We start from the raw sequence: 115,343 nt of genomic DNA on the forward strand, positions 1-115,343 counted from the left end.
TCACGGTGATGATCTCGCTGTTTGTTGGCGAGTTTGCCAAAACCGGCTGGCTGGCCTATCCGCCGCTTTCGGACATTGTCTACAGTCCGGGGGTCGGGGTTGATTACTATATCTGGGCCTTGCAGATTGCCGGTGTCGGTACATTGTTGTCGGGCGTGAACCTGATTGTGACCATCGTCAAGATGCGCGCACCGGGCATGTCGATGATGAAAATGCCGGTCTTCACCTGGACCGCGCTTTGCACCAACATCCTGATCGTTGCCGCCTTCCCGGTTCTGACCGCGGTTCTGGTTCTGCTGTCGCTTGACCGTTATGTCGGCACGAATTTCTTCACCAATGATCTTGGCGGCAACGCCATGATGTATGTGAACCTGATCTGGATCTGGGGCCACCCGGAAGTTTACATCCTGATCCTGCCGGCATTTGGCGTATTTTCGGAAGTGGTTTCGACCTTCTGCCGTAAACGCCTGTTCGGTTACAGCTCGATGGTTTACGCAACGATCGTTATTACCATCCTGTCCTATCTGGTCTGGCTGCATCACTTCTTCACCATGGGGTCGGGTGCCAGTGTGAACGCCTTCTTTGGTATCACCACGATGATCATCTCGATCCCGACCGGGGCCAAGATATTCAACTGGCTGTTCACCATGTATAAGGGCCGCATTAGCTTTGACGTCCCGATGCTGTGGACGATGGGCTTTATGCTGACCTTCGTGATTGGTGGCATGACCGGTGTGATGCTCGCGGTTCCGCCGGCGGACTTCGTGCTGCATAACAGCCTCTTCCTGATTGCGCATTTCCACAATGTCATCATCGGTGGCGTGGTGTTCGGGATGTTTGCCGGTATCGTTTACTGGTTCCCGAAGGCGTTCGGTTACAAGCTTGACCCGTTCTGGGGCAAAATGTCCTTCTGGTTCTGGCTGATCGGGTTCTATTTCGCCTTCATGCCGCTTTATGTCCTTGGCCTGATGGGCGTTACCCGCCGCATGAACCATTTCGATGACGGCTCGCTGCAAATCTGGTTCATCATTGCTGCCTTTGGTGCGGTTCTGATTGCCATCGGTATTGCATCGTTCCTGATGTCGCTGGTCGTGTCCTTCATCAAGCGTGAAGAACTGCGTGATGAAACGGGCGATCCGTGGGATGGCCGTACGCTGGAATGGTCGACCTCGTCGCCGCCCCCGGCATACAACTTTGCCTTCACCCCGGTCGTTCACGATCTTGATGCCTGGGCTGATATGAAGAAGCGTGGCTATGTCCGCCCGACTTCCGGGTTCCTCGACATTCACATGCCGAAAAACACCGGTGCCGGTGCGATCCTTGCGGGGATGTCGCTTGTTCTCGGTTTCGCGCTGATCTGGCATATCTGGTGGCTTGTCGCCGTCAGCTTCATCGCCCTGATCGGTACCGCGATTGCGCACACCTTCAACTACAACCGTGATTACCACATCCCGGCCAGCGAAGTTGTTGCAACCGAAGACGAACGTACCGCCCTTTTGGCAAAGCAGCAGGCGTAAGGGAATGACAATGGCGAATACAACTGCCTCTCAGACCGAAGCGCCGGTCTTTTACCTGAAGGAAGAGCATCACCCGCAGAACGGGACGATGCTTGGCTTCTGGCTCTATCTGATGAGCGACTGCCTCATCTTTGCGATCCTGTTTGCAACCCATGGCGTGCTTGGCCGCAATTATGCGGCCGGGCCGGCACCGGTGGATCTGTTTGATCTGGAACTGGTTGCGATCAACACCTCCATGCTGCTGTTTTCCTCGATCACCTATGGCTTTGCCATGCTGGCGATGGAAAAGGGCAGCATCAAGGGAACCCAGATGTGGCTGGCGATTACCGGCCTGTTCGGTGTTGCCTTCGTCGGGTTGGAAATTTACGAGTTCCATCATCTTTGGAGTCTCGGCGCCACCCCGATGCGCAGTGGTTTCCTGTCGTCGTTCTACACGCTGGTTGCGACCCACGGGCTTCATGTGACGTTTGGTATCATCTGGCTTGTCACCCTGATGGTTCAGGTTGCAAAGCGTGGTCTGATCGTCGAAAACAAGCGTCGTTTGATGTGCCTTTCGCTGTTCTGGCACTTCCTTGACGTGATCTGGATCGGCGTATTCTCCGTTGTTTACCTGTTGGGAGTTCTGGGATGAGCACGCATTCTCATGCACATGATGACCATCACGGTCACGATCATGCTGACGGTGCCAGCCACGGCACCTTCAACAGCTATCTGATCGGTTTCATCCTGTCGGTAATCCTGACCGCCATCCCGTTCTGGCTGGTGATGGATGGAGTTCTTGACAGCAAGGTGGCAACCGCGGCCTGGGTCATGGGCCTTGGTGTCGTGCAGATTGTCGTCCATATGGTCTACTTCCTGCACATGAACACCAAGTCCGAAGGCGGCTGGAACATGCTGGCGCTGATCTTTACTCTTGTGATCGTGGCGATTGCCATCGCCGGTTCGCTGTGGGTGATGTATCACCTGAACACCAACATGATGCCGCAGATGGATCATGAAATGATCCGAAGCTTCGGCTAGGTTTTGCTGATGTAATTGGGGCGCGATACTTTCACCGGTATCGCGCCCTTTTTTGTTCCGATGATGTTTTGAAGGTCATGAAGATTATGGCTGATACGGATATGTCTACCGCCAAGGGACCGTCGATCAGGACCCGCATCGTGGTTTGCATTCTGGCCGCGATCCTGTTTTCGGGTTTTGCGGGCCTTGGTGTCTGGCAGGTTGAACGCCGGGCGTGGAAGCTTGATCTGATTGAACGGGTTGATGCCCGCGTTCATGGTGACCCGTTAACCGCACCGGACCGGGCGGATTGGGAAAATGTTACCCGCGAACGTGACGAATACCGCAAGGTTACGTTGCTAGGCCGTTATCGCAACGATCTGGAAAGCCACGTTTATGCTGCCACGGATTATGGTGCGGGATACTGGGTCATGACCCCGTTCGAACGGGTCGATGGCACCATTATCATGATCAATCGCGGCTTTGTCCCAACCGACCGCCGCGAACCTGATAGCCGGACGGATGGCTTGGTTTCAGGCGATACGCGCGTCACCGGTCTTTTGCGGATGGATGAGCCGGGCGGTACCTTTATCCGGGACAACGTGCCTGACGAAGACCGCTGGTATTCGCGCGATGTGCGCGCCATGGCCGCGAAACGCGGCCTTAACCCGGATGATGTCGCACCATATTTCATTGATGCCAATGGAAGTAACAATCCCGGAAAACTGCCGGTGGGCGGGCTGACACGGATCAGTTTCCCCAACAATCATCTGATGTATGCCATAACGTGGTTTGGCATGGCGGCGCTGACGCTGGTGGCGGCATGGATCGTTCTGCGTACAAGGCGTAGCAGAGATGATGACAGTGATCCTGAATAAGTGATCGCTGTCGCTACTGTCTTGCCGTGGATCACATCCGGCTATCAAAATTCCCGCGGTCTTCGGCGATAACCCGAAGAGCTATCGAAACAAAAGGGCCGGTTTCTGCGAAATGAAACCGGCCGTTTCGTTTTTCAAAATGTCGCCGCGCAGTGATCAGATATTTGTATGATCAATGACTTCGCCGCGTGCCGGATAGTTTTTGGCAATGACAAAATCAAGCGCCCCCAGAATCTCGGCAAAGGCCGGGCGGGCGAATGGCATGGTTTGAACGGTGCCAAAATAAAGTGTGCCATCAGGCCGGACAAGGAACAGGCCCGGTTCGGAAAACAGGGCCGGTTCTTCGAACCCGGACGATGTCACGCCGTTGCTTGACGAAATATACAGGCCCCATTCGCGGGCTTTTTCGAGGCTGAGGCCATAACCGAGATCAAGGTTTTCAAGGGCCCATTTTTCTCTGGCCGTTTCGGCGCGGTCCTGTGTATCCGATGACAGGACAATCACATTGACACCTCGTTTGGCGAAGTCGGCCAGCTTGTCATCAAGGTCTTTAAGGTATTTGCCGCAGATCGGACAATGCAGGCCGCGATAGAACACTACCATGGTAAAGCTTTCCGGCGTCTGCTCGGCAAGCGACCATGTGCCGCCACCGACAAGCGGGACGGACAGGGCAGGGACCTTTTGGCGCGGCATCAGGGGCGTAATTGCGGACATTTCGTTCCTCATGAATGTTATCTGACTGAATGACGAATAATGTGGAATGATCATTCCGAAATAACAACAAACAAATGGTTCCATCACCGAACTGTGATGGCGGATGGTCTGGAATCAGAGTTTGCGGGCAACCACGAAACGGGCATGGTCCGAGGCAGGGTAAAGGCCGGTTTCGATGATTTCGAAACCCTCGCTTGTGATCATTGCGTCCAGTTCGCCATAGCGCAGGGAATGGACAAACGGCGCAAAACCAAGCTTGCGCATCACGACAATGACAAGGGCAAGGAACCGACCGGCTTCACCAAGGCAGCCGGTTTTTGAAATGAACAGCCCGCCGGGTTCCAGTCGCCGATGAATTGCACGGATTTCAGCAGGAATATCGCGGACAAGATGCAGGACATTAAACGCCAGAACGGCATCAAATACCTGATCGGCAAGATCGCCATCGGACAGGCGGGCGGTGCGGAAATGGATATTCGGGTGTTTCCCATCGGCAAGCTTATCCTGCGCAATGGCGATCATGGCAGGGGACAGGTCGGTTGCTGTGATCTGTCCGACCGACGGGGCTAGCAGCAAGGCGGTTGAACCGGTGCCGCATCCGATTTCAAGAACAATCTGGTCCAGTCTCAGATAATGACGGGTGCGATCCAGAGTTTCGGCATAAGCCGACTGATTCCTGACCGGTTTTCGGGCATATTTCGTCGCGGCCTTGTCCCAGAATTTTGTATCTTGGTCCATGCCATCCCCCGTATATGGTTGCGTGACCCGCGATGGGTATACACGCAAAACGGGTGAATGTGAATTCACCCATCCGGGGCAGGGCGACATTTTGCCGAGATCGGGGTTCAGTCGAGCGTGGACAGGATGATATCGACGTAATCGTCAAGCGTATCCTTGTCCGCACCACGGCGCGCCATCAGATGCACGCCCTGAATGGAGCCGGCCAGAAAGCGCGAGAAGGAGCGGATATTTTTATCCTTGCTGATGGTGCCCTGTTCAACGCCGCGATGAAGTGCGCGGGCAAACATATCTTCGACCCGGCGGAATGACGCCTGTGCAATTGCTGCGGTTTCGGGATCGTGTGGTGCCAGTTCCATGCCGGAATTGACGATCAGGCAACCCTTGTGGCGGCCTTCGCCGCAGCCCTGTCGTCCGGCATCGCGGAAGGTCGCGACGATGGCCTCGCGACCATCGACGGTTTCGCGCAGTTTGGCAAAGCGAACCGTGCTGACCTTCTGGCTGTAATGGTCTAGAACACGGAGGAACAGGGCCTTTTTATCGCCGAAGCTTGAATACATACTTGCACGGTTAATACCGGTTTCCTCGACCAGGTCCTGCACCGAGGTCGCCTCGAAGCCTTTGCTCCAGAAAATGTTCATGGCGTTATCAAGAACGCTTTCTTCGTCAAATGTGCGGGGGCGGGCCATCGGCAATCCTTCCTTGTTCCAGTAACTGGAATGGATGTTCTGAAACATATTCAAAATAGGCGCGGGAGCGCGCAATATCAACTGACAAAGTCAGAAGCAACCGGTAGTGCGCACATTCCCGATATCTATTGTTCCTTGCGCTTTGCCAGCAGGTCGCGGATTTCGCGCAGAAGGGCGACATCCTCGGGCGTTGCGGGCGGGGGCGTTTCACCGGCTTTTTCGTCTTCTTTTTTCTTGGCCCTGTTGATTGCCTTGACGACAAGGAACAAGACCCAGGCAATGATCGCGAAATTAAGCGCAATGGTAATGAATGCGCCATAGCCGATTACGGCCCCCTGTGCCTTGGCATCGGCGTAATTCGTTGCGGTTACCGCGTCCGACAGGGCAATGAAATAGTTGGAAAAATCGAGCCCGCCAGAAATATAACCGATCACCGGCATGATGACGTCCCCGACAAGAGATGTGACAATCCGCCCGAATGCCGCCCCGATGATCACACCGATTGCCAGATCGACAACATTGCCGCGCAGGGCAAACTTCTTGAATTCTTCAAACATGTTTACCTGTCCTCTTTCATTCTTGGTTTTATCGGGAAGGCGGTTTGATGCCCTACCGATAAAAAACTTTAGAATTGAAATGCGAAAACAGGAATTGTTTTGTTTGGTTGAGGAGGGCTATCCGATCAGCCCGCCACCAAAAGGCGATTTAACGTGACAAAGCTGTAATCCGGTCCATCGGGATTGTTGATGGTGGCACGCGCGGTTTCCTGCCATTTTTCGGCGGGCAGGGGATCAAGAAACGCATCGCCTGCAAAATCGGCATGGACTTCGGTCAGCTCGTATCGCGTGGTGTAGCGCATGGCGAGTTTGTATATCTGCGCGCCACCAGCGATGATGACCTCGTTGACATCGTCCCTGGCCGCGATCTGATCGGCCAGTTTGATCGCACTTTCGATGTCATGGCAGACGCGGACATTTTCATGATCAAATGTCCAGTCGGTATCGCGTGTCACCACGATGGTGGTGCGTTTGGGAAGCGGTTTGCCAATCGCCTCGAACGTCACGCGGCCCATGATCATTGGTTTGCCAAGGGTGAGTGCCTTGAACCGTTTAAGGTCCTCGGGCAGGTGCCAGGGCATCCAGCCATCCTTGCCAATCGCACCGTTTTGGGCGGCGGCAACCACGGCAACCCGTTCGATCCGGTCGTTATTGTTGGCGGGCATCAGACGGCCACCTTGCCCGCGATATGCGGATGCGGGTCATAGCCGGTCAGTTCGAAATCGTCATACTTGAAATCAAAGATCGATTTGACTGCCGGATTGATTTTCATGGTCGGCAACGGGCGCGGTTCACGCGACAGCTGCAATTCGACCTGTTCAAGATGGTTGGTGTAAAGATGGGCATCGCCCAGCGTATGGACGAAATCACCCACGCCAAGATCGCAAACCTGCGCGACCATCATGGTCAGCAGGGCATAGGATGCGATATTGAACGGTACGCCCAGGAAGATATCGGCACTGCGTTGATAAAGCTGGCAGGAAAGTTTGCCATTCGCGACATAGAACTGGAACAGGCAGTGGCAGGGCGGCAGCGCCATGTTGGGCACATCGGCCACATTCCATGCCGAAACGATCAGGCGACGGCTGTCGGGATTGTTTTTGATCTGGTCGATCAACTGGGTGATCTGGTCGATGGTTTCGCCGTTTGCCCCGCGCCATGACCTCCACTGGCCGCCATAAACCGGGCCAAGTTCACCGTTTTCATCGGCCCATTCGTTCCAGATGCGTACTCCATTGTCCTGAAGATATTTGACATTGGTGTCACCGGCCAGGAACCAGAGCAATTCATGGATGATCGATTTCAGATGCAGCTTTTTGGTGGTGACCATCGGAAAGCCCTTTGACAGGTCAAACCGCATCTGGTGACCAAAGACCGATACCGTGCCGGTGCCGGTGCGATCTTCCTTATGTGCGCCAGTATCGCGCACCAGTCGCATCAGATCGAGATATTGCTGCATGCCGCATCCTGTTGTTCGGAATCATGTTTGGGGCAGCATAGTTGGCAATGGATGGGGCGGCAAGTCACCCGGTGACGGTATCAGGGCTTGGGTGCTGTATGGCAGGGCGTCGTTCGTTTGCTTTGTCGGCTTAAAGGTCGATCTGGTGAAAGTTTTTGCCAATTCCCTTGCGAAAGCAGACCCATTTGCCCTATATAGGGGCTGTCGGGGCAACCCGACTATGGCGTTACACGACTTGGCAGAATAGACATTACGGACCCGGGGGCGGTACCCGGCGGCTCCACCAACTTTCATCTATCTGACTTCGTCCGACTCAGGCGAAGATGTTGGGGCCGAAATAGGATCGACGTGTGTAGTAAAAGCCTCTGTTGGCGCTCGGCATGGTACCACCGTTATCGGGCTAATGTTTGTAAACGCAAACGACAACAATGCTCCGGTTGCTGTTGCCGCCTAAGCGGTACTAGCACCAAAGCGAAATTCCGATTGCCGGGAGCGGTAGTCTGGTGGGGGATGGGGCACCTAGCAACAGAACGCCCCGCTCTTGTATTTTTCCCCCTCTCCGTTATGAATAGAAGCAATTCAATTGCGTCATCTGCAAATGACGCGATCAGGTGCCATATATAAATGACGGGCATATCCTGAAATCATCAGGGAACCCGCCAGACACAGGATTATCGATGCAGGAACCGGAAGAATTCCGTTACGACCTTATGGTCGATCAGGCGCTGCGCGGCGTGGTGAAGCAGATCCTTTCGCGCGTGGCCGAAGAAGGCCTTTTCGGCGAGCATCACTATTACATCACGTTCCAGACCAATCATCCCGGCGTTGCTTTGCCTGAAGGACAGCGCAAGGCGCACCCGGATAATATCACCGTTGTATTGCAGCACCGGTTCTGGGACCTGAAAGCGGAAGACGATCATTTTTCGGTCGGCATGAGCTTCGATGGCATGCCAACCACCGTGGTTGTCCCGTTTGATGCCATGCTGGCCTTTGTCGATCCGTCTGCCAATTTCATGCTGACCTTCAGCGTCGAAGAAGAAATGGGCGACGATGATTTCGATTACGACGAAGATGACGATCTTGACGCCGATCTGGTTGATGGCGATGAAGACGCGACCCCGCAGCTGGTGACCGAGCCTTCCAAGCGCGGTAAGAAAAAGCCCGCCGAACAGGGCGAAACCGGCGAAGTCATCGCCCTTGATGCGTTTCGAAAAAAATGAGCTTCAAAGGGGCGGGCATTTGGCTCGCCCTTTTTTCTTTCCCGCATGCCCGGTCCGGTTTCCCGCCGATTGCCGGAAGTCTGTTCATCTAATGTATCGTGGAAATTTGCCGCGTTTGGCGTTATGAACGGCACAAATTAAAACAAACCCACCTTGTTTTTGAGAGAGACGAGAACTTATCCCATGAGTGATTTTGTCTATAAACCCATGTTCGAGCAGGGTAAGGACACGACCCCTTACCGCAAGATCGGTGACGAAGGCGTTTCAACCGTTGAGGTCAATGGCGAGACGTTTTTGAAAGTCGAACCCGAGGCGATTGAGAAACTGACGCTTCAGGCGTTTTTCGATTGTTCGCATTTGCTGCGCCCGGGCCATCTCGAACAGTTGCGCAAAATCCTTGATGACCCGGAAGCAACGCCGAATGACAAGTTCGTTGCGATGGACCTTCTGAAAAACGCCAATATCGCATCGGGCGGCGTTTTGCCGATGTGCCAGGATACCGGTACGGCGATTGTCATGGGCAAGCGCGGTGGCAAGGTCATCACCAATGGTGCCGATGAAGAAGCCCTGTCAAAGGGCATCTGGCGTGCCTATCAGGAACATAACCTGCGTTATTCGCAGGTGTCGCCGGTTAATATGTTCGAAGAAAAGAACACGGGTTCGAACCTTCCAGCCCAGATCGATCTGTATGCGACGCCGGGCAATGAATATAAATTCATGTTCATGGCAAAGGGCGGTGGTTCGGCCAACAAGACCTTCCTGTATCAGCAGACCAAGGCGCTTCTGAACCCGGAAAGCCTGCGGAAGTTTCTGGACGAGAAAATCAGAACGCTGGGTACTTCTGCCTGCCCGCCCTATCACCTTGCCATCGTGATTGGCGGAACATCAGCCGAGGCAGCGCTCAAGACCGTTAAAATGGCATCGGCACGTTATTACGATAACCTGCCGACCGAAGGCGGTGTGCATGGCCAGGCCTATCGTGATCTTGAATGGGAACAGAAGGTTCTTGAGATGACGCGCGAAATGGGCATTGGCGCACAGTTCGGCGGCAAGTATTTCTGCCATGACGTGCGTGTTGTCCGCCTGCCGCGCCACGGGGCAAGCTGCCCGGTGGCGATTGGTGTTTCGTGCTCGGCCGACCGTCAGGTTCTGGGCAAGATCACCAAGGACGGCATTTTCATCGAAGACCTGGAACACAACCCGGCAAAATATCTTCCGGAAGTGTCGGACGAACATCTTGATGACAATGTGGTCAAGGTTGACCTGAACCGTCCGATGGATGAAATCCGTAAACAGCTTTCCGGGTATTCGGTCAAGACGCGTCTGGCGCTGACCGGGACCGTGATCGTGGCGCGTGATATTGCGCACGCCAAGATCAAGGAACGCCTTGATGCTGGCGAAGGCATGCCCGATTACATGAAAAACCACCCGGTTTATTATGCAGGCCCGGCAAAAACACCCGAAGGCATGCCGTCCGGTTCGTTCGGCCCGACCACGGCGGGACGTATGGATGCCTATGTTGAACAGTTCCAGGCCGCAGGCGGATCGTTCGTCATGCTTGCCAAGGGCAACCGTTCGAAACAGGTCAAGGATGCGTGTAAAAACCACGGCGGGTTCTATCTTGGTTCCATCGGTGGTCCGGCCGCGCGCCTTGCGCAGGATTGCATCAAGAAAGTCGAAGTCCTTGAATACCCCGAACTGGGCATGGAAGCCGTCTGGAAGATCGAGGTCGAAGATTTCCCGGCCTTTATCGTGATCGACGACAAGGGCAATGACTTCTTTGCCGAATTTGGCATCTGATTTCGATATTACTGATTTGAAACAGGGCAGTGCGGGCAATCCGTGCTGCCCTGTTTTTGTTTGCGGCCGGTTATGCATAGCTGACCCACGGTCAAAATTCTTGCCTTGATTGGTGCTGCGTGGTCTGATTTTCGCAAAATCAACCCTTTAGCGGGAATGCTGATATGTCTCGAACTTCTGCTGTTGCCATGAACAGTGCAACAGAAAGCCGTCTGGTCGGTGTGACATCGGCCCTGGCGACGGTGGCGATCTGGGCTGCGTGGCTGATTGTCACGCGCTATGCCATGACATCCGATTTTACCGCGGTCGATATCGGGCTTTTGCGCTTTGTCGTGCCGTTTGTGTTGCTGGCCCCGATCTGGCTTAAACGCGGGATCTGGCCCAAGGGGCTTTCGATTGCCAATGGCCTGATCATGCTGGTGGGATCAGGCGCATTTTATACGCTTCTGGTGGCCAGTGCCCTGCAATATGTTCCGGCAAGCCATGTGGGCATTTTACTGCCCGGTGTGATGGCGGTCTGGGCGGTTCTGATTGCGGTTGTGATGTTCGGTGAACGGCCGGGCTGGGTCCGGCTGGCGGGTTATGCCACGGTGATTACCGGTATCGTCCTGTTGGCGGTGCTTAAACCCGGCCATTCGACCGGTGACACGATCCTTTATGGCTATGGTCTTGTGTCGGCCGGGGCATTCATGTGGGCGTGCTATACTCACGCAATGCGTCAAAGCGGCCTTGGTGCGCTGGAAGCGGCGGCATTTGTCGGCTTCTGGTCGTTTGTGATCATGGCGGTGGTAGCCCTGTTTACGGGCACGCACATCCCTGATGCGCCGATGGATGACGTGCTGCTGTTGCTCGTCACACAGGGCCTGCTGGCGGGATGCGTTGCGGTGGTGACCTATGGGCTTGCGGTGCGTCATATCGGGTCAACCGGTGCCTCGGCCTTTGGTGCGATGACCCCGGCATTGACCGCGCTCGGCGGTGTGTTCCTGCTTGGTGAGGAAGGCAATCTTGCGCTGGCGATTGCAGTGGCACTGGTGATTTTCGGTGTGATGGTTGCATCGGGCATTTTCCGCAAGGTTTTGCGTTAGTCCCCTGTTGCCAAAGACATGTTTGAAGGTGCCGGTGGCGGGATAATTCAGCCCGCCGCTGGTGCCTTTTTCTTTGGGATGCGCAGTTCTGCCGATGCGCACAGAAAATTCTTTTCGCAGGTGCAAAATCACGTTAGCATCATATTCGTGATTGCAAAGGCGCAGTTACGAACAATCGGCAGGCAACGAGGCTTGCAAGACAATCGCGCGACCGGACGGCGTTATGCACGGTCGATTTCAGATGTCCCATGCCTCGGAGAAGTTCAATGTTTGCCGGTTTCATGCGTTCCGTTTCCCCCGATGAAGACAGCCGTTCAAAACAGGGCCGCGAGGCCGGGCTTGGCGATATTCTGCGCCTGTTGCGCACGGTTGGGACAATTGCCGATGATGCACGACAAAGTGACGCGGCGATTGCCGGTATCCTTGATGCGGTTTGCGATTATTGCCACTGGCCGGTCGGTCATGCCTACCTGCTTCGCGAAGACAATACGCTGTCTTCGGCCAAAATCTGGTCGATCGGGCGGGGTGTTTTGCCCACAGATCTGACCGATTTTCGGTTGCAGTCAGAGGCCACGGTTTTCACCATCGGGCAGGGCCTGATCGGGTCGGTTGCAAAGACGGGGGAACCTGTCTGCATCGAAAACGTTGTTACTAAGGACGGCTTCCTGCGCGCCAGCGGGGCTGCCCGGAACGGGTTGCAGGGCTGTTTCGCGTTGCCGGTCAAAATGGCCGGTAAAGTGGTGGCCGTCATCGAATTTTTCAGCCGTGATATCGCCCGTCTTGATGATGAGATGCTTGAACTGCTTGGCTTTGTTGGCGGGCAGGTCGCACGCGTGCTCGAACGTGATGCGGCACTGGCCGCGCGCGAAAAACTGGCATCGGATTTTGAAAGCCAGGTGCAGGGTACGGTCGGGATGCTGGGTGCCGCGGTCAGCCAGATGCGCAGTGCGCTTGACGTGCTGGGCGATAGCAACCGGCGGACGGATGCATGCGGCAAGGGCATTGATCAGGCGGCCCATGCCGCCCTCTCCCGGATTGAAAATGTCGCCGGACAGATGGATGCGCTTCAGGCGGCGTTGACCACGATTGGCGATGATGCCGGGGCGAATGTGGAAACCACCCGTGCATTGGGGGCGCAGGCACGTGAGATGCGCGATGAATTTGCCAAATTGCAGGCGCGTGCAGCCGATGCGGGCAAGATGCTGTCGACAATTTCGGCCATCGCCAGCCAGATCAAATTGCTGGGGCTGAATGCCTCGATCGAGGCGGCACGTGTTGGCGAGGCCGGGAAGGGCTTTGCCATCGTTGCCAAGGAAGTCAAGGCGTTGGCGGGGCAATCCGAAGCCGCAACTGCCGAAATCGCCCAATGGATGGATGGTGTCACCGGGGCGATTTCAAAGGCCGGTGGGGATATCGACCGGATTTCCGATGCGATGGGCGACTTGCAGGCGCGTGCCGAAATCACCGCGGATCAAACCGGTGGGCAGGTTGAAATTTGTCGCACCGTTGCAGGGGATGCGCTTGATGCGTTGAAACAGGCGCGGGTGGTGGGTGCCAGTGTTTCCGATATTGCAGAGGCAATTTCCCATAACGGGCAGGTCGCGGGCGAACTTTCCGATGCAGCGCGGAATCTTGAAACACAAGGATCGGACCTTAGCCATCGGGTCGAGGGCTTTGTCGGTCAGATCCTGGCGATGTGAGGGTTAGACTATCCGGTCGGGGAATTTCGATGTGCGTTTTGCCACCATGCGGGCCAATGGCGGACCAAACAGCAGTACCATGAAAAAGCGCGTTGCCTGTAACACCAGGATAAAGGACAAGTCGACATTGGTGCTGGCCGCGATGATGGCGACCGAGTCAAGCCCGCCGGGGCTGGTGGCGAGATAGGCGGTCAGTGGATCAACATCCATGAAAATCACCAGCAATACCGAAATCCCGGCACAAAAACCGATCAGAACGAAAATCGAAATCAGGATTTTCGGCAGGGCGTACGCCGCGTGGCGTAAAACTGCAGGTGTGAATTTCAACCCGATCATCCAGCCGATCACGGCATAGGTCAGGCCAAGAAACCATTCAGGCAGGACGATATCGACCATACCGGTGATGCTTAACACCATGACGACGATCATCGGCACCAGAAGCGGACCCGATGGCAAACGTGACTTTGCCCCGACAATGCACAGGATGACGGCGATTGCCACTGTTATACCGAAATCGCCGATATCAAACGGGCTAAACCATTGATGCGGATGGGCCGCCGCCAATGCCGGATCGACCCAGAAATTGGCAACACTTGATGCCACGGCAACCACAATCACCACCCGGACATATTGCATGAAGGCCACTAGTCTGGCATCGGCGCCAAAGGCCTCGGCCATGATGACCATGGCGGATGCGGCACCCGGTGATGATCCCCAAATGCCTGCCGTTCCCGGCAGGACCTGCTTGATGCACAATATCCAGCCCAAAAAGCTGCTGGCGATCAATGTCAGTGCCGTAACGCCCAGAACCAGCGGCCAGTCATGCATGAAAGATGTGATGATCCCGGCGGTCATTGACCCGCCGACCATGCAGCCAAGCACCGATTGCGCGCCAAGATAGATCGGCTTTGGCATGGCGATGGTGGTGCCATTGGTACCCATGACAATGCCAACAATCATCGGGCCGAGCAAAAGGGCGGCCGGGATATCCGCATCATGCAGGATCACGGACAGCACAAGCGAAACGCCAATCAGCAATCCCCATTGCATAAGATGCGGCATTTTGCCGAGCTTTTCCCGATCAGGGGGCGAGTTGGGTTTGGGGGACTTGGGGGCGTGGGGCGCATGGGGCGAGGTATCTGGCACGGGAAAGCCTTTGTTTGGGGCAGCAGGGTTATGGGGTGGTAAAGGTCAGTTCGGCTGATTGGCGGACACGCGCAATGCGCGGCAGGATTTCGGTGATTGAAAACTGGTGCATTTCGACCGATTTGGTGGCGGTGGTATCCTCGGCAATCACGATGTTATAGCCGTGTTCCCACGCCGACCGGGCGGTGGATTCCACGCCGAAATTGGTGACAACACCGCCAAGGACGATGGTTTCAATCCCGCGACGGCGAAGCTGCAGATCAAGATCGGTGCCGTAAAACGCGCCCCATTGATGTTTGGTAATGACGATATCGCCGGGTTGTATCAAGTCATCCACAAGGGTGCCCCAATCTTCGGGCGGGCATTTCGCCGGGACGGATGGCAGATCAACCATCTGGTGCGGGGCATCGGCCATGTCAGAAGACCAGTAAACGCGGACCAGAACGATGGGGGCTTTGGCCGAACGGAATTTGGCGATCAGATTGCGGGCATTTTCAAGCACCACATCACCGCTTCGCGGATGCAGGGACTGGGCCAGAATGCCGTTTTGCAGGTCGATCATGACAAGGGCGGTACGCGCCGGATCCAGCAGGATTTGGTCTTTGGGCATGGGGCACCTGATTGGGGCAAGGTATCGGATCGGGGCGGATGGCGACGCCGTTTGGGAGTGGCGCACTGCTTTGGGGAAGGATCATGATAAACCGAAACATCCTGATATGGCGAGTTTTTCGGATGAATAGCGGGGAAACAGCGGGCAGGCAGGGGATTGGGACTTGGCCCGATCAATCGCGGTGGCTTATGTTTTTGATCGCCACAGGAACAGGGAAACCCGATTGTCATGACCATCGATTTTATCTTTGACGGGCCTGATGATGCCAAGCAGACCATTTTGCTGGCGCATGGGGCGGGGGCTGCAATGGATAGCCCGTTCATGAATGAAATGGCGGCCGGTCTGGCGGCATGTGGCTATCGCGTGGCGCGGTTTGAATTTCCTTATATGGCGAAACGCCGGGTGGACGGGAAAAAGCGTGGGCCGGATCGGGCCCCGGTTCTGATCGAGACTTATCAGCAGGTTGTGACACAGCTTGACACGCCCGAAAAACTTGTGATTGGTGGCAAATCAATGGGCGGGCGGATCGCCAGTATGGTCGCAGATGACCTTGGCGTGCGTGGTGTCGTCTGCCTTGGTTATCCGTTTCATCCACCGGGGAAGCCTGAAAACCTGCGGACTGCGCATTTACAGACGATGAAAACACCTACCCTGATTTGTCATGGCACGCGCGACCCGTTTGGCAGTCCGGACGAGGTAGCGGGTTATGGACTGGCCGACACGGTATCCCTGCACTGGGTCTCCGACGGTGATCATGATTTCGACGCGCGCAAGAAGTCCGGTCACACACAGGAAGGCAATATTGTCGAAGCGATCAACGCGATTGATGCCTTTGTCAAAAGCACGGGATGACGTGGTTGGTTGCGCCATCCCGCAAAAATCCGGGGTTACTGTGCCAGTAACCCGCCATAGGGATCATCCAAAATGATCCGCCATACATTGCCGTTCGTTCGTTTCAGAACAGAAACCGAAAGGCCGTTATCATTGATTTGCGTTCCGTCCGGTGCCGTTCCCTGCATCGTCCATGGTGCAATGTGAAGGGCTGTATCATCGGTGACGAATACCTTGTGCCCGCCATAATCAAATGCCGGGTTGATGTCAAAGAACTGAATGAACTGTTCACGGATTTCCATGGCACCGCTTGTGGCAGTACCCGGTGTGAAGGCAATAACAGCATCATGGTCATAATGCGCCAGAACGCCTTCGATATCGCGGTTTTCAAATGCCTGTGTCATCGACAGAACGGTATCAAGAACCTGTTTTTCATCGGTGTTCATGGTCTGTCCTGGTTCGGTTGATTGTGCTGGAGTATTTAACCCCGGCAGCAAAAAGAACATCAAGGTTGGCAGGAATACCTTTTTCCTCATGACACCCCCAGCGGGGCAAGGGGAATGACATGGAAGGTGTTGGTTTTTTCAAAATATGACATTGGGGACGAGATGTGGTCAGGGATCATGTGTTTGGTTCCGCAATCAGGTGATGTAGAGCGCGAACATTGGTGACGCGAAGGGATCAGGCCGGTATGCCTTCGACCGGCATCAGGAAATCCTTGGCATATTCATCACTCATTTCGGCGTCCTGACTGGCGATATCGATCCTTATCCCATTGGGGTCAAGCAGGGTGAAATGACGCTGGCCCCATGGTTCGTCGCGCAGTTCGAGCGCAAATTCGAAACCCTTGGCGCGGAGCTCATCGGCGGCAGTTTTGGCGTCCTCGACGCTGATGCCAAAGATGCTGCCGTCGCCCATGGTGCGGCCATGGAATAGCGGCGGCTGTGTCGGATGGTCGGGCTGCATCAGGCCGATTTGGACTTCCATGCATTCTGGCCAGACAAGGTGGATATACCAGTCCCCGGCAAAGACGGCGACAAAGCCGAGTTCTTCGTAAAAAGTCCGGCTTTCTGTCAGTTTTTCGGTGACGATAATCGGAAAGGCGCTGGTGACTTTCATTGGTTTTCTCCTGACGAATGTTGAAACCCTGTTCCCGATAATTGTCATGTTTGCACATGCCTCCTGACAGGAGCCTGTCAGGAGCGTTATGATAATTTCTCGGTCATGCTGAGAAAGGAGCGAACATGAGAAGGGCCGACCGACTTTTCCGTCTTGTGCAGATTTTGCGCCGTCGCAAACTGTGCCGGGCGCGCGAACTTGCCGAGGAACTGGAAGTTTCCGAGCGCACGATTTACCGCGATATTCGCGATCTTGCCGCGTCCGGTGTTCCGGTCGAAGGCGAGGCGGGGGTGGGCTATATCCTGCGCGATGGTTATGATCTGCCGCCATTGATGTTTGATGCCGACGAGATCGAGGCACTGGTGGTTGCCGCACGCATGGTGCAGAGCTGGACCGATCCGCAGATGGCGCGGGCCGCGGGCGATGCCCTGACCAAGATCGAGGCGGTCTTGCCGGAAAAAATGCGGGGTCTTATTGGCGGGGTGCCGATTGCGATTGCCGAAATCGCACAGGCCCCGATTGCGATTTCGATGCCCGATTTGCGGCGTGCCATCCGTGAACGGCATCTGATCAATATCGATTACACCGATGCCAAGGGGGATGACACCAACCGGCGGGTCTGGCCGTTGGGGATGCTGTTTTTTGGCACCATCTGGCTGTTGGCAAGCTGGTGCGAACTTCGCCAGGCCTTCCGCGTTTTCCGTGCAGACCGGATCAAGAACATGCAGATCACCGCAGATCATTTCCGGCCGACACCGGGGCGGACATTGCGTGACTACCTGATTTCCGAAGGCGTCGAGGGGGAAATCCTCAATGGCATCGGTCGATAACGAATTTGTCCAGATGGTAAGCGAATTGTTATCCCCACTGGGAAACATCCGCCCGAACCGGATGTTTGGTGCATTCGGGCTTTATTGCGATGGGGTACTTTTTGCGATCATTGATGAAGATGTGCTGTATCTGAAAGGCGATGAACAAACTGCCGGGGCCTACGATGCGCAAGGTATGGCACCCTTTTGTGTGCCATCAGGTCGCCCGATGACACTGTCTTATTTCGAGGTTCCGGGTGACTGGCTGGACGAGCCAGATCAATTGATGGAATTTGCCCATATGGCACTTGGTGCTGCGCATCGTGCGGCAGCGGAAAAGGTGGCCAAAGCCAAGCGCAAAAAATCGAAAACCGGCAGTAATGGGTAAAAGTTTTCAGGGAGATCTGGGGCAAAACTATCCGATTGTTTGAGGGCGCACTGAAAGGGCTGCATTTGCCGCGGATTTTCGTATAAGATTTTCCTGTAGTAAGAAAACCACGGGGAAAGCGCATCGGTGTGGCGTTAAAGGATTTGTGCCGGAGCATTGTCGGGACGTTCCGCGTTCGGGAAGATCAACCCGAACTGGTTCGCGCGCAGGTCAAGGCCCTTTCCCGTCAAATCCCGTTACTTTACATCCTGCTTTTTGCAAACGCGGTCGCGCTGGCTTTCACGCATTACGGAACCGCACCCGACTGGATGACGGTTTATATTCCAGCGGTTCTGGGGATTGTCTGTCTGATCCGTGGGCTTGCATGGATGCGCTTGCGTGATACGGCAAATGATTTTGCCAGTGCGGTGCTGCATTTGCGCCGTATCCGCATTCTGGCCGCAGTCATCAGCGTCGTCTTCACCGCCTGGGCGATCAAGATGTTTGGTTATGGTGATGCCTATCAACAGGGGCATGTCGCCTATTTCATCTCGATCACCGTGGTTGGGTGCATCTTCTGTCTGTTGCATTTTCCCCCAGCTGCTCTTTTGGTCGTCATCATCGTTCTTGGGTCTTTCATCCTGCATTTCGGGTCTACCGGGAACGAGGTTTACGTCGCGATTGCGGCCAATATGGCGATGGTATCCTTGATGATTGTCCAGATCATCCGAAGCTACTACGCGGCGTTTTCTGGACTGGTGGAATCGCAAATCGATCTGGAAAAGCAGCACACCAAAACCATCGAGCTTTCCAACCAGAACCGTGAACTGGCCTTTCGTGATGCCTTGACCGGTCTTTCCAACCGCCGCGCATTCTTTTCCCATCTTGACGAAGCGGTAGCACGCGCAAAGGACGGCGGGCGTTTTGCGGTTGCGATGATTGATCTGGACGGATTCAAGCCGGTCAATGACGTGCATGGCCATCCGGCTGGCGATGATGTGCTGGTCAAAGCCAGCGCCCGCTTACGCGACATTCTGGGACCGGATGTCTTGTTGGCGCGACTGGGTGGGGATGAATTCGGTGTGATCCTTGACGATATTACGGATGCCGCGGAACTGATCCGTATCGGACGGGAACTTTGCGGAACGCTTAATGATCCGTTCGAGGTTGGCGGGGGAACGGTGCAGCTTTCCGCATCGCTTGGTTTTGCGACCTACCCGGCGGTGGCACGTAAACCCAACGCCCTGTTCGAGCGTGCCGATTTCGCGCTTTACTACGCCAAGAAGAACATGCCGGGCCATCCGGTTTTGTTCGCCGCCCATCACGAAACCCTGATCCGCCATGACAGCCAGATCGAACAGGCCCTGCGCAAGGCTGATCTGGAAAGCGAATTGTCGATCCATTATCAACCGGTTTTTGATTTGCACAGCGGTAAACTGCATTCGATCGAGGTGCTTGCCCGGTGGGATAATGATAAAATGGGGCGGGTTTCACCCGAAATGTTTTTTCCGGTGGCCGAAAAAACCGGGCAGGTCGGAACTCTGTCGACGATCCTGTTCCAGAAGGCGCTGAAATCCATGATCGCCTGGCCACAGGATGTACCGTTGTCGTTTAACCTGTCGGCCCGCGATATAGTTTTGCCCGACATGGCGCACTGGCTGATTGATCAGATCAAATTCTTTGGGATTGATCCGGGACGTCTGACATTTGAAGTGACGGAAACGGCTTTGCTGCGCGATTTTGTGTCGGCCCGTGCCAGCATTCGCTATCTGCGCCGCCACGGGGCAAAGGTTGCGCTGGATGATTTCGGAATCGGGTATTCCAGCCTGCGCTATGTTCATGAACTGGAATTCGACTGTCTGAAGATTGATCGCAGTTTTATCGAACCGATTGTTACCAGCGAACGCAGCCAGCGGATTGTCAAAACCGTGATCGACATGTGCGACAATCTGGGCACCGATTGCGTGATCGAAGGGATCGAGACACCCGAACAGCGCGACCAGGTCCTGCGTCTTGGCGGGCGTCTCGCACAGGGATATTTCTTTGCCCGGCCATCGGCCAGCATTGATTGGGATGCCTTGCCCAATGTGGCAGATCGGGATTGGACAGAAACCCCATCGGATGTCCGACAGGTCGACGCAAAATCATAACGTTTCCATCATGAAGCGGGTGATCGCAAATAGGGCAAAACCGGCTGCATCTTTGCCCTATTGATGTCGGTTTCGCGGTTAATCTTCCCGCAACCCAATCAGGGTATTCTTCTGGTCATCCGGCATGGCAGATAGTGGCATATGCCCGCGTCGCGCGCCGGACTGCACCGGATACCGATTTTGCGGCCGATCTAAGCAATTGAAACGACTCGTTGTTTTTATTGGCTATTGCAAGGATTCAGGCGAGTCGTTACGATTCGCCATCTTAGACGGGAACAGGGCTTCGGACAGATGTCAGGCCAGACGCACATTTCATCCCAGATAGCCGCTGTCAAGATTGATGGCATTGATCTGGCGCCTGAAATTCGCACCCGTCTTCGTCATCTGATTGATACACTGCCTGACCAACCCGCCCGATTACGGGTAATGGGGCATGTTCTGCTGGATATGGGGCTTGGCAGTCTTGCACTTGATGCGTTTGGACGGGCCTTGTTGCTGGATGATCTTGATCCGGCAACGCATCTGGGATTGACCCGGACCTATTTGCAGAACGGATCACGCGACATCGCGCTTGAACATCTGGAAATCGCAATCAGCCTGCGGCCCGATGCCCGCGAGTTGCGCGTGGTGGCCGCCGATCTTGTCTCTTGCTGCGACCGCATGAAGGCATTCGATCAATTGGGTGCGGTCCTGTCGAGAGATCCGGATCACGCGGGCGCACGCAAGGGGCTTGCGGCATTGATACGATCCGTGATCACAAGCCGCATTCAGGAAAGCAGATCTTCTGCGTCAAAGGTTGCGACCGATACCACCCATATCTGGGATTTGCAGGATCATATGCCGGAACGGGAACTCTCACCGCCCCAGCCGTGGTTTTTGAATTAGCTGATTGTGCCTGATGTTATTTTCCTGACCGGGTAAGGGCATTGGGCTGTAATGATACGACGGTGAAGTCGTCATGCAGCTTGACCGGTGCGCGATCCATGAATTGATCGGCAAGGTGGGATGCCAGGTCGGTCATGCCGCCTGTTTCGGAAATTATGTCCTGAACCATTTTCAAAAGCCGTTCACCTTCAAGAAAAGCCCCATCATCAAGCACGGTTTCGATCAACGCATCGCTGTAAAGCAGCAGGAAATTATCGATCCCGAAGGGTATTTCGCGGGTTTCATATCGGGCATCGCGGATAACGCCAAGCGGCACACCTGAGCCATCAAGAAACGTGGTTTCACCGGTTTTGATGTTGCCCAGAACTGGCGAGGTGCAGGCCGCACTGGCGTAGCGGAATGTTTCGGCGGTTCGATTGATAACACCATATAGCATCGTGGCGTATTGGCCGACCGGGAGCAGACCTTTGAGGTGGCGGTTAAGAGATTCCAGATAGACACCCGGATCATCATCATGCTGGTCATCCGACCAGATCAGGGAATGAAGACGGAATGTATTGAGTGCGGCACCAAGTCCGTGACCGGCAAAGTCAACGATGTAAACACCCAGCCGGTCGTCATCAATCGGGGCCAGTCCCCACATGTCACCGCCAAGTTCAGATGACATCTGGAAGCTGGCACTGATGGTCATGCCATATTCAAGGCCGGTCCCCCGATATTGTTCCGCCTTGGGGATCAGCATTTCCTGCATGTCACGCGCCATTTCCAGTTCGGACTGCGTACGTTCCTGATAGGCCTGCAACTGTTTGACCAGTAGACGATTTTCAAGATGGATACGCGTACGCGCGATCATTTCCGCCTTGTTTAGCGGCTTTAAAATAAGGTCGGTCGCTCCGTCCTCGAAAATCCGCGTGCGCCCTTCGTTTTCTTCAAGCGCGGTCTGGGCAATGATCGGGGTTTCGGCAAATAGCGGGTCGGCACGCAGGGCCTTGCATACCTCGTAACCATCCATTTTGGGCATGATGATATCTAGGATGATCAGGTCGGGATTATGCTTTTGCGCCTGTGCCAGTGCATCTTCGCCGTCCTTGGCGAAAACCAGATTGGTAAACCCGTCCGAACGCAAATACGACGCGATGATTTCACGCGATATCATGGTGTCATCGGCAATCAGTATCATCGCATCACGCGGGTTGCGAAGGTCTCCTTCCCCGGCGGCCCGTTCGGCGGCCTCAAGACCCGCGACGAAATTGGTATTAAGCGGCAGGGCTGCCGATGCATCGGGGGCAAAAGTCAGCCGGATTGTCCGCCCGCCACGATCAAAGGTGACATCGTGGCAAAGGCTTCGGATCAATGGCAGGCCACGGCCAAAGGTGGATTCAGCGCCGGGTAATTTGGGAAGCGGTGTCTCATCGGGCGGGACAAAGCCTCTGCCCTGATCATGGATCGAAATTTCGACATTGCCATTGCGCCGTTTTTTCGCCGTCAGCATGATCGCGCGGCCACCATGGATCGGGGATGCCAGGCGGCGCGCCGTTTCCTCGCCCAATTCGTTGAAGCGGTCCATCGACAGATGGCCGGCCGTATTTATTTCCAGATTGCCGTGAAGCATCGAATTTGCAAAGGCTTCCTGAACGGCCATTTCGACCGTCGGCGCGATGGCATCGTGAATGATGCCGCGGTGGCGAAGGGCGGTGACGAATTTTCGTGCCATTGGCAGTTGATAGGCACTTTGCGTCGACATGCAGACCAGAAGGTCCCAATTCGCGCCCCGTTTGGCGGTTCGCAACGGTCCAAGATCACCCAGATCAAGCGCATCATAGCATTCGACAAAATAATTGCAGTTGAGGCGCACCAGCGCGCCAAGCCATTCCCGACCGGTTTCGGACGGTATCAGGCATAATTGATATCGGTTGCGGTGTTCAAAATCTTCGGGGCTTCGGCCAAAGAAAAGTTCCGCATTCGCGCCTGCGCCATCACCGAAAATATGCTGCCCCCCCAGAACCTTTGCCGCGCGGGCTTGGTCAAGCGGTTCGGCAACCGCAACAAGGGGGCGCGGGTTGGCCTCGCCGGTTGTCGGCATGTGTCAGTCTTCCAGCTTGAACAGGGTATCGAAGCGGGCAACTTCGAGCATGCGTTTTACCTGTCCCTGCGCGCCTTTGAGAATGACCGTTGCACGCGACTTCTCACCTTCGTCACGGGCGAGCAGCAGCATGCCGAGCCCGGCTGAGTCGATGAACTCGACCCCGGAAAGGTCAAGGATTTGTGTTTCGGCTTCCTGACTGCGGATTTCTTCGATCAGTTTGCGAAAACTGGAATGGTCCCCAAATGTAAATCGGCCATTCAGTTCGACCTTGATCGTGTCGCCGGATTTTTCGGTGGTGTAATTCAAGCCGTGATACTCCCGGATGCGAGCAATGTTACTGAAACTATGCCTTTTTTAACCAAAAGCTGATTTCTATGAGATAACGAATCAGCTGACTAGAGGTTAGCAGTTGTGCATGTAATGTCACTATCGGTATGGTTCCGGTAGATGAATAGATCGGGACGTGAACGGCAAAATGCCAGAACAGGCACGCATTATCGTTGTCGAAGACACGCTGTCGCTTGCGCGGGTGTATCAGGACTACTTGCGCGCGGATGGCCACAAGGTCGAGCATGTCGTCACTGGTCGTGATGCTATTCAAAGACTGCGAAATGATCCGCCTGACGTTCTGGTTCTTGATCTTATCCTGCCGGACATGGATGGGCGTGATGTTCTGCGCGCCGCCCATCAGGCCGCACCGGAATGCAAGGTGGTTGTGATTACCGCCCACGGTTCGGTCAATGTCGCGGTCGAGGCGATGCGAGACGGGGCGTGGGATTTTCTTCTGAAGCCTTTTACCGCCGACAAGCTTCGGATCACGGTCAGTGATGCCTTGGAAGGCCGGTCTGCGATCAGTCATGCGGTCCAAAAATCTGATGGCGTCGATACCGTCGACGAGATGTATTTTGACATCATCGGCGCGTCGGACACGATGCATGATATCTATCGTATCATTGAAAATGCGGCCCCCAGTCGGGCAACGGTTTTCATTACTGGTGAGTCAGGGACCGGTAAGGAACTTGCGGCAGAAGCCATTCACCGTCGGTCGGAGCGGGTTAACGAGCCGTTTATTCCGCTAAACTGTGGCGCGATCCCCAAAGACCTGATGGAAAGCGAGATTTTCGGTCACGTCAAAGGCGCGTTCACCGGTGCCGTAATCGACCGCGAAGGGGCCGCACATCGGGCCGATGGCGGGACCCTTTTTCTGGATGAAATATGCGAGATGGATCTGGATCTGCAGACCAAGCTTTTGCGGTTCATTCAGACTGGCACATTCCAGAAAGTCGGTGGCAGTTCGATTGAAAGCGTGGATGTAAGGTTTGTTTGTGCAACAAACCGTGATCCGCTTGAAGAAGTGCGTGCCGGGCGTTTCCGAGAAGATCTGTATTACCGTCTTCATGTAATTCCGCTTCACATGCCGCCCTTACGTGATCGCGATGACGATATCCTGCAGATCGCCAATTTCTATCTGCAACGCTTTACCCGAGAAGAAGGGCGCGATTTTCAACGCTTCAGCCCCGATGTTGCCGCCCTGTTTGCGCGCTATGCCTGGCCGGGCAACATTCGTCAGCTTCAGAACATCATCCGCAACATTGTCGTTCTGAATAATGGCACCGAAGTCACCATGTCGATGGTGCCCCGACCGGTTAACAGCGGCACGGACGACGAACGTTTTGGGTCGGAATCCATCGAAGCACCGCCCCCCCATCCGGTCGTCTCAAACGGGTTGGAGGATGCCGGTCGATTTTGGGAAGGGGACCCGGATGCGTTGGCCTTTTTGGCCGGGGCGCGCAACCTGCGCGACGGGGTGGAACCTAAGCATATGGATATGGCCCCTGTCATGATTGGCGCGAATGGCCGGTTTGGCATGGCACCGATGCCAACCGGTTTGCCGATAGACAGCAGCTATGCCGGGATCAAGCCGCTTTGGCTGGTGGAAAAGCAGGCGATTGAAGAAGCAATTGTGCGATGCGGTGGCTCGATCCCACGTGCAGCGGATGCCCTGGGCGTCAGTCCATCGACGATTTATCGCAAGAAACAGGCGTGGGAAGAAAACGGGGCGAAATAGACAAGACAGCTTTTAAAGGCCCGCCAGCGCCTTTTCCAGCCTGATCCAGTCCTTTTCCGTGCCCGGCAGACCAAACCGGACACGGTCAGCATGATCATCAAACAACCGGACCAGAATGCCCTGCGTGCCCAGATGGTGCGCAAGCTTTGCGGCATTCTTGCCGTGATATAGCCGAAACAGTATGGTGCCGCCGATCCGTTCCAGATCGGTCAGGCTGGCAATCAGATTATCAAGGCGGTTTGCATCAATCGACAACTGTTGGCGCATATCGGTTTGCCATACCCGATCTTCAAATGCCGCCCGCGCGATGGTTAGTGCCGGACCCGCGATAGCCCATGGACCGATCCGGTCGGTTAGATCAGCGGCCAGTTCCGGGGGCATGACGGCACATCCAAGACGTAATCCTGCAAGGCCGAAAAACTTGCCAAATGAACGCAGGACAATCATGTGTTCGAATTTATGGCATTGTCTGCAAATGCTGTATTCCGGGCTGCAATCCATAAAGGCCTCGTCAATCAGAAGCCATTTGCCATGTTCTGTTGCCATTTCGGCAAGTTCTGTCAGGGTGGTCTGGTCTATCAGGCCGCCATCGGGATTGTTCGGATTAACCAGAATGACAATGTCATCGCGGCCACCAGGGGATTGCAGGATATCGGCCATGTTCGATACCCGGTTTTCCGGTGTTGTTGTGACGGTTTCCGTTCTGAACCCCGCACGTTTCCAGCCCAGTGCATGTTCGGCATATGTCGGGCCGATAATGTGAACGGTTGCGGTTCTGCCCTGATCGGCAAACCAGAAGGGAATGGTCTGGATCAATGCCTGCGTTCCCGGCGCACAGGCAATCTGGTTGGGATGTGAAATGCCGTAATAGTCCGCTGCGGCCTGTTTCAGGGCGTCCAGTTCACTTGCCAGCGGCAATCGTTGCCAATGGATGGCATCAATCGCTGCGATTGGCCAGGCGGTTGCATTGATCCCCGTCGACAGATCAAGCCAGTCCGGTGCGGCAATGCCGTATTTTTCGGCCGCCGCATCGATAGCGCCACCATGGGATGGGGATTGCAGGATCATGAATGTGCCTTTGGCCCGAAATGGGGATACAGAGCGGTGAAACAGAATGCTATCTGCGTAACGCGTGACAGGATCGGGCGCAAGTCGGACTTGCGCGGCAGCAGGTGACTTCGTATCGTCCGCCAGACCCTGCATTGGATTTTCCGACATGATGACTGTGTTTCAGGCCTGCCAACGTGAAAGTTGGCTTTCGATCAACCCGCAACTGACAATTTCCGCCGCCGGTGCGGGGATCTGTGATGTGCCGTCGGTCGGTTATGACAATGGCAGATTTGACGGTTCTGCGCATTCCGACCGGTTCTGGCAGGATGGATATTTCCTGATTGATGATCTGTTGCCTGTTGAAAGTCTGGCGCAATTGCGCACCGGGATTGAAACATTGGTGGTCAACGGTTTGCCGCCAGCGATGATCTATCTGTATGACGAGGCATGGCAGGTTTTCATGCGACTTCGCCCGTTGCTGACCCATTTTCTGGGGGATCGGGTAAAGCTGCTTCCGCATTTCTGGGCATGGCATGTCGATCCGGGGCAGGGCGGGCGCGGGTGGCCGCCGCATCGCGATTATCAGGGTGAAAGTGTTATTGGCGATGACATGCTGATCAGCCTGTCACTTTGGGTGCCACTGGGCGTTGCAAGCCCCGACAACGGCTGTATGTACGTATTGCCGCGTTCATTTGAAAAGTGTTATCCTTGCCCTGTTGCTAAACCGGAAGATGTTGTTTTGCAAGATGTTCGGGCACTACCCGCGAGACCGGGGACCGTGATGGGCTGGCGGCAGGACTTGTATCATTGGGGTGGGCGCGCCAGTACCTTTGCCACCGAACCAAGGATCAGTCTGTCGCTTGAATTTCAGAATGCAGCATTTGATCCCCTGGCGGATCGTCTGCTTGATCTGGACCAGCCACCGGCGTTTCGTGAACGGCTTGAACTGATCGTGCAGCAATTTGCGAAATACCGGCATATGCAATCGATGGACGACGATATCCTGCGATGGGCAAACAGCATTCACGCCGAACTGTCAGGTTGGGCATGACAAAAGCCCTGCATCGCGTTCCAGATGCCGGAATGGCATACTAACAACGGTCAAAAAGACCAGAACCGGGGTCGATGCCAATATGCCAAAAATGCTGAGCCTTCCCGGTGTCGCATTTCTTGCCTTCTGTGCCATCGCCCCTGTGTTTCTGCTTTTCTCGTCGCTTGATGACGATCTGGTGTCGGGCATTACCGTCTCGGTTCTGGTGGTCGTGGAATTCATCGCGCTGCTGTCAATGTGCATTGGCTGGATCCTGTTCGACATCACCAAGCGCAAGCAGATTTTCTATTTGGCGGCCGCGATGGGGGTGCTGCTGATCAGCGACCTTTTGGGTATTCCCAACCTTCTTGCGGCCCGCAGCGTGTTGGGGCAGGAACAGGCACTTGGTTCCTTTACCGGCCTTCTGGTTCTTGTGTTACGACTGGGCTCTTTCTGGCTGGTTGTCATGAGCTGGCATGTCGCAAACCGTCATGAAAGCCGTCAGGGTACTGATCAGGTGTGGGCAATGGTGCCCGGGCTGATCATTGCCGGTGTCGCGGTTCAGGCATTTCTGGTCTGGTTCATGCCCGGTGTTTCAAGCGATGTCAGCGGGGCATTGCAAAATATCAGCACGCTTATCCTGTTTCCGACAACAATCATGATTTTTGCCGGGGCGGCGGGGTATCTGGTGCGGTGCCATTACCGGTTTTGCCTTTCCGAAAGCCTGATCTGTTTCACGCTGCTGATTGGCTGCTTCAATCATCTGGCATTTTTCGTATTCGGTCCGGAACACGCCGATATTGTCGCGCGCTTCATCATTCCATCGCGCCTGATCAGTTACAGTTTTGCCCTGGCTTTCATGTTGCTGGAATTGCGCAGCCATTATCGACAGTCATTTCAGGCAAGTTCGGCCAAAAGCGAATTTCTGGCGACCATGAGCCACGAAATCAGAACACCGTTAAATGGCATTCTGGGCATGGCGCAATTGTTGCGGCAAAGTCAGCTTGACGATGCGCAAAAGGAACGGGTCAGTGCGATCTTGTCATCCGGGCGGGCGCTGATGGCGCTTTTGAACGATATCCTTGATATGAGCAAGATCGAGGCCGGTCGGGTCGAGTTGGAAAAACGCCCCTTTCACCCATCCGATATTACCTATGATCTGTTTCGTGCCATTGCCGACATGGCACGCGAAAAGAACCTTTCCCTGCATTGTGATGATGCACCGTTGGCAACAAGGGTGTTTACCGGTGATGAAGTCCGGTTTCGCCAGATACTGTGGAACCTGTTGTCAAATGCAGTGAAATTCACCCGGAAGGGATCGGTAAGGTTGGAAGTCACCCGGGAGGAAAATGTACCGGAACGGGTGCGCGACCTGATTGCGGATGAGGAAGTTTACCATTTTGCCGTTATCGATACCGGCATCGGAATTCCGCGGGATCGTCAGGAACAGATATTTTCCCCCTTTAGCCAGGCCGACAATTCCACCATGCGGCAATATGGTGGAACGGGGCTTGGTCTTTCGATTGCACGCAGTCTGACGGAATTGATGGGCGGCTTCATGAAGGTCGATAGTACCGAGGGCAAGGGAACGCGATTTGATGTGTGGCTGCCGTTTGAAGCCCGCCGATCGGAACGGCATGAGCATGGGGGCGGCCAGATTGCCGAGAGCAGAGGCGACAGTGTTCTTTCGGGTAGTCGCATTCTTGTTGCCGAGGATAACGAGATTAATGCCAACGTGATCCGCGGGCTGTTGCTGCGTTATGGATTGGTTGTCGATATCGTCCCCAATGGTCGCCAGGCCGTGCATGCCTTCCAGCAGAATGACTATGATGCGATCCTGATGGATGCCCATATGCCGGTTCTGGATGGTGAGGGGGCGACCCGCCATATCCGTGAACTGGAACGTGTCACCAGAGGTGGACGTGTTCCTATCATTTGTGTAACGGCCGAAGCATTCAGTGATCGCCATCGTGATTTTCTGGCGGCGGGCATGGACGAGGTTATGACTAAGCCTGTCGAAGAACGCAGGCTTTACGGTGTTCTGTTACGCTTCCTGAGAAACCGTGGCGGCGGGTATTCTGTAACATCCGGTTTGCAGGTTAAAGATGCCGATATGGAAGTGAACCTGCCCGACGCCTTGCCCGTAGATAGTCCGACGCGAACGGTTAACAGGGATAACGCAACGGCAGACGCAAAACCCGTACCCGAGCCGGCTAAAGCAAACATATCTGCCAAAGAGACAAAAATGAATCTGATCGACAAAACACGTTTCGAGGAAATGAGTCGTGCCTTGGGTGCCGATCAGATGGCCAGCCTGATTGACCTGCTGCCGGCATCCTATCAGGAAGAACGCGAAAAGATCATCGCAGCAATTGCCGATGGTGACCGCGAAAGCCTTCGCCGTGCGGCACACACGATCAAGGGAATGGCGGCAAACCTTGCGGCAGAAAAGCTGGCGGTCGATGCCCGCCAGTTGGAACTTTATGAAGGCGACTTTGATGGGGCGATCCATGACCGGATTGCCAAACTGGATCGTCTTGCCGAAGACACGGCAGATGCCATGCGCAAGGCATTGCAGGACTGATAGCTGCAATACACGAAAACGCCCGCTTCATATTCGAGCAGGCCTTTTTGTGGAAAACTGCTTTGTATATCAGCGCGTGACCAGGTCGAGTTGATGACGTGATATGGCTTCGTTGCCTGTTTTGGTAACAATCACCGAATGGCCGGGGCACATGGCGATGCCGCTTTCGCTGTCCATCAGGATCATATGCAGGAAGTAAACCATGCCCGGTTCGGCGATCACCGGATTGCCATGATAAAACATCGGCCAGTCCATCCAGTTCGGGGCAAAGGTCGTTCCCATTGAATAACCGCACGCGTTTAGACGGTGGGCTTTCATGCCGCCTGCATCGCAAACCCTGGCATAGGCATCGAATACCTTGCCGATTGGTTCGCCGGGTTTAAGCGCATCGCGGCAGGCGACCATGGCATCCGTTGCGACCTTGTGCATTTCAACGTGGCGCGATGTTGCCTTGCCGATTGGGATGGTGCGCATCATCGCAGCATGATAATGCCGATAGGCTCCCGCCCATTCCAGCGTGATCTGATCCGTGTCAGCCAGATGTTTGCGCCCGGTGAAGTAACGGCAAAGCAGTGCATCGCGTCCGGCACCGATAATGAATTCATTGCCGGGATAATCCCCGCCCCCTTTGAAAATAGCGCCCTGCATGGCGGCCAGTATGTCGCCTTCAAACGCACCTGTATGGACGGTTTCAAGGGCGGCATCCCATGCGTCATCGGCAAGACTGGCGGCGGTGCGGATATAATCGAGTTCCGCCGGGCTTTTGACAACGCGCAGTTCCGATACCAGACGGGATGCGTCGGTAAGCGTGCAGAAACCGTCAAGTGCTGCATCAAGCTTTTTACCATTGGCGGCGGTCAACCCATAGGCATCGTATTCAACGCCAAGTTTTTTGCCGCCACAGCCAAACTCCGCCAGCATGTCGCGCAGTTGCAATGCAGGGTTCACATCCGGGCCATCGACCCAGATACGGATATCTTCGATGTCGGATGTATGTTGTGCCTGACGCAAATCCGGTGCGCGGGTAATAAGGGCAATGCGGCCGTCAGCCCCCAGATACAGGCACTGGAAAAACACATAACCGAACGTGTCATACCCCGTCAGATAGAACATGCTTTCCTGGCGGAACATCAGCAGGCCATCAAGACCGGCGGCTTCAAGACGTGCAACCGTTTTTGTGCGGCGGGCCGACAGTTCGGCGCGTTCAAAATGCAATGCCATGGGGGCTTCCCTGATTGTGATTGTTGATTTGCCAATGACGCTAACAAACTCCGTGAACACGAAATAGTAAAAAATACGATCCAATGATGTTTTGTTGATAAATTGCAATTGTTGGGCGGCGATCTTTCCGGGATTGTCGTTTCAGATCATGATCTTACCGAAAGAAATCAGTAAATTTTGTTCGAAACCGTAGACATTTTTTCATTCCATCCCAAATGAAATGTAATGGCAGTGTCACAAAGGGCATCGAAATTGCCCGATGCCAGTTCCGCTTAAGACCATCCCCCTCAGGAGGCAAAAGTGGCTAGCTATCAGAAATTTTCTGGAAATGCGCCGGCAACGTCATCGCGAGAAAGACAGTTCAAACCGGCCTATGAAAAATGGCGGCGCGACGATCTTTATCACCTTGCCAAGCAGCACGGGATCGAGAACCGCGCGAGTATGTCGACCGACGAACTGGCCCGTGCGTTGCGCGATATTGGTTAGACAGGGCTTCTTTTCGGTGACTTTTGGGTGTCCTGCTGTTTGCGGGACGCCGCATAATTTTTGTGCCTGATATCTTCCGGATGCGGTTTTGGGAGGTAACAGGCAAGGTAACAGTAAGGTTAAATTGACCTGACATGCTTGCTGCTCGCGGGACTGTCGCCCTACCTTCCCTATGGCCAGTCGAGCCATATGGAGGATCCCGTGAAGCCAGTACAACTTGTTTATCACCGTGGCGACAGCCTTAATGCGCCGGAAAATACCTTTGCCAGCGCCGAAAGTGCGATTGTGGCGGGGGCGGACTATATCGAATTCGATGTGTGTCAGTCCGCCGACGAAGTTCTGTATGTCATGCATGACGCAACCGTGGATCGGACAACCGATGGCACCGGTGCCATTGCGGAAATGACCAGCGCGGAAATTGACCGGCTGGATGCCGGGTCTTGGTTCAATCCGGCATTCGCAGGCGAGCCGGTGCCGCGGCTTGAAGACTTTCTGCGCCGTCTAAAGGGGCGGGTGAAAATATATTGCGAGATCAAGCAGGCAGATGCGGGCAGGGTTGTCGAAATGCTTGATGGTTTTGCCTTCGTAAACGATGTTTTTGTCAGTTCTTTTTCTGCCGACATTCGTGACGACCTGCGCCGGATTGCACCGGATATCCGGCGCAATGTGCAGCTTCATATTGCCGGTTCGCTAGAACAGGCGATCCATCATGAACAGGCACATATTTTCGAATTTCTTGAGGGAAATGTGACACGCGACGCAATAAATGAAGCAAAGGCGCGTGGTCTTGAGACGATGATTTTCATTGATACACCCAATGCGGAACTTTTTGCCAAACTTGTCGAATGGCAGATTGACTATGTCAATCTGGATTATGCGGCGCTTTTCCGCGCGGTTCAGCAGGAAGTCATGTTGCGTTTGGATGGTGCCGCCCAGACGATCTGATCCTTCCGTAGGCCAACTTGATTTGACCTTTTGGATATAATTGGTTAATGCGGCGACACTGAAAATAAACAGGCGATCATCGTCCTTTGCACGGTGGGAAAGGCCTGTGACCGGTGTCGAGGGAATAGTCTTTGAAACTTGTAAGCTGGATCGCTGCGCTGTGCGCGATTTTGGGGGGCGCGATGCATGTTGATGCGCGTGACCTGAACAATGTTTCCGAACCGCGCATCGCTTTTATCAATCCGGGTTATGGTGATCGCGGTTTCTGGAAAGACGTGCGCGACACCATGCAGGCCGCAGCCGATCAGTTCGGTTTTGATCTTGTTGTGTTTGACAGCGACCGTGACTGGAAACAGATGGCCGAAAGCGCCAATCGTGTTTTTGCCATGAATCCCCCGCCCGATTACATCATCGCGGTTAATGAACATCAGCAAGGTACCCGGATCGTTCTTGAGGCGCAGGAACGCAACATTCCGGTTCTGATGCTGCTCAATGATCTGACCGATGAACAAAAGCAGCGATTTGGCCGACCGGGCAGGGAACTCGGCTTCTGGATTGCGACGCTGGTTCCTGATAACGAGCGTGCCGGATTTGAAATTGCCCAGTCGTTGGCTATTGCCGCAAAGGACGCACATAATGGCGGTTTGCGCAAAGACCTTTGCCTTTTGTCTTTGGCCGGGGACAGCATGACACCGGCGTCGCTGCAGCGGCTCCGGGGGCTTGATATGGCATTGGAACAGTATCCCTTGCTTCGTGAACAGCGTCGCCTTGTGGTCAATTGGTCATTTGAGGAGGCCTATCGCAGGACTGCGGAATGGCTTGCCACAGGTGGCTGTCTGGATGCGGTGTGGGCTGCCAATGACAGTATCGCCCTTGGTGCAATCAAGGCGATCGAAGAATTCGGAAAAGTTCCCGGGAAGGATGTCTTTGTTGGCGGCTTGAACTGGTCCACCGAAGGATTGGAAAATGTTGCCAGTGGCAAAATGACGATGACGCATGGCGGACATTTTCTGGCGGGTGCGTGGATTATGGTATTGCTAAAAGATTACCTTGAAGGCATTGAAAAAATGACAACAAATCCCGAAGTATCTTTCGGAATGCAGGCAATAACACGGGATAATTTCGAGACCTACAAGCAGGTTCTTGGCGACCGTGACTGGAATAAGATTGATTTTTCACAGTTCAGCCTTGTCAGCAATCCGGAACAAAGGGACTATCGGTTCAGGATCGAGGAACTGAATTCGGCGCAGGAACGTGATTGGCCAATACCGTCGCGCTGATTGGACTGGCTTTAATGGAAAGGGTGCCGTGTGTCTAAGACAGGAAAGGATACCGTTCAGGACCTGTCTGGACTGAAGCTTGGCAGTTCTGTTGCGACAAGGCAGCTTAAATATTCCCTGTTGGCCGCAATGCTACTTGGTTTTGTTATCACGGCTTTTCAGATTTTCACCGACTATCAATGGCTTGAGGGTGTCTATCAGCAGGCCAACGAGCGTGTTGTTGATAGCAGCCTGCCTGTGGCGGCCGAAGCGGTGACAAAAAAGGATGCAGCATTGGCCGAGGTCATGGCGCGCGGCATGATGCTGCAAAGATCCATTTCCAGTGTCAAAATACAGCTTGGCGATGGCTCCGTTCTTTATCAAAGAAAACGTCCGGTAGGGGAAATTCCAACCTCGCGATGGGCGGAAAAGTTGTTTGGCGGTTTGCAGCAGCTTGAAATCCCGCTTCAAAATGAAAACAACCCGTCTGCCGATGCCTTGGGAACACTGGTCGTTGCCCTGAATCCCCAGGTTTATGTAACTGCGTTCATGTCGCGGTCTGCCTGGTCGTTTTTGGCCAACATGGTTTTTGCGGCCACCATGGCGGTGGTATTTGCCGCGCTCAGTTATTTTGTGTTTTCACGCCCCTTGGTGAAGCTGGCGCATTACATCGTCAATTCCGATCCGTCGGATGTTAAACGGTCGCTGGATATGCCGCCAACGTACCGTCATGACGATGAAGTGCAATTGCTGAGTTCGGTTACGGTAGGGCTTTTTGGCATGATACGGGGGCAAATCGGGCAATTGCAGCGCGCGCGTGATGATTTGCAGGACGCAAATGTCAATCTGGAAACGCGGGTTGAAAGTCGGACGCGCGCATTGAATGAAGCCATGGGCAAGCTTGAAGTGCTGGCTTCGACAGATCCGTTGACCGGTCTTGCCAACCGTCGCATTTTTATGATGCGTCTTGAAGAAAACCTTTCGATCTGGAAGCGTCGCGATACGCCGATGAGTATCATTTTGCTCGATATTGATAGGTTCAAGCTTTTGAATGACACCTATGGTCATCAGGCCGGAGATGCGGTTTTGGTATCACTGGCAAAGCTTTTGAAATACAGCCTGCGTGATATCGATTTGCCAGCCCGACTGGGCGGGGAAGAGTTTGCGGTTCTTCTTCCGGGGGAGGGGGCGGAAGGTGCTATGATCCTTGCAGAGCGTCTTCGGAGCGCGTTTGAACAGGATGCTGTTGCCTTCGGCGGCAAGCATTTGAACTACACGTCAAGTTTCGGGGTGATATCCCTGCCTGCACAGGGGACGGCTGGAAAATTGGATGCGCAAGTTGCCAAAAACGTTGCATTGCTGAAATCCCGCGAAAACACAGATGTTGCCGATATTCTTTATTCGCTGGTCGATGCCGCACTTTATCAAGCCAAGGAAACAGGGCGAAATCGTTGTGTGACTGTCGATCTTGCCAATCTGGCTGATCAGATCAGCGCTTGAGTTGGGGGCTATTGACGGCCGTCGTCATTTCCCTGTCTTGAAATCCGTATATCGCGGTGGATTGATACACTCATCAGAAGGCCAAAGCTGACAAGAATTGTCATCATCACCGTGCCGCCATACGAGACCAGCGGCAACGGAACACCGACCACAGGGATAAGTCCCATCACCATGGCGATGTTGATGAAGACATACAGGAAAAAGGTCGAGGTGATCCCGATTGCGACAAGGCGACCGAACTGGTTGCGGCACCGAAGCGCAATCACATAACCATACATGATTACCATGGTATAAAGCAGCAGCAACGCCAATCCGCCAACCAGCCCGAACTCTTCACCCAGCATGGTAAAGATAAAGTCGGTCTGTTTTTCCGGCAGGAAGTTCAGATGGCTTTGCGATCCCAGCATATAACCCTTGCCAAACAGGCCGCCCGACCCAAGGGCAATCTTTGACTGGGTAATGTGATAGCCCGCGCCAAGCGGATCATTTTCAGGGTTCAGGAACGTCAGAACGCGGTTTTTCTGATAATCGCGCAGAAACTGCCAGCCGATGGGAATGATTGCCAGAACCGCGCCAAGTATCAGGGCGAATTTCCACATCCGAACCCCGGCAAGCCAGAAGATGACGCCGCCACCGGCAATCAGCAATAGGGCAGTACCCAGATCAGGCTGGCGCAACACCAGTGCCGCAGGAGCCAGAACCATTAAAAGTGGCGGTATCAAAAGCGGAATGCGCCCCACTTCTTCGACAGTCAGGCCGTGGAAATAACGCGCAAGTGCCAGCACAAGCGAGATTTTCATCAGTTCGGATGGTTGCAACTGGAAGAAACCAAGATTGATCCAGCGTTGCGCCCCCATGCCAATATCCCCCTTGATTTCAACCCCAATCAGAAGGATCAGCGCGACGAAATAGGAAAAATAGGCAAGTTTCAACCAGACACGGACATCGGTAACCGCGATGCCAATCATCACGATGGCACCAACAGCAAAACGCATCATCTGACGTTCTGCCCATGGTTCAACCGAACCGTTGGCCGCCGAATACAGCATGGCAAAACCGATCCCCGCCAGTGTGGAAATCAGCAATACCAACGTCCAGTTAAGCATTAAAAGACGGCGACCGATTGGCACGTAATCCGGATCTTCGCCGATACGATATCTGCGGCTTGCCATCGTTCTAGCTTTCTTCTTCGCGGTCTGTCTGTGACGGGTGCGATAATTGCGCGGTGGATTGAATGTTGGCCGCCGATATGCCCGGGCGTGCAGATTTCAGTTCCTGCGCCTTGATCAGAATGTCACGTGCAATCGGTGCAGCGATGCCCGAACCGGATCCACCGTGATCCACAACAACCGCGCAGGCATAGCGGGGATTGTCGACCGGTGCAAAGGCAACAAACAGCGCATGGTCGCGGTATTTCCACGGCAGATCATTGTTATCAAGAACCCCGGTGGTTTGGCGTTCGCGCATGGTAATGCGGCGGACCTGACTGGTGCCTGTCTTACCGGCCATCTCCATGCCCTTGATATCAATCCGCGACCGATGTGCCGTGCCGCGCAATTCGTTGGTGACACCATTCATGCCGTCGCGAATACGCGCCAGATGGGCACGGTTGACCTGAAGTTCGGGGAATTCCTCATTCGCCCGGCTGGTGATGCCTTCTGCGGTGACATGATCGCGTGTCAGATGCGGCTTAACAGCCTTGCCCGATGCAATGCGTGCAACCATGGTCGCCAGTTGCAACGGCGTTGCCAGGACGTATCCCTGACCGATTGACGAAATCAGGGTTTCACCACCCTGCCAGCGTTTGCCGAGCTGGATTTCCTTCCAGTCCTTGGTCGGGATCAGGCCGGAACGTTCATTGGGAAGGTCGATACCGGTCAATTCGCCAAGGCCCAGTTTATTGGCCATGGCGGCGATACGGTCGATGCCGATCTTTTGCGATATTTCATAGTAATAAACATCGCAGGAATGTTTCATCGAGTCATGCATATCGACCCAGCCATGCCCGCCACGTTTCCAGCAATGGAACCGTGCATTGCCAAGATCAAGATGACCCGGGCAGAAGAAACGCTGATTGGCTGTAACCACACCGGCTTCAAGTCCGGCAAGGGCGACACACATCTTGAATGTCGAACCCGGTGCATAGGTCCCGGTGACGGCCTTGTTAGACAGTGGTGCGTATTCGTTATTGACCAGACTGTTCCATAGCTTGTGCGAAATGCCGTTGGTAAAGGCGTTCGGGTCGTATGTCGGATGCGATGCCATCGCAAGCACTTCGCCGTTATGAATATCAAGCACAACGGCAGATGCGCTTTCCTTGTTTGACAGGCGCTGGTTGGCGTAACGCTGCAATTCAAGATCAAGGGTCATGACAACCGTGTTGCCACTGTCGCCTTCTTCGCGGTCAAGTTCGCGGATGACACGGCCAAGTGCATTGACTTCGACCTGGCTGGTGCCAGCACTGCCGCGAAGTGCCAGATCGTAAACTTTCTCGATCCCGCTTTTGCCAATCCGGAACCCAGGCAGTTCAAGCAATGGATCGCCGGTCAGTTCTTTTTCCGACACGGCCGCCACATAGCCCAAAGTATGCGCCAGATGCGGACCTTCGGGATAATCGCGCGAACGACCGGCATCAATGATCAGACCGGGCAGGTCCGGGGCGTTAACGCCGACGCGTGCAACTTCTTCCCAAGTTAAATTGTCGCGCACCGTAACCGGGACAAAGGACCGTCTGCGCGCGACGTCACGTTCAACCCGTTCGATGGTGTCGGGGCCAAGTTCGATGATCTGACCCAGAATTTCCAGGGTCCTCCGAACATCCTGCGCCTGTTCGCGAACGATCATGATGTGATAGTTCTGCCGGTTTACCGCGACCGGAGCACCAAAACGGTCGGTAATCAGGCCGCGCGGTGGCGGCAAAAGGCGATGGGATATCCGGTTTTCATCGGCAAGGACCCTGTAACGGTCGCTTTCCATTACCTGCAGATAGTACATGCGTGCGGCAAGACCGGTCAGCAATATACCCTGCCCCGCGCCGAGCATCAGGGCGCGGCGGGTAAACATGCGATATCTGTCTGAGTCACGGTGCCACATCGGCGTCGTCAAACCTGCTGGTCGGAGTGCCCCGACGGAATTCCGGAAACTTGCGTGCCCGTTTTATCCTGTGCGGTGCATGTTGAAAACTGTCTTTCAAACATAGCCGGTAGCTATTGCCAAAACATCAATATTGATCCAGCTGGTGCTGTTCTAGATATGGCGCAGAAGCGTATTTTGCGCCCGTGCCAGAACCCATGCAACAAGCGGGAAAAGTGCCGCAGTCAGTACATAGCTAATCAATGTCGACTTGATCGGCAAGAAGGCCCCGATTAATGCCGAACTCAAAAGCCACTGAACCAGCAGTGCCGGGATCGCGACCAACGCAAAACCCCACCACATTACGCTGAACGGCTTGTTATGGAAAAAACGGCCCTGGCTTGCAGATCCGGTCTGCACGAGCAGCAAGACCAGCGAACTGACGCCAAGGGGCAGGCCTGTCAGCAAATCCTGCAACAGTCCAAGAAAGAATGCCGTCAGCGCGGTTAGCAAATCCGGGCGGTTCACCGACCAGTAAAATACAGCCATCAAAGGCAATGCAGGTGATGCGGTGCTGAGCAATGGCACGCTGATCGGCAGCAGATTAAACAGCAACAGAATGAAAACGCTGAATGCCGGAAACAAGCCTCGCGCAATGATATCCAGCCTGTGCCAGACACCGGGCTTCACGGAAGTCGATCCGTTGGCTGTGCGGGGCCAAGCGTTGGCATATTTGCTGCCGCATCGTTCCCGTCATTGGGTACGATGCCAACACCGTTGGGGATAACGCCATCATTCTGCTGATCACGGCGCATGGCCTGATCGCTCAGGATGCCTTGCAGGCCATAATCCGCGATGCGCAGATATTCAAGTTGGTGGCGGCGGAACAGTGGTGCGACACGCACGGCATTTTCCGAAACGGATGAAACGACACCAACCGGAATGCCAGGCGGGAAGGCACCACCATGACCGGATGTCAGAATGCGATCACCCGGCGCAACCGCCGCATCCGCAGTCAGGAAGGTCAAAAGCGGGCGGTCTGTGTTGTCGCCCGACAGAAAAGCACGGTCACGCGAGTTTTCAACAATCACCGGGACGCGTGAATTGATGTCTGTAATCAACAGAACGCGCGAAGCCTGATAGCCTGCTTCGGCAACACGTCCGACAAGCCCTTCGTCGGACATAACTGCCTGTCCTTTGATCACGCCATCGCGCGAACCGGCCGATACCATCAGGCTGTGCGCATAGGCACCGCCCATATCGGCAATCACGCGGGTGGTGACAAGGCGCAATGGCGGCGGGCTTGTATAATCGGCAAGGTCGCGCAGGCGGGCATTTTCATGCGCCAGATTACGGGCAACCTGCTGCCACGCCAGCAATTCGCGGTTTTCGCGACGCAGGCGTTCGTTCTGTTCATAGAGATTGAAGATATTGGTCGCCTGTTCCGTCAGCTCGTTGATGCTGGCGGCGGGACGGGAAACAACATTCATGATCGGGGATACAAGATCGGCCGAAGCGGCTCGTATCCTTTCGATCAGAACGGTATCAGCCTTGCCCAGAAGCATAAGGCCAAACGCCGAAACGATCAGAAGGATGAAGGCGAAGCGGTGAAGCGCCGTACGTAACGGCGAAAAGATACGCTGCTGCGGACCGCCATGCTGAGCCACTATATTCCCCGCATTAGATCAGAAAAGTTGTCCCGAAATCCCCGTGGGATATTCAACCTTAACGAAATCACCGAGTCGCGTCCAGTCCAGTCAGGACATGACCCGGTGAGATGTTTTTTGCCATTTCGCCTTAGTAGGCGGTGTGCAACACGTTGCGAAGCATCTTCTTTTCTTCGAGCGCACGACCCGTACCAAGCGCAACGCAGGACAGGGGATCATCGGCAATCGAAACCGGAAGACCGGTTGCATGGCGCAGGACATAGTCCAGATTGCCAAGCATTGCGCCACCACCGGTCAGAACGATACCCTTGTCGACGATGTCGGCTGCCAGTTCCGGCGGGGTCTGTTCAAGGGCGACTTTCACCGCCTCGATGATTGCCGAAACAGGTTCTGCAAGGCTTTCTGCGATCTGGCGTTCGGAAATGATCAGTTCCTTCGGAACGCCATTCATCAGATCACGGCCACGGATTTCAACCGTTGCACCATCACCATCGTCTGGTGCGCAGGCTGAACCGATTTCTTTCTTGATGCGTTCTGCGGTGCTTTCACCTACCAGCAGGTTATGGGTGCGACGGATATAGGCGATGATCGCCTCGTCCATCTTGTCGCCACCAACACGCACCGAACGGGCATAAACGATACCGCCAAGCGACAGAACCGCGACCTCGGTGGTGCCACCGCCGATGTCGACAACCATGGAGCCGGTCGGCTCGGTGACCGGAAGACCCGCGCCAATGGCGGCTGCCATCGGTTCGTCAATCAGCCAGACCTTGCGGGCGCCGGCACTTTCAGCACTTTCCTGAATGGCGCGGCGTTCAACGGCGGTCGAGCCAGACGGAACGCAAATGATGACTTCCGGGCTTGCGAAGTTGCGACGGCCATGCACTTTACGGATAAAGTGTTTGATCATCTCTTCGGCGATGTGGAATTCTGCAATCACGCCATCGCGCAGCGGGCGAATGGCCTGAATGTAACCGGGCGTACGCCCGAGCATCTGCTTAGCTTCTTCCCCGACGGCAAGTACCTGTTTCTTGCCTTTTTCGTCGGTGATGGCTACCACGGATGGTTCGTTAAGGACGATGCCACGCCCTTTGACGTAAACCAGTGTGTTGGCGGTGCCCAAATCCACCGCCATGTCGGAGGATAAAACCCCAAGAAGCTTGGAAAACATTCCTGCCCTATGCCCCGGTTAATAGTAAAATCTTGAATACGAATGTACCGGCTTTGATAGCGTAACGCGCCAGTCGATGCACGAATAATCTGCTCAGGGAATTGAGGAATAATTAAGACGGGTCACAAGACTTGAAATAAGATGCAAAAAGATGATCCGCCATATGGTGTTGGCGTTTTCATTCAAGGTTTATCTTCCTTGAGAATTATTCCAGTTTTAAGTAGGAAATCCATGATCAGGGCAGTTGTCTCGGGTCCGGTTTCCACTTTCAGAAATTTGCGAGTCGCTTGTTTTTCCGGTGTTTCATTGCTTTGAAGCATCTTAAACATTACCGGTTCGCGATCCGCATGCAGGTCCCGATCCATGCGCCACTGGCACCATGCCGGCGGGTTTAGCCGATCCCCCGTTACCGTCACCAGCAATGCGGGAACGAAATTATCCATTTCCGACATGCATTGGGCACGCAGTCCCACCATCGAGACGAACCGCTGATCAAATCGTTTGGCGTGACCGTGGCGATAGATCGCGAATTGGGCGGCAGCCGCACCGTATCCGTAACCGAAAATCGCAATCCGATCAGGATCGATACCATCCTGTCCTGCCAGATACTCAAGCGCGCTTAGTGCATCAAAGGCCCAATAGGTCACGCCGTGTTTCGGATTATCAAGTGTTCCGGCCGTGCAATAGCTTTGCGAAGGGTGGGCTTTTCCGGGCGATATGCGAAGAACCGCAAGGCCTGCATCATGCAGCGCGGTAATCCAGTCTTCCGGAAAACGGTCGTCACAATCAGGAACAGCAATTACCGCTGCGGTTTTAGCGTTTTCATCCACAGGCGGGTAATAGAGGCCGGGAATATCGAATTGCAGGCTGCTATCGACTTCGGGAATGGCTTTTCCCGCGTCAATCAAACGCTGCCGCAGTCCGCTTATCGGATAAGGTTGAGATGGTATGTCGATTTTCTGCACATCATTAATCGCAGCGGCTTTTGCGTGTGGCGTCATAGCGACAATTACGACTGCACAAAACGCCAATACCGTAATGGCAACAGATCGGTGATGAAACTGAAGAACAGGCTGCATGGTCATGGCTTTGGCCCCTTCGTTCAAGAGGCATAGTGTATCACAGAATGCGCGGGGTCACAGCAATCATACCTGCTAAAAAGCGGGGGTACCTGACGGAAACCGGCCCTGAAACGGAAAAAGGGGCGGCAAATACCACCCCTTTATTCTCAAAATGCAGAATGCCTGATCAGGAAGCCATGGCGTCCGGTGCCGTTTTCTGGCTTTTCTCGATCAGCTTGTTGACCGCGGTGACATAGGCCACGCAGGATGCGACAACGGTGTCGGTATCCGATGCATTGCCAACCACGGTGCGGTCTTCACCATCCAGTTTGACGGTAACCGTACCCTGTGCGTCCGTGCCTTCGGTGACAGCATGAACCTGATAGAGTTTAAGTTTCCAGTCATGGGGATAGATTGCCTTGATGGCGTTGAAGGTTGCATCAATCGGGCCATCGCCGGTGGTTTTGGCAGTGCGGGTTTCCCCATTCACATTCAGTTCCAGTTCGGCGGTCTGCGGACCTTTGGAGCCACAGGTGACAGCCAGCGACACGAACTTGATATGTTCGTTATCACGCATGCCATCATCGACCAGTGCGACGATGTCGTCGTCATAGACTTCTTTCTTCTTGTCGGCCAGTTCCTTGAAGCGGGCGAACGCGTCTTCGATGGCATTGTCGCCCAGTTCGGCAAATCCCAGTTCCTTGAGCTTTTCCTTGAAGGCATGACGGCCGGAATGCTTGCCCATCACCAGACTTGATTTGTTCAGGCCGATGCTTTCCGGTTTCATGATTTCATAGGTTTCAGAATTCTTCAGGAAGCCGTCCTGATGAATGCCGCTTTCATGAGCGAAGGCGTTTGCGCCGACAATCGCCTTGTTCGGTTGTACGACGAAGCCCGACACAGCCGACACCAGACGTGATGCGTTCATGATTTTGGTTGAATCAATCCCGGTTTCATACGGGAAGGCATCGTTGCGCGTTTTCAGCGCCATGACGATTTCTTCCAGTGCCGCGTTGCCTGCGCGTTCGCCCAGACCGTTGATCGTGCATTCGATCTGGCGAGCACCAGCATGGACAGCCGCCAGCGAGTTTGCAACCGCCATGCCCAAATCGTTGTGGCAGTGAACCGACAGGATCGCCTTGTCGATATTTGGCACACGGTTAAACAGCATGGTCATCAGGTCGGCGTACTCGGTAGGGGTGGTGTAGCCAACCGTATCGGGGATGTTGATGGTGGTCGCGCCGGCATCAATCGCGGCTTCAACGCAACGGCACAGGAAGTCATGCTCGGTGCGCGATCCGTCCTCGGCCGACCATTCAACGTCGTCGGTAAATTTGCGTGCCAGTGTAACACTTTCAATCACCTTTTCCAGAACGCGTTCCGGTTCCATCTGCAATTTGAATTTCATATGCAGGGGGCTTGTGGAAATGAAGGTGTGGATGCGTTTGTTTTCTGCCGGTTCCAGTGCTTCGGCGGCCCGTTCGATGTCACCTTTGGCCGCGCGGGCCAGCGAACAGATGGTCGGGCCCTTGATTTGTTTGGCGATTTCATTGACTGACCGGAAGTCGCCATTCGATGCGATGGCAAAGCCTGCCTCAATGATGTCGACTTTCATTTCTGCCAATGCGTGTGCCACACGCAGTTTTTCATCGAGCGTCATTGATGCACCCGGGGACTGTTCGCCGTCACGCAGGGTGGTGTCAAAAATGATGACGCGATTGTCGTTAGCACTAGCCATTACCGTAATTCCTGATCAAGCGGGACTTTGCCCGAAATTTGAAACATCAATTTGGAAAGAGTGCGGGCCTTTTGGCGCGACTTGTTCCCCTGAGCTGCGGTAAATGGATTGACCTATTTGGTAATCCGAACCGTCTTCGTACGCTCAGGGGCGGGTAAGTCGTAGCGACCCGAGCGCTGCGAGACCAAGGAGACCGAGAATTAGGTTTAGAGCAGACAGCACAAAGGCACCCGAAGCATCGGCTTCGGTGCGATCGGCAATTGCAGGAATGTTGCAAATGTCTGCGGTCATCGGTCTTCATCAAATGGTATCGAAGTGCCAGGCTGTGCTGGCGACGCACCCAATTTCATCGGACCGCCGGCCAAGGTCAAGTAATTTTTGTATCTTTGATGCGCTTTTAAGGGTGGAAATTAGCGCGACGGTATTGTCGCGGGCCCATATGGCGGCGTGCAGCATAGGATAGAGCTACATTGATCAAATACGAGAATGGCAAACCACCCAAGCCAAAGATTGCGCTTGAAGTGTTCAAATTCTTGGTTATCTGTTGCAGTATCGATGCGAAATGCCCCAGAAAATTTTCCGATAACGTTTCGTATCAAGTGCCGCCACCAACTTACGGATATACACGATGGTAAGCCTGTCTTTGATCGGGGCCTTTATCCCGACGGCCTTCTTTGTCTCGATCACGCCAGGCATGTGCATGACCCTTGCGCTGACAATGGGAATGACGATCGGCGTGCGCCGTACCGTCTGGATGATGATGGGCGAACTTGTCGGTGTGGGGATTGTCGTGGTGGCCTCGGCCCTTGGTGTTGCAACGGTGATGCTGGAATATCCGGCGGTCTTTGCTGTTTTCAAATATGTGGGTGGCGCCTATCTGGCGTGGCTGGGTATCCAGATGTGGCGTTCGCGCGGACGCATGGCATTTAACGCTGAAATTGATGCCTCCCGCCCCGCGACCCCATTTGCGCTTGCTTCTCAGGGGTTTGTGACTGCGATTGCCAATCCGAAGGGCTGGGCGTTTATGGTGGCTCTATTGCCACCCTTTATCAGTCTGGATCATGCTATCGCGCCGCAGCTTTCCGTGCTGGTGGCAATCATTCTGGTGACAGAACTGATTTGCATGACGCTTTATGCGACCGGCGGCCGGTCGTTGCGACACTTTCTGGAAAAAAGCGGGAATGTCCGTATCCTTAATCGGATCGCCGGGACGCTGATGATCGCGGTCGGGATCTGGCTGGCGTCAAGCTAGGGGCCTATTTGTTTGTAAAACCTCTTTAAATCGGATTATCCTGCCTTATATCGTTGTATAAGTTTATTTGCAGGAAGAGCCATCATGCGCGAATTGCGCTGCATCATTTTCGAGGAAAGCGAGCTGATCAAGGCGCTGGTCGGATATCGCCGCCGCACCGGAAAGCCATTGCCGCCCGGTCAGATCGGGAGGCTCGAAATTGAAAAATCTCCTGAAATTGCGGCACGGCTCAATATCATTGCCGATCATGGTGACCCGATAATTGTCCCGGCGGCAGGTGCAGAACTGGCGGCAGCCCTGATTGCCTATTGCATTGATGTGCGCGTGCCGGTACCGGCATCTTCGAAAAAGTCGATTACCATGATTGATGGGCATGTCGCGCTAAAGATCATGAAGCAATAGGGACGACTTTAACGCCCAAAAGAAAAAGCGCGGCATTGGCTGCGCTTTTGCAATTGAGGGCAGGGCGATCAAGGTCGGATCAGTGTTACCACTGCATCATCTTGCCTTTGAGAGCGCCCATGCGTTCGTCTTCATTCTTGAAGCTTTGGCCTGCGGCAATCCCGTCCTGCACCTTTGTCATCATCAGCCATTCCTTGACCTTCATGAAGCGTGGGGCAAGGAACTGATATGTATCGCGGACCAGACGCACCGCCGGTGCGCCCCGTTCCAGTGCCATCGTATCCCAGCGTTCAAAAAGCGGTTCCCATGCCCGCAGACGGCGATACAGATCATCGCGCTTGTTGCGGATATACTGGCGCTGGGTCGTGAAGTTACGCAGGACTGACATGATTTCGCCGGTATTGGCGTCAATCTCGTCAAAGCTGGTTTCAAACTTTTTCATCGCATCATCAATAAGGCGAATGACCTGTGTGACCGTTTCCAGAACGCCCTTTTCATGTGCATAGATACGGCGCAGTTCCTGCAGCTTTGTGTCGATCTTTTTCACATTGCGGTACTTGTCGCGCAGCGTTTCGACATAAGAAAGTTCCTCTGCGACCTGATGAACCAGATTGACGACTTCCTCGCGGTTTTCGCGGCCGATATTGAGTTTATCGGCGACTTCGTCGAATGCCTGATTGATCTTTTTCTTGGTGCCGGGGTCTTCGGCGATCTGCATCAGCTGTTCGGGATCAGTGATCAGTTCTTCATTCCCGGACATCCAGGTGACAAGCTGCATGGTCAGGCGGTTATAGGCGATTGCACGGTGATCTTCATCGACATCCCACGACGCCTCGCCCGTCAGAACTTCGAGCGGCAAATCATCGCCGGGGCGCAGCACATTGACGAAATCCAGTGACTTGTCGACAAGGCCAATCAGTTCACCATCATTTGAATCCGGGTCGATCCCGAATTCCTTGCAAACCGCCTTAAGGGGCAGGGATACAACCGATCCTTCGGCCATTTTCAGCACAAAAAGAGCCTCGTCCGAAAGGTCAGACTTTTGGAAATGGCATTCCTCGAACGATTTAAAGACCTTGTGTTCAAGATCAAGTTTCCGTTCGCGCGTCGGTTTGTTCATTTATTTGCTCCGCCCGGATTGGTACTGCTGGTCTGATTTATCGTCAGCTCCTGCGATAGGGTTGACAGTCAGTTTATTGCAGCAGCCCCCGGGACTGGTAGTGTCCATATTCTCATACCGATAAGGTTGGGAGAACGTATCGATGTTTCCAGTCTCAACCTGACAGATATGTCACATTATCATAATGCAGGTATTTCTGCCTTCCTGTTTGGCTTGATAAAGGGCGCCGTCAGCACGGTCAACAAACTCCAGTATATTCTCGCCAAGCTTATAAGACGTCAAGCCGATTGAAACGGTTAACTTACCGAAATCCTTGCCTGTTTTCTTGTTGATAATTCTTTGACCTGAAACATTGTCGCGCAATTTGTTGGCAAGCTTCGTGGCGTTTTCCAATGTCGTGTCGGGCAGGATGACGGCAAATTCTTCGCCACCGTAACGCGCAACGGTATCCGCCCCTTTGGTCGAATTGACAAGAACCCGTGCAACAGCCTTCAAAACGCCGTCCCCGGCACGATGGCCGTGATTGTCATTGAAGTTTTTGAAATGATCGATATCGATCATCAAAAGGCTTAACGGGGCGCCGGTTTCCATCGTTGTCGTGACCGCATCACGAAGCGATGCATCAAAATTCTTACGGTTGGCGATCCCGGTCAGGGTATCGGTCAATGCATCACGGCGGACCAGTTCCAGTTCGCTGCGAACCCGGCGAACTTCATTGTGGTACTCGTCAAGGCAACCGTTGAATTCACTATAACGGCCATGCGCATCGCGGGTGGCACTTGAAAGTCCGCGTGTGACATCGCGCGCGATTTCAAGCGTGATATCGTCCGAGCTTAACTGATCAGACGCATTGTCCAGATGCTCGCAGAAGCCTTCGGTTTCACGAAGGACGCTGTGAACAGCTTCTTCGACCCGTTCGACCGCAGCCTGTAATCCTTCGACCCCCATATTCAGTCGCTGTTGCAGGGCATGTGTGCCAAGGAATTTGTGGTAAATCCGGAAAACGGTTTCTTCATCCAGTTCCTGAGTGTTGCGGATCAAGACCTTGATCAGTTGGCTCAGTTCGGGAATCTCATCGGTCAGATAGCTGTAAAATACGTGATAAACCTGCGGCGTGGGCTGCAGATTCAACTCGGAGATCAGCGTCATGACATTGTGCGCAATGTCGCGTGGATTGGCGATCTTTGTCGTGGCAGTCAATTTATGTTTTCCGATCCGGTCTTCGGCTTAACCTTTTTACCAACTGCTTATGTCCCAATCCGTCCGGAATTATCCGGTTTGCTCGTTTTTTTAATATGTTGTGACTGCGTGCTGCTTTTCACACATTTATTTCTATCTTCAACCGAACTGCCTCTGCTTGTCACGAGAAACCGCGTCAACAATTATGACAAAATCGAACATTCGAAATACGAACGGACAGGGACGCCAGAAATCCTAACGGCTACAGGTGGTTGGTTCTTTTGATTGAATATTGATGTTTTATATTCCCGTTTTGTTGTTCGGGGAAAGCATCGTGTATTTGCGGGTGGTATTTCGTGTGGAGCCGGGGCAAGCGCCATGTGATTCGCTTTTGGCCTCTCGTCTGGTTTTGGAAAACTATCGAGGGACTCGGTGCAATAAAGTGATTTCTGATATATGTCGGGGTATTGAAAAACAATCTTTCTATGTTCAATTTTGTGAAAATGTTCACATTTGGCCGTCGCGCCTGATGCGACGGATGGCCCGCTCTGTTGCTTGTTAAATCCGGTATGGACAGATTGATCTGGCCTGCTTTCTTGCGTGTGGGTGTCTGAATGGGAATGGTGACGGATTTGAGGTCGGAAAAATGTGGTTCGAATAATGCCGCTTCCGTCTGAAGCCAAGGGAAATCCAAGCGTTTTGGCCGGGTTCACTGATCTTGATCAGGTTGCCAGGCGGTAGCTTGTCACGACAAGGCAGATCAAAATTGAAATTCGTTCGAAATCAATGTGCCCCCCGGCGCGATCAGGTTGTGCTGAAAGTTGAACGTCGATCAGCAAGCAATATTCGCAAAATACCGGCTAACCATCAGGGTTGAATAAAGAACTTCAAACACGAATTCGTTGCGTGAAGGTCCAAATTCGCGTAAATGTTGAAACGATGCAGTGCATCTTTGGTCTGTGTTGTTGCCTTCTGGTTGAGGTTTCTAACGCTGGTTCAAAAGCGTATTGCAGGGACGTAACTTAAGCATTTTCCGCGCTTGGGAAATGCGATTACCAAAACTAAGGACGACTACGGATATGGCTACCGGAACGGTTAAGTGGTTCAATGCGACCAAGGGTTATGGCTTCATCACCCCGGACGAAGGCGGCAAGGATGCATTCGTGCACATCACCGCTGTTCAGCGCGCTGGTCTGCAGGGACTTGATGAGGGTCAGAAGGTTCAATTCGAGCTGATTGAAGGTCGTAACGGCCGCATGTCGGCAGAAGAACTCTCCATCATGTAATTTGATTTTGGATTGCAGCTTTTGCTGACAACCGTTAACGCGCCGGTCTCCGGCGCGTTATTCGTTTCAGGGCCTTTTTGCGTTAGTTTTGTCTATCACGCCCGTTTCCGACATCGCCATCAGGTTACGCCCCATGACCCGGATCATTTTGCCCAACCCGCCTGAAAAGCCCGACGATATCGCCGTATCCGGGTGGCGAAAGGCGGTGCGCAAGCAACTTTTGGCGTGGCGCAGTCAAATGGACCTGAAGTGTTACGCGCAACGATCAGCTGCTATTTGCGCGAAACTTGCCGATATCCTTTCCGTGCGTCCCAATGCCACAATCGGTTTTTATTGGCCGATCCAGAATGAAATCGATCTGCGTCCGGTGATCTCCGATCATATCGAACATGGTGGAAAGGCCGCCTTGCCAATAGTATCGGGCAAGGATCAGCCAATGGTGTTTCATGACTGGACGCAACAGACCGAAATGGTGCCGGGTTTTGCCCGAATTCCCGAACCGGTCGGGACCAAAGCCGTGCCTATCCATGTCATGATCGCGCCACTGGTCGGATTTGACGGTCGTGGCTATCGGTTGGGATATGGTGGCGGATTTTTTGACCGGACACTTGCCGCGATGGCGGTTCGTCCACTTGTTATCGGTGTCGGCTTTGAAGCCACGCGCATCGCCGATATCTTTCCCCATGAATATGACATTCCGGTCGATATCATCCTGACCGAGGCTGGCATACGCCCGCTAAGCGAAAAGGCAAACGGCGATTTCAGCAGGGCGGAGGGAGCGTCGCCGCCCTGCTTCCTGTCATCCTGAGCGGGTTATTCGGCGGCCTGTATTTTTTGACGGCCGCTACGTACCGGAACAATATCTTTGCGCGTGGCAAGAAAGTTCGGTCTTGGCTTCGTACCGCCAAACGGCGCAACCAGCCTGTTTGACATCGCATTATAAACGAAAAACAGGTTCGACCGCGGGTAGGGGGTAATGTTGTTGCCGGACCCATGCAGTGTATTGCATTCGAAAATCAGAACCGACCCGGCGGGGCCGACAGGTGCGACAATCCCGTTCTCATCGACCATTTCCGAGAGGTTTTTCTGATCAGGAGTGCCGATTTCCTGTATCTTGAGCGAGTTTTTGTAGTTCTGATCGGGAGTTTCTCCGACGCAGGAAATGAACTTTTTATGCGATCCCGGGATCAGCATTAACGGGCCATTATGGGCCGAGTTATCCGTCAAAGTGATCGACATCGAAAGGGCACGCATGCGGGGCATGCCGTCTTCGGTGTGCCAGGTTTCAAAATCCGAATGCCAGAAGAACTCCTTGCCTTTGAAGGCAGGTTTGAAATTGACCCGTGATTGATGAATATAAACATCGTCATCAAGGAAATGTTCGGCAATCGCGACCAGGCGGTCATCTGATATCAGCTTCGAAAACACATCGCTTTTGTCATGAACACGGAAAACGCTACGGACTTCGTCGCTGCCCGGTTCTGAAATGACCTCTTCGTCGGTCGGGTCGGAATTTTCGACCAGCCCTGCCTCGCGGCGGAGCTTGGCGATTTCCCCATCGCTGAAAACATTTTTCAGAAACAGAAATCCGTTCTTTTCATAAAACTTCTCATCCTCGGCCGTGATCATCGGGCAATGGCCATGATCGGACCAGATTACCGGATCAACACGATCGATGATGGTTGGATGGGAAGCGTTTCGGGATCGGTACATATCGGTAAGCATCTCATGCTCCTTTGTTGCCAAATGTGCATTCGTTGCCTGTGATTTGTCACAGATCGTGATAGCCCAACGTGCCGCATAGGCGGCAGGTTCCAAAAAGCGTCGAATATCTTTTCTCTGCGTTCCCGGCTTTCCTGCCTGACAGGAAAAGGACTGTTGCACCACATAAGACAATCACGGCTTTGTGCTGCAAAAAAATCGTAATGGTTCGGGATATGCAGATCAGAAAGATGGCTGGGGAACCTGGACTCGAACCAGGACTAGCGGAGTCAGAGTCCGCGGGTCTACCATTAACCTATTCCCCAGCAGGGGTTTTGGTGCGATTTACTGTTCGGTACATATTTGTACGAGACGAACCTCACCAAAGCTTGCAAAGGCTGGCTGGGGAACCTGGATTCGAACCAGGACTGACGGAGTCAGAGTCCGTAGGTCTACCGTTAACCTATTCCCCAACAGAGCCTTGAACGCCGTGTGGCGTGGGCCGCTATTTATTAAACCGATGGCACTTTGGCAAGACCTTTTTTGCCCGTTACGTCTTTGGGTACGGGGGTGAAGCCTCTGCTCCATGAGTTAAATGCATACGGGATTTGCCTTGTGCAACATTGTCGGTAAACTCATATGTGTGATTCGCAGGAACGTCATATAATTGTCGTGTTGATGCGATCAAAGAATTTGTAACCGACAAGCAAGGCAGATCAGAGCAGGTGAAACAGGTATCTCCCCATAGCGACACGCACAGGGCCATCCGCCCTGAAGGCGGTGCTGCCATGGCCGGAAATGCCGTGATGGATGCGCCGTGCGTTGTGCCATCATCGAGTTTGCCTGCCGACAGCCTTGTTGTGGATCGCCCGCTGCACCCGACGACCAGTCATCCCCCGCTTTATGCCGCGATTGATCTGGGCAGTTCGAATTGCCGTCTGCTGGTCGCGCGCCCTTGCAAAGACGGGTTCAAGGTGATTGATGCCTTTTCGCGTGTTGTGCGTCTTGGGGAAGGTGTGCGTGAAAAAGGTTATCTTTGTCAGGCGGCAATGGATCGTGCGATTGACGCGTTAAAGGTCTGTTCGAAAAAACTGCGCAAGCATCCCGGTGCAAAACTGCATGCGGTGGCGACAGAAGCCTGCCGAACGGCCAAAAATCGCGATGAATTTGTCCGGAAGGTCTTTGACGAAACTGGTATTGAACTTAAAATCATCAATCCGGACGAAGAAAGCCGTTTGGCACTTCAGGCCTGTTCGGCTTTGCTTGATGAACGTCCCTATGCCGTGGTGTTTGATATCGGCGGCGGCAGCACCGAAATTTGCTGGATCAAGGTTGATAACATGGGCCAGACCCAGTGCATTGAAACGCTTTCGATGCCCTGCGGGGTTCTGTGCCTGACCGAACGTTATGCCGGGATCGAACAGCGCCGCGAACGGTTCGAAGCAATGCGTACTGAAATTCGCGACCGCCTGCGCGATTTCGCCAGCCGCAATTGCTGTTCGGACATTCTTGACGATGGCAAGGTGCAGATGGTTGGTACATCTGGCACCGTGACCACATTCTGCGGTATTGCCCTTGGCCTTGAGCGGTACGAGCGCCACAAGGTAGACGGATCGGATTTGCGGTTCGATGATGCGGAACGCGTCACCGAATTGCTGCTGCGCATGGAAGCCGACAAACGCAAAGGCCATCCCTGCATCGGGAATCAGCGGGCCGAGCTGATGGATGCGGGGGCGGCGATCTTTGCCGCGATTCGCGATATCTGGCCCTTGGCGACGCTAAAAGTTGCCGATCGTGGCCTTCGCGAGGGAATATTGGTCGATTTGATGCGCGCAGACGGTCATGCTATTGACCCGTGCGATGCGCGACGTCATACAGTGTCCCATATTTCGGCCAATCCATGATCGGCATCGCGCCATCGGATCGTACTGGCCTTTAACACGTTTCAGTTCAGGTAAAGAACATGACCGACAATAGCAGCGGAAAAGGCGGGACGCGCCGCCGCAAGGGTTCAGCCATTGCGGCGATCGATACCGGCGCACGGCGCGGGCTGCGGACGCGCGTCAAAAGTGCCAAGGGACGCAAGATTTCCTCGACCCGCTGGCTCGACCGGCAACTGAACGATCCCTATGTGCAGGAAGCCAAGCGCCTTGGCTATCGGTCGCGTGCGGCCTTCAAGCTGATTGAAATCAACAATCAGTTCGATCTGCTGCGTCCGGGCATGCGCATTGTCGACCTTGGCGCGGCACCGGGCGGCTGGACGCAGGTTGCGGTTGACATGGTCGGTTCAAAACAGGGACGAGGTCAGGTCGTCGGGCTTGATATTCTGGAATGGGAAGGTCTTTCCGGTGCAACCTGTTTGCAGGCCGACTTCCTTGACCCGGCAGCACCTGACATGATCAAGCAGGCCCTTGATGGGCCGGTTGATGCCGTGATCTCCGATATGTCGCCCGAAACCACCGGCCATCGCCAGACCGACCATATCCGTATTATCGATCTGGTCGAACATGCATTGCTGTTTGCCGAAGAAGTTCTGGCACCGGGCGGTATTTTCATCGCCAAGGTGTTCAAGGGCGGTACGGAAAATGATCTTTTGAATCGGGTCAAAAAGAACTTCCGCGTATCCAAACATGCCAAACCACCGGCATCACGCCCCGAAAGCCCGGAAGCTTATCTGATTGCAACCGGCTTCCGCGGGCAAAACAATGCCGCCGATGACATTGCCAATGCAGAGTTGCGCGAAGACGACGGCTGGTCGCCGGTCGGCTAAGTTCATGAAAAGGTAAAATGCAAAGCGCGCCACAAGATCGGCGCGCTTTTTTATTTGCAAAAATTCGCTTTCATCCCGCTTGGGTTGTGTCGCGGGTGAAATATTCCGCAATCCGATTGCGCTAAGTCAAGAAGTGGCAATCCGGCATCTTCTATACATTGGTCTAGCAAATAGTCTCCGCACCGGATGAACTTGACGCAGAATTGCGCGACCCGGGCGGGGTTTCGCTATGTCAGGATCGGTTGTGGGACCATTGATCCGTGAACGGGGTGCAATTGATGAAACAGGATCAGCTTTTTCTGACCGGTGTTGAACGTCATTTTGGCGATAATGAAATTATCGTCAGCAAGACCGACACCAAGGGACGTATTACTTACGCAAATGATGTCTTTCTGCGGGTCGCAGGATATCGTGAAAAGGATATTCTGGGCCAGCCGCACAGCATTATCCGCCATCCCGACATGCCGCGCTGCGTGTTCGCCTTACTGTGGGACACGATTTCCAAGGGGCGCGAGATTTTCGCCTATGTGATCAATCGCTCGGCGAACGGGGATCATTACTGGGTGCTGGCCAATGTCACGCCGACCTTCGGACCGAATGGCAATATCGTTGGTTATCATTCCAATCGTCGGGTACCCCGCCGCGAAGCGGTTGAACAGGTTATCCCGCTTTATGCCGATCTTCGTGCAGAAGAAGAACGCGAACGTAATCGCAAGGACGGCATGGCGCGCAGTACACAAAAACTTGGCAATCTTCTGGGGCAGGCAGGCATCGACTATGATCAGTTTGTTTTCACTCTCTAATCTGCGACGGATTTTGATTTCTGGCCTGATGCTGGCCTTTGGTCTGATTGGTGCACTTCTGATGGCGCCAACGCATGCACCGTTTGTTTCTTTGATTGCGACGATTGCGCTTCTGGTCATGGCTTTGATTGGTACGGTTGCCCTCACGCGTCACAAGCGGATCATTGATGAACTGCATGATATCGTCCATGACGCTGCCGATGGCAAAATGGGTGTCAGGGTCAATAATCGTCAAACACAGGGTTATCTTGCGCCCCTGCAAAATGCGGTGAACCAGTTACTTGACCTGACCGAGGCGTTCGCCAAGGAAGCCGCAGGTGCCATGGGCCATGCATCGCGGGGATCCTATTATCGCAAAATCCTGCCAAGGGGACTGCGCGGTGATCTGATCGGCTATGCCGGGACGGTCAATGCCGCCCTTGATGCCATGCATGAAAAAACCAGAAACTTCAGCGATAGCGCCGGGCGTATCGGTGATGATATCCAGTCGGTGGTTGGTTCGGTCTCGAACAGTGCAAAACAGCTAAGTGACAGTTCCGATTTTCTGTCCCGGCAGGTCAGTCGCATCGCCGAACAGGCCAACGATATGCGCCTTGCTGCCGATGACAGTACCGAGGCCCTGAACGGCATCGCGGTTGCCACCGAACAATTCAGTGCCTCCATTCGTCAGATCGGCGCGCAGATCAATGGTTCCGCCGAACTGGCCGAAGCCGCGGTTAGCCGGGCCCGTGTTGCCGATAATCACATCACGCGTCTTGATGACATGGCGCTTCGCGTGACCAAGGTGGTCGAACTGATCACCGATGTCGCCGATCAGACCAATCTTCTGGCCCTGAACGCCACCATAGAGGCCGCCCGTGCCGGCGAAGCAGGCAAGGGTTTTGCCGTTGTCGCGACCGAGGTCAAAAACCTGGCGTCCCAGACATCGCGTGCCGCCGAACAGGTGATTGGTGAAATCGGCGAAATGCAGTCAATGACCCGCGAAGCCGTTTCATCGGTGCGCGAGATCAATGAAAAGATCAGCGAAATCGATAGCGGTGCGCGTCTGGTTGCCGAAGCCGCCCGCGAACAGACCGAAGTTGTCGGTGCGATCAGTGACCGGATCGATCAGGCGGTGCGACGCATGCAAACCATTGCGGCCATCCTTGCTGACGTTGCCAGCGGCACGACCGAGTCCGGCTCTGTCGTCCTGCAACTCCATAGCGAGGCGACAAATCTTCTGGGGCAGGCCGATTCACTTGATGGTGATGTACGCCGGTTTATCGACAAGGTGCTCAACGTTCCGGATGCTGCGACCGCGTAAAACAGGGGCGGGCGGCTTTCGCGATTGCGGCAAACGCTTGGTCTGCCTTGCAAAATTCGGGGGTGATCCGGGCATAAAAATGGGGCTGCGCCAGATAGCAGCCCCATCTACCAGTTTCTAACGGAACTGCCCGGATAATGCAGCAATAAAATAACAGGGCTGCTATGGGCGCAGAAAACTTGGCATAAAGGCCATAACGTGTATAAGTTCCGCGCCAACTCAGATTAACGAGGTGGCCCCATATGACCCGCATTGCAGAAGCCCTGACGTTTGATGACGTTTTGATCAAACCCGCCGCCAGCGAAGTGCTGCCGGCACAGGTGCAGACCAACACCCGCGTTACCAAAAATATCGACCTGCGCATTCCGCTTCTGTCGTCCGCAATGGACACAGTGACCGAAAGCCCGATGGCGATTGTTATGGCGCAGCATGGTGGTATGGGGGTCATTCACAAGAACCTCGATATCGCACAGCAGGCCGAACAAGTTCGCCGCGTAAAGAAATTTGAATCCGGTATGGTCGTCAACCCGATCACCATTCACCCGGATCAGACGCTCGCCGATGCGCTGGACCTGATGGACATCAACCACATTTCCGGTATTCCGGTTGTTGAACGCGCCAGCAACAAGCTGGTCGGCATTCTGACCAACCGCGATGTGCGTTTTGCGTCCAACCGTTCGCAACCGGTTTCCGAACTGATGACCCACGAAAATCTGGTTACGGTGACGGAAAATGTCGAAACCGAAGAAGCCAAAAAACTTCTGCACCAGCATCGCATTGAAAAGCTTCTGGTGGTTGACGAAGCCTATCGCTGCACCGGCCTGATTACCGTCAAGGACATCGAAAAAGCCAAATTGCACCCGAATGCGTGCAAGGATGAAAGCGGTCGTCTGCGTGTTGCCGCGGCAACCGGCGTTGGCGAAAGCGGCTTTGAACGTGCGATGGCGCTGGTTGAAGCCGGTGTTGACGTACTGGTCATTGATACCGCACATGGCCATTCCGCCGGTGTGATCAAGGCAGTCGAATATATAAAATCAAAGATCGGCAATACCCAGATCATCGCCGGTAACGTTGCCACCCCCGAAGCCGTCAAGGCACTGGCCGAAGCCGGTGCGGACGCGGTCAAGGTCGGCATCGGTCCGGGGTCGATCTGCACCACCCGCATTGTTGCCGGTGTGGGTGTGCCGCAATTGACGGCCATCCTTGAATGTGCGGAAATCGGTCACAAGCTTGACGTTCCGATCATCGCCGATGGCGGTATCAAGTTTTCGGGCGACATTGCCAAGGCAATGGCCGCCGGTGCCAGCACCTGCATGGTTGGCTCACTTCTGGCCGGTACCGACGAAGCGCCAGGCGAAGTCATCCTGTATCAGGGCCGTTCGTACAAATCCTATCGCGGGATGGGTTCGGTCGGTGCGATGGCACGCGGGTCTGCGGACCGTTACTTCCAGCAGGATGTTCAGGACAACCTGAAACTCGTCCCCGAGGGCATCGAAGGCCGCGTACCGTATAAAGGTCCGGCTGGTCAGATCATCCATCAGATGGTTGGCGGTCTTAAGGCATCGATGGGCTATACCGGTTCGGCTACGCTTGCCGATTTCCGTGAACGGGCCCAGTTCGTTCGCATCACCAATGCGGGCCTGCGCGAAAGCCATGCCCATGACGTGACCATCACCCGCGAGGCCCCGAATTACCGTCCGGGTAACTAATCGGGGCACGCTGATCAATTGGCTGGGCTGCCTTGCGCTTGTCGCTGTTGGCGAATGGCCCAACCCGTGATATCAGCGGGCACAAATTTCAGATGACGGCAGGCAATCCTGCCGTCATCGCCTTTTTTATCGTATGGTGTTTACTTGAATTCCCATATCGGGACAGGAACATCACACTCAGACAGGTTGGACATTCGTTTTGAAACCCGGTGCACGTATCGCGGCTGTCATTGAACTCTATGACGGCTGGACCCAGACCAGAGACGACGCAGACCGCGTCATTTCCGGCTATTTTGGCAATCGCCGTTATATCGGTGGTGGCGATCGTCGCGAGATCAGCGAACGTTTCTATAACTTGATCCGCCATCAGGCGCGTCTGGGCTGGTGGCTGGCCGAATGCGGATATGAGTTTCAGGACGGTCGTGCGCGCATGATCGCCGAACTGGTCTTGCAGGACAAACGCAAGGCCGAAGACATTTCAAGCATGTTCAATGGTGAGGAGTTCTGCCCGAACCCGCTGCATCCGGCAGAAAATCATCTGATCAACAAGCTGACTGGCAAGACGCTTGATCATGACGGCCAGCCAGGTGCGGTCAAAACCGAATTGCCGAAATGGCTTTATGCCGAACTGCTGAAACTCCATCACGAAAACCTTCCGGCTGAAATGGCGGCCTATAATCAGCCCGCCAAACTTGATCTGCGCGTTAACCGCCTTCAGGGCACGGTTGAAGACGCAATCAAATCGCTTGAAGCCGATGGCATCCACAATATCGAAAGAACGCCTTATGCGCCCAACGGCCTGCGTCTGCCGCTTGGTGTGAATATGCTGGTTACGGCGGCCTATAAGGATGGCTTGATCGAAATCCAGGACGAGGCATCGCAGATTTGCGTGCGGCTGGTCGATGCCAAGCCGGGCATGCATATCCTTGATATGTGCGCGGGCGGTGGGGGCAAGACGCTTGGCATGGCGTCCGACATGCGCGGCAAGGGCCGTATCCTTGCCTGCGACACCCATGGCGGTCGTCTGGATAATTCGCGCAAGCGTGCCAAACGTGCCGGTGCCGGTGACTGTATTCAGCAGCGCATCATCGCTGATGAACGCGATAGCTGGCTTCGCAACAAATCCGGTTTCTTTGATCGTGTGTTGCTTGATGTCCCCTGTTCGGGGCTTGGCACCCTGCGCCGTAACCCGGCACTGCGCTGGCGTATCGGGCAGCGTGATATCCGCACCCTGATGGCAAATCAAAGCAAGATATTGAAGGCCGGTGCGGCAAAGGTCACCAAGGGTGGGCGTCTGATTTACGCGACCTGCTCGATCATGCCCGAAGAAAACGAACGCCTGATCGAAACCTTCATGCGTGATCGCAAGGATTTCAGACCGGTTCCGATCAGTGAAATCTGGCCCGACGCACCCAAATCCGTTCCGGTACCCGGTGGCAAGGACAAGCCGTGGCTTCGCCTGTCGCCTAATGTTCACGGTACGGATGGTTTCTTTGTCGCGGTGTTTGAACGCACAGCCAAAGGCAAGGTGAAATAATGACAATGACGGCTATGGTCATCGCAAACAACCCGATGTCCGATGCCGCCCTTGGTCTGCTCGCAAACTGTAAAATTGCGGCAAGAAAAATGGCCCTGTCCCGAATGGGGACAGGGCCAATTCTTTTCACAAGTGCATTTTACCGTGAACGCGATGTGAAGATTGGATCTTCCACAGTTTACCCGGCCGGTTTTTTATTCCGTCTTCGGGGCAGCTTCGCCACCGGTGGTGCCGCCGTCATTCTGCGGCATCAGTTCCAGCGGGCTGCTATCTTCGCCTGCATTGCCATCAAGACCCTTCATGCCCGGAACTTCCTGATTGTCTTCTGGAAGGACGGTGTTCGGCGCTTCGCCGGTTTCGGCCGCCGGGGCATCCGGTGCCGGGGTCATGGTATCGCTTTTTTCAGTACCGGTTTCAGTGCCAAACAGCGACACCGGGTTGTTGGTCTCGGACTGGGTCATTGCAATAGCCGTTGCCGCACCAGCGACCAGAAGAAGGCCAGCGACGGCAAGCGCGATTTTACTGCCTTTGTTCTGTGTCATTTGTCTGTGTCCCTTTGCATGGTCAAACTTGATTTGCTCATGATTTCTAATTCTGTCGGACGCGGTTATCTCCGTGCTCCGTTAGAAACCAAGTTACAGACGCATTGCGCAGGAAAAAGGGACCAATTGTGCTTTTTTCGGGGGCGTTCCGGCAGGAAAAGGCCGCAATTGTCCCCAAATGCCGGAATTCGGCATCAGAATTTCATGAATGCATCCCAAGGTAACCGTTTGCGCCGGGTTGCCGAGACGGATGGTTTGGCGTATGTACGGCGCAACCCCATACTCGACGGAGATACGGCCCGATGACAGATCGCGTGCTGATTATTGATTTTGGATCGCAGGTCACCCAGCTGATTGCACGCCGCGTGCGCGAAAGCGGTGTCTATAGCGAAATCCACCCCTTCAACAATGTCTCGGATGCTTTCCTTGACGAATATGCGCCCAAGGCCGTGATCCTTTCGGGTGGTCCGGCATCGGTCCATTGGGACAAGGCACCCTCTGCCCCGGCAAAGGTGTTTGAGCTTGGCGTGCCGGTGCTTGGTATCTGCTATGGTCAGCAGACCATGGTCAACCAGCTTGGCGGCAAGGTCGCAACGTCCGATCACCGTGAATTCGGTCGTGCCTTTGTCGATGTCATCGAAGACTGCGCGCTGTTCACCGGCATCTGGGCCGAAGGTGCCCGCGAACAGGTCTGGATGAGCCACGGCGACCGTGTCGATGCGCTTCCTGACGGGTTCCGCGTTGTTGGCAAATCCGAAGGCGCACCGTTTGCCGCCATCGCCAATGACAACAAGAAATTCTACGCCGTGCAGTTCCACCCCGAAGTGGTCCACACCCCGCATGGCGCGCAGCTGCTTAAAAACTTCACGCATGGCGTTGCCGGTTGTTCTGGCGACTGGACGATGAACGCCTATAAAGACGATGCAATCGCCAAAATCCGCAAACAGGTCGGCGATGGCAAGGTCATCTGCGGTCTTTCGGGTGGTGTTGACAGCTCTGTCACCGCGGTTCTGATCCACGAAGCGATTGGCGATCAGCTGACCTGCGTGTTTGTCGATCATGGTTTCATGCGCTCGGGCGAGGCTGATCAGGTCGTCACCCTGTTCCGCGACCATTACAATATTCCACTGGTGCATGTTGACGCGTCCGAAACCTTTATCGGCGCGATTGAAGGCGAAATTGATCCGGAAACCAAACGCAAAACCATTGGCCGTCTGTTCATCGAAGTGTTCGAAGAAGAAGCCAAGAAAATCGGTGGTGCTGATTTCCTTGCACAGGGGACCCTTTACCCGGACGTGATCGAAAGTGTGTCTTTCACTGGTGGCCCGTCGGTCACCATCAAGTCACACCACAATGTCGGTGGCCTTCCGGAACGCATGAACATGCAATTGGTCGAGCCACTGCGTGAGCTGTTCAAGGACGAAGTCCGTGACCTTGGCCGTGAACTGGGCCTGCCCGACAGCTTTGTCGGCCGTCACCCGTTCCCCGGACCGGGCCTTGCCATCCGCATCCCCGGCCAGCCGATCACGCGCGAAAAGCTTGATATCCTGCGCAAGGCCGATGCGATCTATCTCGAAGAAATCCGTAATGCCGGTCTCTATGACGCCATCTGGCAGGCCTTCGCGGTGCTGCTCCCGGTCCGTACCGTTGGCGTGATGGGCGATGGTCGTACCTATGACTATGCCTGTGCGCTGCGCGCGGTCACCTCGACCGACGGCATGACCGCCGACTTCTTCGCCTTCCCGCCGGAACTGCTTGGCCGCATCGCCAACCGGATCATCAACGAGGTCAACGGTATCAACCGTGTCACCTATGACTACACCTCGAAACCACCGGGAACGATTGAGTGGGAATAAGCTTTCCGATCATCGGAAATGACAGCGGCGCGTCCATTGGGCGCGCCGTTTTGTTTGGGGCTGTTCTAATAACCCGGCCCGTCCGAGCCGCAATCCCCTGTCGAATTGCATGCATTCGATAAAACCTGCTGAACGCTGCGCTGCCAGTTGAAGGTCAGGCAGGAAGGCAGCGACAGGGTTGCGACTATTGCGGCAATAAGAGCAAGGTGGCGCATGGTGGCCCCCGTTTCTTTTGGGTGGTTTAAGCCGGTATCAGACGACGACATTGTACCAGAACCCGGTCGCAATGTCGTCGACATAGGGCGCAGGGGTGAAGTCCGCAATCAGATCTTTTTGACAAATTCGGATTTAAGCTTCATCGGGCCAAATCCGTCGATCTTGCAATCGATATTGTGGTCGCCTTCGACAAGGCGGATATTCTTGACCTTGGTGCCGACCTTAAGCGGTTGAGACGCACCCTTGACCTTCAGATCCTTGATGATCGAAACCGTATCGCCGTCAACAAGCACATTGCCATTGGCATCCTTGTATTCGGTTTGATCGCCACTTGACGCGGTTTGCAGCGACCATTCATGGGCGCATTCCGGGCAAATCAGCAATTCACCATCTTCGTAGGTATAGGGCGACTGGCATTTGGGGCAGGGGGGTAACGTGCTCACGGCAGATCCTTGGGTAAAAGCGTTAAGTCATGACCCTACCCGTTCCGGTTTGGCCGCCTATCTCGTAACGCCCGAAACCCGGCTTGTCGAGAGTTTGCGCCGACAATTACGACCCGAATAATTGCGAGACAAAGACAAGCATCGCAAACAGGCTGACAAAATAGGCAATGGATCGCACGCCATTGATCCCCGGAATGCGCGTGATCCCGGCAACATAGAACCCGGCATGTGCGATACGGGCGAGGGTAAAGACAACTGCGCAAGCCACAGTGACAGTGTTAGAAATGCCGATTACATGCGCGACCAGAACGATAATCGCAAACGGCACCAGATTTTCCAGATGGTTCTGATGGGCGCGCAGGCCACGGGCAGCCAAGCCCTGCCGTTCGGGCAGATTGTCGCGATTGCCCAAAAGGCGTTTGCCGCCGACCTGCTTGCCATAGGACCAATTGTAAACCCACGGGAAAGCAAGGCAGAAAAGGGCGTTGAAAACGAGAAGGGCAAGTTCGATGGTCACGGAAACACCTTTTGGTGATGGTTTATCCAAGCCATACGCAGGAAAAAAGGGTAGGCGATCAAACTTTTGCGCCGCGAGGCGTTCGTGTTTTATCAAGCTGATCGCCCGAAAGTGCTTATTCTTCTGCGGCCTTGCGAAGGGCCGGGAGCCCGACACCGGCCGTTTCAAACCCGCCATCGGCCGCGATCACCTGACCGGTAACGTAGCTCGCCTTGTCGGAGCATAAAAACGCAATCACCTCGGCGATTTCGCGTTCGTTACCGTATCGGCCAAGCGGCATGGCATCAAGATAGGCCGATATGATTTCCGGCGAATGGACCGCCATGGCAAGCTTGGTTTTGACTGGGCCGGGGCAGACGCAGTTGGACCGCACCCCGAAATCGCCAAGCTCGATCGCCTGCTGTTTTGTCAGGTGAATGACGGCGGCCTTCGATGTGCCATAAGCGACCCGAAGAGTAGAGGCCCGAAGCCCGGAAATAGAGCCGATATTGACAATCGCGCCCTTGGTCTGCTTCAGAGCAGGTATTGCCGCCTGTGAGACAAGAAAAACACCATCAAGGTTGGTTTCCATGATCCGGCGCCACGCGCTGAAGTCAGTTTCACCAATTGGCAGGAAATCGGCAACCCCGGCATTATTGACGACCGCATCAATCTGTCCGAACTCGGTCAGGACCTCGTCGATCATCAGATCGACCTGTTCGGGGATTGATACGTCATATTCAAATGCCTTGGCATTTGCGATATCGCGACATGATTTGCGAAGTTCCGCGCTGTCGCGATCAATCATCGCAACCTGCCACCCCAGTTCAATAAAAAGATGGGTTGTGGCAAGTCCGATGCCGCGTGCGGCACCTGTTACGAGGGCAACCTTGTTTTCCATTCACGTCTTCCCTGATAACAGCCGTTAAACAGGCTGCCTTGTTTCTTATGAAGGACGGCCCCGTTTTAACCGGGCCGTCATGATCACAAGAGCTTACAGGTCGTCGGCAACGAATTCCAGAAGATCACCGGGTTGGCAATCAAGTTCCCGGCAAATCGCGGCAAGTGTTTCAAACCGCACACCGCGCACCTTGCCTGATTTCAGAAGCGACAGGTTCTGTTCGCTCACCCCGATCCGGCAGGCAAGGTCCTTGGACTTCATCTTTCGCAGGGCAAGCATCACGTCAAGCCGGACAATGATCGCCATCAGACGAAGCTCCTGTTCTCGTCCTCGATCCGGGTGGCTTCTCCCAATACCCACGCAATCACCAGAAGCAACCCGCCCAGAAACAGGGTGCTGGCCTCGGCATCGCTGAGCCCGATAGACAGCATCCTTTCGCCTTCGGGACGGGTTATGGTTGCCAGTACGGATGTCAGTGCGCCTGAAAGCGGCTTGATCAGGGTTTGCGCCATAAGGGCCACGGAAAATGCTTTCAGATGGGCAATCGGGGCAGGCTGGAAAATATGGTTTTCGGCAAAGGACAGGAACATCTTGCGCAATCGCCAAAGCCCATAGGCCATAACAAGTGTCGGCAGCATCATCGATGCCATCACGGCATATTTCTGCCATCCGGAAAGGGCGCGCAATTCTTCAAGGCTGATGGTCATCTGGCTGGCGCTGGTATCAATCCAGCCATCGACATGCCATATCAGCGGCACGAGACAGATTTCGAAAACAACGCCGATAAGGCACACCCAGCCAAGAATGCGGCTGACGGTGCGGACATTTTTCAGGGTGTCGGACATGACGGGGCTCCATCCGGAAACAATCGGGGGATATTTTAATGACGAATCAAATTCATTAATTAATGTAAAACATGAATTTTTTATCGAAATGAGTCAATCCGGATTTTTATCCGTAGTCGCGCTTTGATCGTCAGGCGGGCGATGCCCGGCCAAAATTCAGACAAAAAAAATGCAGCCGGGGCGGTTGAAACACCCGGCTGCAGAAGGAATGGCGGGGAGGGGAGGAAAACCCGCCAGGGAAGAGAGGGAGACGAAAAAGTCTGGCTGCTTCCAGCGCGGCGTCGTTAATGCCGTTTGGAAGAGATCATCGCGTCCCACGCACCTTGCAAACGTTGTTTGGCTTCACGAAAACGCTGCAGGGATTCTTGCGGGATATCACCGCTATGATCCTTGATCTCGCTCCAGGCGGCATCCATGTCATCCCACGCCTGAACAACCTCGCTTGGCAATTGTTCAAGCCCGGCTTCGGATTCCTTGCAATGGGCTGTAAGGCCGAATTCCCAATCCTTGAATTCCTGATGGAGCTTGGCGTGCTCCGGAAGGGGACGGGCTGTCATGGGAGCCTCCTTTTGCTTTTCCAGACAATTTCAATCTGGCGCGTAATCATGTCATCGATTTGCAATGAAAAGGCGATTTTGGGGCATTCTCTATAAAGGGCATAAAACCGGCAATTTACCTGCCAATCATATCGTTCCATGCTTTTTCAAGATTTGCGGTCGCCTTGTGGAACTGCTCTGCGGTGGCGTTGCTTGCGGCATCGCCTTCGGCCTTAAGCTTTTCCCACGCCTCATTCATCTCGTTATAGGGGCCGGTTACCTCTTTGGGCAGATTTCCGACCTGCATGTCGTTTTTCGCGCAGTAACCGGCAACATTCCGTTCCCAGCTGTCGTGGGACTGGCGCAGATTAAAAATGTCGAGTGCTGTTTGCTCTTGCATCGGTGTGTCTCCTTGTTCTGGTGGGCACTTTCGATGATGTGTCATACCTGTAACGTTCCCTGCGTGGCGGAGTTCCATGCACGCAAACATCAAGTCCCCTTGCCAAGCGATGCAGGGCGTGGAAAATAGGGGCATGTTACAAAGCAAAGCAAAATCACGTAAAGTCGAAGTCACACCGGCCCGCCCGGTCGTGGTCAGCGCCAATAATGATGGTGACGGTTGTCAGGAATGCGATACCGCCGCACGTCTTGGCCTTTCCACCGAACAGGGGGAAGCCGTAACGCGTGATGCGTCGCGCGCCACCGGTCATAACCTGTCGCTGCCCGATATCGAGGCAGCAGCGAAAATCTTTGCGCTTTTGGGGGATGCCGGGCGGTTGCAGCTTGTTTTGCGCTGCATGGAAAAACCGCAAACCGTTGGCGAACTGGCCGAGGCATCGGGCATGTCGCAGTCGCTTACCAGCCATCATCTGCGTCAGTTGCGCGATCAGCGCATTCTGGCCTCCGAGCGCAACGGGCGTCATATCTTCTATCAGATTGATGACGAACATATTTCCTGTGTTGTTCGAGATGTCTTTGCCCACGTCACACACGACTAAGCCACCCCCGCACTGATCTTTGCGGGCATTCCAGTCGCAGATCGACAATCGGGCGAATATGTTCGGCAAATGATCACCCGGCCTGCGTGGTTTTCACATTGCACTTGCGCAAAATTACCGTCATAAACGAATGGCTTGGTTTTTCCCGCTCTGCTCGGGGTTGGGAAACGAAGAGGGAATTTGGAAAGCCGTCTGTTTGACGGTCAAAGCCAAAGCCGCCCCCGCGACTGTATGCGACGAGTGCCCGCCATCATACCACTTGCGAAAGCAGGGAAGGTCGGCGACGCATGAAGACCCGCAAGCCAGGAGACCTGCCAGGCATGGACCCGAACCGACTGTCGGGTGTGACAGCAAAGGAGATTTCTATGACCACGCAGACCGCGGCATTTGCCGTTTCGAAAAAATCCGTTCTTCTGCCGATCCTTGCCTGTGCCGTTTTCGGCATGGCGATTGTCTTTGTGACCGGCCACGTTCAGGCGGACCTGCTTCATGACGCGGCACACGATGTGCGCCACGCGACCGGCTTTCCCTGCCACTAAGTCATGTTCACACGCATAGTAACCAGCGCGTTGTTCGCTGGTGCTGCAGCGGGGCTTATTGCGGCCCTGCTACAGCTGTATTTTGTGCAGCCCGTTTTGCTGCATGCGGAGCTGTATGAAACCGGTGCCCTTGTGCATTTCGGCGGTGACGCGGTTAGCGCGCATCAGGATGTCGGCGGGATTGATCCGCTGCGTGACGGGCTAAGCATCCTGTTCACCATGCTGGTCTATACCGGCTATGCACTGATCCTGATCGCGGCCATGGCCTTTGCCGAAAATCGTGGTCATGTGGTGACGGCGCGCAATGGCATCATCTGGGGCATTGCAGGGTTTGTCATCGTGCATTTCGCACCGGGCTTCACCTTGGCGCCAGAGGTGCCCGGTGTTGCTGCGGCCGATGTCTATGAACGGCAAATCTGGTGGTTTGCGACGGTGGCAACCGCGGCACTTGCGGTTTGGCTGATCGCCTTTGGCCGGAACTGGCTGGCGTGGGGGGCGGCGGTTATTCTGCTTCTGGCGCCCCATGTTATCGGTGCACCGGAACCCGATCAGTTCAGCGGTCCCGTGCCGACCGAACTCGGGGCGCTGTTTGCTGCGCGTGCCTTTGGCATCGGGGCTGTGGCCTGGGTGTTGACCGGGCTGTTTGCCGGGCATTTCTGGCGGCGTGAAGCCGACCGGGAAGCGTAAAACGCAATCACATTGATCAGGCGCGGTATATTCCGCGCCTGTTTTCTTTCATTGATTTGTCTGGATAAATGAAATGCCACGTTCACTTGCTCTTTTCGGGATCGGGCTTGTTTTTGGCGGCGGGATTGGCTTTCTGGTGGCGGCGGGCAATGGCATCATCCTTGATGGTCATGACCATTCCGATCCGCGCGCGCATGGGGAAAGTGCCCATGGTGATACGCATGACACGATGAATGTCAACGGTGCTCATGCCAGCCATGATGCCGTCATTTCACTGCCCGATGCCGTTGATGCGCCAAGGCTTGATGTTGCCATTGCGCCCGATCCGGTCAGTGGCTGGAACCTGCATCTCTTGGTGCAGAATTTCCGTTTTGCCCCCGAACATGCCAGCAGTCCCCATATCCCGGGCGAGGGGCATGCTCATGTCTATGTTAACGGCACCAAGATCGCCCGCCTGTATGGCCCGTGGCTTCATATCGCAGACCTTCCAGCGGGCGATAATGAGGTTATCGTGACCCTTACGGCCAATGACCATAGCCAGCTTGCCGTTGGCGATAAGCCACTGCGTCAGGTCATGACTGTTTCGGTTGCGCCATAATCACAGGGCCGGGATACGGGCCTTAAGGCAAAATCGAAGACGTCCGCAGCCGCGTGCGTCTTCGATCCATCCATCCGGGGCGTTCAGATATTCCCGGCAGGTGGCAATGATATCGTCAATATCACGATGTGCCGATAATCCGGCAAAAAGATAACTTGCCCGCCCGGTTCCCTGAAGTGCAACCGATGTCGGGTCGCTGCATGATCCCATGCAGTCAACCTGCGTGATTTCAAACGTTTCGGGCAATTCCGCCTGATCAAGTGCCGTGCCTAACTGCCGCACAAAACCATCCGCATCGACAAAATCCATCTTTGGGTCCGGATCAGCATCAGGTGCTGGTTGGCAGGTTTTGCAAATGACAATACGAGGCATGCGGCGGTTGGCCTTGGTTCTTAAATCGGGTGGTCACTATGGTCGCAGTGCCGGCGTAATTCATCAACTTTTTCGGGGCGTCTGGCATTGTGTGTGATAATATTCAAATCATGGTTTGAATGTTCTTGACTCGCTAACATATGAATTGTTATTTGAATATAATGCATGAATATAAATTTGAATGTTGGCGAGGTCCAGAATGTCCGTCATCGTAAAATGGGATCAGTTCCCGGCCATTGGAAATTGTGAAAGCTGCAAGTCATCGCTGATTGCGTCGCTCAACGTTGCTGTGCCCGGGCAAAGCTTTGTTGCCGCCGCCGATGGCTTGCACGCGCAATCCGAACTGAGTGTCGAGGACCAGGGCACTGTTGATGATGTGCTGGCCCGTCATCGTGACGGCATTTCGCATCACCAGTGGGCCGTATCGGGCATGGATTGCGGGTCCTGTGTGGCGAAAATCGAAACCGCGCTTACCAAACGTGATGGCGTGCAATGTGTAGATGTGTCGATGATGCGTGAAACGGTGACGCTGGGCCTTCGCAATGATAGTGCCGAAACGCGTTCCGATATCAGCACCATGCTGACCAAATTGGGTTATCCGGCAAAGGAAAAGGTAATTCCGGGGGCGGGGAAATCATCCGAAGCCGCTTGCTGCGCTGGCGGTTCCTGTGGTTCTGCCAATCCGGCTGCGACGGATAATGCCGCGTCGCAAGATACCGATGCCAATGACAAATCCCTGCTGCGCAAACTGGCCCCCTGGCCGGAAGCCGGGGACGAAATTGCATGGGCAGCGATCTGGCTGGTTCTAGGCGGATTGGTCGGCTGGCTGGTTCCGGCCACCGATGCTTATGCCATGTCCATTGCCTCGATCATCGCGGCATTGCCGGTGATGAGAACAGCGTTCCGTCTGGCGGCAAGCGGCGCATTCTTTTCCATCGAACTATTGATGAGTGTCGCGGTTCTTGGCGCGGTTGCAATCGGCGAAAGTCTTGAAGCCGGTATGGTCGTCCTGCTGTTTGCGATTGGCGAAAGCCTTGAAGGCATTGCCGCGGGGCGGGCGCGCAGCGGGGTTAAATCGCTGATGAAACTGGCCCCGGAGACCGCGCGGCGGGTTTCACCATCTGGTGGCGGCTTTGATACGGTTGCACCCTCGGCGCTTACGCTTGACGACATCGTTGAAGTCCGCCCCGGCGAACGCATCCCGGCGGATGGTATCCTGACTGTCGGCTCGGCTGAAATCGATAACAGCCACCTGACCGGGGAATCCGTTCCGGTTACCTCCGAACCGGGGGGCGAGGTTTTTGCCGGTGCCATTGTTACCGACCGACCGGTGCACCTGCGTGTGGCCCGGGTGGCCGGGCAAACCATGCTGGATCGCGTGATCGAGCTGGTCGAACAAAGCGAAAAGCACAAGGCACCGGTCGAGCGTTTCGTTGCCAAATTCGCTCGTATCTATACGCCAATCATCATGGCGCTTGCGGCCCTTACGGTCGTTGTTCCACCGGTTCTGTTCGGGCAAGGCTGGGAAGAATGGATCTATCGTGGGCTGGCCCTGCTTCTGATCGGCTGCCCCTGTGCCTTGGTGATCTCCACACCGGCGGCGGTGACATCGGCCCTTGCCCGTGCATCTAGGATCGGCCTGCTGGTTAAAGGCGGTGCAGCACTTGAGGCCATCGGGGCCGTACGCACCATGGCGTTTGACAAAACCGGTACACTGACCGAAGGCAAGCCGAAGCTGACGGCAATGATGTCGGTGGATGATATGGACGAGGACCGGCTGCTTGCCATTGCCGCCGCCCTTGAAACCGTGACCTCCCACCCGCTGGCAAAGGCGTTGGTCAATGCGGCGACGGACAAGAAACTTGATCTGCCGGAAATCACCGATGCGCGAACCATCGCCGGTGCCGGGGTCGAAGCCCGGATTGATGGCACGCTTTATCGTGTCGGGGCGGCCAAACGCCTTGATATCAAACCGGCTGCCGAAGTTGCCGACTGGCTCGCCGCACAGGAAGACGCCGGTAGCACGGCCGTTGTCGTCCTGCGTGATGGCGATGTCATTGGCGCGCTTGCGTTGCGCGATATCGCACGCGCCGATGCAAAGGATGCACTTGGCAAACTGAACACTTTGGGTATCAGTCCCGTGATGCTGACCGGCGATGCCGAACGTGTCGCCAAACGTATGGCTGGTGAACTTGGCATTGATTACCGGGCGCAGCTTCTGCCCGAAGACAAGCTGAACGTGCTGGCCGAATTGCGCAATGATCCGGTGCGAAAGGGGCCGATTGCCATGGTGGGCGACGGCATCAATGATGCCCCGGCGCTGAAATCGGCCGATGTTGGCATCGCAATTGGCGGGGGTACGGATATTGCGCTTGAGGCCGCCGATGCGGTGGCGGTCAAGGACCGGCTTTCGGATGTCGTTAATCTGGTGAAACTGTCCCGAACCACACGTCGCGTGATCCGCGAAAACATCGCACTGGCACTGGGGCTCAAGGCCGTCTTTCTGGTCACCAGTATCACCGGTCTGACGGGACTTTGGCTGGCGGTGATGGCCGATACCGGCGCAACCGTTCTGGTGACGCTTAACAGTCTTCGTCTGCTGATCGCGCTGCGCAACCGCTGATCCCTCAGCCGGGCAAGCTACTCCAGAAAATTATCGAAAGTCGGCCGCTATTGCATCTCGTGATAGCGGCCGATTTCTTTTTGCTACCTTCCATGCCGCGACTCCCGATCTGCCCTGTGTGCGTGACCTTCATTTTGCGCAGAAATATGCGGAAAACGGCCTGTTTTTACAGGACGTGCAGGTCATGGCATCCACGAAAATCCGCTGACCGGAGGGTCCGGGCAACAAAATCACTACACTTAGAAAACCAAGGGAAACTGCGGGTTTCGCAAAAGCGAATTGACATGGCTAGATTTTGGTTTCAAGTTAAATCCGTAATAACGATATTAATTCCGGTATAACGGAAAAACCGGGACTCATCAAAAACGGTTGGCTCTTTTCATCAGCGGAGACAAACATGACCTTCTTAAAGACAATCGCAGTCGCGGCTCTTATGACCGCAACTGCCGGATCGGCCATTGCACAGGAAGCCAGCAAGCTCCAGCAGGTCCTTGACCGCGGTTACCTGATTTTGGGGACCGGCTCCACCAACCCGCCATGGCACTTCATTGACTCGGATAACAAGCTCAAGGGCTTTGACGTTGATATGGGTCGCCTTGTCGCCAAGGCCCTGTTTGGCGATCCCGATAAAATCGAATATGTCCAGCAATCCGGCGATGCCCGCATCCCGAACCTTGTGACCGACAAGGTCGATCTGGCCTGCCAGTTCATGACGGTAACCGCTGAACGCGCCCAGCAGATCGAATTCACGATCCCCTATTACCGTGAAGGCGTTGGTCTGTTGCAGATGGAAGGTGGCGACTACGCCGATTACGAGGCGCTCAAAGCTGCCGGATCGGATGTTACCGTTGCCGTTCTTCAGAACGTCTACGCCGAAGAAATGGTTCACGCTGCCCTGCCAGAGGCAGAAGTTGATCAGTATGACAGTGTGGATCTGATGTATCAGGCGCTTAATTCCGGGCGTGCCGATGCCGCCGCAACTGATCAGTCGGCATTGCGCTGGTTCATGGTCAAAAACCCGGGCCGTTACCATGACGCCGGATATGGCTGGAACCCGCAAAGCTATTCCTGTGGCGTGAAGCCGGGCGATCAGCGTTGGCTGAACTTTGTAAACACGGTTCTGCACGAAGGCATGACCGGTGTTGAATTCCCGTTCTACGCCGACAGCTTCAAAACCTGGTTCGGCACGGAACTGTCGGTGCCGCAGATCGGCTTCCCCGTCGAATACAAATAACCCAGCAGCATCCGGGAAGAACCGCTTTGAACTACGATTTCAATTTCAGCGTCATCTGGCGCAATTGGGAACTGCTGGCGCAAGGGCTTGGCCTTGGCTTGTTCCTTGCCCTTGTTTCGATTGCAATCGGTTGCGGGATCGGGCTTCTGGCGGCTTTCGGGATGCTGTCCCGTCATCGGGTTTTACGCTGGATCGCAGTGGCTTATGTCTCTGCGATCCGCAATACCCCGATCCTTGTTCTGATCCTGTTTTGCTATTTCGCATTGCCCCAGCTTGGCATTGCGCTTGATAAAATACCGTCCTTCATTTTCACGCTGTCGATTTATGCCGGTGCCTATCTGGCCGAAGTTTTCCGTTCGGGCCTTGTGGCATTGCCAAAGGGCTTACGCGAAGCCGGGCTTGCCATCGGTTTGACGGAACTGAAAATCAAAATCCACATCATCATTCCGGTGATGTTGCGCAATGTGTTGCCGTCGCTATCGAACAACTTCATTTCGCTGTTCAAGGACACGTCGCTTGCGGCCGCCATCGCGGTTCCCGAACTGACGTTTTATGCGCGCAAGATCAATGTCGAAAGTTTCCGCGTGATTGAAACATGGATGGTTGCGTCACTGATTTACGTGGTGGCCTGCTATGTCATCGCGTGGTTCCTGCGCCAGCTTGAACAACGACTTGCGGTTCCGCGCTGAAAGGCTTTCACATGAATTTTTCTCTTTTTCTGAACGAATTGTGGAACGCCCGGATGAACCTGTTGGCCGGGCTTGGCGATACGGTTCTGATTTCCGTCGCGTCCGTGCTGCTTGGAACGTTCCTTGGCGTTTTCGTCGGTCTGGCGATGACATATGGCAACAAGCCGACCCGGTTCGGGGTGCGCGTCTATATCGACTTCCTGCGCGGAACTCCGGTTTTCGTTCTTATCCTTGCCTGCTTTTATATCCTCTCGGTTGTTGGTTTGGATCTTAGTGCGTTTCAGGCCGGTGTCCTTGCATTGACACTGTTCTGTTCGTCCCATGTCGGGGAAATTGTCCGTGGTGCGTTAAAGGCAATCCCGGCCGGTCAAACCGAAGCCGCCAAATCAATCGGGCTGACTTTCGGGCAGACCTTTGCCTATGTCCTGCTGCCCCAGGCCCTGCGTCAGATATTGCCAACCTGGGTCAATACCGCGACCGAAATCGTCAAGGCATCGACGCTGCTTTCGATCATTGGTGTGGTTGAATTGCTGCTGGCAACCCAGCAGGTCATTTCGCGGACCTATCTCAGCCTCGAATTCTATCTGTTCGTGGGTTTCGTCTATTTCATTCTGAACTTCCTGATCGAACAGGCCGGCCGTGCTGTCGAACGCCGCATCTCGATCCCATAATGAGGCAGCCATGTCCCCCATTCTGACAATTACCGACCTTCACAAAAGCTTTGGCGATCTCGAAGTCCTCAAGGGCATCGATATGACCATGCAAAAGGGTGATGTCGTCTCGCTGATCGGATCATCGGGTTCGGGCAAGACAACCCTGTTGCGCTGCGTGAACCTGCTTGAAGATTTCGAACGCGGTTCCATCGAACTGGACGGCGAAGCCATCGGCTACAGACACGAAGGTGGTGAGCGTCGCCGTCTTTCCGAACGTCATATTGCGCGTCAACGCGCCATGACCGGCATGGCGTTTCAGCAGTTCAACCTGTTCCCGCATATGACCGCCATTCGCAATGTCATGCTGGGTCTGACCAAGACCAAGAAAATGGCAAAGGACGAAGCCTATGCCATTGCCGAAAAATGGCTTGAACGGGTCGGCATGATTGAACGGCGCGATCATTTCCCCGGTCAGTTGTCCGGCGGACAGCAGCAGCGTGTTGCGATTGCGCGCGCGATTGCCATGAACCCGCGCATCATGCTGTTTGACGAAGTGACATCCGCCCTTGATCCGGAACTGGTAAAGGAAGTTCTGGCCGTTGTCCGCGATCTTGCCGATGACGGCATGACCATGCTGCTTGTCACCCACGAAATGCGCTTTGCCCGCGATGTTTCAAGCAAGGTCGTGTTCATGCATCACGGCCGTATCCACGAAGAAGGTCCCCCCGAACAGATTTTCGGCGCGCCGGAAACAGACCGGTTGCGGGGCTTTCTTGCAAATTCTGAAATGTGATTGAAGACTAGGAGATATTGAATGACCATCAAAAGACACGGTGTCGGTGAAGCAAAAGGCAATGGTCAGAAGGCACTGCCTTTTGCAAAGGCTACGGAAGCTGACGGATGGCTTTACGTGTCCGGACAAACGCCGATGCGTGATGGCGAAGTCGTTGGAAACGGGATTGTCGAACAGTCCCGCATTGCTATCGAAAACATGCTGAAAATCGTCGAGGATGCCGGGTATGGCGCAAGCGATATCATGCGCATCGGTGTCTGGCTTGATGATGCGCGCGATTTCTGGAGCTTCAACGGCGTATTCCAGGAATATTTCGGCGATCATCCGCCTGCGCGCGCTTGCGTTCAGTCTTCAATGGTGGTGGATTGCAAGGTCGAGGTCGACTGCATTGCCTTTCGCAAGGCATAAGGACATCTATCCAAAGAACTGATCGCCAGCGAAGAGGGGACTTATGAAGGAAGGGCAAATACGGAAACGGGCGCGCGGCATTGATCGGGCGTTTGATATTCTTGATCATTTGCGCTCTGTCAAAGTCTCGCAACGGCCTGCCGAGATCGCCCAAGCGCTCGGCGCGCCGACCTCTACGATCTATGATCTGATCAGCGTTCTACTGGAACATGGCATGCTCGAGGTCACCGATGCCAACGGATCGGTGTTCCTTGGGCGTCGTGTCTATTTTCTTGGGCTAGCCTATCGCGAATATTTCGATCTGACCCGCGAAGCAGGTGTGGTGCTGGATGAAATCACCGCCACGACCAAGGAAACATCGCAGTTCTGCATGCTGGACGGCAACAAATATACCGTCGCCCTTCAACGCGAAGGCAGCCGTCCGTTCCGCATCAGTGCAAATGTTGGCGAACGCACCCCGATCCCGTGGACGGCATCGGGTCGGCTGTTGCTGGGCCATTTTTCCGATGATGAAATCCGCGATCTGATTCCGGCAAACGATTTTGTTCTGCCCGATGGCAGCCATACCGATTTTGATGCCTATATCGCCGAAATCCGGCAGGCGGCAAAAGACGGATTCTTTTCCTTTGATAGCATCGTTGACACCTTCACCCATTGCTTCGCCGCCCCGATCCGCGATCAGAACGGCGTCTGTGTTGCAACAGTATGTATTGTCGCGCCAAAGGATGATGCCCGCAAAAACTATGCGCAGTATCGCGACGCACTGAAATCCGCTGGCGATAAACTATCTCACAGCGTCTGATTACTTATCCGTCCGCACACAATATCTTTGCGTGGAAGAATGCCGGTTTCTTTGTGCTGAAAAGAGAAAGCGGCGGTTATCGTTTCCCGCATCGATAACCACCGCTGTTCCACCTTGAGAGGCCTGCGGGGAGAGAGACCCGCAGGTGAGAGACAAGCCTTTTGGGGACAAGTGCGAATGGGTTGCATTCGCGGGCTGTGTCGAGACCCGTTATAGGTCAGGAAAAAATACTACGCAAGTGAAAATCGTTCGCATTTGCATAAAATTTTTGGTTGAGAGATTTAGGGTGTTTATATCCCGACTAAAATGGTTGGTTAATGCCGCGGTTTTCTGCGGATTTCAGGCCGAAAATGCCAAAAAGGCCGCACGATCTGTGCGGCCTTTCAGGTCGGGTTAAATGACGATATCTAGATGGAAATACGCCGCAGATGATTGTCCCAATGAAGCGATTTAAGCGAATCGTCGGGTAATTCGACGCGTTTTCGGCGAATCGCATCCATGCGCCATCCGGTACCAAGGCCGCTGGTGCCAACGAACTGACCCGCAACATCTGTCGCGGCAAGCCCGCAGCCATCCGGGGCGGCGATATGGGTCAGGAAGCCCGATGTTTTGGCATCCCAGAATGTGATCAATCCGCCGCGTGGGCAGGAAATGCCAAATACCTGTCCCGATGCGTCAAAGCGCACCGATCCGCAATATTGCCGCATGCGCAGCTGGACATTGTCCGGGGCCTCGATCGGGCGGATTTCGCTACCCGGCTGCCACAACCCGACCAGCGGCACCTGATCGGTCAGTTCCCCCTGATACTGGAAGCCCGCCGCAATTGTCCCATTGGATGCGACATCAAGATGGCGGATGGATAATTGATGCCAGTCGGCTTTGAGGGCCGCCTGATGGATCAGCTTGCCGGTATGCCGATCAATGATCGACAGGTTCGGTTCCATACTGTCGATATTAAGGGCTGTGCGTCCGTCAAAGTCCGGATGGGTGTGCAAGCCACCATTGGCGATCACAAGGCTTTCACCGTCCGGCATCAGGTGCAATTCGTGCGGGCCGGTGCCAAAACTGTCAAATTCGGCAATGCGGCGATACCCGTCTTCGGCATCCCAGACGGAAACAACCCCGCGGGCATGGTTGAAATCATTCTCGGTGATATAAAGGAACCGGCCATCATTGGAATAAACCGCGTGGCCATAAAACCGGCGGTCTTCCGGGCAATGCAGTTTGGCGCGGACCTCGCCGCTATGGCGATCAAGGATCAGGCCATAGAGACCCGGTCGGCGTTCAACTGCGGCCACATCGACATGGTTTGGGCGCAGGCCAAGGTCGTGACCCCGGCCGGGCAGGGCCTGTTCGAACAGGATTTTGCCATTGGCGTTGAACGCGCAGACGTAAAAGTCATCATGATCCCCGGCACTTGCGGAAATATAATGTGCCCGGTCTTCCATCGCGGGGGCGCTCGCCGCACGCCCAATGCCAACCGGCAACAGGGTAAAGGCCCCGCCAACACCCATGAGTTTCAAAAACTCGCGTCGTTGATGTTTCACTTTTTGAACTCCTGTTCGCCTAGTCGCCATCAAGCGCGTTAAAACCGCCGCCCAATTGCGTCGTACCGCCAACGTCGCCCTCAACCAGCGTATTCACGAAACTGACCTGATCTGCGAAATCTGATAGTTTCTGATAGCCATCGGGCTGATCAAGCAGCTCGACAATCGAGGCAGGCAACTGATCAAGTCCGTCTGACATGGTCTGCCAGTTCAGCCGGAAGGATCGATCCAGAAGGCTGCTATCAATCAGGGCCGAAAGGCCTTTGCCTTCTTCGCCGGTATCGCCCCACTTGCCGTCATAAATCGCAAACAGCCCGGTCAGGTTATGGGCAATGTTGCGCAGGGATCGTTCGGAAGTCGGGCTTTCGGCGCGGCTGGCTTTGCCATCCTTCGGTCCGTCGCCAAGCGGTCGGCCAAGTTTCTGACTGACAATGATCAGAAGTCCTTCGTGAAGCGCACGATAAAGGTCGGTCGCGGCAAATTTGGCATCCGGGTAATCCATACTATCAGGGCCGGCTTTGATCATGCCTTGGGCAAATGCCGGCCATTCATCGACCAGTTCACCGGTCATGCGTGCCAGATTGGCGCCGACGGCCCCGCCATACCCACACAGGAATACGCCATCCTCGTCATCACCCAGAAGCTTGGGCGATAGCTTGTCGTCAAAAAGAACCTGTTCAAGTGCCGGGAAACCTTGCAGGGCGGCACTGGTATCAGCGATTTTTTCCCGGTCGGTATAAATCGCTGGCTTGTCAAACATCAGTTTGCGGAACTGCCTTGTCGCCGTACCATGTTTGTCAGGCCAGTATTCGATATGCTGATCACGGCCATTGGCAATCAGCGGTCCCATGCGCCAAGGCTGCACTTCCTGCCAGATATCCATGGCCGCATGGAAATCTTCGCGTACTTCGTCAAGGCCATCCTGATCGGGCTCGGCACAGAAATCATCCATTTCATCGGACAGGTTTGTTGTGGCGTCATGCAGCGCATCAAGCTTGGGCGGCATGACCTCACCCAGAAGATGTTCAAGCACCGGGCGGTAATTTTCATCGGGGATATCGGCGCGCGCGCCGGGCGGTGCCAGCCCCACCGTCAGCAAGGCAGATACACCCAAAAGGGCGGCTTTGCGAGTGCGAAACAGGAAAGGCATGATATCCCCCGAACAGTAAGGCTTATAAAATAACGCTTATAAAGAATTCAAAAACGCGATCAACTTGCTGCGATCCGATGATGGCAAGAATGTGACGGCGTCACGCGCGGGTTTTGCCTCTCCCCCGTGCCACAATATGGCTTCCAGAATGTTGCGCGCCCGCCCGTCATGCAGGTATCCGGCACGTGGATCAATTTCCTTTGCGCGGCCCAATCCCCAAAGGGGCGGGGTGCGCCATTCCGTTCCGCTGGCATCGGCTTCAGGCCGGTTGTCGGCAAGCCCGGCCCCCATATCGTGCAATAACAGGTCGCTATACGGCCAGATCACCTGCCCGGATTGCTCCGCCAGATCAGTCTGTTCGGGCAATTGATAGCTTGGCGTGTGGCAGGCTCCGCAACCGATTGAATTGAAAATCTCACGCCCTGGGATCACCTCCGGATCGGATACGTTTTGTCGCATCGGCGGGGCTATGTTACGGGTGTAATAAAGCACAAGGTCGGTGATCTGCCCGTGCGCTTCCAGATTGTCAAATTCCGGTTCATTACCATCCGGCGCACCACGGCACAGTGTCTGGGCTTCGGTGCAGTCACCGTATCCGTTGGGATATAGTGGGGTTGAAAGGCCGATATCGAACTGGAATGCATTCTGGTTCTGCTGATCAAGGCTTGGCATTCCGGCTTTCCAGCCAAACCGCCCGATGGCAAGCTCATCCTTTGCAATATCCCAAACCCGGTTGACCCGGCCCGATATGCCATCGCCGTCATGATCTTCCGGATCCGCGCTCGCAAGCAGTACTTCATCGGGAATGGCTTCCAGAAGCCCAAGCCCGATCATCGGCGGTGCAATGCGCGGCGATATCATCACATCGTCGTGCAATGGCCCATAAGCCAGATCGCGCATGCCATAGGTCGGATGGCGCAATTCGACTCTGGTGCCATCGGCTAGTTCGACGGTTTGCATGTCATAACTGACGGTGACCTTGCCTTCGGCTTGAACGGTCGGGATCGAAAAATCCTGAAACTGGCCGCCATAAACCGGATCGGGCAGGGTGGATGCATGGCCTGACGCCAGTAATTCCCGATCCGCATCATTTTGCGGCGGGATCGACAGGCGCAACAACATCGACGTCGCCCCGGCAGACGGATCATCTTCATCAACCGGATGGCCGCGGCCATTTCTGATATGGCACCCGTTGCAGGCCCGTGAATTAAACAGCGGCCCCAAACCGTCTGCTGCCTTGGTGCGCGTTGGGGCGGTTACCCAAAGCCTTTGAAAAAGGGCCTCGCCAAGCTTGAAATCAAGCCGCTTTTCAAAGGTCATATTGGCCGAATGATGGGTGAATGCCATTCGTCCGGTTTTCTTTTGCCAGGTGGTCGCCCCGCCCGGCAGGGCATTGGCGGGTATGGTTTCATCGGCAAACGCCGGTGTCATTGCCCCAAAAACAAGGGCGGTCGCGATCATGAAACGGGAAAGGCGCATGGCGGGAAACTGCATGGAATTCTTCTAATCGTAAAAGCGAAACGGCGGGAGAAAAATTCCCCCGCCGTCGGACTCATTTGGGGCATGACCCCGAATGCGGATCGTATCTGATCAATTGATCGAGGACGGATTGTCAAGGCTGTCCGACCCTTCGAACTCGATCCCGTCAACGCCAATCGCGGCAACGATCTGTTCGATCGATTTGGTCTGATCAACAAGCGCATCGACAAAGGTCTGAACAACGGCATTGCCGTCTTCATTGTCCATTGCGATCAGCTGGTCGAAATGCTCGCCTGCCTGTGCGCGGCTGACCATGGCCTTACCGGCCAGAACCGATGCCGCCAGTTTGGCACGCAGTTCGGTATCAAGGCCTTCATCCTTGGCGGCAACCATATCCGAAAGCGATGCGCCTTCGACGACCGAACCGTCAACACGGGTATAACGGCCAAGATAAACGTTCTGGATGCCCAACGCGTCATAGTAGTGCGAGTTGTGGGTGTTGTCCGAGAAGCAGTCATGCTCTTCTTCCGGATCATGCAGCAGCAGGCCAAGCTTGGTGCGCTCGCCTGCCAGTTCACCATAAGAAAGCGAACCCATGCCGGTCACGATTGCGGTCAGGCCCGGAACGCCGTCACCTTCAAGAACGGTCGCACGTGCTTCGCCACCATCCGCCCACTGTGCGGTCATCCATTCAAGGTCCGAAACCATAAGGTCGGTTGCGGCCTGAAGATACGCACCGCGACGGTCGCAATTGCCATTGGTGCAGGCATCGCCCTTGGCATAGTCGGTCCATGCGCGTGCACCTGCACCGGCTTTGGTCCCGTTCAGATCCTGACCCCACAGAAGGAATTCAATGGCGTGGTAGCCGGTTGCAACGTTGCTTTCAACGTCGTCAATCTCATGCAGGCTTTCGATCAGTGCGGCATCGATGGTTGATGCATCGATGGTTTCACCGGAAATGCTCAGGCTCGGATTGGCAACGACATTGGCGGTATAAGCCGGGTTTTCTTCGTTTTCTTCGCCGTAAAGGTCGGTTTCGACATAGTCGATCAGACCTTCGTCAAGCGGCCATGCGTTAACCTTGCCTTCCCAGTCATCAACGATCGCATTGCCGAAACGGTAAACTTCGGTCTGCTGATACGGCACGCGTGAGGCCAGCCATGCGGATTTCGCAGCATCAAAAGTCGCCTGCGACGGATTGGACACCAGCGCATCAACAGCGGTCTGGAGCTGTTTTGCGGTGATGAGCGAATCTTCGTAACCGGCATGTGCAATATCGGCATAGGTGGTCAGGACGTCTTTTGCGTCCGGCGCGGCATAGGCCTGTGCACCAAGGGTGGTTGCCAGTGCAGCCATCCCGAGAATTTTAACGAATTTCATAGGAGTTCCCATCTGTCCCTGAAGGTGAGCCAAGGGCATAGCCCGTGATACTTCGGGGTAATTGTTACTGCTTGTGATAATGATTTGCAAACTCGAAATATCTCAACAAGCAGATTTTCCACATTTTTTGCTGTGATAAACGGAATTTGACCTGCACTTTCGGCCGGATCGGGGCATCATCACAATCTTGCATTATTTGCCCGCGCAAAAAGCAGAAAAGGGGACCTGCGTATGAGCGATCAGATGGAACCGCAAAAAACCGTCCGGCTTTGGGATTTTCCCGTGCGCCTGTTTCACTGGGCGCTGGTGATCGCGATTGTGACATCCTGGTGGTCCAATCAGGAAGTCATGATCGATATCCATGCGATTTCAGGATACAGCGTGCTCGCACTCGTACTTTTTCGCATCATCTGGGGATTTGTCGGCAGTTCGAACGCGCGCTTTACCGGTTTTGTCGCCGGACCGCGCAAGGTGATCGGCTATATGCGCAAACTTCCAAACGGCTCGGCCCGCGACCTGACTTATCCGGGGCATAATCCGGCGGGCGGCTGGATGGTTGTGGTGCTGATCCTGCTCGTGGCGATACAGGCAATAAGCGGCCTTTTCACCAGCGAGGATACCTTCCTGTTCTTTGACGGTCCGCTGGTTGCCTATGTCAGTTCCGATTTTGCCAGCACGATGAATTTCATTCACCACACCAATATCAATCTGATTTACGCAGCGGTAGCATTGCATGTTCTGGCAGCGATTTTCTATCTGATGATCAAACGCGAAAACCTGATCGGTGCAATGATCACCGGCATGCGCAAAGTCCCCGAAAGTGTCGCCACCGGTTTCATGCAAATCCGCTTTGCTTCCCCGGTTCTCGGGATCGCGATTCTCGTGGTTTGTGGTCTGGCGGTGTGGGGAATGGTTATCATTGCCAGAAGCGGGTGAAATATTTTATCATATCATCATACTAAATCGGAAAATGTGTTGCGCTGCGGTAAGTTACTGAGTTGACCGTCAGAATTCCGCGGGCGTTAAGACCAAAAAACATGATATATACCGAAATTTATGTATCAGTAATTTTGATATAAAACAAATTACTTGATATATAAATTTCGTGTTCCTAGGCTGACCTCATCAAAGAACAAAATACAGGTGAGGAAACAGTCATGCGGGCACGCGCAACCATTCACAGGGACTTTACAATCGCGACTGTCGACAAGCGGGTTTACGGCTCGTTTCTCGAACATATGGGCCGTGCGGTTTATACTGGTATTTATGAACCCGGCCACGAAACCGCAGATGAAAACGGATTCCGTCAGGACACGTTGGAACTGGTGCGTGGGCTTGACGTGCCGATTGTTCGCTATCCGGGGGGAAATTTTGTTTCGGCCTATAACTGGGAAGATGGTATCGGTCCGCGCGATCAGCGCCCGACGCGGCTTGATCTGGCGTGGCGGACCCGTGAAACCAACCAGATGGGGGTCAATGAATTCGCCGATTGGGCAAAGCTTGCCAATACAGAAATGATGCTGGCCATGAATCTCGGGTCGCGCGGGTTGGAAGATGCACGCAACTTCCTTGAATATTGCAACCATCCCGGCGGAACTTATTGGTCGGACCTGCGCAAGTCCCATGGCTATGCCGATCCGCATGATGTGCGCATCTGGTGCCTTGGCAATGAAATGGATGGTCCTTGGCAGGTCGGTCACAAGACTGCGCGGGACTATGGACACCTTGCCAACGAGGTTTCCAAGGCCTTCAAATATTTCGATCAGTCACTTGAAACCGTGGTTTGCGGGTCGTCGAATGACAAGATGAAAACCTATCCCGAGTGGGAAGCCACGGTGCTTGAAGAAAGCTATGACAGTGTTGATTACATCTCGCTGCACAAATATTTCGGCAACGAGGAAAAGGACACGCTGAACTATTTCGGCCGTGCCGAAGAACTGGACCGCTATATCGTTACCATCGGCGGCGTGATTGATTACATCAAGGCCAAGAAGCGTTCCAAAAAGGATGTCAAAATCTGTTTTGATGAATGGAATGTCTGGTATCACGACCGCAAAACCGATGATCAGCGGATCAAGGAATGGGACTGGCCGGTCGCACCGGCCTTGCTTGAAGAAGTCTATAATTTCGAAGACGCACTTCTGATTGCCAGCCTGCTGAACGTATTCATCCGCCGTTCTGACCGCGTCAAGATTGCCTGCATGGCGCAACTTGTGAACGTCATTGCCCCGATTCTGACGCGTGAAGGTGGGCAGGCATGGGCGCAGACGATTTATTATCCCCTGCAGTTCGCATCAAAGCACGGGCGGGGCACGGCGCTGAATGTCAGTGTGGATGTCCCGCGCTACGATTGTGATGTATCTCAGGACGTGCCTTATCTCGATGCGTCGGCTGTGCAGGCCGAAGATGGTAAGTCTGTTACGATATTCCTGATCAATCGCCACCTCGACAGCGACCTTGGTCTTGATCTGTCCCTTGAAGGATTTGGCAAAACGAGGGTGATCGAGCATGTCGAGCTGTCCGGTTACAAGCTTGAAGACCGCAATTCGATTGACGTACCGGATACTGTAACTCCGAAAAAGGGCAGCGGTATCGGACTTGAGGACGGCAAACTTGCCGGAACGCTCAAGCCGCTGTCCTATCACATGATCCGAATTTCTCTTGATGCATCGGCCTGATGGTTACGGGCTGGCCGGAAGTGCCTGTCAGCCCGCCATCATGTCGGGTTCAGACTTGGGAGGATTACGGAAATGTCCGGTGTTACGCTGAGCAATATCAAAAAGGCCTTCGGGCCGGTCGAAGTTATCCATGATGTGAATATCTCGATCGAACAGGGCGAGTTCGTCGTCTTTGTCGGTCCGTCGGGCTGTGGGAAATCCACGCTGTTGCGAATGATTGCCGGATTGGAAGAAACGACAGGCGGCGTCATCAATATCGAAGGGCAGGATGTCACCCATCAGGAAGCCGCCAAGCGCGGCGTATCGATGGTATTTCAGTCTTATGCGCTCTATCCGCATCTGACGGTTTACGACAATATGGCCTTCAGCCTGCAAATTGCCCGTCGTCCAAAGGATGAAATCCGGGCCAAGGTCGAAGAAGCAGCACGCATTCTGCAACTTGATCAGCATCTGGACCGCAAACCATCGCAGCTTTCCGGCGGACAGCGCCAGCGCGTTGCCATCGGACGTGCCATTGTGCGTCAGCCAAAGGTCTTTTTGTTCGACGAACCTTTATCCAACCTTGATGCCGAATTGCGCGTTCAGATGCGCATGGAAATCGCCCGTCTACACAATCAGATCGGGGCGACGATGATTTATGTCACCCACGATCAGGTCGAAGCCATGACGCTCGCCGACAAGATCGTGGTGCTGAAATCGGGCGTCGTGCAGCAGATCGGGTCGCCTCTTGATCTTTACGATAATCCCGACAACCAGTTCGTTGCCGGTTTCATTGGTTCGCCGAAAATGAACTTCCTGACCGGCACTGTCGCCAAATCAAAGAGCGGCACATCGGACGCTGTTGATATCCGATTGGATGAAGCCCCAAACAGTATCGTTTCGCTGACCCTTTCCGGACCAGTGCCAAAAGTCGGTACTGCCGTCACGCTGGGCATCCGTCCGGAAAATATCGAAACCGGTAACGTGACAGACGCGGATGGGCGCGCCGCGGAACTAACGCTTAAAACCGAATTTACCGAAGAACTCGGCGGGGTCAGCTACGTCCACAGCCTGACCGAAAGTGGCGTGCGCGTAACAATCGAGCGCCGGTCGGATCGCAATCATATCGCACAGGATCACATATCGGCGCGCTTGCCGACACGTCACCTGTTTCTGTTCGATGCCGATGGTGCGCGCCTGCGATAACGCCGCAGCCCACCGGACTACAGTCGCCCGAAACGGGATGCAATCATAACAAGAAACCTGTCAGGGCATTTCAGGTCGGGTCTCATCACCCGGCGAACGAGGAGGAAACGTCGTGAAACATTTCATCAAGGCCGGTCTTTCGGCCGTTATCCTGATAAGCGGTTCTGCCGTCGCCAACGCCCAGACCCAGATTACCTGGTGGGATTTCCTTGAAGGCGGCGATGGCGTGCGTATGAAGGCACTGATCAAGGAATTCAACGAAACCCATCCGGATATCAATATCAGTTCAACCACACTGGAATGGGGCGTTCCGTTCTATACCAAGGTTCAAACCGCAACCGCGGTGGGTCAGCAACCCGATATCATGACCTATCACCTGTCGCGTTTCCCGCTGGCCGTGCCGCAGGGGCAGTTACGTCCGATCAGTGATGATGAGCTGACCGACGCCGGGCTGTCGCCCGATGATTATTTCCCTTCAAGCTTCAACGCAGCCAAGGTTGGTGATCAGCTTTATGGCCTGCCGTTCGATATCCATTCCATCGTTCTTTATTACAATAAGGACGCTCTTGATAAGGCCGGCCTGCTTGGTGAGGACGGCAAACCAAAAGGGCTGGACGGGCTTGAAAACTTCAACGCGGCCCTTGCCAAACTTGAAGAATCCGGGGTCGAGGTTCCGCTGTCTCTGCATACGGATGAAGGCGGATCAATGTGGCGTGTATTCTATACGCTGCTTGCCCAGCAAGGCGCCCCATTTATCGAAGATGGCGAAATCCTCCCCGGTGATGCGGGGCTAAAGGCGCTGAATGCGATGACCAATTGGGTGGCATCGGGTTATTCGCCAGAGCTGATTTCCTACGAGGCATCCATTGCGCTGTTCACATCGGGTCGTGCCGCCATGCATATCAATGGTGTATGGGAAGTCCCGACAATGAAGGATCTGGCCAAGAACGGCGATCTTGGTTTCGAATGGGGTGCCATTCAGATCCCCGTTCTGATGGATCAAAAAGCGACATGGGCAGATTCTCATGCCTTTGCCATCCCGCACAGCGAAGCCAATCCGATTTCGGCTGAGAAGGTCAAAACGGTTCTGCAGATCATCGCTTGGATGAACGAACACAGCCTTTCATGGGCTGATGCCGGGCATATACCGGCTTTCAAGGCGGTTGCCGAAAGCGACGAGTTCAAGAAAATGGAACCGAATGCGACCTATTCCGCACTTGCTGAAACCGCTGTTTTCGATCCTGAAATCTCGATTGCCGGTGTCGCCGGGCCGATTTACGAAGCCACGCAGAATTTCATTGTTCCTGCACTCAACGGGCAGCTCGACCCCGAAGATGCGCTGGACATGGTGCGTGACGAACTCCAGGGCCTGGAACTTAACTGATCATCGGTGACGGTGGTGGCTGGCATTCCTCCCTTTGCCAGCCATCGCTGCCGGTGATCCCTTGCGTGACTTTCATGGCTATGGGGCGCATCAATGCGATTGAAATCCCGAAACAGAACAGTAACGGCCTTGCTGCTGATTGCGCCATTTGTGATCTGCTATCTCGTGGTCTTTGCCTATCCGGTTTACAAAATGTTCGCGATGAGCTTTACCGACGCGCCCTTGATCGGTGAAGGTGAATGGATCGGGTTCGATAATTATATCCGGATGTTCGAACACAAGCTGTTCTACACCTCGGTTTATAACACGCTTTATTTCGTGTTGCTGACGGTGGTGCCCAATACTCTGATCGGGCTTGGCATTGCGATGATGGTCGTCCGGTTGAAGGGCTGGATACAGGCAGGCATTCTGGTGCTGTTTTTCATGCCCTATATTCTGCCGGTGACGGTCGTGACACAAATCTGGCAGTGGATTCTTGATCAGCAGTTCGGGGTCGTTCAGCCCCTGATCGAAGCCGTCGTCGGCCGCCGTATCAGTGTATTCCGTGATCCGGTATGGGCAATGCCGATGGTTGCACTCGTGACCATATGGTGGACCAACGGGTTCAATGTGTTGCTGTTCATTTCAGCCCTGCGCAATATTCCCGACGATTACTACGAAGCCGCATCGCTTGATGGCGCGAGCCGTTTGCAGCAGTTCCGTCGTATCACGTGGCCTTTGCTATGGCCGGTGACCGCGCTGGTTCTTACCCTGCAACTGATCCTGCAGCTCAAGATTTTCGATCAGATTTACCTGATGACACAAGGCGGGCCGTTCAATTCGACCTATGTGTTGTTGCAACTTGTCTATCGCGAGGCGTTCGGGCGCAATCAGGGCGGTTACGCCTCGGCGGTTGCGGTGGCGTTGTTTGTCATCATCGTGGCGGTGTCGGTTCTGCAATATCAGTTGCTTAAAGCGCGGGGGAAATAATGATGGGACGCATTTCGCCAAGCAACATCCTGCTTCTGGTCTTTACCCTGATCGCAGCCTGTGCATGGGCATTCCCGCTTTACTGGGCGATTGTCACATCGCTGAAGCCGGAACCGGAAGTCGTTGGCAGTCTCTCGTTCTGGCCGCAGACATTCGATATTTCTTCCTATGCCTTTGCGTTATTCGATACAAATCTTGTGCGCTGGTACATCAATTCCATCGGGACATCGGTCCTGATTACAGGCATCGTCATCATGATCAGCATGATGTGTGGTTATGCCCTGTCACAACTGGTCTTTCCTGGTCGTCGCGTGCTTTTTCTGGTGGTGCTGGGAAGTTTTATGGTGCCATCACAGGCACTCGTGGTATCGCAATTCGTGCTGATGCATAAATTCGGCATGGTCAATACGTGGGGCGGGATCATCCTGCCGCAGGTGATCATTCCGGTGGTTGTGATTGTTTATAAACAGTTTTTTGACTCTGTGCCCCGTGAACTGCGCGAGGCTGCCAAACTTGATGGTTGCGGCGAATTCCAGATTCTGTTCAAGCTTTATCTGCCGTTGAATTGGGGGATTACAGCAGCACTTTCGATCATCACCTTTATCATGTCCTGGAACAACTTCCTGTGGCCGTTTCTTGTTACCACCTCCGAAGAAATGATGACGGTTACTGTCGGTATTACGCAGGTCGGTGATTCGTTCGGCGTCCAGTATGCGCGTGATATGGCGGTTGCCGTGATGGCAGCGATGCCAGTGGCTGTTGCATATCTGGTTTTCCAGCGCCGCGTGACGCAGGCGATCATGTTGTCATCGGGGATCAAGGGATAAGTTGGCCGTCGCCATTCCTGGCTATATGTACAGTCCGCATATGCATTGGCCGATGGATCGGAAAAGCTGAAGGGAACAATAAAAAGTCATGCAGACAAAATTACTGACAGTCGATCCGGTGAAAGACGCCGACATTGTTCAGGGGCTGGCATCGAAAACCAGGATTGATATCCTGTATCTTCTGCGCAAACACGGCCCGCAAAATGTCAATGAAATCGCCGACATGATGGGATTGCCGCAATCGACTGTTGCAACCAATATCAAGACGCTTGAAAAGGCCGGATTGGTTGAAACCCAGACCATGAAGGCCAAGAAGGGCAATCAGAAAGTCTGTTCGGCAGCTTACAGTGAAATCTATATCCGCTTTGATGCGGATAAAACCAGCTCGGACGATGATCGGGTTGTCGTGAGTATGCCAATTGGCCTGTTCACCGAATTTGATGTGGGGCCACCTTGTGGGATGTGTTCGATTGAACGGATTATTGGTGTGCTTGATGTGCCCAATGTGTTTCTGGACCCGCAACGGATGCAGGCGGCCCTTCTATGGTTCACGCGCGGACATGTCGAATACAAATTCCCCAACAATGCCAAGGTCACCGGACGGTTGCCAAAGCGGATCGAGATCACTGCCGAGGTTAGTTCGGAAACCCCGGAAACCAACGCCGAATGGCCATCGGATATTTCGATCTGGATCAATGGGGTCAATGTCGGCATATGGACTTCACCCGGCGATTTCGGTGATCGGCGTGGCCTGTATTCCCCCGGTTGGTGGAAGCTGGAAGGATCGCAATATGGTCAGCTCAAGACCTGGGTGATCGATGAAAAGGGTACTTGGATCGACGGGCAGAAGATTTCCGATCAAACGATCCATACGCTGGAAATCATGGATCATCACTCGATCCGGTTCCGGATCGGGGTTGATGACAACGCCAAAAATCCGGGCGGGGTAAATATCTTTGGTCGCGGGTTTGGCGACCATGATCAGGATATTACCATGACCCTTTATTTTTAGGCTCGGCATCGCGGGTTAAAGAAATCCCCGAAAGGCTTTTCCTGTCGTGCTGCCGGGGGAGGGCAGCAGGGGGGGAGACAGGGCCTTTCGGGGATGTCCGAGCTTGCTCGTGCCCGGTATCTTCGATCTGTTACTTCGAACGGTATTCGTCGTGGCAGCCTTTGCAGGATTTGCCAAGTTCGCCAAGGGCGGCACCCATTGCGCCCTTGTCACCGGCTGCTGCCGCAAGGTTCATCGCCGCGGTTTTCATTTCCGGGAAACGGCCCGAAAAATCGTCCCAGTTTGTCCAGACATCCGGTTTGGCGGTTGTTTTTACCGATGCGTCGGCTGTATTGGGTTCGAACGCGGCCGGGGCGGCAGTGGCGGAAAACGCAATGCCATTGGCAAGGTTGCGGATCACACCATCAGGCAGTTCGCACTGACCCTTCATGTAGCAGCCAAGTGTCCCCATCGCTCCACCGATGCCATCCATCAGCATCTGACGGGTTTGAACGGTTTCGTTATCCATCGCCTCGTCGGCCTGTGCAGTACCAAATACCCCCAGACCAAGGGCAAGGGATGCGGTCATCAAACCGGCGGTCACAATATGCTTCATGGCTCTCTCGTTGGTTGTCTCTCTGAAACTCTCTGACGGATCGGGGTATTGCGAGCGACCCCGGTTCTTTTATTTCTTATATTAAGGTCACAAGCATTGTTGCCTATGACTTGTCGGTGCGCTTAGTCTCCCAATTGCGCCCCGAAATTCGGAATCACAACCGCGTGATCACCGAATAAATTATTGTAAATGACGTGCACAAGGAAACGCCCCCAAATGTCCGCTGTGTCCAACGCCGCCCCCGATGCCAGCCAAACCGCCATTTCCAATGGCAGATCGCGCGCCCGCAGGCTGATCTCCGACTGGAACCTTGATAAGGCATTTATCAATGGCGACTGGGCACGTGCTGATTCGCGCGAAGCCATTGATGTGTATGATCCGGCAACCGGCAAGGTGATTGGCGATGTGCCCTTCATGCGCACATCCGAGGCACGGCGCGCGATTGATGCCGCGGATGCGGCGTTTCCGGCATGGTCGCGCATGCTGGCAAAGGATCGGTCCGGCTACCTCAAACGCTGGCGCGATCTTTTGGAACAGCATCAGGATGATCTGGCCGCCCTGATCACGCTTGAACAGGGTAAGCCTTATGATCAGGCATTACGCGAAGTCGTCGGCGCCATTGCCTATGCCGAATGGTATGCCGAGGAAGCCAAGCGCGCCTATGGCCAAACCATGCCCGCGACCCAGCGTGACCGGCGCGTGGTGGTGCAAAAGCATCCCGTGGGTGTGGTGGCGGCGATCACGCCATGGAACTTCCCGCTGACCATGGTCGTGCGCAAATGTGCCCCGGCGCTGGCGGCGGGGTGCACAATTGTTGTCAAACCGGCCGAAGATACCCCGATTTCCGCCCTTGCCGCCGCCAAACTTGCCGAAATGGCCGGTTTCCCGGCGGGGGTGTTTAACGTCGTGACAGGCCAGCCCATGCCGATTGGCGAGGCCCTGACAGGGGATCCGCGTGTGCGGATGCTGTCCTTCACCGGCTCGACCGAGGTCGGCAAACGGCTGATGGTGCAATGTGCGCCGACGGTCAAGAAACTGTCGCTGGAACTGGGCGGCAATGCGCCCTTCATCGTGATGGATGATGCCGATATTGATGCCGCCGTGGCCGGGGCTATGATTTCCAAATTCCGCAACAGCGGCCAGACCTGCGTCTGTGCCAACCGCATTTTCGTGCAGGACGGGGTTTATGAAAGCTTTGTCGAAAAATTCATCGCCGCAAGTCATGCGCAGACCATCGGTAACGGCTTCATTCCCGGTACGGATATTGGCCCGCTGATCAATCGTCAGGCGGTGGCAAAAGTTGAACGATTGATCGATGACGCGAAAAAACGTGGCGCGACCCTGCATTACGGTGCTGACCGCCCCGAAGAAGGCCATTTCATCCGGCCGCTGGTGATAACCGATGTGTCCCTTGATACCGATTGCTTTAACGAGGAACTGTTTGCCCCGGTTGCGCCGATCTATCGTTTCAGAACCGAGGCCGAGGTGATCGAACTTTCCAACCGCGTGCGTGCCGGTCTGTCGTCTTACCTTTTCAGTCGTGATATCGGCCGTATCCAGCGGATCGCCGATGGGCTTGAAACCGGGGTGGTTGGTATCAACGATGGCACCACGTCCCACGAAGGTGCGCCGTTTGGCGGCGTGAAGGAAAGCGGGCAGGGCCGCGAAGGCGGTCATTGGGGGCTGGAAGAATATCTTGAACCCAAATATCTGAATTATGCCCTGGGCTGAACCCGCGAATATTCGCTGACTTTCGTGCAATAATTTGAAGATCGCAGAACGGCAATTATGCGTACAACTATTGCCGTTCTGCGATTTCTTAATCAGCCATGCAAAATTGAACGGCGTGCAGTTCCCGGAATCGAGTCTGCAATTTAAAACCGTTTTGTCGGCAAATTGCCATTTAAGACCCCGTCTGAAGCATCAGAAACGCCCTGTTTGATCTGCCTCAATCCCTTTATACGCAAAGGATAGAGGTCTAATTGATCCGGCCTGTTCGGATTGTGTTTGATCTGTGTAAAACAGTGCCGGGAAAATTTCGTTCAAGTTGAATGGCTTATTTGTCATGAGACAATCATGCGTCTTTCGCATGAAATGATTATGACGGACTTGTGTCTGGATATGCGTCAAATGCATGGGTGAGGTGAAAAAACTCGTCTCGTAGGATCGAATAAACAGGCGTACACCGGCTTCAGAACAAATTAACGCGAAACCGGAGCGCACATAGCTCCGCCTGTTATGGAAAGGATAAAGCCATGCGTCGTTATGGTGATTACGATCTGACCACGCTGCAGCGCGAAGCCGAAAAACTCCGTGCTCAGGCGATCCGCAAAGCCGTTGTTACTTTGGTCCGCAAAATTGCTTCCCTGTTTGGCGGTAACCGCCTTCCGGGTGGCCGTCCGGCTGGTGCCTAAGCTTAACGCTTGGCGATAAATACCGGGTCGAATGACCCAAGAAACACCCCCGCATTCCTCCCATGCGGGGGTGTTTTGATTCCCATTCCCACCACAGGGCTTCACGCCACCGTCCGGTCCCGCTATTAAAGGGAATAACCAGATAACCCGATTGCGGAGCGTGCCTGATGAAACTTGCCCATTATGCCTTTGGCGAAGAAAACCGTGACAATGGCACGCTTGTGATCCTGCACGGGCTGTTCGGGCAGGCGCGTAACTGGACCGCCATCGCGCGGCGTCTGGCGGAAAAGTATCATGTAGTCACCGCAGATCTTCGCAATCATGGCCGGTCCGACTGGGACATGAACATGACCTATCCGGCGATGGCATCGGACATCGCCGAGCTGATCCGGGATGTTGCCAATAGTCCGGTACACCTGATCGGACATTCGATGGGGGGCAAGGCATCAATGGTGCTGACCCTGTCACAGGATGCGGATCTGGTTGCCGATCTGGTTGTGGTTGATATTGCGCCTGTGACCTATGACCATGACTATACCGACTATATCAGTGCCATGAAGTCGGTGGATTTCGATGCAGTATCGCGGCGCGCCGAAGTCGAAGATGCACTTGTCCGTGGCGTTTCGGAAAAGGGCGTGCGTCAGTTCCTGGCGCAGAATGTCGCGACCGACAAGGAAACCGGCAAAATGTCATGGCAGGTCAATATCGATGCCATGGCAAACCACCTCTCCGACATCACCGGCTGGCCCGAAACGGCCAATGGCAGTTTTGATCGCGATGTGCTGTTCATATCCGGGGCCAATTCGCATTATGTCGATCCCAAGGACCGCGATCACATCAAGTCGCTATTTCCCAAGGCGGCCTTTACCAGCATCAAGGGCGCAGGCCATTGGGTTCATGCCGAAAAACCCGATGCGGTATTGCTGACCCTGTCGGCATTTCTGAACCGCTAACGGATATTTTGACATGACCGAGCTTCCCAAAGGTTGGAACTTGCCGGAAAACGACGATATCCGCGTTCAGGACATCGAATGCCTGTCGGACAACTGGTATCATCTGTACCGTGTCAGTTTTGATCTGCGCCGCAGCAACGGCGAATGGCAGCATCAGCAACGCGAAGCCTATGACCGGGGCAACGGGGCGGGCATCCTGCTTTATAATCGCGGGGCTGGCACCGTGATCCTGACACGGCAATTTCGTCTGCCATCTTTTGTGAATGGCCATGAAAGCGGCATGCTGATCGAAGTTCCGGCTGGCTTGCTTGACGACCGTGATCCGGCATCCGCCGTGATTGCAGAGGTCCAAGAAGAAACCGGTTACAAGATCGGCAAACCGCAAAAGGTATTTGATCTGTTCATGAGCCCCGGTTCGGTCACCGAACGTCTGCACCTGTTCGTGGCCGAAGTCACAAGCAACCACCGTGCGGGCGATGGCGGCGGCTTGCATGAAGAGGGCGAGGATATCCACGTTCTTGAAGTGCCCTTCAAGGACGCACTGGCCATGATCGCGGATGGTTGCATCAGGGATGCCAAAACCGTCATTCTGTTACAGCACGCCTTGTTGAAGGGGCTGTTTGATTGATGTTTTTGCAGCTTTACCAAGGTAATTCGCTACCATCATAGGCAAAGAAACCGCCGCTTTGTGATGGTTGCAGCCCGTCAATCACCATCAACATATTGGCCGTTGCCAAATCGGGGCTTTGTACATTGAGCCCCGATTTGGCAAACGGGCCCGAAAGGCCGGTATCAACCGTGCCAGGATGCAGGGCGACGCAGATGGCATTGCGTTTGCTGCGTGCAAGTTCGATGGCGGTGCATTTGACCAACTGGTTCAATGCGGCCTTTGCGGCACGATAACCGTACCAGCCGCCCATCCGATTATCGCCGATGCTACCGACCTTTGCCGACAAGGTGGCAAATACCGATTTGCCGTCGCGCGGCAATAACGGCGTGAAATGCTTCATCAGCAAAGCCGGGCCAATGGCGTTGATCAGAAACGATTTCGCCATGTAATCGGCATCGATCTGGCGCAATGATTTTTCCGGCTGAAATACCTCGTCATGCAGATAACCGGTGGCATCGATGATCAGGCGAACGGATTGGTTCTTGGCAGATGCCTTATCACGAACAAAGGCGGCGGCATTTTCGATGCTGCCGGGATCGGCAAAATCAATGGCTGGCTGGGTGCTGCGCGATAGTTCGATCACACCATCGAACCGGCCACAATCGCGAAGATGTTTCACAAAGGCCCGGCCGATGCCGCCGGTTGCCCCGATTACAATTGCGATGCTGGCAGCATCAAAACTTTGCAGTTTGGGGGCGGGTGGTATCGACATGATCTGATCCCCGATCTGGTTTTCTATCCTGTCTGTTTTACGTAGGCAAAACCGTGTTGGTTTATGGATTGTCACAGTAACGGATTACACCCGTCTCAGATGCGTCAGTTATCCTTTATCTTTCGCAAATCAGGGACAATCCAATGCCATATGTTTTTAGCCAGGCCGCCGATACCGAAGCCATCGCCGAACGGGAATGGGGCAAAGCGGCTCAGATCATGTTTACCGGCTTTTCATCGTGCATCGGGATCATGGCAATCAAGAACAATGAGGTCATCGGTGTGCATCTGCCACTGCGCGATGGGAATAACGCGGTGACCAATGACGATATCGATACGGCAATCGGATTGCTGGATGGTGGGGCGTATCCTGTCGTGATCGGATCGATCAGTGCATGGGAAGCATCGGCGTCTGCGGTCTATCAGCGTCTGGTCGATACACTGCATCCGGTTGAGCAATATGCCTATGGCGACGGGACCTATGGTGGCGAAATCGTCAATGGCCGGATTCAGCCGCGCTTTTGACGTCAAGCCGGCTGATGATCGGGGCGGGAACACATCCCCATATCCCCCGTCTCAGGCATCAAAGCCAAAAGCCGCCCCGGATAAGGGCGGCTTTTGAGTGTTCTATTCATCCGAGGATCGGGGCGCTGCCTATTCGGCGGCTTCGATCCTGGTCATGTCTGGCGCGCTTTGGCGGCCTTTGCCCTGCTGGTCGTGGCGGCGGATGAAATCCTTGATCCGCGGGCTGATCTGTTCGCGCCAGCGACGACCGTTAAACACACCATAATGACCAACGCCCTTCTGGATGTGATGCATGCGCATATTATCGGGCAGATTGCTGCAAAGCTTGTGCGCGGCACGAGTTTGTCCCATGCCGGTGATATCGTCTCGTTCACCTTCGACCGTCAGAAGGGCGGTCTTGGTGATGGCGGACGGTTCAACCGGAACTCCCTGCCAGCGCATCGTCCCTTCGGGCAGTTGATGTTCGTGGAACACTGCTTTCAGCGTCTGAAGATAGAACTCGGCACTCATATCCATCACTGCCAGATATTCATGATAGAAATTGCGCTTGGCATCGGCGCTTTCGCCGTCGCCTTCGACAAGATGGGTGAACATCTCGTGGTGGGCGGAAACGTGCTTGTCCCAATTCATGCTCATGAACCCGGCCAACTGCATGAAGCCAGGATAAACGCGGCGCATCACACCGGCATGGGGCAGCGGCACATGCGAAATGACATGGCGTTCAAACCAGTCCAGACTGTGCTGTTTGGCGAAATTGTTGACCTCGGTCGGGTTTTCACGCGTATCGACCGGGCCGCCCATCAGGGTCATCGATGCCGGCTGGCACGGCTCGTTACCTGCTGCCATTAGCGATACCGCGGCAACCACCGGAACGGATGGCTGGCACACTGCCATCAGATGCGTATTGGGGCCCAGCTTGCGCAGGAACTGCATGACATAGTCGATATAGCTATCAAGGTCGAAATGACCCAGATGCACCGGCACCGTGCGCGCATCGATCCAGTCGGTGATGTAAACATCGTGATCGGGCAGTAATGCCTCGACCGTGCCGCGCAGAAGCGTCGAGAAGTGACCGGACAGCGGGGCCACGATCAGAAGCCGCGGATCGTCGGGTTGATTTTTAAGGTGATCGGTTTCGCGTTTGAAATGCAAAAGATTGCAGAACGGTTCGCTGTGAACGATTTCCTCTGTCACGGCAACGGTTTCACCATTGATGATCGTGGTATCAAGGCCAAATTCAGGCTTGCCATAACGATGCGTGATATGGGTGAACACATCAAACGCGGCGGCCACCGCACGGCCCTGATGGGTATAGGCAAGCGGGTTGACCGGATTGCGCAGCCACTTCTTGCTGGCATCTGCCGCCATCCGCAATGGACTGATGGTGGCGTGCTGCAGTTCATAGAGATGGTACAGCATTAATCTCTCACTCCCCGGCGATGCAAAGGTTCGGTGGTGGGGTGCATCGACCGTGTTGGTCCCCGGCTGCATTTTTCCGAAAGGATTTCCGGTGGGCAGGCCTTCTGATTTTCGTAAGTTCCGAACCCGCGTTCGGCCGTTTTTTGCGGGTGACCATCCGGGGTTCAGCTGATTGCGGGCTAAGACACCGCAAAATCACGATAAACAGAAATCCTGCAATTCATCAGAATCCTACGATACTTCAGGTTTCAATCAATAGCCTAAAAGTATGATGAATTTCCAAACTTTCGTTTTTCACCTTGATTCAAACCAACATTCGGGGTGCTGTCGAGTGAAATTTTGCAATGCAGCGTAAATTGTTGCGTTGCAATAATAGTTTTTCCCTGAAAGATGGGGTAAATCCGTCCTGATCTATGCAATGGTATAGTATCTGCGGGACTCGAGGTCCGAAAGAACCAATCAAAGAAAAACGCTGCTGTCGGGGAAACAGCAGCGTCAAGTAGCGCGGAATAACGAAAGTAATATGCAGGTTACAATTTACGTGACCCGGACCGATGGAAGAGGGACGACCGACAGACGGGACAGGGTATGGGTGCGGGGTTGCCTGCCGGTCGTCACCCTGGATGGGAAGTCCATCCGGGTCTCGTAAAAGGTATGAGCTTTGATCAGATCAGACCGCGAAGGGTTTGCGCCATTCCCAGTCCAATCACGAACAGGAAAAATCCGGTGCTTCCGACCACGGCGACCGTGCTGCAAAGCTCGTTTAGGCGGTTCGGATTTTCAAGCAACTTCATCATGGCGATGTCCTCCTCAATCTGTCTGAAGAAACCATACTGATCCCGTTTTGTTCTCACAAGAACAAAATTAGAACAAAGGTCGATTAAATTGTTAAGTTGATGTTTTTAAATGAAATTTATTTGTTCTCGATGTTCTCTTTTTGCTGCTGAAAATGAGAACATCGATGGTGAACACTGTGTGTGAGGTCGAATGAAACCCGCAGAAAACAAAGGCTTTACGCGAGTCTTCAAGGGGGTGGGTCATAGGAGAACGGAAAATGGAACATCGTCGCATTCCAGATGTTCCGTATTGCTTCGCAGGACCTATTCTGCGGCGGATGCCGGAATGGCTGTGCGGCGGTCCGGGACACCGTCGACCTCGCTTGGCAGCGGGCGGGCCGGAACGGCGCCGATGCGGGCATCGGGCATCGGTGGGTGATCGGGGAACTGGCCATGAATGCGAATGTTTTCGCGATAGTTGCTGGCTGATTTTCCGCGATACTGGCGAAAACGCCGGTTGAAGTTAGACAGATTGCTAAAGCCGTTATTTTCGGCGATCTGATAGATCGGAAGATCGGTGCGCGATAGCTGCACGCAGGCCCGCGAAATCCGGTATTCGTTCAGATATTCGACAACACTGCGCCCGGTATAGCGTTTGAACAGCCGGTAAAAACTGCTTTCACTGACCCCTGCCACATCGGCAAGCGATGAAACCCGGAGCGGTTCGGCGTAATGGGCATGAATGAAGGCCAGTGCGCGATCCACCCGGATAGATTCGCTATTCTTCCCGGCTTCGCCGCCAAAATTGGCCGATGCCAGCGGTTTGTCGATCCCGGCAAGCAGGGCTTCAAGCAGTTCGATCATCAGGATAAAGCGCCGCCGCGGTTTGGCATCATCAAGATGCGGGCAGATTTCCCGAACCTGTTCCACGGTTTCATCGCGAAAGGAAAGACCGCGGCGCGCACGGGCAAACAATTCGTGGAAATCTGCAAATTCAACAAAATCCCGCGTGAGGTTTTCCACCCATTCCTGCGAAAGCCAAAGCACATAAACCTCGATCGGACGGGAGGGATCAATGCGTTTGCATTCCCAAAGATGGGGCAGGTTGGGGCCGACCATGGCGAAATCCAGCCCATCAAACGTCTGCCGATGATCGCCAATCAACCGCGACCCTTTGGCGTTGAGCGTCAGGGTCATTTCATATTCGGGGTGCTGGTGCCAGTTGCAGCGAAAATCATCCCAGACATAGTGAAAATAACCCCAGCTATATCCCTGTGGATTCGTGATCCGTTCCTGAATGATCCGCATATCGTCCTACTATTCGTGTCCTGATCGCCGCGAATTTGCAGAATAGTATCATCCTTTGAAGGATATGACACTTTGAAAAGGTGCGATGAGGCGTATCCTTTTTCAATCGGGCGGCTTCGCGCCGGGAAGCAATCACCAAAACAGATTGCAGCCGGTGATTGCATCTGGGGTTCCGGTACGGGCGCCCGACCCGGACAAAAAGACCAATCAAAACGAACAAAAGCAGTTGCCAAAAGCTGTATGGGAAAACCGATAACATCCTAGGGAGGTCTCAATGACCTTGATGAAAAAATTGCTCGCAACCGCGGGCGTTCTTGGCGCAGCTTTCGTGATGGCCGGACAGGCCAATGCCGCAAAAATTTCTATTTCCTGTGGTGCCGTCGGCCAGGAACTTGCGCTTTGCCAGGAAGGTGTCGATGCATGGGCAAAGCAAACCGGCAACGAAGTTGCGGTAATTTCCACCCCGAATTCGACTACCGAACGACTGGCGCTGTATCAGCAGATTCTTGCTGCCGGATCATCCGATATCGACGTGTTCCAGATTGATGTGATCTGGCCGGGGATTCTTGGCAACCACTTCATCGATCTTAACGAATACATGGCGGACGAGGCCAAGCAGCACTTTGAGGCCATTGTTACCAACAATACCTTTGAAGACCGGCTGGTCGCAATGCCGTGGTACACGGATGCGGGCGTGCTGTATTACCGCAAGGATCTGCTGGAAAAGTATGGCGAAAGCGTTCCTGAAACCTGGGAACAGCTGACTGCGACGGCTCAGAAAATTCAGGAAGGCGAACGCAAGGCCGGTAATGACAAGATGTGGGGCCATGTGTTTCAGGGCCGCGCCTATGAAGGGCTGACCTGTAACGCGCTGGAATGGGTGGTTTCGTTCAATGGTGGTTCGGTGGTCGAACCGAATGGCGATATTTCGATCAATAACGATCAGGCAAAAAAGGCGATTGAAACCGCATCAAACTGGGTCGGCACCATTTCCCCCGAAGGCGTTCTTGGCTATGCCGAGGAAGAAGCGCGCGGTGTGTTCCAGTCAGGCAATTCGGTTTTCATGCGCAACTGGCCCTATGCCTGGGCATTGGCCAATTCGGCAGACAGCCCGGTCAAGGGCAAGGTCGGTGTTGCTGCCCTGCCCAAGGGCAGCACGGATGGCCGTTCGGCGGCGGCCCTTGGCGGGTGGCAGTTGTCAGTTTCGAAATATTCGGAAAATCCGGAACTGGCGGCCGATCTTGTAAAGTTCCTGACCTCCTACGAAGAACAGAAACGCCGTGCGATCAAAGGGTCCTATAACCCGACGATTGCCGATCTTTACAAGGACGAAGAAGTCCTTTCGGCCAACCCGTTCTTTGGCGATCTTTACGAAACATTCACCAGTGCGGCACCACGTCCCTCCACGGTGACCGGTTCGAAATACAATCAGGTATCAAGCGAGTTCTGGCAGGCGGTGCATGCATCCTTGTCGGGATCGCAGAACGCCGATCAGGCGATTACCGGACTTGAACGCAACCTGAAACGTGTGAAACGTTCCGGCTGGTAAACAGGGTTGGAGCAACACCGGGAAAACAAGAGCATCCCGGTGTTGCAAACCCTGTTTTCGTACCGGCTTTGCTTTGGCCGGTTTGATGGATGGCGGTCATGATCGATCATCCCCCTTCAAGATCAAGAGCGGTTCCCATGGCGCAAGCTTCGTCCCTGACGCGTGCAAGACGGCGTTCGGCATGGCTGTTTTTAACACCGATGCTGGTCATTCTTGCCGCAGTGGCCGGTTGGCCGTTGCTGCGGACTTTCATCTTCGGTTTTACCGATGCAAATCTTTCCGACCTTGGCAATTATGGCTTTATCGGCTTTGAAAATTTCTATGCGGTTTATGACGGCGAGACGTTCGGCCTTCTGGCCGATCCGGAATGGTGGCAGGCCGTCTGGAACACGATTTACTTCACCGTGATTTCGGTTTCGCTTGAAACGGTGCTGGGTATCATTGTGGCCCTTGTCCTTAATCAGGAATTCAAGGGGCGCGGTCTGGTTCGGGCGGCGGTTCTGATCCCGTGGGCGATCCCGACGATTGTATCGGCCAAGATGTGGAACTGGATGCTGCACGACCAGTTCGGCATCATCAATGATCTTCTGATGTCACTGGGGCTGATTGCATCGCCGGTTGCCTGGACAGCCAATCCCGATACGGCAATGGTCGCGGTAATCATGGTCGATGTCTGGAAAACCACGCCGTTCATGGCGCTTCTGACACTGGCGGCCCTCCAGATGCTGCCAAGTGACTGTTACGAGGCCGCCCGTGTCGATGGTATTCATCCGATCCGGGTGTTTTTCAAGGTGACATTGCCGCTGATCAAACCGGCATTGATGGTCGCCGTGATCTTCCGTGCCCTTGATGCATTGCGTGTGTTTGACGTGATTTATGTTCTTACGCCGAACAATCCGAACACCATGACCATGTCGGTCTATGCCCGGCAGCTTCTGGTCGATTTTCAGGAAGTCGGCTATGGCTCGGCGGCGTCAACACTGCTGTTTCTGGTCATCGCCTTTTCGATCATGGCCTACATGATGATCGGTCGGGTCCGGCTTGACGAAGGGGGACATTAAGATGAACCGCAATGTCAAATCCCTGATGATGAAGGCAGGGTTCTATCTTCTGGTAGCGGTGATCGTGATCTTTGCCGTTTTCCCGTTCTACTATGCGATCCTGACCGCGTTCGAAACCGGGTCTGCGCTGTTTGACGTCAATTATCTGCCGGAAAGTTTCAGTTTCTCGAACTATCTGTCGGTGTTTGAAGGGCAGCCGTTCGGTCGCAATATCTTCAATTCGATCTTTGTCAGTGTGATGGTTGTGGCCCTGTCGCTTTTGATGGGGGTAACTGCGTCCTATGCGCTTGCGCGGGTTAAATTTGCCGGGCGGGGATTGTTGCTGGTGACGATCCTGTCGGTGTCGATGTTTCCGCAGGTCGCAGTGCTGTCGGGGATGTTCGAACTGATCCGGGCGGTTGGGCTTTATAATTCGATGTTCGGGCTGGCGATTTCATACATGATGCTGACCCTGCCATTCACGGTCTGGATCCTGACCGCCTTCATGCGCGAACTGCCGCGCGAGCTTGAAGAAGCCGCCGTGATGGATGGGGCCAGCCCGTGGACCGTGATTACGCGCGTGTTCCTGCCGGTCATGTGGCCTGCCATGGTGACCACCGGGCTTCTGGCCTTCATCATGGCATGGAACGAATTCCTGTTTGCCCTGACCTTTACCCTGACCAATGAACAACGCACCGTGCCGGTTGCCATCGCCCTGATTTCCGGGGCCAGCCAGTTTGAAATGCCATGGGGCAATATCATGGCGGCATCGGTGATCGTGACGGTTCCGCTGATTGTTCTGGTTCTGATTTTCCAGCGTCGCATCGTGTCCGGCCTGACCGCCGGGGCTGTCAAAGGCTGATGCGGCTTCTCGTCCCACATGACCTAAGGTGACTTAAATGGCTTTGGCCGGAAATCCTGACTGGTGGCGCGGTGGCGTCCTGTATCAAATCTATCCGCGCAGCTTCTTTGATTCCAACGGCGATGGTATTGGCGACCTGCCCGGGATTACCCAGAAACTGGATTACATTGCCGATCTGGGAGTTGATGGCATCTGGCTGTCGCCATTCTTTACCTCGCCGATGAAGGATTTCGGCTATGACGTGGCGGATTACCGCGATGTCGATCCGATGTTCGGGACATTGGCCGATTTCGACCATCTGGTTGAAAAGGCCCATTCGCTTGGCCTGCGTGTCACCATTGATCAGGTCCTGTCGCACAGTTCCGATCAGCATGCCTGGTTCAAGGAAAGCCGGTCATCACGTGATAATCCCAAGGCCGACTGGTATGTCTGGGCTGATCCCAAGCCCGACGGCACGCCGCCCAATAACTGGCTGTCGATCTTTGGCGGTTCGGCATGGAAGTTCGATACCACCCGGCAGCAATATTACATGCACAACTTTCTGGTCAGTCAGCCGGACCTGAATTTCCATAACCCGGATCTTCAGGCCCAGTTGCTTGACGATGTGGAATTCTGGCTGCGTCGTGGGGTGGATGGTTTCCGGCTTGATACCGCCAATTTCTATGTCCATGACGCGGAATTACGTGATAACCCGCCATGGGTTCCGGGCACCCACCGGCCCGAAGGCGCGCCAAAGGAAAATCCCTATACCCGCCAGATGCATGTCTATGACAAGACACGCCCGGAAAATATCGCGTTCCTTAAAAAACTGCGCGCGGTTCTTGATAAATATCCGGGGGCAACGACGGTCGGTGAAATCGGGTCGGACAATTCGCTGGCGACGATGGCGGAATATACCGCCGGGGGCGACAAGCTTCACATGGCCTACACGATCAATCTGCTCGAAAGCCCGCTTGAAACGCCGCTGATCCGCGGGATGTTGCGCAATGTGTTTGATGTTCTTGGTGATGGCTGGCCGTGCTGGGCGGTATCGAACCATGATTTTGTCCGGGTTGCGACCCGTTGGGGCAGGGACAAGGGTGGCGATAATGATGCCCGCCTTCGCATGATCCCGGCCCTTTACACGACTTTGCGTGGCACGCCCTGCATCTATCAGGGGGAAGAACTTGGCCTTGAAGAAGCCGTCGTGCCCTTCGAATTGTTGCAGGATCCCTACGGGATTGAAATGTGGCCGGAATTCAGGGGGCGCGATGGATGCCGGACCCCGATGCCGTGGATGAATGCCAATATCCCCCATGGTGGTTTCACCACAAGCGATACGCCGTGGCTGCCGGTCCCCCAGGATCACAGCGCGCTTGCCGTGGCCGAACAGATGGATGATCCCAATTCATTGCGCAGTTTCTATCGTGATCTTCTGGCGTGGCGTAAAATCCATCCGGAAATCATCGATGGCGATATCGAGATGCTCGATATCGATGACAATGTCATTGCCTATGCCCGGATGGCGGGCGTGGTCCGGACCATTTGCGTGTTCAACACTACACCCGATGCCCGGACCGTGACCTTGCCCGGGCGTTCGGATGCGAATTTCGCCCTTAACAGCGGATCGGTTACCGGCAATCAGCTTTCGCTGCCGGGTTGGGGCTTTTATTTCGGAACGATATAAATCGACAAGTCGAGGGAGGAACCCGCATGTCGGAAGTGGTTCTTAAGCAGGTTAAAAAACGTTTCGGTCCGATCGAAACCATTCATGGTGTCGATCTGAACATCCGCGATGGCGAGTTTTGTGTGTTTGTCGGCCCGTCGGGATGTGGCAAATCAACCTTGCTGCGCCTGATTGCCGGGCTGGAAGATATCAGCGACGGCGAACTTTCCATTGGTGGCGAGGTCGTCAATGACAGGGCGCCAAAGGATCGTGGTGTTGCCATGGTCTTTCAGTCCTACGCGCTTTATCCGCATATGACGGTCTATGAAAACATGGCGTTCGGCCTTGATCTTGCGAAAAGAACCAAGGACGAACAACGCGAACGCGTGATGGCTGCGGCCAGGGTGCTGCAACTTGAAGAATTGCTGGACCGCAAGCCAAAGGAACTTTCAGGTGGGCAGCGTCAGCGCGTGGCGATTGGCCGGGCGATTGTACGCAAGCCGAAAGTCTTCCTGTTTGATGAACCGCTGTCGAACCTTGATGCCGGTTTGCGCGTGCAAATGCGCATCGAATTGACAAAACTTCATGAAAAATTGAAGTCCACGATGATTTATGTGACGCATGATCAGGTCGAAGCCATGACAATGGCCGACAAGATCGTGGTTTTGCGGGCCGGTTCGGTCGAACAGGTCGGGACCCCGCTTGAACTCTATCATCACCCGCAAAATCAATTTGTTGCGGGCTTCATCGGGTCGCCTAAAATGAACTTTGTTCCGGCGGTTGTGATGGGGGTTTCGCAACAAACTGTTACGGTTAAACTGGATTCCGGTAAAGAGGTGACGCTGCCTGTTGATGGCAGTGGTCTTGACGCCGGAGATCGTGTAACAGTGGGCATCAGACCGGAACATTGCAGCCTTGCCGATCAGGACACGGCAATGCTGTCAGGAACGGTCGAAGTGGTTGAACATCTGGGCGAGGCGGGTCTCGTCTATGTGCAGGCCGATGGGGACGAACTGTTTGTTGCCCGTGTCACGGGTGATACGGCAATTGTAACAGGATCATCCATCGGCATTCATGCCCGGGTGGAAGATTGCTATCTGTTCGATCAGAACGGACAAGCCAGACGGCGCCTTGATGTGGATAACGAACCGCTCAGAGCCCAGCTGGCAACAGGATAGGCGGTGGCGGGGGAAACCCGGCACCTGCCAACACGGTAAATACCGTGGCCCGGTCGTTTGCCAGAGCCCTTCGGGCTCGGGATCCCACCTTTACGACGGGGAGGAAACGAGTGAGAGCAAAGCAGTTCGCTTGGAAGGCTTAGGGCAAGATGACACAAACGACGACGCAGCGCCAACGGCTGAAGCATCGTATCGCTGATATCGTGATTTTCGGTGGGACCGGAGATTTGGCGTTACGCAAACTTTTCCCCGCACTTTACGAAATGGAACGTACCGGGCGTTTCGATGATACCACCCGTATTTTCGGCGCATCACGTAGCGAACATTCCGATGAAGAATTCCGCGCCAAGCTGGAAGAAGCCGGAAAGAAATACATTCCCAAAGGCGAATTTGACGCCAAGGTCTGGAAAAAGTTTGCAGCCCGCATCGCCTATGTTCAGGTTTCCGCCGGGGATGAAGCCGGGTTTAAAATCCTGCATGAAAAGCTTTCCGATCAGCCGGATCGCGACCGTGTTTATTATTTCTCGACCAGCCCGTCGCTGTTTGCCGATATGGCCTTTAACCTCAAGAAAGCCGGTCTGGTAACGCCCAATTCCCGCGTTGTGCTTGAAAAGCCGCTGGGCCACGATCTTGAAAGCTGCCGTGAAATCAACGGCCAGATCGGTGAAGTCTTCGAAGAACACCAGATTTTCCGTATCGACCATTATCTTGGCAAGGAAACGGTGCAGAACCTTTTGATCCTGCGCTTTGCCAATGCCATGTTCGAACCGCTGTGGAACAGCGCGCATATCGATCATGTGCAGATCACGGTCGGCGAAGAAGTCGGCGTCGAAGGGCGCTGGTCCTATTATGACGATGCCGGTGCGATGCGCGACATGGTTCAGAACCATATGTTGCAGCTTCTCTGCCTTGTCGCGATGGAAGCCCCGCATGTTCTCGATCAGGACGCGGTGCGTGATGAAAAGGTCAAGGTGCTCAAGGCGCTCAAACCGATCAACGATTCCAATATCGACAGTGCCACCGTGCGCGGCCAGTACCGCAACGGTGCCGTCGGTGGCAAGGAAGTCCCGGGCTACCTTGAAGAAGAAGGTGCCAATATCGACAGCACTACCGAGACATTCGTTGCCATCCGGGCCGAACTGAATAACTGGCGCTGGGCCGGGGTGCCGTTCTATCTGCGGACAGGGAAACGCTTGCCGAAACGTCATTCGGAAATTGTCATCCAGTTCCGCGATGTACCGCACCAGATTTTCCCGCTGGCAAAATCCATGACCAATTATCAGGCCAACCGCCTTGTTCTGCGTTTGCAGCCTGATGACGGCATTCATCTGGTTCTGAATACCAAGAATCCGGGGCCGGGGCTTGTGCGCCTGCGTCCGACCGCGCTTAACCTGTCCTTTGCCGAGGCGTTCGGTGGGCGCAGTCCGGATGCTTATGAACGTCTTTTGCTCGATGCGATTGATGGCAATAACACGCTGTTTGTTCGCCGTGACGAGCAGGACATTGCCTGGCAGTGGGTCGATGCCATTCAGGAAGCATGGCAAAGCAATCACATCACGCCCAAGGGTTATACCTCGGGCACGTGGGGGCCTTCGGCGGCAATTGCGCTGATCGAGCGCGACGGCCGGACCTGGAACGAAGAAGCCGGGTTCTGATGACATGCGGGTCGCCTTGCCTTTTGGTGGGGCGACCTTGCGTGACGATGAACCGGTTCCCAATTTTCTGGACGAAGACATGACAAACGAACGCATTTTCCAAAGCGGCGATGACATGCTTGCGGCCATGGTCAAGGAAACCGTGGAACGCCTTGAATTCGCCATTGCCACCCGCGGCCATGCCAGCATGGCGGTGGCCGGTGGACGTTTTCCCAAACCGCTTTTTGAAAAAATCTCGACCGTCAAACTGGATTGGTCGAAAGTTACCGTGACCCTTGGCGATGATCGCTGGGTGGGGCTGGATGACGATCAGTCGAACGAAAAGCTGGTTCGCGATCATTTCCTGATCAACGAGGCCCAGCATGCGCGTTTTGTGTCGCTGAAAACCGGCGATGCCAATCCCGAAGACGCAATTTCAACGGTTTCAAGCCGCCTTCGCACCGATCTGAACTGGCCGCTTGATATCGTGTATCTGGGCATGGGGGATGATGGCCACACGGCATCCCTGTTCCCGTCATCCGCGCCCGATGCCCTGCAAAAGGGACTTTATCCCGCCCATGGCGAACTGGTTGCCGCCGCGCGCCCGACCGTATCCCCGGTCCCGCGCATCAGCATGACTTTGCCCGCCATCCTTAATGCCCGGTATATTGGCATCCATATTACCGGACAATCCAAATGGTCGACCTTTGAAACCGCGAAAAACGGCACCGAGATCGAAGAAATGCCGGTTCGCGCAATCTTGCAGCAGACTGACATCCCCGTCGATCTGTGGTGGAGCGCCGAGAACCCGAAAGGCTGAACCCCATGAAACGTGAATTAGAACAGATTACCAAACGCATCATCGAACGTTCCAAGCCGACCCGCGAGGCATATCTGGAACGCATCGAAGCAGCCGCGTCCGACCGCCCGCATCGCTCATCCCTGTCGTGCGGCAACCTTGCCCATGCGTCTGCGGGCTGCAGTGCGGCGGACAAGGAACGCATCAATGGTGACGAAGGTGCCAATCTGGGCATCGTGACATCCTATAACGATATGCTGTCCGCCCATCAGCCGCTGGGCGTCTATCCCGACCGCATCAAAAAGGCCGTGTTCGAAGCCGGGGCAACCGCACAGGTTGCCGGTGGCGTGCCCGCCATGTGCGATGGCGTGACGCAAGGCCGCCCGGGGATGGAGCTGTCGCTGTTTTCGCGCGACGTGATCGCGATGTCGACGGCGGTATCGCTGTCGCATGATGTGTTCGATGCCGCCCTTTATCTTGGTGTTTGCGATAAAATCGTACCGGGTCTTGTCATGGGCGCACTGGCCTATGGTCATATCCCGGCGGTGTTTGTGCCAGCCGGTCCGATGCCGTCCGGTTTGCCCAACAATGAAAAGGCCCGCATCCGTCAGCTTTATGCACAGGGCAAGGTCGGTCGCAAGGAGCTTCTTGAAGCCGAAACCGCGTCCTATCACAGCCCGGGGACCTGTACCTTCTATGGTACGGCGAACTCCAACCAGATGCTGATGGAAATCATGGGGCTGCATTTGCCCGGTGCGGCGTTTGTTAATCCAAACACCGATCTGCGTGATGCCCTGACCGAAGAAGCCGCCCGTCGTGCGCTTCAGATCACCAAGCTTGGCAATGATTATCGTCCGGTTGGCAAAATTCTGGATGAAAAGGCATTCGTGAACGGCATTATCGGTTTGCTTGCGACCGGTGGGTCGACCAACCACACCCTGCATCTGCCGGCGATGGCCCGTGCGGCGGGTATCGAACTTCGTTGGGAAGATTTCGATGAATTGTCGAAACTTGTGCCGTTGCTGTGCCGCGTTTATCCGAACGGGCAGGCCGATGTGAATCACTTCCATGCCGCGGGCGGCATGGGCTTTGTGATCAGCGACCTTCTGAAAAACGGTCTTCTGCATCCCGACCTTCAGACCATCCATACCGGTGGCATGGCGGCCTATGGCACCGAGCCGTATCTGGATAATGGCAAATTGTCGTGGCGTGATGCCCCGGCCACCAGCCATGACGAGGAAATCCTGCGTCCGGCCGAAAAGGCGTTTAGCACCGATGGCGGTCTTCGGATGCTGTCGGGGAACCTTGGCCGTTCGGTGATCAAGGTCTCGGCGGTGAAGCCGGAAAACCGTGTGATCGAAGCCCCGGCTGCGGTCTTTACCTCGCAGGAAGAAATGATGCAGGCGTTCAAGGATGGCAAACTGCATCGTGACGTTGTCTGTGTCGTGCGTTTCCAGGGGGCCAAGGCGAATGGCATGCCGGAACTGCACAAACTGACCCCGCCGCTTGGCGTGTTGCAGGACCTTGGTTACAAGGTCGCCCTTGTCACCGATGGTCGCATGTCGGGCGCATCGGGCAAGGTCCCGGCGGCAATCCACGTCACCCCCGAAGCCATGATGAACGGTCCGATTGCCAAGGTAAAAGACGGCGATATCGTGCGTCTGGATGCCGAAACCGGCGAGCTGATCCTGAACGTGACCGAGGCCGAACTGGCCAAGCGCGACTTTGCGACCTTTGATAACAAGGCCGAACATCAGACCGGTTTCGGTCGTGAATTGTTCGGTGTGTTCCGTGAACATGTCGGACTGGCCGAAATGGGGGCCAGTGCGGTGCTTCCGGGGGCTGTCGAGGTCGAGGTAGCATAATGCGGCTGGTTGGTGATATCGGCGGTACCAACGCCCGCTTTGCCTGGATTGACGAAAATGGAAATCCGCAATCACCGATGACATTGCCGGTCCGCGATTATGCGACCATCGGCGATGCCATGCGCGATTTCATGGTGAAAACCGATTGCGCGGATCTGAATGAATTTGCGGTTGCCGTGGCCTGCCCGGCATCCGCAGATATCATCAAATTCACCAATAACCCGTGGGTATTTTCCAAGGACGCGCTCAAGGCCGAATTTGGTCTGGATCGTCTGGTGGTGGTCAATGACTTTACCGGCCTTGCGATGTCCGTGCCCTATCTTGGCGACGAAGACCTGATCACGCTGTTTGATGGTCCGGGGCGCCCGGGATTGCCATTGGCGGTGATTGGAGCGGGCACCGGGCTTGGCGTTTCGGGGCTTCTGCGCCATGACGATCACTGGATTCCGATCCAGGGCGAAGGCGGCCATGTGTCACTGCCCGCCGTCGATGATCTTGATTATGAAATCGTCAAATTCCTGACGGCTGAACTGGGCCGTGTGTCGGCCGAACGTATCCTGTCGGGCATGGGGCTTGAAAACCTTTATCGTGCGCTTGCCGCCATTGACGGGATCGACGTCACACCGCTTAGTGCGGCGGAAATCGTTGAAAATGCCATGCAGAAAAACGATCCGCTTTGCCTTAAGGTGCTGGATCGGTTCTGTCTGTTCATGGGCGGGGTGGCCGGTGATCTGGTCCTGACGCTTGGCGCGTTTGATGGTGTGTTTATCGGCGGCGGCATTGGTCCGCGGATTGCCGGTTTTATGAAACAAAGCGGCCTTAAGGATCGTATGATCGCCAAGGGCCGTTTCCATGATTTGATGAATGATGTGCCGGTGCGCCTGATGACGGCGAAATACCCGGCCCTGATCGGTTGTGCCAAAATTTTGACGGCCTGACCGATAAACTGGAGGATACCCAATGAGCCTTTCGTCACGCGAAATTCTGTCCAAGGCCCCGGTCGTACCGGTTCTGGTGATCGAAGACGCCAATGATGCCGTTCCGCTTGCAAAGGCGCTGGTGGCCGGTGGTTTGCCGGTGCTTGAAATCACACTGCGCAGTGCCGCGGCCGAAGAAAGCATCAAACGCATCATCGCCGAAGTGCCAGATGCGATTACCGGTGCGGGCACCGTGATCAATGCCAAGCAAATGGAACGCATGGCAAAAATCGGCTGTGCCTTTGCCGTGTCGCCTGGCCATACCAAAAGCCTTCTGAAGGCGGCCAAGGATACCGGCGTGCCGTTGCTTCCGGGGGCCGGAACCCCGTCCGAGATCATGTATCTGCTTGAACATGGTTACGACATGCTGAAATTCTTCCCCGCCGAACAGCAGGGCGGTGTTTCAATGCTCAAAGCCCTTTCCGGGCCGCTGCCGCAGGTCAAATTCTGTCCGACCGGCGGTGTGTCATTGGCAAACCTTGGTGATTATCTGGCCCTGCCAAACATCATCACCGTGGGTGGTTCATGGGTTGCTCCCAAGGACGCGGTCAAGGCCGGTGACTGGGCCACCATCACCCGCCTGGCACAGGAAGCCACTGACAAGGTTGCCGAATTGCGCGGCTGATTGGCCGGGATAAACGACCACAAAAGGAGCCCGGTTCGGGCTCCTTTTGCGATGAAGGCTTTGGCGGGGGAATAGGATGATCATGCCCAAGGCATTGATAAATATGGTCTTCTCGCTGTACTGAGCTTTGACTGGGAACTTTTTCCGTTTTTTTGAAAAAAAAGTTCTTGATTTGTTCTTTTCCTTGTGGCATAAAGATAAAGTCAACAGGACAAATGGGTCCGGAGACAAAACCCGCAAAGCGTGATTCGCTTTTGCGGGTTTTTTGCGTTTCGGGCGGCAAAAACAGGAATGAGACGATGACAGGGCAGCGATCTGACGGGATGACATGGCGGGGGTGGCATCGCCAAAGGAGCATCTCTGGCGCATGGAAAAGTCATTATGGCGGTGGTGCGTCCGGGCCGTGAGGCCGTCAGATATTTGTGAAAAACGGGTGTTTATCATGACGGGAGAGATGTGTCCTTGGGGCAAGGGCGTTGGTTCGGGGCAGCGATAGCTGGGGCGAGGCGAAGTTCGTCCGGTCCGTTTAGTCCAGTCCGGTCGGTGAAGTGTGACAATGCCGAGAATCAGCGGGCCCGAATTGCGCCCGGATTGGATCGGCACGGGATCGACTGGCCGGGTTGCCGGGGTGGCTGGCGGGGAGCGGCTGGCAGGATCGGTTGCCAGCGGGCTGGTGGTGCGTTCGGAGGTGCCGAAAGGTTGGTCATCGATGGCGGGATTTGTGTGCCTGCCATTCGGCAAAGCTGTGGCCCTTGGGGTGAGGTGCGTTTTGGGGCAACCGAGGGCGGCGGGTTTGGCTTGTTGGGATTGGATCGGTTGCCTGCGGGCTGGTGGACCATTCGAACATGCCGAAAGGTCGGTCATCTCTGGCGGGATTTGTGCATGCCATGCGGCAACGTGGTTGCCGTTTGGGGTGAGGTGCGTTTCGGGTCAACTGAGGGCGGCGGGTGTTTGTTCGGGGCAGCGGGGGCCGTCTGGGGCGTAGTCCGTCCGGTCGGTGGCGTTTGGCAATGCCGGGGGCAGCGGGGTTGGTTGGCTGGATTGGCCTAGCGATTGATCAAAGCCGTCATTCCGGGCGAAGCGGAGCGCAGACCCGGAATCCATGCCCCGCTGAAAGAGACTGGATTCCCGCCGTCGCGGGAATGACGATCAGGTTGGGAGGGCTTTTTCAGCGGTCCGGGGTTGCCTGGTTTGTTGATGGGCTGGCCTAGCGATTGATCAAAGCCGTCATTCCGGGCGAAGCGGAGCGCAGACCCGGAATCCATACCCCGTTGAAAGAGACTGGATTCCCGCGTTCGCGGGAATGACGATCTGGTTGGGAGGGCTGTGTCAGCGGTTCGGGAGCCCGGTGTGGGCTCCCTTTTGTTTGCTGGTGGTGCGAGGGACGGTCGTCAGACAATGCGCGTGACGCGCCACTGGTTGCCGTCAAATGTGCGTTGCAGGCCGACATCGCGAAGCTGATCGTCACTTAGATGCGCCATCACCTCGCGTTCGTTTTTGCGTTTGCGGGCGTCGAGCGAATAGCTTGCGATCTTGTTGATCAGGCGGCCAAACGGGACGCGGTTGGCGATCGGGTCGGTGCGGATGTCGAAGTCCTGTGCTTTGGTCGGGGTCTGATAGGCCATGATGTCCTCCTGATTTTCCAAAAGGTCGTGTTCTGTTGATGACCTGATCCTCTCATATGCAAAATAAAACGGGAATTTGGTTGTTTTGCAGATTTAATGTGCAAAAATAACCGGAACTGCCAAGGCCCGATCATATGGACTGGTCAAGTACATGAACTGGAACGATTTGCGTTATTTCCTGATCCTTGCCGAAGAAGGCAGTCTTTCGGGGGCTGCGCGACGGTTGCGCAAGGAGCACACCACCGTGGCGCGGCGGATCGAGGCGCTTGAAGAGGCGGTGGGGACCAAGCTGTTTGATCGTCTGCCGCGCGGCTGGCAACTGACGGCTGCGGGGCAGAACCTTGTGCCGGTGGCCGAACGGGTCGAGGCAGAGGCGCTTGGCTTTGAACGGCAGGCCAGGGGCGATGAAGCCGCCCACGGTGTGGTGCGGATATCCGTGCCCCCGGTCGCGGGGCGGGTTTTGTTTGCGCCCCGTCTGGCGCAATTGCTGACCGCGCATAAGGGGCTGGAATTTGAAATTATCGGTGCGTCCAACGTGGTCAATCTGGCCCGTCGGGAAGCCGATCTTGCGGTGCGCATGATTACCCCGCGCGAACCGGGCCTGATTACGCGCAAGCTGGTCGAACTGGGGGTCGGTCTTTATGCCGCACGCGGATATCGCGACCGCGTCCCCGAACAGGATTGGGAATTCTGCGGGTACGAGGACACGTCCTATGGGGCGGCCAAAAAGGAATGGGTGCGTAGTATCATGGGGCGGGAATTGCCCTGCCGGTTTCGGGCCGATGATACGGAATCGGTGCGGCAATTCATCGCGGCCGGGCACGGGGTCGGGGTGTTGCCGCGCTACCTTGCCGATGGCGACGACCGGCTTGAACTGATCCGGGCCGATACGGCGGGCGAAAGCCGCGAAACCGCATGGCTGGTTGTGCATCCCGATATGCGCCGGTCCCCCGGTGTGCGGCTTGTCATGGATGCCCTGATCAAGGCCGCCGACAGCATTTCGGCAGAATTTCAGGTGTGAAAAACAAAAAGAGACCCCGTGTGGGATCTCTTTTGCTGCGTAGAGCACGTCGCATTTAATCTGTATCATTTTGTTTGTTTTTGGCGAACCGTTTGGCAAGGCACAGCGTGCAGAGCGATGCGGCGCATCGGTCAAACGGTGTAACGCCGCGAAACGTCGCCAAAAACAAACCCTTCGGGCCGTGACAGTCTTCCGCCCCACTGCGTCAGGATCCTTGACCGTAGCCCCGCTACGCTCTGCGGATCTTTCCTTGTGCGACAGAAGACTGTCTTCGGCAAAATGGTGCAGATTAAATGCGACGTGCTCTAAGGGAGGCATATCAAAGCGTGTCGATTACCGGGTAAAACAGGGATCACAATCCCCTGATATTGTACGGCCGCTTTGAATTCGATGTAATCACCACATTTTTTCGCGCAGGCTGCCATCCTGGGTGCGCTCCAGACCCATATCGCGCAGTTGGTATTCATTAAGTCGCATCAGAGCCGCATCGGTTTGATGGCTTTTATAGGCTCTGATCACGAAATCGGCGGCGGCGCGAAGTAGGCGGCCAAGCGTCAAGGTCTTGAAATTCGCCGATTTCTTTGCACGATTGCCCATGGTTTCGCATGCCGTGCGTGCTTCCAGGCTGACTTGTCCGCTCATCATCTGGCCTCCTGTGCCACGAATGTTTGATGTCGATGCACAGACTTTCTCATGCGCATAAAAATCACGTAATCCGATTAATTTGCGCTATAGTTGTGCAAATTTGCGCAAGTTGGGGCGAGGCATCATGAACTGGAATGATCTGCGATATTTTGTTGTTCTCGCTGCTGAGGGAACGCTTTCCGGTGCGGCAAGACGCCTTAAAAAGGATCACACCACCGTAGCACGCCGGATCGAAGCCCTTGAGCAGGATCTGAATTCCAAACTGTTTGATCGACTGGCAACCGGATGGACTCTGACCGAGGCGGGGGAAAATCTTGTGCCCGTGGCGACCAAGATCGAAGAAGACGTTCTGGCGTTTGAACGGCAGGCACATGGCGACGAGACCGCCTATGGCGTGGTGCGTATCTCGGTGCCGCCGGCTGCGGGGCGGCTGCTTTTTGCGCCGCGTCTGGCCGAGGTGCTCAAAGATCAGAAACATCTGCAATATGAAATTCTTGCATCAAGCATTGTCGCCAATCTTGCCCGGCGCGAAGCAGACGTTGCCGTGCGCATGGTGCAGCCCGACCAGAACGGTTTGGTGGTGCGCAAATTGACCCATCTGCGGATGGGTATCTATGCCTGCCGGGGATATTGCGAACAAACCCCGCCTGATGAATGGGAATTTTGCAGCGAAGAACGCAATTCCCGTGGTGAATGGCAACAGGCATGGGTGTGGAAAAAACTGGGGCGGCAATTGCCTGTCCGCGTCCGTGCTGACGATACCGAAACAGTGCGATCCTTTATCGTCGCCGGATATGGATTGGGTATTCTGCCGCGCTATATCGGGGACGAGGACAAGCGCCTTGAACTTGTCCTGCGCGATGATGACTGCGAGATCAGCAGACCGGTCTGGATGGTGGTCCATCCCGATATCCGTCGATCACCGGCGGTGCGCATCGTGATGGATGCGCTGGTGCGCGCAACGGAGAACATCAATCCGGAATTTAAACACGGGTTTTAGTGATCAGTATGCCAGAACCTTTCGTAAAAAATTATGGCTCGGGATCAATCATCCCGAAAAAATGATACATCGGTTCGCCGCAGGGTGGCGGCGGACGTCAATTGGCGGATGGCATGGGGACATCAACCCGGGATCTGGAGCAGCTTCTGGCGCGTGCGGCCGATGGCGACATGGACGCCTTCGGGCAGCTTTATCATGCGACATCGGCGAAACTTTTCGGCATTGTCCTGCGTATCTTGAAGAACCGGGCCCAAAGCGAGGATATCCTGCAGGAAATCTATGTGAAGGTCTGGGAACGTGCCGGGGATTTTGAACCGGGGCGTGCATCAATCATCACCTGGATGGCAACGATTGCGCGGAATCGGGCGATTGATGCGCTGCGTCGTGACAAG

Annotated in this window: 112 protein-coding genes, 2 tRNA genes, 1 other RNA gene and 1 riboswitch (2 of these 116 running past the window's edge); of the genes, 68 read left to right on the forward strand and 47 right to left on the reverse strand. The window is 54.7% G+C overall.

All coding sequences use genetic code 11. From position 1 onward, the window contains the following. The 4 genes from cyoB to TH3_RS05275 all read left to right on the forward strand — a co-directional run. Positions 1–1,517, forward strand: the 3' portion of a protein-coding gene (gene cyoB / locus TH3_RS05260; protein ID WP_007090741.1) for a cytochrome o ubiquinol oxidase subunit I. Its footprint begins 493 nt before the window's first position; the window shows 1,517 of its 2,010 coding nt (coding positions 494–2,010); the start codon falls outside the window, past its left edge; its stop codon occupies positions 1,515–1,517. Positions 1,518–1,527: 10 nt separating this feature from the next. Further along, a complete protein-coding gene (cyoC, locus tag TH3_RS05265; RefSeq protein WP_007090742.1) occupies positions 1,528–2,148 on the forward strand; it encodes a cytochrome o ubiquinol oxidase subunit III in 621 nt (206 codons plus the stop codon). Continuing rightward, complete coding sequence (locus tag TH3_RS05270; protein ID WP_007090743.1) at positions 2,145–2,537, forward strand: cytochrome o ubiquinol oxidase subunit IV; 393 nt, start codon at positions 2,145–2,147, stop codon at positions 2,535–2,537. The genes cyoC and TH3_RS05270 overlap by 4 nt, the downstream gene beginning before the upstream one ends. Positions 2,538–2,623: 86 nt before the next feature. Beyond that, positions 2,624–3,394, forward strand: coding sequence for an SURF1 family protein (locus TH3_RS05275; protein WP_007090744.1), 771 nt, complete (start codon positions 2,624–2,626; stop codon positions 3,392–3,394). 156 nt (positions 3,395–3,550) lie between these two features. Here the strand turns inward: TH3_RS05275 and TH3_RS05280 are convergent, their stop codons facing one another. From TH3_RS05280 to TH3_RS05305, 6 genes are all read right to left on the reverse strand, one after another. Continuing rightward, positions 3,551–4,108, reverse strand: coding sequence for a peroxiredoxin-like family protein (locus tag TH3_RS05280; protein ID WP_007090745.1), 558 nt, complete (start codon positions 4,106–4,108; stop codon positions 3,551–3,553). Between the two features lie 114 nt (positions 4,109–4,222). Then, on the reverse strand, positions 4,223–4,846 hold the full coding sequence (locus TH3_RS05285; RefSeq protein ID WP_007090746.1) for a class I SAM-dependent methyltransferase: 624 nt from the start codon (positions 4,844–4,846) through the stop codon (positions 4,223–4,225). 107 nt (positions 4,847–4,953) lie between these two features. After that, the gene (locus tag TH3_RS05290; protein ID WP_007090747.1) at positions 4,954–5,535 is read right to left on the reverse strand and encodes a TetR/AcrR family transcriptional regulator; all 582 of its coding nucleotides are present in this window, start codon (positions 5,533–5,535) and stop codon (positions 4,954–4,956) included. 125 nt (positions 5,536–5,660) lie between these two features. Beyond that, a complete protein-coding gene (mscL, locus tag TH3_RS05295) occupies positions 5,661–6,092 on the reverse strand; it encodes a large conductance mechanosensitive channel protein MscL (RefSeq protein WP_007090748.1) in 432 nt (143 codons plus the stop codon). Between the two features lie 125 nt (positions 6,093–6,217). Next, complete coding sequence (locus TH3_RS05300; RefSeq protein WP_007090749.1) at positions 6,218–6,757, reverse strand: dihydrofolate reductase; 540 nt, start codon at positions 6,755–6,757, stop codon at positions 6,218–6,220. After that, positions 6,757–7,551, reverse strand: a complete 795-nt coding sequence (locus TH3_RS05305; RefSeq protein ID WP_007090750.1) for a thymidylate synthase — start codon at positions 7,549–7,551, stop codon at positions 6,757–6,759. The genes TH3_RS05300 and TH3_RS05305 overlap by 1 nt, the downstream gene beginning before the upstream one ends. Before the next feature lie 163 nt (positions 7,552–7,714). Here TH3_RS05305 and ssrA point away from each other — a divergent pair. The 5 genes from ssrA (at position 7,715) to TH3_RS05330 (ending at position 13,356) form a co-directional block, all read left to right on the forward strand. Continuing rightward, positions 7,715–8,091: a transfer-messenger RNA gene (gene ssrA / locus TH3_RS22620) on the forward strand. 137 nt (positions 8,092–8,228) lie between these two features. Continuing rightward, positions 8,229–8,771, forward strand: coding sequence for an SspB family protein (locus TH3_RS05315; protein ID WP_007090751.1), 543 nt, complete (start codon positions 8,229–8,231; stop codon positions 8,769–8,771). 183 nt (positions 8,772–8,954) lie between these two features. Then, the gene (locus TH3_RS05320) at positions 8,955–10,571 is read left to right on the forward strand and encodes a fumarate hydratase (RefSeq protein ID WP_007090752.1); all 1,617 of its coding nucleotides are present in this window, start codon (positions 8,955–8,957) and stop codon (positions 10,569–10,571) included. Between the two features lie 164 nt (positions 10,572–10,735). Continuing rightward, positions 10,736–11,656, forward strand: a complete 921-nt coding sequence (locus tag TH3_RS05325) for a DMT family transporter (RefSeq protein ID WP_007090753.1) — start codon at positions 10,736–10,738, stop codon at positions 11,654–11,656. A gap of 266 nt (positions 11,657–11,922) precedes the next feature. Then, the gene (locus TH3_RS05330) at positions 11,923–13,356 is read left to right on the forward strand and encodes a methyl-accepting chemotaxis protein (protein WP_007090754.1); all 1,434 of its coding nucleotides are present in this window, start codon (positions 11,923–11,925) and stop codon (positions 13,354–13,356) included. Between the two features lie 3 nt (positions 13,357–13,359). On the opposite strand, the gene TH3_RS05335 is transcribed toward TH3_RS05330, so the two are convergent. Beyond that, positions 13,360–14,418, reverse strand: coding sequence for an AbrB family transcriptional regulator (locus TH3_RS05335; RefSeq protein ID WP_007090755.1), 1,059 nt, complete (start codon positions 14,416–14,418; stop codon positions 13,360–13,362). A 112-nt stretch (positions 14,419–14,530) separates the two neighbouring features. Continuing rightward, the gene (locus TH3_RS05340; RefSeq protein WP_007090756.1) at positions 14,531–15,112 is read right to left on the reverse strand and encodes a hydrolase; all 582 of its coding nucleotides are present in this window, start codon (positions 15,110–15,112) and stop codon (positions 14,531–14,533) included. 228 nt (positions 15,113–15,340) lie between these two features. On the opposite strand from TH3_RS05340, the gene TH3_RS05345 reads away from it, so the two are divergent. Further along, the gene (locus TH3_RS05345) at positions 15,341–15,964 is read left to right on the forward strand and encodes an alpha/beta family hydrolase (RefSeq protein ID WP_007090757.1); all 624 of its coding nucleotides are present in this window, start codon (positions 15,341–15,343) and stop codon (positions 15,962–15,964) included. 35 nt (positions 15,965–15,999) lie between these two features. Here the strand turns inward: TH3_RS05345 and TH3_RS22285 are convergent, their stop codons facing one another. Next, positions 16,000–16,389 (reverse strand): YybH family protein, encoded by a 390-nt coding sequence (locus tag TH3_RS22285; RefSeq protein ID WP_007090758.1) that lies wholly within the window; start codon positions 16,387–16,389, stop codon positions 16,000–16,002. Between the two features lie 235 nt (positions 16,390–16,624). Further along, positions 16,625–17,062 (reverse strand): VOC family protein, encoded by a 438-nt coding sequence (locus tag TH3_RS05355; protein ID WP_007090759.1) that lies wholly within the window; start codon positions 17,060–17,062, stop codon positions 16,625–16,627. Positions 17,063–17,187: 125 nt separating this feature from the next. On the opposite strand from TH3_RS05355, the gene TH3_RS05360 reads away from it, so the two are divergent. From TH3_RS05360 to TH3_RS05375, 4 genes are all read left to right on the forward strand, one after another. Continuing rightward, complete coding sequence (locus tag TH3_RS05360; RefSeq protein ID WP_007090760.1) at positions 17,188–17,892, forward strand: helix-turn-helix transcriptional regulator; 705 nt, start codon at positions 17,188–17,190, stop codon at positions 17,890–17,892. Next, positions 17,876–18,259: a TfoX/Sxy family protein gene (locus TH3_RS05365; RefSeq protein WP_007090761.1), complete on the forward strand. Its 384-nt coding sequence runs from the start codon at positions 17,876–17,878 to the stop codon at positions 18,257–18,259. Before TH3_RS05360 ends, TH3_RS05365 begins: the two co-directional genes overlap by 17 nt. Positions 18,260–18,387: 128 nt before the next feature. Continuing rightward, positions 18,388–20,388, forward strand: coding sequence for a putative bifunctional diguanylate cyclase/phosphodiesterase (locus TH3_RS05370; protein WP_007090762.1), 2,001 nt, complete (start codon positions 18,388–18,390; stop codon positions 20,386–20,388). 291 nt (positions 20,389–20,679) lie between these two features. Beyond that, positions 20,680–21,273, forward strand: a complete 594-nt coding sequence (locus tag TH3_RS05375) for a hypothetical protein (RefSeq protein WP_007090763.1) — start codon at positions 20,680–20,682, stop codon at positions 21,271–21,273. Between the two features lie 16 nt (positions 21,274–21,289). Here TH3_RS05375 and TH3_RS05380 read toward each other — a convergent pair whose 3' ends face one another. Continuing rightward, the gene (locus TH3_RS05380; RefSeq protein ID WP_007090764.1) at positions 21,290–23,356 is read right to left on the reverse strand and encodes a SpoIIE family protein phosphatase; all 2,067 of its coding nucleotides are present in this window, start codon (positions 23,354–23,356) and stop codon (positions 21,290–21,292) included. Between the two features lie 3 nt (positions 23,357–23,359). Then, positions 23,360–23,665, reverse strand: coding sequence for an STAS domain-containing protein (locus tag TH3_RS05385; protein ID WP_007090765.1), 306 nt, complete (start codon positions 23,663–23,665; stop codon positions 23,360–23,362). A 169-nt stretch (positions 23,666–23,834) separates the two neighbouring features. Here TH3_RS05385 and TH3_RS05390 point away from each other — a divergent pair, with 169 nt between their 5' ends. Then, positions 23,835–25,427: a sigma-54-dependent transcriptional regulator gene (locus tag TH3_RS05390; RefSeq protein WP_007090766.1), complete on the forward strand. Its 1,593-nt coding sequence runs from the start codon at positions 23,835–23,837 to the stop codon at positions 25,425–25,427. Between the two features lie 12 nt (positions 25,428–25,439). Here TH3_RS05390 and cobD read toward each other — a convergent pair whose 3' ends face one another. Beyond that, positions 25,440–26,630, reverse strand: a complete 1,191-nt coding sequence (gene cobD / locus TH3_RS05395; RefSeq protein ID WP_158526685.1) for a threonine-phosphate decarboxylase CobD — start codon at positions 26,628–26,630, stop codon at positions 25,440–25,442. Positions 26,631–26,643: 13 nt separating this feature from the next. Between cobD and TH3_RS05400 the strand changes: the two genes are divergently transcribed. Further along, complete coding sequence (locus TH3_RS05400) at positions 26,644–27,528, forward strand: phytanoyl-CoA dioxygenase family protein (protein ID WP_007090768.1); 885 nt, start codon at positions 26,644–26,646, stop codon at positions 27,526–27,528. 82 nt (positions 27,529–27,610) lie between these two features. Continuing rightward, positions 27,611–30,091 carry an ATP-binding protein gene (locus TH3_RS22290; RefSeq protein WP_007090769.1) on the forward strand — a complete coding sequence of 827 codons (2,481 nt, stop codon included), beginning with the start codon at positions 27,611–27,613 and terminating at the stop codon, positions 30,089–30,091. A gap of 69 nt (positions 30,092–30,160) precedes the next feature. Here TH3_RS22290 and TH3_RS05410 read toward each other — a convergent pair whose 3' ends face one another. Then, positions 30,161–31,312 carry a M24 family metallopeptidase gene (locus TH3_RS05410; protein WP_040060603.1) on the reverse strand — a complete coding sequence of 384 codons (1,152 nt, stop codon included), beginning with the start codon at positions 31,310–31,312 and terminating at the stop codon, positions 30,161–30,163. A 300-nt stretch (positions 31,313–31,612) separates the two neighbouring features. Between TH3_RS05410 and TH3_RS05415 the strand changes: the two genes are divergently transcribed. From TH3_RS05415 to TH3_RS05430, 4 genes are all read left to right on the forward strand, one after another. Then, positions 31,613–31,798, forward strand: a complete 186-nt coding sequence (locus TH3_RS05415) for a hypothetical protein (protein WP_007090771.1) — start codon at positions 31,613–31,615, stop codon at positions 31,796–31,798. 201 nt (positions 31,799–31,999) lie between these two features. Continuing rightward, positions 32,000–32,743, forward strand: coding sequence for a glycerophosphodiester phosphodiesterase (locus TH3_RS05420; protein WP_007090772.1), 744 nt, complete (start codon positions 32,000–32,002; stop codon positions 32,741–32,743). Positions 32,744–32,874: 131 nt separating this feature from the next. After that, entirely contained in the window at positions 32,875–34,023 is a 1,149-nt protein-coding gene (locus TH3_RS05425) for an ABC transporter substrate-binding protein (protein ID WP_007090773.1), read from the forward strand. A gap of 30 nt (positions 34,024–34,053) precedes the next feature. After that, a complete protein-coding gene (locus TH3_RS05430) occupies positions 34,054–35,502 on the forward strand; it encodes a GGDEF domain-containing protein (protein ID WP_007090774.1) in 1,449 nt (482 codons plus the stop codon). A gap of 8 nt (positions 35,503–35,510) precedes the next feature. Here the strand turns inward: TH3_RS05430 and rodA are convergent, their stop codons facing one another. The 7 genes from rodA to TH3_RS05465 form a co-directional block, all read right to left on the reverse strand. Further along, positions 35,511–36,674 (reverse strand): rod shape-determining protein RodA, encoded by a 1,164-nt coding sequence (gene rodA, locus TH3_RS05435; protein WP_007090775.1) that lies wholly within the window; start codon positions 36,672–36,674, stop codon positions 35,511–35,513. A 4-nt stretch (positions 36,675–36,678) separates the two neighbouring features. Beyond that, positions 36,679–38,595, reverse strand: a complete 1,917-nt coding sequence (mrdA, locus tag TH3_RS05440; protein ID WP_040059629.1) for a penicillin-binding protein 2 — start codon at positions 38,593–38,595, stop codon at positions 36,679–36,681. Positions 38,596–38,748: 153 nt separating this feature from the next. Beyond that, positions 38,749–39,264 (reverse strand): rod shape-determining protein MreD, encoded by a 516-nt coding sequence (gene mreD / locus TH3_RS05445; RefSeq protein ID WP_007090777.1) that lies wholly within the window; start codon positions 39,262–39,264, stop codon positions 38,749–38,751. Further along, on the reverse strand, positions 39,261–40,241 hold the full coding sequence (mreC, locus tag TH3_RS05450; RefSeq protein ID WP_007090778.1) for a rod shape-determining protein MreC: 981 nt from the start codon (positions 40,239–40,241) through the stop codon (positions 39,261–39,263). The genes mreD and mreC overlap by 4 nt, the downstream gene beginning before the upstream one ends. Positions 40,242–40,371: 130 nt before the next feature. Further along, positions 40,372–41,412, reverse strand: a complete 1,041-nt coding sequence (locus TH3_RS05455; RefSeq protein ID WP_007090779.1) for a rod shape-determining protein — start codon at positions 41,410–41,412, stop codon at positions 40,372–40,374. Positions 41,413–41,594: 182 nt separating this feature from the next. After that, positions 41,595–42,497, reverse strand: coding sequence for an alpha/beta hydrolase family protein (locus tag TH3_RS05460; protein WP_007090780.1), 903 nt, complete (start codon positions 42,495–42,497; stop codon positions 41,595–41,597). A gap of 163 nt (positions 42,498–42,660) precedes the next feature. Next, positions 42,661–44,211: a 2-isopropylmalate synthase gene (locus TH3_RS05465; RefSeq protein WP_007090781.1), complete on the reverse strand. Its 1,551-nt coding sequence runs from the start codon at positions 44,209–44,211 to the stop codon at positions 42,661–42,663. A gap of 628 nt (positions 44,212–44,839) precedes the next feature. Here TH3_RS05465 and TH3_RS05470 point away from each other — a divergent pair. Then, positions 44,840–45,463 (forward strand): LysE family translocator, encoded by a 624-nt coding sequence (locus TH3_RS05470; protein WP_007090782.1) that lies wholly within the window; start codon positions 44,840–44,842, stop codon positions 45,461–45,463. An 84-nt stretch (positions 45,464–45,547) separates the two neighbouring features. Then, on the forward strand, positions 45,548–45,865 hold the full coding sequence (locus TH3_RS05475; protein WP_007090783.1) for a hypothetical protein: 318 nt from the start codon (positions 45,548–45,550) through the stop codon (positions 45,863–45,865). A gap of 85 nt (positions 45,866–45,950) precedes the next feature. On the opposite strand, the gene TH3_RS05480 is transcribed toward TH3_RS05475, so the two are convergent. After that, on the reverse strand, positions 45,951–46,985 hold the full coding sequence (locus tag TH3_RS05480; RefSeq protein WP_007090784.1) for a hypothetical protein: 1,035 nt from the start codon (positions 46,983–46,985) through the stop codon (positions 45,951–45,953). A gap of 171 nt (positions 46,986–47,156) precedes the next feature. Next, the gene (locus tag TH3_RS05485; RefSeq protein ID WP_007090785.1) at positions 47,157–48,185 is read right to left on the reverse strand and encodes a GGDEF domain-containing protein; all 1,029 of its coding nucleotides are present in this window, start codon (positions 48,183–48,185) and stop codon (positions 47,157–47,159) included. Between the two features lie 1,058 nt (positions 48,186–49,243). Here TH3_RS05485 and TH3_RS05490 point away from each other — a divergent pair. Beyond that, the gene (locus TH3_RS05490) at positions 49,244–49,450 is read left to right on the forward strand and encodes a cold-shock protein (protein WP_007090786.1); all 207 of its coding nucleotides are present in this window, start codon (positions 49,244–49,246) and stop codon (positions 49,448–49,450) included. A gap of 133 nt (positions 49,451–49,583) precedes the next feature. Further along, positions 49,584–50,258 (forward strand): 5-formyltetrahydrofolate cyclo-ligase, encoded by a 675-nt coding sequence (locus TH3_RS05495; protein ID WP_007090787.1) that lies wholly within the window; start codon positions 49,584–49,586, stop codon positions 50,256–50,258. A gap of 5 nt (positions 50,259–50,263) precedes the next feature. Here the strand turns inward: TH3_RS05495 and thpD are convergent, their stop codons facing one another. The 3 genes from thpD to TH3_RS05510 form a co-directional block, all read right to left on the reverse strand. Then, positions 50,264–51,175, reverse strand: a complete 912-nt coding sequence (thpD, locus tag TH3_RS05500) for an ectoine hydroxylase (RefSeq protein WP_040060605.1) — start codon at positions 51,173–51,175, stop codon at positions 50,264–50,266. Between the two features lie 228 nt (positions 51,176–51,403). Next, positions 51,404–51,477: transfer RNA gene (locus TH3_RS05505), tRNA-Gln, on the reverse strand. Positions 51,478–51,550: 73 nt separating this feature from the next. Then, positions 51,551–51,624: transfer RNA gene (locus tag TH3_RS05510), tRNA-Gln, on the reverse strand. 252 nt (positions 51,625–51,876) lie between these two features. On the opposite strand from TH3_RS05510, the gene TH3_RS05515 reads away from it, so the two are divergent. The 6 genes from TH3_RS05515 to TH3_RS05540 all read left to right on the forward strand — a co-directional run bounded on the left by TH3_RS05515 (position 51,877) and on the right by TH3_RS05540 (position 59,273). Next, on the forward strand, positions 51,877–53,055 hold the full coding sequence (locus TH3_RS05515) for a Ppx/GppA phosphatase family protein (RefSeq protein ID WP_223305027.1): 1,179 nt from the start codon (positions 51,877–51,879) through the stop codon (positions 53,053–53,055). A 59-nt stretch (positions 53,056–53,114) separates the two neighbouring features. Continuing rightward, complete coding sequence (locus TH3_RS05520; protein WP_007090790.1) at positions 53,115–53,921, forward strand: RlmE family RNA methyltransferase; 807 nt, start codon at positions 53,115–53,117, stop codon at positions 53,919–53,921. 278 nt (positions 53,922–54,199) lie between these two features. Beyond that, a complete protein-coding gene (locus TH3_RS05525; protein ID WP_007090791.1) occupies positions 54,200–54,724 on the forward strand; it encodes a PAS domain-containing protein in 525 nt (174 codons plus the stop codon). Continuing rightward, positions 54,699–56,027, forward strand: a complete 1,329-nt coding sequence (locus tag TH3_RS05530; protein ID WP_082242458.1) for a methyl-accepting chemotaxis protein — start codon at positions 54,699–54,701, stop codon at positions 56,025–56,027. Before TH3_RS05525 ends, TH3_RS05530 begins: the two co-directional genes overlap by 26 nt. 242 nt (positions 56,028–56,269) lie before the next feature. Continuing rightward, a complete protein-coding gene (gene guaB, locus TH3_RS05535; protein ID WP_007090793.1) occupies positions 56,270–57,736 on the forward strand; it encodes an IMP dehydrogenase in 1,467 nt (488 codons plus the stop codon). Positions 57,737–57,935: 199 nt separating this feature from the next. Continuing rightward, positions 57,936–59,273: an RsmB/NOP family class I SAM-dependent RNA methyltransferase gene (locus TH3_RS05540; RefSeq protein ID WP_007090794.1), complete on the forward strand. Its 1,338-nt coding sequence runs from the start codon at positions 57,936–57,938 to the stop codon at positions 59,271–59,273. Positions 59,274–59,467: 194 nt separating this feature from the next. On the opposite strand, the gene TH3_RS05545 is transcribed toward TH3_RS05540, so the two are convergent. Further along, positions 59,468–59,815 carry a hypothetical protein gene (locus tag TH3_RS05545; RefSeq protein WP_007090795.1) on the reverse strand — a complete coding sequence of 116 codons (348 nt, stop codon included), beginning with the start codon at positions 59,813–59,815 and terminating at the stop codon, positions 59,468–59,470. Positions 59,816–60,117: 302 nt separating this feature from the next. Between TH3_RS05545 and guaA the strand changes: the two genes are divergently transcribed. Then, complete coding sequence (guaA, locus tag TH3_RS05550; protein ID WP_007090796.1) at positions 60,118–61,671, forward strand: glutamine-hydrolyzing GMP synthase; 1,554 nt, start codon at positions 60,118–60,120, stop codon at positions 61,669–61,671. Between the two features lie 65 nt (positions 61,672–61,736). Here the strand turns inward: guaA and TH3_RS23030 are convergent, their stop codons facing one another. The 8 genes from TH3_RS23030 to TH3_RS05590 all read right to left on the reverse strand — a co-directional run bounded on the left by TH3_RS23030 (position 61,737) and on the right by TH3_RS05590 (position 65,508). Further along, the gene (locus TH3_RS23030; protein ID WP_167710551.1) at positions 61,737–61,886 is read right to left on the reverse strand and encodes a hypothetical protein; all 150 of its coding nucleotides are present in this window, start codon (positions 61,884–61,886) and stop codon (positions 61,737–61,739) included. A 108-nt stretch (positions 61,887–61,994) separates the two neighbouring features. Beyond that, positions 61,995–62,330 (reverse strand): zinc ribbon domain-containing protein YjdM, encoded by a 336-nt coding sequence (locus TH3_RS05560; RefSeq protein ID WP_007090798.1) that lies wholly within the window; start codon positions 62,328–62,330, stop codon positions 61,995–61,997. Positions 62,331–62,436: 106 nt separating this feature from the next. Then, on the reverse strand, positions 62,437–62,847 hold the full coding sequence (locus TH3_RS05565) for an MAPEG family protein (RefSeq protein ID WP_007090799.1): 411 nt from the start codon (positions 62,845–62,847) through the stop codon (positions 62,437–62,439). A gap of 115 nt (positions 62,848–62,962) precedes the next feature. Further along, complete coding sequence (locus TH3_RS05570) at positions 62,963–63,727, reverse strand: SDR family NAD(P)-dependent oxidoreductase (RefSeq protein ID WP_007090800.1); 765 nt, start codon at positions 63,725–63,727, stop codon at positions 62,963–62,965. Positions 63,728–63,820: 93 nt separating this feature from the next. Continuing rightward, positions 63,821–64,033 carry a helix-turn-helix domain-containing protein gene (locus TH3_RS05575; RefSeq protein WP_007090801.1) on the reverse strand — a complete coding sequence of 71 codons (213 nt, stop codon included), beginning with the start codon at positions 64,031–64,033 and terminating at the stop codon, positions 63,821–63,823. After that, positions 64,033–64,572, reverse strand: coding sequence for a DUF2975 domain-containing protein (locus TH3_RS05580; protein ID WP_007090802.1), 540 nt, complete (start codon positions 64,570–64,572; stop codon positions 64,033–64,035). The genes TH3_RS05575 and TH3_RS05580 overlap by 1 nt, the downstream gene beginning before the upstream one ends. A gap of 284 nt (positions 64,573–64,856) precedes the next feature. Then, positions 64,857–65,129 (reverse strand): hypothetical protein, encoded by a 273-nt coding sequence (locus TH3_RS05585; RefSeq protein ID WP_007090803.1) that lies wholly within the window; start codon positions 65,127–65,129, stop codon positions 64,857–64,859. Between the two features lie 115 nt (positions 65,130–65,244). Beyond that, positions 65,245–65,508: a hypothetical protein gene (locus TH3_RS05590; RefSeq protein WP_007090804.1), complete on the reverse strand. Its 264-nt coding sequence runs from the start codon at positions 65,506–65,508 to the stop codon at positions 65,245–65,247. A 133-nt stretch (positions 65,509–65,641) separates the two neighbouring features. On the opposite strand from TH3_RS05590, the gene TH3_RS05595 reads away from it, so the two are divergent. The 4 genes from TH3_RS05595 to TH3_RS05610 all read left to right on the forward strand — a co-directional run bounded on the left by TH3_RS05595 (position 65,642) and on the right by TH3_RS05610 (position 67,930). Beyond that, complete coding sequence (locus tag TH3_RS05595) at positions 65,642–66,106, forward strand: ArsR/SmtB family transcription factor (RefSeq protein ID WP_007090805.1); 465 nt, start codon at positions 65,642–65,644, stop codon at positions 66,104–66,106. A 120-nt stretch (positions 66,107–66,226) separates the two neighbouring features. Beyond that, positions 66,227–66,439: riboswitch (cobalamin riboswitch) on the forward strand. A gap of 32 nt (positions 66,440–66,471) precedes the next feature. Further along, entirely contained in the window at positions 66,472–66,645 is a 174-nt protein-coding gene (locus tag TH3_RS05600) for a CbtB domain-containing protein (RefSeq protein WP_007090806.1), read from the forward strand. Between the two features lie 3 nt (positions 66,646–66,648). Further along, positions 66,649–67,332, forward strand: a complete 684-nt coding sequence (locus TH3_RS05605; protein ID WP_040059633.1) for a CbtA family protein — start codon at positions 66,649–66,651, stop codon at positions 67,330–67,332. 73 nt (positions 67,333–67,405) lie between these two features. After that, complete coding sequence (locus TH3_RS05610; protein ID WP_007090808.1) at positions 67,406–67,930, forward strand: hypothetical protein; 525 nt, start codon at positions 67,406–67,408, stop codon at positions 67,928–67,930. Here the strand turns inward: TH3_RS05610 and TH3_RS05615 are convergent, their stop codons facing one another. Continuing rightward, positions 67,931–68,302 carry a DUF1636 family protein gene (locus TH3_RS05615; RefSeq protein ID WP_076519564.1) on the reverse strand — a complete coding sequence of 124 codons (372 nt, stop codon included), beginning with the start codon at positions 68,300–68,302 and terminating at the stop codon, positions 67,931–67,933. Between the two features lie 199 nt (positions 68,303–68,501). On the opposite strand from TH3_RS05615, the gene TH3_RS05620 reads away from it, so the two are divergent. The 7 genes from TH3_RS05620 (at position 68,502) to TH3_RS05650 (ending at position 75,504) form a co-directional block, all read left to right on the forward strand. Continuing rightward, positions 68,502–70,925, forward strand: coding sequence for a heavy metal translocating P-type ATPase (locus TH3_RS05620; protein WP_007090810.1), 2,424 nt, complete (start codon positions 68,502–68,504; stop codon positions 70,923–70,925). Positions 70,926–71,322: 397 nt separating this feature from the next. Further along, positions 71,323–72,159 carry a transporter substrate-binding domain-containing protein gene (locus tag TH3_RS05625; protein WP_007090811.1) on the forward strand — a complete coding sequence of 279 codons (837 nt, stop codon included), beginning with the start codon at positions 71,323–71,325 and terminating at the stop codon, positions 72,157–72,159. A 26-nt stretch (positions 72,160–72,185) separates the two neighbouring features. Next, complete coding sequence (locus tag TH3_RS05630) at positions 72,186–72,848, forward strand: amino acid ABC transporter permease (protein WP_007090812.1); 663 nt, start codon at positions 72,186–72,188, stop codon at positions 72,846–72,848. A gap of 11 nt (positions 72,849–72,859) precedes the next feature. Beyond that, positions 72,860–73,519 carry an amino acid ABC transporter permease gene (locus TH3_RS05635; protein WP_007090813.1) on the forward strand — a complete coding sequence of 220 codons (660 nt, stop codon included), beginning with the start codon at positions 72,860–72,862 and terminating at the stop codon, positions 73,517–73,519. Between the two features lie 10 nt (positions 73,520–73,529). Further along, a complete protein-coding gene (locus tag TH3_RS05640; RefSeq protein WP_007090814.1) occupies positions 73,530–74,294 on the forward strand; it encodes an amino acid ABC transporter ATP-binding protein in 765 nt (254 codons plus the stop codon). 21 nt (positions 74,295–74,315) lie between these two features. Next, positions 74,316–74,702 carry a RidA family protein gene (locus tag TH3_RS05645; protein ID WP_007090815.1) on the forward strand — a complete coding sequence of 129 codons (387 nt, stop codon included), beginning with the start codon at positions 74,316–74,318 and terminating at the stop codon, positions 74,700–74,702. Positions 74,703–74,745: 43 nt separating this feature from the next. Then, positions 74,746–75,504, forward strand: a complete 759-nt coding sequence (locus TH3_RS05650; RefSeq protein ID WP_007090816.1) for an IclR family transcriptional regulator — start codon at positions 74,746–74,748, stop codon at positions 75,502–75,504. 407 nt (positions 75,505–75,911) lie between these two features. Here TH3_RS05650 and TH3_RS05655 read toward each other — a convergent pair whose 3' ends face one another. The 4 genes from TH3_RS05655 to TH3_RS05670 all read right to left on the reverse strand — a co-directional run bounded on the left by TH3_RS05655 (position 75,912) and on the right by TH3_RS05670 (position 81,060). Beyond that, positions 75,912–77,051, reverse strand: coding sequence for a DUF1513 domain-containing protein (locus TH3_RS05655; protein ID WP_007090817.1), 1,140 nt, complete (start codon positions 77,049–77,051; stop codon positions 75,912–75,914). A gap of 19 nt (positions 77,052–77,070) precedes the next feature. After that, positions 77,071–78,201: an imelysin family protein gene (locus tag TH3_RS05660; protein ID WP_007090818.1), complete on the reverse strand. Its 1,131-nt coding sequence runs from the start codon at positions 78,199–78,201 to the stop codon at positions 77,071–77,073. A gap of 36 nt (positions 78,202–78,237) precedes the next feature. Continuing rightward, on the reverse strand, positions 78,238–79,695 hold the full coding sequence (locus TH3_RS05665) for a di-heme oxidoreductase family protein (RefSeq protein WP_007090819.1): 1,458 nt from the start codon (positions 79,693–79,695) through the stop codon (positions 78,238–78,240). 96 nt (positions 79,696–79,791) lie between these two features. Further along, a complete protein-coding gene (locus TH3_RS05670; RefSeq protein ID WP_007090820.1) occupies positions 79,792–81,060 on the reverse strand; it encodes an imelysin family protein in 1,269 nt (422 codons plus the stop codon). 231 nt (positions 81,061–81,291) lie between these two features. Here TH3_RS05670 and TH3_RS05675 point away from each other — a divergent pair, with 231 nt between their 5' ends. The 7 genes from TH3_RS05675 (at position 81,292) to TH3_RS05705 (ending at position 89,115) form a co-directional block, all read left to right on the forward strand. After that, the gene (locus tag TH3_RS05675) at positions 81,292–81,996 is read left to right on the forward strand and encodes a cytochrome b/b6 domain-containing protein (protein ID WP_007090821.1); all 705 of its coding nucleotides are present in this window, start codon (positions 81,292–81,294) and stop codon (positions 81,994–81,996) included. 221 nt (positions 81,997–82,217) lie between these two features. Beyond that, entirely contained in the window at positions 82,218–83,738 is a 1,521-nt protein-coding gene (arfA, locus tag TH3_RS05680) for an arabinosylfuranosidase ArfA (RefSeq protein WP_007090822.1), read from the forward strand. 72 nt (positions 83,739–83,810) lie between these two features. Beyond that, the gene (locus TH3_RS05685; RefSeq protein ID WP_007090823.1) at positions 83,811–84,923 is read left to right on the forward strand and encodes an ABC transporter ATP-binding protein; all 1,113 of its coding nucleotides are present in this window, start codon (positions 83,811–83,813) and stop codon (positions 84,921–84,923) included. A 112-nt stretch (positions 84,924–85,035) separates the two neighbouring features. Continuing rightward, positions 85,036–86,307, forward strand: coding sequence for an ABC transporter substrate-binding protein (locus tag TH3_RS05690; RefSeq protein ID WP_007090824.1), 1,272 nt, complete (start codon positions 85,036–85,038; stop codon positions 86,305–86,307). Positions 86,308–86,400: 93 nt separating this feature from the next. After that, complete coding sequence (locus tag TH3_RS05695) at positions 86,401–87,276, forward strand: carbohydrate ABC transporter permease (protein WP_040059638.1); 876 nt, start codon at positions 86,401–86,403, stop codon at positions 87,274–87,276. Beyond that, positions 87,276–88,103, forward strand: a complete 828-nt coding sequence (locus tag TH3_RS05700; protein WP_007090826.1) for a carbohydrate ABC transporter permease — start codon at positions 87,276–87,278, stop codon at positions 88,101–88,103. The genes TH3_RS05695 and TH3_RS05700 overlap by 1 nt, the downstream gene beginning before the upstream one ends. Positions 88,104–88,191: 88 nt before the next feature. Then, on the forward strand, positions 88,192–89,115 hold the full coding sequence (locus TH3_RS05705) for an ArsR/SmtB family transcription factor (protein ID WP_007090827.1): 924 nt from the start codon (positions 88,192–88,194) through the stop codon (positions 89,113–89,115). Between the two features lie 130 nt (positions 89,116–89,245). Here the strand turns inward: TH3_RS05705 and TH3_RS05710 are convergent, their stop codons facing one another. After that, positions 89,246–89,710 carry a c-type cytochrome gene (locus tag TH3_RS05710; RefSeq protein WP_007090828.1) on the reverse strand — a complete coding sequence of 155 codons (465 nt, stop codon included), beginning with the start codon at positions 89,708–89,710 and terminating at the stop codon, positions 89,246–89,248. 216 nt (positions 89,711–89,926) lie between these two features. Here TH3_RS05710 and TH3_RS05715 point away from each other — a divergent pair, with 216 nt between their 5' ends. The 4 genes from TH3_RS05715 (at position 89,927) to TH3_RS05725 (ending at position 93,705) form a co-directional block, all read left to right on the forward strand. Further along, positions 89,927–91,441 carry an NAD-dependent succinate-semialdehyde dehydrogenase gene (locus TH3_RS05715; RefSeq protein ID WP_007090829.1) on the forward strand — a complete coding sequence of 505 codons (1,515 nt, stop codon included), beginning with the start codon at positions 89,927–89,929 and terminating at the stop codon, positions 91,439–91,441. A gap of 524 nt (positions 91,442–91,965) precedes the next feature. Then, on the forward strand, positions 91,966–92,124 hold the full coding sequence (locus TH3_RS23035; protein ID WP_167710552.1) for an RSP_7527 family protein: 159 nt from the start codon (positions 91,966–91,968) through the stop codon (positions 92,122–92,124). A gap of 167 nt (positions 92,125–92,291) precedes the next feature. Further along, positions 92,292–93,077 (forward strand): alpha/beta fold hydrolase, encoded by a 786-nt coding sequence (locus TH3_RS05720; protein WP_007090830.1) that lies wholly within the window; start codon positions 92,292–92,294, stop codon positions 93,075–93,077. 13 nt (positions 93,078–93,090) lie between these two features. Further along, positions 93,091–93,705 (forward strand): NUDIX domain-containing protein, encoded by a 615-nt coding sequence (locus TH3_RS05725; RefSeq protein WP_007090831.1) that lies wholly within the window; start codon positions 93,091–93,093, stop codon positions 93,703–93,705. Between the two features lie 13 nt (positions 93,706–93,718). On the opposite strand, the gene TH3_RS05730 is transcribed toward TH3_RS05725, so the two are convergent. Next, the gene (locus TH3_RS05730; protein WP_007090832.1) at positions 93,719–94,459 is read right to left on the reverse strand and encodes an SDR family NAD(P)-dependent oxidoreductase; all 741 of its coding nucleotides are present in this window, start codon (positions 94,457–94,459) and stop codon (positions 93,719–93,721) included. Positions 94,460–94,602: 143 nt separating this feature from the next. Here TH3_RS05730 and TH3_RS05735 point away from each other — a divergent pair, with 143 nt between their 5' ends. Then, positions 94,603–94,983, forward strand: a complete 381-nt coding sequence (locus TH3_RS05735; protein WP_007090833.1) for a hypothetical protein — start codon at positions 94,603–94,605, stop codon at positions 94,981–94,983. 129 nt (positions 94,984–95,112) lie between these two features. Here TH3_RS05735 and TH3_RS05740 read toward each other — a convergent pair whose 3' ends face one another. From TH3_RS05740 to TH3_RS05745, 3 genes are all read right to left on the reverse strand, one after another. Beyond that, positions 95,113–96,402: a polyhydroxyalkanoate depolymerase gene (locus tag TH3_RS05740; protein ID WP_007090834.1), complete on the reverse strand. Its 1,290-nt coding sequence runs from the start codon at positions 96,400–96,402 to the stop codon at positions 95,113–95,115. A gap of 665 nt (positions 96,403–97,067) precedes the next feature. Beyond that, complete coding sequence (locus TH3_RS23420) at positions 97,068–97,199, reverse strand: hypothetical protein (RefSeq protein ID WP_255356831.1); 132 nt, start codon at positions 97,197–97,199, stop codon at positions 97,068–97,070. Positions 97,200–97,502: 303 nt separating this feature from the next. Next, positions 97,503–98,486: an AraC family transcriptional regulator gene (locus tag TH3_RS05745; protein WP_007090835.1), complete on the reverse strand. Its 984-nt coding sequence runs from the start codon at positions 98,484–98,486 to the stop codon at positions 97,503–97,505. A gap of 274 nt (positions 98,487–98,760) precedes the next feature. Here TH3_RS05745 and TH3_RS05750 point away from each other — a divergent pair, with 274 nt between their 5' ends. The 10 genes from TH3_RS05750 to TH3_RS05795 all read left to right on the forward strand — a co-directional run bounded on the left by TH3_RS05750 (position 98,761) and on the right by TH3_RS05795 (position 110,660). Further along, positions 98,761–100,035, forward strand: a complete 1,275-nt coding sequence (locus tag TH3_RS05750; RefSeq protein WP_007090836.1) for an ABC transporter substrate-binding protein — start codon at positions 98,761–98,763, stop codon at positions 100,033–100,035. Positions 100,036–100,172: 137 nt separating this feature from the next. Then, positions 100,173–101,096, forward strand: coding sequence for a carbohydrate ABC transporter permease (locus tag TH3_RS05755; protein WP_007090837.1), 924 nt, complete (start codon positions 100,173–100,175; stop codon positions 101,094–101,096). A 1-nt stretch (position 101,097) separates the two neighbouring features. Next, on the forward strand, positions 101,098–101,937 hold the full coding sequence (locus TH3_RS05760) for a carbohydrate ABC transporter permease (RefSeq protein ID WP_007090838.1): 840 nt from the start codon (positions 101,098–101,100) through the stop codon (positions 101,935–101,937). Positions 101,938–101,974: 37 nt separating this feature from the next. Beyond that, complete coding sequence (locus TH3_RS05765) at positions 101,975–103,603, forward strand: alpha-glucosidase (RefSeq protein WP_007090839.1); 1,629 nt, start codon at positions 101,975–101,977, stop codon at positions 103,601–103,603. Between the two features lie 26 nt (positions 103,604–103,629). Beyond that, positions 103,630–104,760, forward strand: coding sequence for an ABC transporter ATP-binding protein (locus tag TH3_RS05770; protein ID WP_007090840.1), 1,131 nt, complete (start codon positions 103,630–103,632; stop codon positions 104,758–104,760). Positions 104,761–104,909: 149 nt separating this feature from the next. Beyond that, positions 104,910–106,415, forward strand: coding sequence for a glucose-6-phosphate dehydrogenase (gene zwf, locus TH3_RS05775; protein WP_007090841.1), 1,506 nt, complete (start codon positions 104,910–104,912; stop codon positions 106,413–106,415). Between the two features lie 4 nt (positions 106,416–106,419). Beyond that, a complete protein-coding gene (pgl, locus tag TH3_RS05780) occupies positions 106,420–107,214 on the forward strand; it encodes a 6-phosphogluconolactonase (protein WP_007090842.1) in 795 nt (264 codons plus the stop codon). A gap of 5 nt (positions 107,215–107,219) precedes the next feature. After that, positions 107,220–109,058, forward strand: coding sequence for a phosphogluconate dehydratase (gene edd / locus TH3_RS05785; RefSeq protein ID WP_007090843.1), 1,839 nt, complete (start codon positions 107,220–107,222; stop codon positions 109,056–109,058). Beyond that, the gene (gene glk, locus TH3_RS05790) at positions 109,058–109,996 is read left to right on the forward strand and encodes a glucokinase (RefSeq protein ID WP_007090844.1); all 939 of its coding nucleotides are present in this window, start codon (positions 109,058–109,060) and stop codon (positions 109,994–109,996) included. The genes edd and glk overlap by 1 nt, the downstream gene beginning before the upstream one ends. Before the next feature lie 22 nt (positions 109,997–110,018). Beyond that, positions 110,019–110,660, forward strand: a complete 642-nt coding sequence (locus TH3_RS05795) for a bifunctional 4-hydroxy-2-oxoglutarate aldolase/2-dehydro-3-deoxy-phosphogluconate aldolase (protein ID WP_007090845.1) — start codon at positions 110,019–110,021, stop codon at positions 110,658–110,660. Between the two features lie 1,391 nt (positions 110,661–112,051). Here TH3_RS05795 and TH3_RS05800 read toward each other — a convergent pair. Beyond that, entirely contained in the window at positions 112,052–112,285 is a 234-nt protein-coding gene (locus TH3_RS05800) for a hypothetical protein (RefSeq protein ID WP_007092259.1), read from the reverse strand. 151 nt (positions 112,286–112,436) lie between these two features. Between TH3_RS05800 and TH3_RS05805 the strand changes: the two genes are divergently transcribed. Continuing rightward, on the forward strand, positions 112,437–113,306 hold the full coding sequence (locus TH3_RS05805; protein ID WP_007092258.1) for a LysR family transcriptional regulator: 870 nt from the start codon (positions 112,437–112,439) through the stop codon (positions 113,304–113,306). A gap of 396 nt (positions 113,307–113,702) precedes the next feature. On the opposite strand, the gene TH3_RS05810 is transcribed toward TH3_RS05805, so the two are convergent. Next, entirely contained in the window at positions 113,703–113,951 is a 249-nt protein-coding gene (locus TH3_RS05810; RefSeq protein WP_139328195.1) for a hypothetical protein, read from the reverse strand. Positions 113,952–114,075: 124 nt separating this feature from the next. Here TH3_RS05810 and TH3_RS05815 point away from each other — a divergent pair, with 124 nt between their 5' ends. After that, positions 114,076–114,951 (forward strand): LysR family transcriptional regulator, encoded by an 876-nt coding sequence (locus TH3_RS05815; RefSeq protein ID WP_007092256.1) that lies wholly within the window; start codon positions 114,076–114,078, stop codon positions 114,949–114,951. A 113-nt stretch (positions 114,952–115,064) separates the two neighbouring features. After that, positions 115,065–115,343 carry the 5' portion of a sigma-70 family RNA polymerase sigma factor gene (locus tag TH3_RS05820; protein ID WP_007092255.1) on the forward strand. Its footprint extends 276 nt past the window's final position, so the window shows 279 of its 555 coding nt (coding positions 1–279); it begins with the start codon at positions 115,065–115,067; its stop codon lies off the right edge, out of view.

Origin of the sequence: Thalassospira xiamenensis M-5 = DSM 17429, from assembly GCF_000300235.2 — a bacterium.
Taxonomy (GTDB): domain Bacteria; phylum Pseudomonadota; class Alphaproteobacteria; order Rhodospirillales; family Thalassospiraceae; genus Thalassospira; species Thalassospira xiamenensis.

Bases quoted from the DNA above. Each gene is read 5' to 3' on its own strand.
- pgl (WP_007090842.1), top strand. From the start codon at position 106,420: ATGCGGGTCGCCTTGCCTTTTGGTGGGGCGACCTTGCGTGACGATGAA.
- TH3_RS05600 (WP_007090806.1), top strand. From the start codon at position 66,472: ATGACCACGCAGACCGCGGCATTTGCCGTTTCGAAAAAATCCGTTCTT.
- TH3_RS05665 (WP_007090819.1), bottom strand. From the start codon at position 79,695: ATGCAGTTTCCCGCCATGCGCCTTTCCCGTTTCATGATCGCGACCGCC.
- TH3_RS23420 (WP_255356831.1), bottom strand. From the start codon at position 97,199: ATGATGAAGTTGCTTGAAAATCCGAACCGCCTAAACGAGCTTTGCAGC.
- TH3_RS05525 (WP_007090791.1), top strand. From the start codon at position 54,200: ATGAAACAGGATCAGCTTTTTCTGACCGGTGTTGAACGTCATTTTGGC.
- TH3_RS22290 (WP_007090769.1), top strand. From the start codon at position 27,611: ATGCCAAAAATGCTGAGCCTTCCCGGTGTCGCATTTCTTGCCTTCTGT.
- TH3_RS05325 (WP_007090753.1), top strand. From the start codon at position 10,736: ATGTCTCGAACTTCTGCTGTTGCCATGAACAGTGCAACAGAAAGCCGT.
- TH3_RS23030 (WP_167710551.1), bottom strand. From the start codon at position 61,886: ATGCGCCACCTTGCTCTTATTGCCGCAATAGTCGCAACCCTGTCGCTG.
- mscL (WP_007090748.1), bottom strand. From the start codon at position 6,092: ATGTTTGAAGAATTCAAGAAGTTTGCCCTGCGCGGCAATGTTGTCGAT.
- TH3_RS05320 (WP_007090752.1), top strand. From the start codon at position 8,955: ATGAGTGATTTTGTCTATAAACCCATGTTCGAGCAGGGTAAGGACACG.
- TH3_RS05735 (WP_007090833.1), top strand. From the start codon at position 94,603: ATGCCATATGTTTTTAGCCAGGCCGCCGATACCGAAGCCATCGCCGAA.
- TH3_RS05355 (WP_007090759.1), bottom strand. From the start codon at position 17,062: ATGAAAGTCACCAGCGCCTTTCCGATTATCGTCACCGAAAAACTGACA.
- TH3_RS05640 (WP_007090814.1), top strand. From the start codon at position 73,530: ATGTCCCCCATTCTGACAATTACCGACCTTCACAAAAGCTTTGGCGAT.
- TH3_RS05760 (WP_007090838.1), top strand. From the start codon at position 101,098: ATGAACCGCAATGTCAAATCCCTGATGATGAAGGCAGGGTTCTATCTT.
- zwf (WP_007090841.1), top strand. From the start codon at position 104,910: ATGACACAAACGACGACGCAGCGCCAACGGCTGAAGCATCGTATCGCT.
- rodA (WP_007090775.1), bottom strand. From the start codon at position 36,674: ATGGCAAGCCGCAGATATCGTATCGGCGAAGATCCGGATTACGTGCCA.
- TH3_RS05810 (WP_139328195.1), bottom strand. From the start codon at position 113,951: ATGATGAGCGGACAAGTCAGCCTGGAAGCACGCACGGCATGCGAAACC.
- TH3_RS05455 (WP_007090779.1), bottom strand. From the start codon at position 41,412: ATGTTTTCCAAGCTTCTTGGGGTTTTATCCTCCGACATGGCGGTGGAT.
- TH3_RS05475 (WP_007090783.1), top strand. From the start codon at position 45,548: ATGCGCGAATTGCGCTGCATCATTTTCGAGGAAAGCGAGCTGATCAAG.
- TH3_RS05465 (WP_007090781.1), bottom strand. From the start codon at position 44,211: ATGGCTAGTGCTAACGACAATCGCGTCATCATTTTTGACACCACCCTG.
- TH3_RS05770 (WP_007090840.1), top strand. From the start codon at position 103,630: ATGTCGGAAGTGGTTCTTAAGCAGGTTAAAAAACGTTTCGGTCCGATC.
- TH3_RS05495 (WP_007090787.1), top strand. From the start codon at position 49,584: ATGACCCGGATCATTTTGCCCAACCCGCCTGAAAAGCCCGACGATATC.
- TH3_RS05345 (WP_007090757.1), top strand. From the start codon at position 15,341: ATGACCATCGATTTTATCTTTGACGGGCCTGATGATGCCAAGCAGACC.
- TH3_RS05275 (WP_007090744.1), top strand. From the start codon at position 2,624: ATGGCTGATACGGATATGTCTACCGCCAAGGGACCGTCGATCAGGACC.
- TH3_RS05290 (WP_007090747.1), bottom strand. From the start codon at position 5,535: ATGGCCCGCCCCCGCACATTTGACGAAGAAAGCGTTCTTGATAACGCC.
- TH3_RS05685 (WP_007090823.1), top strand. From the start codon at position 83,811: ATGTCCGGTGTTACGCTGAGCAATATCAAAAAGGCCTTCGGGCCGGTC.
- guaA (WP_007090796.1), top strand. From the start codon at position 60,118: ATGACAGATCGCGTGCTGATTATTGATTTTGGATCGCAGGTCACCCAG.
- TH3_RS05650 (WP_007090816.1), top strand. From the start codon at position 74,746: ATGAAGGAAGGGCAAATACGGAAACGGGCGCGCGGCATTGATCGGGCG.
- TH3_RS05530 (WP_082242458.1), top strand. From the start codon at position 54,699: ATGATCAGTTTGTTTTCACTCTCTAATCTGCGACGGATTTTGATTTCT.
- TH3_RS05610 (WP_007090808.1), top strand. From the start codon at position 67,406: ATGCCACGTTCACTTGCTCTTTTCGGGATCGGGCTTGTTTTTGGCGGC.
- TH3_RS05670 (WP_007090820.1), bottom strand. From the start codon at position 81,060: ATGAAATTCGTTAAAATTCTCGGGATGGCTGCACTGGCAACCACCCTT.
- TH3_RS05315 (WP_007090751.1), top strand. From the start codon at position 8,229: ATGCAGGAACCGGAAGAATTCCGTTACGACCTTATGGTCGATCAGGCG.
- TH3_RS05380 (WP_007090764.1), bottom strand. From the start codon at position 23,356: ATGCCGACAACCGGCGAGGCCAACCCGCGCCCCCTTGTTGCGGTTGCC.
- TH3_RS05740 (WP_007090834.1), bottom strand. From the start codon at position 96,402: ATGCTGTACCATCTCTATGAACTGCAGCACGCCACCATCAGTCCATTG.
- TH3_RS05575 (WP_007090801.1), bottom strand. From the start codon at position 64,033: ATGGCGATCATTGTCCGGCTTGACGTGATGCTTGCCCTGCGAAAGATG.
- TH3_RS05660 (WP_007090818.1), bottom strand. From the start codon at position 78,201: ATGCCTTTCCTGTTTCGCACTCGCAAAGCCGCCCTTTTGGGTGTATCT.
- TH3_RS05480 (WP_007090784.1), bottom strand. From the start codon at position 46,985: ATGAACAAACCGACGCGCGAACGGAAACTTGATCTTGAACACAAGGTC.
- TH3_RS05595 (WP_007090805.1), top strand. From the start codon at position 65,642: ATGTTACAAAGCAAAGCAAAATCACGTAAAGTCGAAGTCACACCGGCC.
- TH3_RS05270 (WP_007090743.1), top strand. From the start codon at position 2,145: ATGAGCACGCATTCTCATGCACATGATGACCATCACGGTCACGATCAT.
- glk (WP_007090844.1), top strand. From the start codon at position 109,058: ATGCGGCTGGTTGGTGATATCGGCGGTACCAACGCCCGCTTTGCCTGG.
- TH3_RS05805 (WP_007092258.1), top strand. From the start codon at position 112,437: ATGAACTGGAACGATTTGCGTTATTTCCTGATCCTTGCCGAAGAAGGC.
- TH3_RS05695 (WP_040059638.1), top strand. From the start codon at position 86,401: ATGCGATTGAAATCCCGAAACAGAACAGTAACGGCCTTGCTGCTGATT.
- arfA (WP_007090822.1), top strand. From the start codon at position 82,218: ATGCGGGCACGCGCAACCATTCACAGGGACTTTACAATCGCGACTGTC.
- TH3_RS05725 (WP_007090831.1), top strand. From the start codon at position 93,091: ATGACCGAGCTTCCCAAAGGTTGGAACTTGCCGGAAAACGACGATATC.
- TH3_RS05305 (WP_007090750.1), bottom strand. From the start codon at position 7,551: ATGCAGCAATATCTCGATCTGATGCGACTGGTGCGCGATACTGGCGCA.
- TH3_RS05580 (WP_007090802.1), bottom strand. From the start codon at position 64,572: ATGTCCGACACCCTGAAAAATGTCCGCACCGTCAGCCGCATTCTTGGC.
- TH3_RS05340 (WP_007090756.1), bottom strand. From the start codon at position 15,112: ATGCCCAAAGACCAAATCCTGCTGGATCCGGCGCGTACCGCCCTTGTC.
- TH3_RS05715 (WP_007090829.1), top strand. From the start codon at position 89,927: ATGTCCGCTGTGTCCAACGCCGCCCCCGATGCCAGCCAAACCGCCATT.
- TH3_RS05390 (WP_007090766.1), top strand. From the start codon at position 23,835: ATGCCAGAACAGGCACGCATTATCGTTGTCGAAGACACGCTGTCGCTT.
- TH3_RS05795 (WP_007090845.1), top strand. From the start codon at position 110,019: ATGAGCCTTTCGTCACGCGAAATTCTGTCCAAGGCCCCGGTCGTACCG.
- TH3_RS05585 (WP_007090803.1), bottom strand. From the start codon at position 65,129: ATGACAGCCCGTCCCCTTCCGGAGCACGCCAAGCTCCATCAGGAATTC.
- guaB (WP_007090793.1), top strand. From the start codon at position 56,270: ATGACCCGCATTGCAGAAGCCCTGACGTTTGATGACGTTTTGATCAAA.
- TH3_RS05545 (WP_007090795.1), bottom strand. From the start codon at position 59,815: ATGACACAGAACAAAGGCAGTAAAATCGCGCTTGCCGTCGCTGGCCTT.
- cobD (WP_158526685.1), bottom strand. From the start codon at position 26,630: ATGCAGGGTCTGGCGGACGATACGAAGTCACCTGCTGCCGCGCAAGTC.
- TH3_RS05605 (WP_040059633.1), top strand. From the start codon at position 66,649: ATGTTCACACGCATAGTAACCAGCGCGTTGTTCGCTGGTGCTGCAGCG.
- TH3_RS05570 (WP_007090800.1), bottom strand. From the start codon at position 63,727: ATGGAAAACAAGGTTGCCCTCGTAACAGGTGCCGCACGCGGCATCGGA.
- TH3_RS05490 (WP_007090786.1), top strand. From the start codon at position 49,244: ATGGCTACCGGAACGGTTAAGTGGTTCAATGCGACCAAGGGTTATGGC.
- TH3_RS05755 (WP_007090837.1), top strand. From the start codon at position 100,173: ATGGCGCAAGCTTCGTCCCTGACGCGTGCAAGACGGCGTTCGGCATGG.
- TH3_RS05280 (WP_007090745.1), bottom strand. From the start codon at position 4,108: ATGTCCGCAATTACGCCCCTGATGCCGCGCCAAAAGGTCCCTGCCCTG.
- TH3_RS05765 (WP_007090839.1), top strand. From the start codon at position 101,975: ATGGCTTTGGCCGGAAATCCTGACTGGTGGCGCGGTGGCGTCCTGTAT.
- TH3_RS05635 (WP_007090813.1), top strand. From the start codon at position 72,860: ATGAATTTTTCTCTTTTTCTGAACGAATTGTGGAACGCCCGGATGAAC.
- TH3_RS05330 (WP_007090754.1), top strand. From the start codon at position 11,923: ATGTTTGCCGGTTTCATGCGTTCCGTTTCCCCCGATGAAGACAGCCGT.
- TH3_RS05700 (WP_007090826.1), top strand. From the start codon at position 87,276: ATGATGGGACGCATTTCGCCAAGCAACATCCTGCTTCTGGTCTTTACC.
- cyoC (WP_007090742.1), top strand. From the start codon at position 1,528: ATGGCGAATACAACTGCCTCTCAGACCGAAGCGCCGGTCTTTTACCTG.
- TH3_RS05645 (WP_007090815.1), top strand. From the start codon at position 74,316: ATGACCATCAAAAGACACGGTGTCGGTGAAGCAAAAGGCAATGGTCAG.
- TH3_RS05720 (WP_007090830.1), top strand. From the start codon at position 92,292: ATGAAACTTGCCCATTATGCCTTTGGCGAAGAAAACCGTGACAATGGC.
- TH3_RS05710 (WP_007090828.1), bottom strand. From the start codon at position 89,710: ATGAAGCATATTGTGACCGCCGGTTTGATGACCGCATCCCTTGCCCTT.
- thpD (WP_040060605.1), bottom strand. From the start codon at position 51,175: ATGCTTACCGATATGTACCGATCCCGAAACGCTTCCCATCCAACCATC.
- TH3_RS05300 (WP_007090749.1), bottom strand. From the start codon at position 6,757: ATGCCCGCCAACAATAACGACCGGATCGAACGGGTTGCCGTGGTTGCC.
- TH3_RS05360 (WP_007090760.1), top strand. From the start codon at position 17,188: ATGAGAAGGGCCGACCGACTTTTCCGTCTTGTGCAGATTTTGCGCCGT.
- TH3_RS05745 (WP_007090835.1), bottom strand. From the start codon at position 98,486: ATGCGGATCATTCAGGAACGGATCACGAATCCACAGGGATATAGCTGG.
- TH3_RS05800 (WP_007092259.1), bottom strand. From the start codon at position 112,285: ATGGCCTATCAGACCCCGACCAAAGCACAGGACTTCGACATCCGCACC.
- TH3_RS05520 (WP_007090790.1), top strand. From the start codon at position 53,115: ATGACCGACAATAGCAGCGGAAAAGGCGGGACGCGCCGCCGCAAGGGT.
- TH3_RS05750 (WP_007090836.1), top strand. From the start codon at position 98,761: ATGACCTTGATGAAAAAATTGCTCGCAACCGCGGGCGTTCTTGGCGCA.
- TH3_RS05285 (WP_007090746.1), bottom strand. From the start codon at position 4,846: ATGGACCAAGATACAAAATTCTGGGACAAGGCCGCGACGAAATATGCC.
- TH3_RS05365 (WP_007090761.1), top strand. From the start codon at position 17,876: ATGGCATCGGTCGATAACGAATTTGTCCAGATGGTAAGCGAATTGTTA.
- TH3_RS22285 (WP_007090758.1), bottom strand. From the start codon at position 16,389: ATGAACACCGATGAAAAACAGGTTCTTGATACCGTTCTGTCGATGACA.
- TH3_RS05620 (WP_007090810.1), top strand. From the start codon at position 68,502: ATGTCCGTCATCGTAAAATGGGATCAGTTCCCGGCCATTGGAAATTGT.
- TH3_RS05730 (WP_007090832.1), bottom strand. From the start codon at position 94,459: ATGTCGATACCACCCGCCCCCAAACTGCAAAGTTTTGATGCTGCCAGC.
- TH3_RS05675 (WP_007090821.1), top strand. From the start codon at position 81,292: ATGAGCGATCAGATGGAACCGCAAAAAACCGTCCGGCTTTGGGATTTT.
- TH3_RS05615 (WP_076519564.1), bottom strand. From the start codon at position 68,302: ATGCCTCGTATTGTCATTTGCAAAACCTGCCAACCAGCACCTGATGCT.
- TH3_RS05815 (WP_007092256.1), top strand. From the start codon at position 114,076: ATGAACTGGAATGATCTGCGATATTTTGTTGTTCTCGCTGCTGAGGGA.
- TH3_RS05460 (WP_007090780.1), bottom strand. From the start codon at position 42,497: ATGACCATGCAGCCTGTTCTTCAGTTTCATCACCGATCTGTTGCCATT.
- TH3_RS05400 (WP_007090768.1), top strand. From the start codon at position 26,644: ATGATGACTGTGTTTCAGGCCTGCCAACGTGAAAGTTGGCTTTCGATC.
- TH3_RS05470 (WP_007090782.1), top strand. From the start codon at position 44,840: ATGGTAAGCCTGTCTTTGATCGGGGCCTTTATCCCGACGGCCTTCTTT.
- TH3_RS05705 (WP_007090827.1), top strand. From the start codon at position 88,192: ATGCAGACAAAATTACTGACAGTCGATCCGGTGAAAGACGCCGACATT.
- TH3_RS05375 (WP_007090763.1), top strand. From the start codon at position 20,680: ATGTCAGGCCAGACGCACATTTCATCCCAGATAGCCGCTGTCAAGATT.
- mrdA (WP_040059629.1), bottom strand. From the start codon at position 38,595: ATGTGGCACCGTGACTCAGACAGATATCGCATGTTTACCCGCCGCGCC.
- edd (WP_007090843.1), top strand. From the start codon at position 107,220: ATGAAACGTGAATTAGAACAGATTACCAAACGCATCATCGAACGTTCC.
- TH3_RS05625 (WP_007090811.1), top strand. From the start codon at position 71,323: ATGACCTTCTTAAAGACAATCGCAGTCGCGGCTCTTATGACCGCAACT.
- TH3_RS23035 (WP_167710552.1), top strand. From the start codon at position 91,966: ATGCGTCGTTATGGTGATTACGATCTGACCACGCTGCAGCGCGAAGCC.
- TH3_RS05410 (WP_040060603.1), bottom strand. From the start codon at position 31,312: ATGGCATTGCATTTTGAACGCGCCGAACTGTCGGCCCGCCGCACAAAA.
- TH3_RS05335 (WP_007090755.1), bottom strand. From the start codon at position 14,418: ATGCCGCATCTTATGCAATGGGGATTGCTGATTGGCGTTTCGCTTGTG.
- TH3_RS05590 (WP_007090804.1), bottom strand. From the start codon at position 65,508: ATGCAAGAGCAAACAGCACTCGACATTTTTAATCTGCGCCAGTCCCAC.